Below are 112,462 nucleotides of genomic sequence, written 5' to 3'. Positions count from 1 at the left end.
GATCGGCTCCGGCCGGCCCCCGCAAAACGGCCTTGACTACCGCAATTGCAACTTCCGCGCTCACTGTAAGGCTCCGCGGCCCCGATGCCAACAGGCAAACTGTCACAACCGTCGGCCCTGGCCTCCGCGGCGTTGGAGGTGAGCCAGCTGCGGATGACGCCGTAGGAGGCGTCGCCGTCGGCGGCCTTGTAGAGGGCGGCGACGCCGGTGGCGTGCGGGGTGGCCATCGAGGTGCCGCTGATGGTGTTCGTCCCGCCGTTCAGCCAGGTCGAGGTGACGGACGACCCTGGCGCGTACAGGTCGACGCAGGATCCGTAGTTGCTGTAGGAGGCCCTCGCGTCGGTGATCGTGCTCGCCGCGACGGTGGTGGTGTTCGCCGCGCTCCCCGGCGAGTGGTCGCAGGCGTTGCGGGCGTCGTTGCCCGCGGCGGCGCCGTTGCCGCCTAGGGCGTCGTACACGTTGGACGCGCGGCCGCCGAACTGCGGATGCGCGGTGTCGATGCCCCACGACGGGGGGTTCTGCTGCGTGCTGTCGGCGTGGACGACCGCGTCCTGCTCGATGCGCGCGACGCCGGGGGCGCCGCGCAGCTAATGCCATTCCCACTCGATGCCCACTATTCCGCGACGGACGGTTCCGGCCGCGAGGTTCGCGCTCCCCGAAGTGCCGATCCACAACTCGCCGAGCCGCCGGCGCGGGGACGCGGAGCTCTCGGCCGTGAAGCCGTAGCAGCGGGCGGGCAGCCGGTCGCCGTCGAACTGGACGAGCGCCACGTAGTCGTGCACGGGATGCGAGAAGCGCCGGTCGTAGCCGTCAGGCGCGGGCGGCCCGATCGCGCCCAGTTCGTACTCGATGACCGCGGTGTCCCCCGTCGCCAGCACCCTGTCGAAGACCAGCTCGAACGCCACCAGCCCGCCCTCGGCGCGGATCCGGCCGGGGCGGCAGTACCGCACGTCCAGCAGCCCGGCCGGGTCGCCCACCGCGTCACTTTTCGCCACGGCGGCGTCCCCCTCCGCAGTGCCGGCCAGGTCGGCGTCGCCCGTCCGGTGGACGCAGACCACGCGGTCGATGTCGTCCCCGGCCGCCCGCAGGACGGTGCGCACCGACAGCGTCCAGGACCGGCGCGCCTCGTCCAGCCGGTAGACGTCGTGGACGCCGAGCCGTTCGAGGCGGTGGTCGCCCGAGCGGTCGAGCTGCCCGACGAGGCAGGCGTAGCGCTCAGGGTCGGGCCACAGGTCACGGACGCCGCGGCCCCGCTCAGTCCCGTTCGGCTGGCCGGCGCCGCCGCGCACGACCGCTCCCCGGACGGGCGCGGAGTTCGGCGCGGGGTCCTCCAGCAGCTCGACGAGGGCGCCGGACGGCACCTGCAGGATCTCCTCCAGCGCGGCGACGAGGGTGCGCGAGCGCGGCCGGCTGCGGCCGCGCTGCCAGTAGCTGAGGGTGGCCACGCTGACCGTGAGCCCGCGCCGGCCGAGCCGGTGGCGGATCCGCTCCAGGGTCAGCCCGCTCGCCTGGATCGCCTGCCGCAGTGCCCCGGCGAACTCCACGGCGGGATGGTACCCGGCCCAGAAGATCGATTCAGGTACCGGGATAGATCAGGCACGCAATGACAATTCAGAACAGAATCGACATGAAGGAGCCCAGTTCGGTGAACCCGACCCGGCGGTACGCCGCCCGCGCCCGGGTGTTGTAGTCATTGACGTACAGCGAGACGGTCGGCGCGATGCCGTGCAGCGCCTCCCGCACCACCGCGGACATCCCCGTCTCCGACCGGCCCTGCCCCCGCAGATCGGGGGGCACCCACACGCCCTGCACCTGGCAGGCCCGCGGGGTGACGGCGCCGACCTCGGCCTTGAACATGACGCGGCCGTCCTCGATCCGGGCGAAGGCGCGGCCGTCACGGATCAGTTCGGCGACGCGGGCCCGGTAGAGCACGCCTCCGTCGCCGGCGTTGGGCGACACCCCGACCTCTTCGGTGAACATTGCCACGCAGGCCGGGTAGACGATGTCGAAGTCCTCCATCCGGACCCGGCGCACGCCGGGGTCGGCGGGCACGTCGGGGACGCTGGAGGTCGCCATCACCGGCTGGGCGGCGCGGACGGCCCGGGGCGGCCCCCAGTACGGCGCGAGGATCTCCCACAGCTCCCCCACGGCGCCGACGGGCCCGACGATGGACGAGCAGCGCCGTCCCTGCGCCTGGGCCCGCTCCGCGAACGCCCGGACGGCCTCCGGCCCGGCCGCGACCGGGATGAGGTTGGCGCCCGAGTAGCACAGCGCGACGAGCCTGCCCTCACGCAGGTAGCCCCACATCTGGGCGCCGAGGCGGCGCGGATCGAGCCCCGCGGCGTGCACGCGGGAACTCACGAACACGTTGGACACCGGGTCGGCGTCCAGGATCGCGAGGGCTTCCGCACGGTACCGGTCGTCCAGCACGCGCACCGGCATCGAGCCCAGCATCCGCACGGCTACCGGCCCCCGGCCCTCACCACTGAAAGCTCCACGTGGCCAAGACTATGCCGTCCCGGCGCCGCGCACCTCCGCGGCCTCGGTCACGGCCCTGTCCCCGGAGGGGTCACCGGTGCGCGGCCGCCTGCTCCGCTCTGCCCGCCTTGGCCACGACCGGTTCGGGCCCGGCCGCGCACTTCTGGTCCGGTCCCGGCCGGCTCGCGGGCAGCCGCCCACCGCCGAGGTAGGCGGCGACGGCCCCGTCGACGCACCTGTCGCCGGACAGCGAGACGCCGTGGTTGCGCCCGTCGGCCTGGACGAGCAGCCTGGACGTCGGGAACCGGCGGTGCATCTCCAGCGCACCCGGATACGGGGTCGCGGCGTCCTCGGTGGCCTGCACCATCAGGATCGGCGGCAGCCCGGAGCCGCCCCCCACCCGCGGCGGCGGGCCGCCCGGCACTCCCCAGAAGGCGCAGGGCGCGTTGTACCAGGTGTTGCTCCAGGTCTCGAAACGGTAGCCGCGGCGGTAGAGGCGCTCGCTGTCGGCGTGCCAGCGTCGCCAGTCGCGCGGCCAGGCGGCGTCCCGGCACTGGACGGCGTTGTAGACCGTGTAGTTGTTCTGGTCGAGCCGTGACGGCGGCTGCCACACCTTGCGCAGCGGCCCCGGGTCGTGCCGGACGGCGTAGGCCGACAGGGCCCTCGCGTGCGCGGCCCAGTTGTAGTCGCCGTACCCGTCGGCAAGGAACGCCTCGTCGAGTTCGGAGGGCCCGATCCGCCCGTCGATCGGCTTGGCCTTGAGCGCGGCGCGCACCCTGGCGTAGGCGGCGGCCACCTTCCGGCCGGAGTCGCCGAGCCGGTAGGTCTTGTGGTGGCGGGCGATCCAGGCGAAGTACGCGTGGATGCGCTTCTCGAAGGCGACGTTCTGGTCGAGGTTGTCGTCGTACCAGACCCCGCTCGGCCGGACGACGCTGTCGAGCACCATGCGGCCGACCCGCTGCGGGTACATCGTGGCGTACACCGCGCCGAGGTACGTCCCGTACGAGTACCCGAAGAAGCTGATCTTCTGCTGGCCGAGGGCGGCGCGGACGGCGTCCATGTCGCGGGCCGAGTCGGCGGTGCCCATGTGCGGGAGGACCGCCCCGTACCGGCGGGCGCAGTCGCCGGCGTAGTGCCGTGCCCTGCCCTTCCACGCCTCCTCCTCCGCCGCGCTCGCGGGGACGGCGTCGGGGCGGGCGCGGCCGGGACTCTGGTAGCCGGGGTCGCAGATCAGCTCGGGCCTGCTGGCGCCGACGCCGCGCGGGTCGAAGCCGATCCAGTCGTAGGACGCGGCGACCTGCTTCGGCAGCGACCCCGCGAAGAAACCGGACAGGTCGCGCCCGTGCGCGCCGGGCCCGCCCCGGTTGAGCAGCACCGCGCCCTTGGACCTGGACGCCGTGTGCCGGGCGCGGGTCAGTTCGAGGGTGATCTGCCTGCCCGCCGGGTCGGCGTAGTCGAGCGGCACCCGGAGGGACGCGCACTGCAGGCCCTTGAGCCGGGTGCCCTCCACAGGATCCTTGGCGGGGCAGGACTTCCACGCGAGGCCGGCGGGCCTCGGTTCGGGGTGGAGGGCGGGGGCGGCGCCCGCGGGCGTCCCCAGTGCGGCCCCGGCGACGGCGAGCGTGACCGCGGCGGCCGCCGTCCCGGCGGCGGCCCTCTTTCCAGCGTCGTTCAGCACGTTCGCTTTCTACCGGCGGGACGGCCGGGAAACGCGTACCTCGGGGATCGCGCGATTCCGGCCCTAACCGGGACCAGTACCGAGAACCGCCCGCCCGCAAAGCGAAACGCGGTGTGCCCGGCCCGCCCCGCGAGGGGAGGGGACGGGCACACCGCGGAACGGCGTGCTACCCGCGTGCCGTACTAGCCACGTGTCACGGGCGCCCGACCGGGAGGTCCTTGCCCGCGGAGGCGCGCGCGGCCTTCGCGGTCACGGCCGTCGGGTCGGGGTCGTTCAGCTCCGGGACGGCCTTGCAGTAGGCGTCCGGGCCGCGGTGGCTCTGCGGCAGCGCCCCGGTGTCGAGGTACGCCGCGACCTTGTCGTCCAGGCACGTGTTGCCGTTGAGCGTGTTGGCGTGCGTCTTGCCGCCGACCTCGAACACCAGGCGCGAGGACGGGAAGACCTTGTGCATCTCCAGGCCGCCCGCGACCGGGGTCGCCGCGTCCTGGGTGGACTGCACGAGCAGCATGCCCGCCAGGCCCTTGGCGCCCTTCAGCTTGAACTCCGGCCCGCCCTGGAACGGCCAGAAGGCGACCGGGGCGTTGAACCAGACGTTGCTCCAGGTGTTGAACCTGTAGCCCTGCCGGTAGAGCTTCGCGGCGTCGTAGTGCCACTTGCTCCAGTTGCGCGGCCAGCGGGCGTCGGCGGCCTGGACGGCGTTGTAGACGGCGAAGCCGTTGTCGTCGCCGCCGGGGCTCATCCAGTCCAGGAGCCCGGAGGCGTCCTTGTCGTTGGCCCAAGCCGAGAGCGCCTGCGCGAAGGGGATGTAGTAGCCGGTGTTGTAGCCGGCGGACAGCACCGTGTCGTCCAGCTCGTCCGGCCCCATCTTGCCGCCGATCGGCGCCTTCTTCGCGGCTGCGCGGACGGCGTAGTACTTGGCCTCGACGGCCTTCTCGCTCTTGCCGAGGTGGTAGAGCGAGTCGTACTTGGCGATCCAGGCCCACCAGGCCTTCATGTTGTGCTCGAAGGCCTTGTCCTGCTCCAGCTGGGCGTCGTACCAGACCGTCTTCGGGTTGACGTTGCCGTCCAGCACCATCCGCTTCACGCGCTTGGGGAAGAGCGTGGCGTAGGTGGCGCCGAAGTAGGTGCCGTACGAGAACCCGTACCAGCTGATCTTGTCCTGGCCGAGCGCGGCGCGGATCGCGTCGACGTCGCGCGCGGCGTCGGTGGTGCGCATGTGCGGCAGCAGCCAGCCGAACTTCTTCGCGCAGTCCTGCGCGTACTTCTTCGACTTGGCGATCCAGGCCTTCTCCTCCTTGGCGGAGGAGGGGACGTAGTCCGGCCGGATCGGGTCGGAGAAGTTCGGGTCGCAGCTCAGCGCGGGCTTGCTGGAGCCGACGCCGCGCGGGTCGAAGCCGATGATGTCGTACTTGGCGGCGACGTCGGCGTGCCCGGTGCCGCCGATCCAGCGGGCGAGGGCGGGCGCGTACTCGATGCCGGTGCCGCCCGGGCCGCCCGGGTTCACGAACAGGGTGCCCTGGTAGTTCTTCTCGTCGGTGTGCCGGAAGCGCGACACCGCGATGGAGATCTTGCGGCCGTTGGGCCGGCCGTAGTCGAGCGGCACCTCGACCTGGGCGCACTGCGCCTTGTTCATCGGGTCACTGGGGCCGCTGACCTCGCACGCGCCCCAGTCGATGCCCTTGGCCGCGACCGTGGCGGCACCGGAGCCCCCGGTGTCCGCGTTCGCGGAGACGGCGTACCCTGCGCCCCCCGCCGCCACGACCGCAGCGGTCGCGACGAGAACGATCCTTTTCACTTGACCCCCTCAGATCGGCGACTCCGGGCCGGCGCCATGCCGGAGGGGGGTGTCGCCGATGCGTGGCTGTTGCGTACCGGCTGCGTTTCGCAACCCGTGTGTCGCTACCTGTGTGTCGCTACCTGTGTGCCGGCGGGTGCCGGACCCCGGGGAACGCTCCCCGGGGTCCGGACCGCATGGGCCGCGACCGGCGTCAGCGGATGACGTCGGCCTTGAGCTGCGCGGCCTTCTGCGAGCCGCTCAGCGTCCTGGCGGTCGCCGTCGACGGCGGCGTCGGGTCACCGAGCTGCGGGACGTGGACGGTGCTCTGCTCCGGACGCTCTCCCCGCAGGAAGTAGGCGTCGAAGTAGGCGTCCACCTGGGCGGAGCCGCGGTGCACGATGCAGTGCGTGCGGTCGCCGTCCTGGACGACCAGGCGCGAGCCCTTGAGCCTGCGGTGCATCTCCAGCGCGCCCGCGTACGGCGTGGCCGCGTCCGCGGTCGACTGGAACATGAGGATGTTGCGCGGCAGGTCACGGGTGTGGCCGATGTTCACCGGCTTGCCGGCCTTGGCGGGCCAGTACAGGCACGGGGCGTTGTACCAGGCGTTGGCCCAGGTCTCGAACGGGTGCTTCTTGTCGATCCGCTCGTTGTCGCGCTGCCACTTGTTCCAGCTCAGCGGCCACTGGACGTCGGTGCACTGCACGCCGAGGTAGACGGCGTACCCGTTGTCGTCGGAGCCGCCGGTCGTCGGCGCGCCGTAGGTCTGCGCGAACGTGGCGGTGTCTCCCGCCTTGTACGCCGACAGCGCGGCCGCGTACCCGTGCCAGACGGCCTGGCTGCGCCGGTACCCGGCGTTCAGGATCACGTCGGTCAGTTCGTCCGGCCCGACGGCGAGCGTCTGCCCGCTGTCGGGGTCGGTGTAGTAGAGCGGCTTGTTCTTGAGCTTCGCGCGCAGGTCGTAGAAGAAGCTCCGGACCTGCTTCTGCGTGGTGCCGAGGTGGTACACCGAGTCGTACTTGGCGACCCAGCCGAAGTAGTAGTCGATGTTGATGTCGAACTGGATGTCCTGGTTGAGGTTGGCCTCGTACCAGGCGTCGGAGGGACCGACGTTGCCGTCCAGCACCATCTTCCCGACGTTCTTGGGGTAGACGGTGGCGTAGGTGGAACCGAGGTAGGTGCCGTAGGAGGCGCCGTAGTAGTCGAGCTTCTTGTTGCCGAGCGCCCGCCGGATCGACTCGACGTCGTTGACCGAGTCGATCGTCTTGATGTGGTTGAGCAGGCCGGTCTTGTCGGCCTTGCCGCACGCCTCGGCGTAGCCCTTGGACAGCTTCAGCCACGTGTTGACCGACGCGCGGTCACCGGTGCCGTAGTCGGGGCGCGGGGCGTTGGTGTAGTTCGGGTCGCAGCTCAGGGCCGGGACGCTCATGCCGACGCCGCGCGGGTCGAAGCCGATGACGTTGTACGCCTCGCGCATCGGGGCGGAGTTCTGCGCGAACACCCGCGGCCCGAACAGCGCGCCGCCGCCGCCCGGTCCACCGGGGTTGACCACGATGTCGCCCTTGGCCGCACCGGAGCCGGTGTGCGGCGTCCTGGTGAGCTGGAGCGTGATCTTCTTGCCCTGCGGCTTGGCGTAGTCCATCGGCACCGACAGCTCGGCACACTGGACGATCTTGGAGACCGGGTACAGCGCGTCGTACAGGTCGTGCACCGTCTGGACGAAGTCCGCGGGGCAGGCGTGCCACTTGGCCGCCGAGGGGTTGAATCCTCCGGCCGTTCCGGCGGAGGGGCTCGCGGCCTGTGCGCTTGTGGCGCCGAGACCGGTGAGACCGAGCCCGGCCACCGCGGCCACGACAACGATCCTCTTCACATATCCCCCTATCGTGCCGACTCCGGTTGAGTCAGACATACGGGTAAATGAGTGAAGATTGTGGCGGTTCTGGCGTACGGCCCGACAGAGGCCCGTCAGAGTGGATGCGGAATCGTGACAAGATCAGCGGAACTCTGTGACAACTCCGGACGTTCCGGTCGCGGATGCCCAGCTCCGGGGCAGGTTCCGGGCACGCGAAAAGGCCCCGGGTCGCAAGACCCGGGGCCCTGAAGGCTTGCTACGGCGCCTGCCGCGGCGCGGGCGCCGGCCCGCGCGCGGGGGTCAGCCGACCACCACCTCGGCGCCCGGTCCGGAGACCGTGCCGTCCTCGGCGATCTCGATGCCCATCTCGTCGGCGATGCGCATCGCCTCCTCGATCAGGGTCTCGACGATCTGCGCCTCGGGGACGGTCTTGACGACCTCCCCCTTGACGAAGATCTGGCCCTTGCCGTTGCCCGACGCGACGCCGAGGTCGGCCTCGCGGGCCTCGCCGGGCCCGTTCACCACGCAGCCCATCACCGCGACGCGCAGCGGGACCGGGAAGCCCTTCAGCCCGGCGGTGACCTGCTCGGCCAGCGAGTACACGTCCACCTGCGCGCGGCCGCAGGAGGGACAGGAGACGATCTCCAGGCCGCGCTTGCGCAGCCCGAGCGACTCCAGGATCGCCGCGCCGACCTTGACCTCCTCGACCGGCGGCGCCGACAGCGACACCCGGATCGTGTCGCCGATGCCCTCCGCCAGCAGCGCGCCGAACGCGACGGCCGACTTGATCGTGCCCTGGAACGCCGGGCCGGCCTCGGTGACGCCGAGGTGCAGCGGGTAGTCGCAGGCCGCCGCCAGCTTCCGGTACGCCTCGATCATCACGACCGGGTCGTTGTGCTTGACCGAGATCTTGATGTCGCGGAAGTCGTGCTCCTCGAACAGCGAGCACTCCCACAGCGCCGACTCCACCAGCGCGTCGGGGGTGGCCCGGCCGTGCTTCTCCAGCAGGCGCTTGTCCAGGGAGCCGGCGTTCACCCCGATGCGGATCGGCACGCCCGCGTCCTTGGCGGCGCGAGCGATCTCGCCGATCCGGTCGTCGAACTTCTTGATGTTGCCCGGGTTGACACGGACGGCCGCGCAGCCGGCGTCGATCGCCGCGAAGACGTACTTGGGCTGGAAGTGGATGTCGGCGATGACGGGGATCGGCGACTTGCGCGCGATCGCCGGCAGCGCCTCGGCGTCGTCCTGCGACGGCACGGCGACGCGGACGATCTGGCATCCGGACGCGGTCAGTTCCGCGATCTGCTGGAGCGTGGCGTTCACGTCGGCGGTGAGGGTGGTGGTCATCGACTGCACCGACACGGGGGCGTCGCCGCCCACCGGGACGGCGCCGACCATGATCTGCCGGGATCTGCGGCGGGGCGCGATCGGACCCGGCGCCCCCTGCCCGTCGCCTTCGCCGCGAACGCTCGGTATACCCAGTGAAACGCTCATCCCTCTCCTCAATTTTCGGCCCCGTACAAAGCCTAGGTGCCCCGCGCGGCTGAGTTGACGGCACCCGGCTTCCACCAGTGTGACCATTTGAGCACACTCGGTAAACGTTTCACGTCATTCCGGTAGTCGCAGGGGGTTGAGCAGGTCGGCGAGGATCAGCAGCACCCCGAATCCCACCAGCAACAGGACGGCCAGGTATGTCAAGGGCATGAGCCGGGTCATGTCGACGGTGCCCGAATCCGGCCGTCCCCTGATCCGGTTGACGCCGGCCCGCGCCCGCTCGTAGGCGACGACCGCGAGGTGTCCGCCGTCCAGCGGGAGCAGGGGCAGCACGTTGAGCGCGCCGAGGAAGATGTTCACCGAGACGACGAGCGACAGGTAGAGGGCGAGCTTGTCGCGGGCGGAGCTCTGGGCGGAGAAGATCTGCCCGGACACCTCGGTCGCGCCGACCACACTGCCGACCTGGCCGCCGGGCGTGCTCCCCCGCTCGGGCGAGAACAGCTTCGGGACGGCGGAGGGCAGATCCGCCGCGGCCCGCCCGATGCCGGCGACGGTGCGGCCGATGCCCTGCCCGGCGAACACGGCCGCGTTGAGCGGCCCGGTCCGCTCGTACCCCGCGCCGACGACCTTCGCCGACATGCCGACGAACGGCCGCCCGTCCATGTCCGCGAGCGTGATCGGCAGCGTCACCGGCCCCGGCGCGCCCGGCCGCACGACCACCGCCGTCACCGTCTGGCCCGGCTTCGCCGCGTCGATCGCCCTGGTGAGCCCGGCCCAGTCGGAGACCGCGGTGCCGTTGAACGAGACGACGCGGTCGCCCGCGCGCAGCCCCGCCCGGGCGGCGGGGGACGGCGGCCGGTCCCCGCCGCAGCCGCTGGACATCGAGGCGGGCACGCAGGCCGTGACCTCGTCGACCGTGCTGGTCACCGTCCCGGACTCCCGCACGCCGATCGTCATGGCCATCACCATGAGCAGCAGGAACGCGAACACGAAGTTGGCGACCACCCCCGCGACGATGACGACCGCGCGGCGGCCGGCGGGCTGCCGGTAGAACGCGCGCGGGCGGTCGGCCGCGGGGATCTCCTCCAGCGGCGTGTAGCCGATGATCTTGACGAAACCGCCCAGCGGGATCGCCTTCACGCCGTACTCGGTCTCGCCCCGGCGGATGGACCACAGGGTCGGGCCGAAACCCACGAAGTACTGGGTGGCCTTCATCCCGAAGCGCTTGGCGGTGAGCAGGTGCCCGCCCTCATGGAGCATCACCGAGACCAGCAGTGCCACCACGAACGCCACCGCGCCGAGGAAGAAGGCCATCGGGTCCCCTCCGGGGTTCCTCCCGAGGCGGGTCCCCGGGTCAGGCGGTTGCGGTCAGTTCCCTGGCCCGGGTCCGCGCCCAGGTGTCCGCCGCGAGGACGTCGTCGAGCGTCAGGCCTCCGGTGGTGCCCGAACCGTGCTCCTCCATTACCCGCGCGACAGTGTCGACTATCCCGAGGAACGGGAGGCGTTCCGCGCGGAAGGCGTCCACGCACTCCTCGTTGGCGGCGTTGTAGACGGCGGGGACCGTCCCGCCCAGCTCGCCGGCGCGGCGCGCCAGCGCGACGGCGGGGAACGCCTCGTCGTCCAGGGGGAACAGCTCCCAGGTGTGCGCCCTGGTCCAGTCGACGCCGGGCGCGGCGTCCGGCACCCGGTCGGGCCAGTCGATGCCGAGCGCGATCGGCAGCCGCATGTCGGGCGGGCTCGCCTGCGCCAGCGTGGAGCCGTCGGTGAACTCGACCATCGAGTGGATGACCGACTGCGGATGCACCATGACCTCGATGCGGTCCATCGGGACGTCGAAGAGCAGGTGCGCCTCGATGACCTCCAGGCCCTTGTTGACCAGGGTCGCGGAGTTGATCGTGATGACCGGGCCCATGTCCCAGGTCGGGTGGTTCAGCGCCTGCTCGGGGGTGACGTCCGCCAGTTCGTCGCGGCCGCGCCCCCGGAAGGGCCCGCCGCTCGCCGTGAGCACGAGCCGCCGCACCTCCTCGGCCCGCCCGCCGCGCAGGCACTGGGCGAGCGCGGAGTGCTCGGAGTCGACGGGGACGATCTGCCCTGGGCGCGCCCGCTCCTTGACGAGGGGGCCGCCGACGATGAGCGACTCCTTGTTGGCGAGGGCGAGGGTGCGCCCCGCGTCCAGTGCGGCCAGCGTCGAGGCGAGGCCGAGGGCGCCGGTCACCCCGTTCAGCACCACCTCGCACGGCCAGGCGGCGACCTCGGCGACCGCGTCCGGACCTGCCACGATCTTGGGGATGGAGTAGTCCCCGGTGGCGTAGCCGCGCCGCTTGGCCTCGGCGTAGAAGGCGAGCTGGAGCTCCTGCGCGGCGGACGCCCTGGCCACCGCGACGACCTCGGGACGGAACTCCAGCGCCTGCTCGGCCAGCAGGTCGACCCGCCCGCCGCCGGCCGCCAGCCCGGTCACCCGGAACCGGCCGGGGTTGCGGCGGATCACGTCCAGGGCCTGGGTGCCGATGGAACCGGTGGAGCCGAGGACGACCAGCTCGCGGGCGGCCCCGTCGGGGCTCGAAGGAGACATCACGCGTCCATTGTCGGGCATCGGCCGCCCCGGGATCGCGCGGACGCCGCTCGCCCCGCCGCCGTGCCGGCCCCGCCCCGCGTGTCAGCCCTGGCCCTCGTCGTAGGCGCTCCGCGCCCGCCCGACCTTCTCCAGGTTCTCGGCGGACCACTCCGCGAGCGCCGCGAACAGCGGCGCGAGGCTGCGGCCCAGCTCGCTGATCTCGTACTCGACGCGCGGCGGCACCTCCGGATGGTACGTGCGGATCACGAGCCCGTCGCGCTCCATCTGGCGCAGGCGCTGGGTCAGCACCTTCGGCGTGATCGTGGCGATGCGGCGCTGCAGCTCCACGAACCGCTGCCGCCCGTACTCGTGCAGCGTCCAGAGGATCGGGGTCGTCCAGCGGCTGAACACGATGTCGACCACCGGGGCGATCGGGCAGGCCAGCTCGGCGTCGAGCGCCTCCTCGGTCGTGGCGTCCATCATTGCGGCCTCCCGGGTAGTCACTTTCTTCTAGGTACCTACTATACCGAGGATGCTAGCTTCACCGAGTCGCACCGCGACGGCACCGCCCTCGGGCGATGTCAGTGCAGCTCAGAAGGAGAAAGCAATGATCGTTGTCATGGGCGCCACGGGGAACGTCGGGCGGCCGCTCGTGCGGACACTGGCCGAGGCGGGCGAGCAGGTGACGGCGGTGTCGCGCACCGACCCCGGCGACCTGCCCGCAGGCGTCGCCCACCGTGCGGCCGACCTCGCCGAGCCGGAGACCCTCCGGCCCGTCCTGGACGGGGCGGACGCGCTCTTCCTGCTCGTCGCCGGGCACCTGCTCGGCTCGCCCGAGGACCTGGACCCGCGCGCCGTCCTGGACGTGGTGAAGTCCGCCGGCGTGGAGCGGGTCGTGCTGATGTCCTCGCAGGGCGCCGGCACGCGCCCGGCGGCGCACGGCCACAGCCACCTCAGGGCGTTCGAGGACGCCGTCCGGGAGTCGGGGGTCGGCTGGACGATCCTGCGTCCGGGCGGCTTCGACAGCAACGCGTTCGCGTGGGCGGAGCCGATCCGCGCCCACCGCGCGGCCGCCGCGCCGTTCGCCGACGTCGCGCTGCCGTTCGTCCATCCGTCCGACATCGCCGAGGTCGCGGCCGCGGTCCTGCGGGACAGCGGGCACGAGGACCGCGTCTACGAACTCACCGGGCCCGCCCCGGTGTCGCCGCGGGAACGGGCGCGGACGATCGGCGACGCGCTGGGCGTGCCGGTGGCGTTCGCCGAGCAGACCCGGGAGGAGGCCCGGGCGCAGATGACGGCGTTCATGCCCGCGCCGGTGGTCGACGGCACCCTCGACATCCTCGGCCGGCCGACCGAGGACGAACGCCGCGTCAGGCCCGACGTGGAGAAGGTGCTCGGACGCCCGGCCCGGTCCTTCGCGCAGTGGACCGAGGAGAATCTCGGGGCGTTCCGCTGAGTCAGCGGGAGAGCGGGAGCCGGAGCACGAGGCGGGCGCCGCGGGTGCCGTCGGCGACCTGCACGGTCCCGCCGTGGGCGAGGGCGATCTCCCGCGCGATCGGAAGGCCGAGACCGCTGCCGCCCTTCTCGCGGCTGCGGGCCGGGTCCAGGCGGGTGAAGCGCTCGAAGACGCGGTCCCGGTCGGCGAACGGGATGCCGGGGCCGTCGTCGTGCACCTCGACGACGGCCTTGTCTCCGTCCGCGCGCGCCTCGATCTCGATCTGCGCGGCGCCGTAGCGCTCGGCGTTGGCGAGCAGGTTGCGCACGGCGCGGCCGAGCTGCTGCCGGTCGCCGCCGACGATGAGGCCCGGCTCGACCTTCACCGCCGTCGGGACCGGCGAGGTGCGCAGCGCGGCCTCCGCCTCCACCAGCGCCCCGAGGTCGATGGGCTCGCGGGCGGGGATGTCGCCGGAGTCGATGCGGGCGAGGACGAGGAGGTCCTCGACGATCCGGTGCAGCCGGTCGATGTCGACCAGCGAGTGGCGCAGGGGCTCCACGGCGTCGCCGTCGTCGGGGGCGGCGAGGGCCAGCTCGATGCGGGCGCGCAGCCCGGCGATCGGCGTGCGCAGCTCGTGCGAGGCGTCGGAGACGAACGCGCGCCGCTGCAGGATCGCGCGCTCCAGCCGGGCGAGCAGCTCGTTGACGCGCTCGGCCAGCCGCTCCGCCTCGTCGCCCGTGGGCGGGACGGCGACGCGGCCGGCCCCGTCGTCATCGGCGAGCCCCTCCAGTTCCCGCCTGAGCCGTTCCACCGGTCGGAGCGACCCGCGCGCGGAGCGCGCCACCCCCCACCGGGCCGACGCCACGGCCACCGCCGCGAGCGCGGCCATGACGGCCGCGAGCGCCCAGGGACGCCCCACATCGGCGAGCATGTAGAGGACCGCGGCCGCCACGGCCACCGCGGCCACCATCAGGGAGCCGAGGGCGGTGGCCGTCGCCGACGTCACACGCGCCCGCAGACGGCGGGGCCTGTGCGGCCGGACTCGCCGATCTTCGACGTTCCTGGCCGACATGCTTCCTTTGTACGTAAGCACCCCCCAAAGGAGGGCAAAGCGCCCAGCCTGTGACCGCATAGCCTGGTCCGCGGCGCCGCGGACCGCCGTGCACATCCCGCCGCGCCTAGCGCGACGGTCCCTGAACCGCGGGGCGACACGGGAGGCTTTGCCGCCCTTTTCACCTTCCGTAGCGGCAACAACACGCTTCCCCGCTTATAAAGGAGGACGTGAAGGCGACTCCCACCGGGGGGATGGAGACATGGGCCAGACGGGCGAGCCGGTCGTCGATCCGCGAGGGTTGAGCACGGCCCAGCGTCTGGGCGACGCGTGCGTCGTCTGCCGCAAGAGATGGCCCCGGCCGCGCGTCCGCGTCGGCCGCCTGCCGGACTCGTCCGGGGTGTTCGCGTGCGACGACTGCGCACCCGCCCCGCCGGTACCCCGCGCACGGCGGGGCCCCCGGGAGCCGTTCACGGGCGCCGGATCGGCGGCGGGAAAGCCGCCACCGGCGCGGACGGCGGCGGGCGCCGCCGTCATGGAGGTCTCTCCAGGGAGAGGGTGACCCGGGCGTTTCGGGGGGAAGCCCGGGACCACCCGTCAGGCGCGCCCGGCTGGGGGCGGTCGGGCGCGCCGGAGAGACTCTCGCGCGGTGCCTCAGGCCTTGGTGGCCTGGATCCAGGTCCGCGTCCACTCGGCGTAGTCGGTGCAGTCCTTCTCGCCCGAATCGCCGCCGCACGCCTTCGACGGCTCGTGCGCGAAGACGATCTTGTTGAGGTAGCCGCGGTCACCGACGTGGTAGGCGGCGCAGAAGCCGGTCTTGAGGCGGTCGCCCGAGCACGCCTGCGGGTTGGCGGGCGCGACCCCCGTCCACTCGGCGACCTGCTGCTGGACGTCCGGCGAGGCCGTCCACTGGAGCCACTGGTACATGCAGTTGGGGTGCTGGACGCGGGCGCCGATCATCCACGCGTCCATCCATCCGGTCGCGCCCTCGGACGGGATGACGCCCTGGACGGGCCGCGACGCGCGGTTCAGCACGTCCGCGTGGTAGGGCCACGCCTGGCCGAGCACGGCCCGGCCCCCGGCGAACGCGCTGACGGCGTCGGCCGGAAGGTCCCAGTACTCCCCCACGTACGGGCGCTGCCGGGCCAGGACCCGCCCGGCGGCGGCGAGCTGCGCCGGCGTCAGCGAGTAGGGGTCGCGGATCTTCAGCTTGCGCTGACGGCCCTTGAGGTAGAGCGCGGCCTCGGCGATCGCGAGCGGGCTGTCCCGCATGACGATCTTTCCGGCGTAGCGGCGGGCCTGGCCGGGATCGAACAGCGCGGCCCAGCCCGCCGGCGGCGGGACGGCCCGGGTGTCGTACATCAGCAGGTTGGAACCCCAGACGTACGGCAGGCCGTAGTGCTTGCCGTCGCGTTCCAGGAGCTTGCGCAGCTTCGGTTCGAGCTTCTTGTAGCCGTCCACGAGGTCGGGGTTGATCGGGACGACCTGGTTCTCCTCCACCAGCCTCCCGGCGACCTCCGGCGGCGCGGCGACTCCGTCGTAGCGGCGGTCCTTGTCGCGCATGAGGTCGGCCATCTCCTCGGGCGTCTTGACGACCTTCATACCGATCTTGCAGCCGGTGCGCTCCTGGAAGGGCGTGACCCAGTCCACGCGCGGGTCGGTGCCGCCGCTCTCCACCGAACCGGGCAGCGTGAGGAGGTTCAGCGTCCCCTCGCCGGGGCCGAGGGTGCTCATCACCTTGGCGACGCCCACGGGCTTGTCGTCCCCGCCGCTGCACGCGCCGAGCGCCGCGGCGCCGAGTGCGGCTGCCGCCGCCAGGGCCGTCGCCGCCTTGACCCGTGCCGTGGCCCTGCGCCGCATGTCGCTCCCGATCCGTGCCAGGGCCCTCCCCCTCGCGAACGGCCCGTCGGCGCAGCGTAGCGTCTCCGCGCCGGCCGGACGCACCGGCCCCGGACGCGGTCGGCGGGTGCCGGGCACCTCCGGCCGCCATTGCGCGGTTCGCGGCGGGCGCGGACGATGTGATCGCAGGTTTCACGGAACTTTCCCGCCGTCCTGGGGTCGCCCAGCCCGAATTACCAATGATCGCGACTCGTCTGTTTCCTTGCGGACTATCCCAAAGGTGACGGGAGCATGACCATTACCGCGCCCTTTGATGCGGATTTTGGCCGAGCCGCTGGAAGGGAGGCCGCCGGGGCCCCGGAAGGACGGTGGGTGCTGGCGTCCGCGCCATACACGGAGGTTGCTGGAGAGGATATGGCGCGGGCTCGCGTCCTGCCCGGGGCCGCGGCGGCACCGGTGAGCGTGGCGGGGGTGGGGAACAGCGGATCACCGTGCGGTGCCGCCCGGCCACGCGATCACCGGTACCCGGCCTGACGGCGGCGGTGTGACGCCCTCGAGACGGAGGAGGTTCGAGGGACGCCGCACGTCCTGCCGGGTGTCGCGGGACGGCCGGGAGCGGACGCCCGGAGGCGCCGGCCCGCCGGCCGGGCGCCGCGCCGGCGCGGCACCCGAGACCACCTCGATCCGCGCGATGAGCCGCTGCGGAGTGTCGGCCTCGAGGAAGTCCCCGACGTCGCGGTCCTTGGGCGGCAGCGCCCACCAATGGCCGGTGAACAGGCCGAACCAAATGGTCCAGCCCGGGAATCGCCTTCCGAGCGCGTCCACTTCGGCGGCGTGGTCGCCTGCGGTCATAGCGCGGCTCTCCTGCACATCCGGCTTCACCGGCCCGCGGTCCGATGACCACGGGCTTCTGACTGCCGACCCTGACTTTTGAATTCGCCTCAATTAAGGGAGACAGTCAGATTGTGTCGCCGGACACAGACCCAGTCAATGGGGTGGTGCCATTATTCACCCGGCCGCGCCGGACGAAAATTGACAACGGAAAAACGCACTCGGTAGGTAATTTATCGCGGGTCCTCAGCCGCTGGTGGGGAAGCCGAGGTTCACCCCGCCGTGGGACGGGTCGAGCCAGCGCGCCGTGACGGCCTTCGTCCGGGTGTAGAAGTGGACGCCCTCCATGCCGTGCGCGTGGCTGTCGCCGAACAGCGAGTCCTTCCAGCCGCCGAACGAGTAGTAGGCCATCGGCACCGGGATCGGCACGTTCACGCCCACCATGCCGACCTCCACCTCGTTCTGGAAGCGGCGCGCCGCCCCGCCGTCGTTGGTGAAGATCGCGGTCCCGTTGCCGTACGGGTTGGCGGAGATCAGCTCCATGGCCGCGTCGTAGGACCCGGCCCGCACGACCGACAGCACCGGGCCGAAGATCTCGTCCCGGTAGGCGTCCATGTCCGGGATGACGTGGTCCAGGACGGCCGGGCCGAGCCAGAACCCGTCGCCGGCGCCGCCCAGCACGTCCGGGTCGCGCCCGTCGACGGCGAGCGTGGCGCCCTGCGCGACGGCGCCGTCCAGGTAGGAGGCCACCTTGTCCCGGTGCGCCCGCGTGACGAGCGGCCCCATCTGCGACTCGGGGTGGTCGCCCGGCCCCACCCTCAGCCCGGCGACGCGCTCCTCGATCTTGGCCGTCAGCTCGTCCCCGACGGGGTCCACGGCGACGACGACGGAGATCGCCATGCACCGCTCCCCCGCCGACCCGAAGCCGGCGGACACCGCGGCGTCCGCCGCGAGGTCGAGGTCGGCGTCCGGCAGCACGAGCATGTGGTTCTTGGCCCCGCCGAGCGCCTGCACCCGCTTGCCGTTCGCCGCCGCCGTCGCGTAGATGTACCGCGCGATCGGGGTGGAGCCGACGAAGCTGACCGCCTTGACGTCCGGATGGCGCAGCAGGCCGTCCACCGCCGCCTTGTCACCGTGGACGACGTTGAAGACGCCGTCCGGCAGCCCCGCCTCGGCCCACAGCTCGGCCAGCCGGACCGACGCCGAGGGGTCCTTCTCGGACGGCTTGAGCACGAACGAGTTCCCGCACGCGATCGCGACCGGGAACATCCACATCGGCACCATCGCCGGGAAGTTGAACGGGGTGATCCCGGCGGCCACGCCGACCGGCTGGAGGATCGAGTACGCGTCCACCCGCGAGGAGACGTTCTCGGAGAACCCGCCCTTGAGCAGGTGCGGGATGCCGCAGGCGAACTCGGCGACCTCCAGTCCGCGGGCGACCTCGCCCGCGGCGTCGGAGACCACCTTGCCGTGCTCGGAGGAGATCAGCCGGGCCAGCTCCCCGCGGTGCGCGTCCACCAGCTCGCGGAAGCGGAACAGCACCTTCGCGCGCTGCGAGAGCGAGGCGTCCCGCCAGCCGGGGAAGGCGGCCTTCGCGGCGGCCACGGCGGCGTCGACCTCACGCGGCCCGGCGAAGTCGACGGTCCCGGCCACGCGACCGGACGCGGGCTCGAAGATGTCGCCCCGCCGGTCGCTCTCCCCGCCGAACGGCTTTCCGCCGATCCAGTGCGTCACATGCTTGGTCATGCGTCCTCCCGGCGGGCGGACGGCCCGCGCCCTCCGGCGACGGCGGCCTCGTTCACGGCCTCCAGTGATGCGATCAGGATGCCGAGGCCCTCCTCGGCCTCGTCGTCGGTCAGGGTCAGCGGCGGCGCCATGCGCACCACGTTGCCGTACAGGCCGCCCTTGCCGACCAGCAGCCCCCGCTCGCGGGCCGCCTCCATCAGCGCGGCGGCGAGCGGCGGGCTCGGCTCGCCGGTCTCCGGGTCGGCCAGCTCGACCGCGAACATCAGCCCCTTGCCCCGCACGTCCGCGACGATCGGGAACCGGCCGGCCGCCGCCGACAGTCCCCCGATGATCGTCGCGCCCTGGCGCGCCGCGTTGGACCGCAGGTCGTGGGCGAGGAGGTGGTCGAGCGTGGCGTTGGCGGCGGCCATCGCCACCGGGTTGCCGCCGAACGTGGAGATGCCGACCGCGTGGAGGCCGTCCATGAGGTCGCCGCGCGCGACGACGCCGCCGACCGCGAAGCCGTTCCCGAGGCCCTTGGCGAAGGTGATCACGTCCGGGGTCACACCGTGATCGTCGATCCCCCAGAAGCCCTGGCCCGTCCGTCCCCACCCGGTCTGCACCTCGTCGGAGATGAACAGGATCCCGAACTCGTCGAGGACGCGCTTGTAGGCGGCGAACAGGCCGTCGGGCGGCATCGTGAAACCGCCGACGCCCTGGATCGGCTCGGCGATGAGCGCGGCGACGTCGCCGCCGGTCGCGGTGGCGAGCACGTGCCGCAGGTCCTGCGTGCACGCGTCGATGTACTGCTCGTCCGACATCCCGGCGAACTGCGGGAGCCGCCGGTCGGCGCCGTGCAGGAAGTGGACGTCCAGCGGGGAGTACGACAGGTTCGTCCAGCCGCGGTTCCCGGTGACGCCCGTGGTGGCGAACGACCGGCCGTGGTAGCTCTGCCGCATCGCGAGGACCTGGTCGCTGCGCCGCGCGTACGCGGCCAGCAGCAGCGCCGTCTCGTTGGCCTCCGTCCCGGAGTTGGTGAAGAACACCTTCGCGTCCGGGATGCCCGACAGCTGGGCGATCTTCTCGGCCAGCTCCACCTGCCCGCGCAGCAGATACGCGGTGGAGGTGTGCACGACGCCGGTGGCGAGCTGCCGCTCCACCGCGTCCCGGACCTCGGGCACGTCGTACCCGAGCATGTTCGTCAGGATGCCGATGAAGAAGTCGAGGTAGGAGTTGCCCTCCGCGTCGGTCACGCGGTTGCCCTTGCCGCCGACGATCTCGATGGGGTCCCGGTAGTTGAGCGCCATCCAGGACGGCATGACCGCCCGGTGGCGCCGGAGCAGGTTCGCGTGTTCCGACATGCCACAAGTCTCGTTTCCGCGGGCGGCCGCGACCACCCGCAGAGTGTCAGGACAGGGCACCTCCGCTTAACGGATTGCTGGCGGGCTGACAGCCTGTAACGACCTGATCAGTGCCGCTGACACCCTGTATGGATACCATCGCCGGTGATGCTGCCCACTGTCGACGACGTCCTCCAGCTCGACGCGGTACGCCGCGGCCAGCCGCACGTCGTCGCGGGCGCGGACCGCACCGCCAACCGGGTCCGCTGGGTGCACGTCGCCGAGGTCACCGACATCGCGCACCTGCTGCACGGCGGCGAGCTCGTCCTCACCACCGGCATCGCGCTGCCCGACGAGCCGGAGCGGCTGCGCGCCTACATCGCCGACCTCGCCGAGGTCGGCGTCAGCGGCCTGATGATCGAACTCGGCCGCCGCTACGCCAGCGTGCTGCCGCCCGCGCTGATCGCCGCGGCCGAGGAGTTCGGCCTGCCGGTGATCGTGCTGGCGCACGAGCCCGCGTTCGTCGACATCACCGAGTCGGTCCACGCCCGGATCGTCCAGGAGCAGTTCGCCGAGCTGCGCGCCTCCGAGCAGCTGCACGAGATCTTCACCCAGCTGTCGGTCGAGGGCGCCTCCACCGACGAGGTCGTCCGGCAGGTGGCGGCGCTCGGCGGGCATCCGGTGGTGCTGGAGAACCTCGCCCACCAGGTCCTCGCCGCGGACGCCGGCGGCGCCGACCCGGCCGAGCTGCTGTCGGCCTGGGAGACCCGCTCGCGGGCCGTCCGTCCCGGCCGCCGCACAGGCTACGACGAGGCGTCCGGCTGGCTGGTCACGATGGTCGGCGCGCGGGGCGAGGACTGGGGCCGGCTGATCGTCGACCTCGGCTCGCCGCCGTCCCCGCGTGAGACCGTGCTGATCGAGCGGGCCGCCACCACCCTCGCCCTCGGCCGGCTCCTCGACCGGCACGCCGAGAGCGTCGAGCGGCAGGCGCACGGGACGATCATCGCGCGCATCCTCGCGCACGCCTACTCCGACCCGCAGGAGGCGGCGGCCCGCGCCCGCGCCCTCGGTGTCCCGCTGTCCGGCCGCCGGCTGCTCGGCGCCGTGCTCCGGCACCGCGGTCCCGCCCTGTCCCGGTCCGCCCCGCCCGTCGGGGAGCTGTCGCAGCTCGCCGAGACGGCCGCGGCCGCCTGCAAGGACGCGCGCCTCGCCGCGCTCGTCGGCGTCCTGGACGAGGGCGGCCCGCACGCCCGCGTCGGCGTCCTGGCCTCCCTGCCCGCCCGCGCCGACGTGGAGACCGCGCTCACCGAGGTCGCCACCCGCATCCGCAAGCAGTCCGGCGACACCGTGATGGCGGCCGGCTCGGTGGTGGAGACGATCCGCGACGTCCGCCGCTCCTTCCTGGAGGCCGAGCAGGTCGCCGACGTCGCCGCGCGCGGCTCCGGGGCCCGCCTCTACTACCGCCTGCCCGACCTGCGCCTGCGCGGGCTGCTGCACCTCCTCCGCGACGACGCCCGCGTGCAGACCTTCGTCGAACGCGAACTCGGCCCGCTCCTGGAGTACGACGCCCAGCGCGGCAGCGACCTCACCCGCATCCTGGAGCTGTATCTCGAATCCGGGCGGAACAAGGCGGTCGCCGCCCAGCGGGCGCACCTGTCCCGGCCCGCCTTCTACGAGCGGCTTCGCCGCATCGAACGGGTCCTGGACGCCGACCTCGACGACGTGGAGTCGTGCGTGTCCTTCCACGTGGCGCTGCTGGCTCTGTCGTCCGTCCGCTGGGAACGTTCCTGACCGGTCCGGTGACCGGTGAAGGCCGTTCGCGGCGGGCCCTGCGCGCATACGCTTGACCCCATGGCGGACGCGGTACTGCATGTTCATCGGTACGGGGACCCGGCCGGAGCTCCGGTGGTCATGCTCCACGGGGTCACCGGGCACGGGGCGCGCTGGCGCCGGACCGCCGAGCGGTACCTGCTGGACCACTCCGTCCTCGCGCCCGACCTGCGCGGGCACGGGCGGTCGACGCACGAGCCGCCGTGGACCGTCGAACGGCATGTGGGCGACATCCTGGCGATGATGGACGCCGAGGGCGTCGAGCGGGCCGACCTCGTCGGGCACTCCTACGGCGGGATGATCGCGCTGCATCTGGCGCGGACCGCGCCGAGGCGGGTGCGGCGGCTCCTCCTGCTGGACCCGGCCATCGGGCTCGACCCGGCGACGGCGGCCCGGGAGGCGCGCGGCCACCTGGCGCCCGCGTCGTTCGGCGACGTCGCCGAGGCGCGGGCGGACCGGGCGGCGCACTGGCCGGCGTCTCCGCGGGACGCCGTGGACGAGGAGGTCGCCGAGCACCTGGAGCACGGCCCGGACGGGCGGCTGCGGTGGCGGTTCGAGCCTGCGGCCGTGGTGACCGCGTTCTCGGAGATGGCCCGCCCGCACCTGGCGCCGCCGGCGGACCTGCCCACCCACCTGGTCATCGCGACGGAGGCCGACTTCGTCCGCCCCGAGTTCGTGGTCGACCTGCGCGCCGCGCTCGGCCCCAGCCTCGTGATCAGCGAGATCGACGCCGGGCACATGCTCTACGTCGACCGGTTCGAGGAGACCGGGACGATGCTCGCCGCGTGGCTCAACGGAGGCGGCGCCGGCCGGTGAACGGCGGCAGGGTCAGCGGGGTGTGCAGGCCCGGCGGCGCCTCGGCCACGGCGGCGACGGCGCTGACCATGCGCAGCGCGGTCGACGTGGCCGGGTCGGCGGCGGCGGGCCCCGCGAGGTCCATCCGCCAGGGCGGCTCGCCGTCGATCTCGACGCGGTGGCCGCCGGTCTCCCCGGGCGGCGGCGCGGGCCAGTGGGGCGCGATGTCGGCGCGCAGCCGGGCGACGTGCTCGACGGTGATCACGGGACGGCCGCGCAGCAGTCCCGACACCTGGAACCGCAGGCCGGCCAGGGCCCCCTGGGCGACGCGGCCGATGTCCTCGGGCGCCGGGCACAGTTCGTAGGTCTCGGACACCTCGTCCAGCGGCACGGCCAGGTGCTCGGCGAGGAGACGCACGACCGGGCCCCACGCACGCCTCGGCGCGCCCGGCCGCACGATCTGCGGACGGTGCCCGAGAGGGCCGCCGAAGCCGAGCCTGGCGCCGGCCTCGGGGTCGTCCAGGCAGGTGAACCGGGTGACCTTGACGCCGTGCACGCGCCGGCAGCCGCCGCTCAGCAGGAGCGGGAGCACGTCGTTCACCAGGCCGGGCCCGAGGGTGAGGCAGGCGGCGCCGCCGGTCGCGCAGGCGGACCGGAGCCGGCGGACGAGGGCGCGGTCGGCGGAGGGCGGGTGCACCAGCGAGGGCAGGACGTCCGACACCACGCCCGTGCCCGACTCCAGGATGCGGCACAGCTCGCCCGCGACGTCCCGGGAGCGGGAGGCCGTGTGGCAGACGACATGGGGCCGCCGGGCCAGGAGCGGCGCCGGGTCCTCGGTGGCATGGATCCTGGCCGGGCGGCCGCCTCCGGCCAGTTCGGCGGCGTCGACGCCGGCGTGCCGGGGATCGACGGTGACGACCCCGGCGAGTTCGAGGTCCGGGTGCCCGAGCAGGGCTCCGAGCGACGACCTGCCGACGGGTCCGGTGCCCCACTGGCCGACGAGATAGGACATACCACCTCCTTTTGACCAAGCGCTCGGTCAACGCGGGCGCATTCTGGCATGCCCGTGCGACCAGAACGAGCCCCTCGCGGGACGTACATCCGTGCTGGCCGGGAAGGATGGTCTGGTGACACTTCGCGCGGGTGCGCGCACGTTCGGCGTGGAGGAGGAGCTGCTCCTGGTCGACCCGGAGACGGGCGTGCCCCAGGCCCTGTCCGGCTCCGTGATCCGTCACGCCCGGCGCCACGACGAGCTGTTCCTGACCGGCGGACGGCGCTCCAAGGCGCTGGAGACCGAGCTCCAGCGCGAGCAGCTGGAGACGGCCACCCCGGTCTGCGGCTCGCTTAACCAGCTGTCCGACCACGTCCGGTCGGCGCGGGTGGCGGCGGGCAAGTCGGCGGCCGGGGTGGGCGCCGCCGTCGCCGCCCTGGCGACGTCGCCGGTCAGCGTCCGCCCGTCGCTGACCCCGTCGCACCGCTACATGCGGATGTCCGACGCCTTCGGGCCCACCGCCGACGAGCAGCTCACCTGCGGCTGCCACGTGCACGTCGGCATCGACTCCCCGCAGGAGGGAGTCGCCGTCCTCGACCGGATCCGGCCGTGGCTGCCCCCGCTGCTCGCGCTCAGCGGGAACTCCCCGTTCTGGCAGGCCACCGACACGGGCTCCGACAGCTGGCGCCACCAGGTCTGGGGCCGCTGGCCCTCCAGCGGCCCGACCGAGCTGTTCGGCTCGGAGAGCGCCTACCGGACGGCGGTGGAGGCGCTGCTGGCGACCGGCGTCCTGGTGGACGAGGGCATGATCTACTTCGACGCCCGGCTGTCACGGCACTACCCGACCGTCGAGATCCGCGTCCCGGACGTGTGCCTGGACGCCGACGACGCCGTGCTGATGGGCGCGCTCGTGCGGGCGCTGGTCGACACCGCCGCCGACGCGTGGCGGCGGAGCGAGCCGCCCGACCCGGTGCGCACGGACCTGATGCGCCTGGCCATGTGGCGCGCCGGGCGCTCGGGCCTGCGCGGAGAACTCGTGCACCCGCGCACCCACACCGCCGCCCCCGCCCGCGAGGTCCTCACCGCGTTCGTCGAGCACCTGTCCCCCGCGCTCGATCGCGCCGGCGACCTCGACATCGTCACCAAGCTTCTGGGCGGCGTGCTGGAACGCGGGAACGGAGCCCGCTTCCAGCGCGCCGCCTACGCCCGCAACGGCGACATCAGGAGCGTGGTCACCGCCGCCGTCCAGCGGACGATGGCGGTCTGACCCGCCGATTCGCCCCGGGCCGCCACCGGGACCACGGCGGCGCGGTCCCGGTGGCGGGCGGTCAGTCCGTGCGGCGCCTCTGGAAGGGGAGGTAGCGGTCGGCGCGCCGGTGCCGGGCGAGCAGGCCGGTGGACTCGACCGCGAGGATGCGGTCGAAGCGGAAGGCGCGCACGCCGCGGCGCATGCGGCACCAGCCGACGAGGTACCAGTGGTCGCGGTGCACGAGGCAGGTGACCGGCTCGACCTCGCGGATCGTGACGTTGGCGCCGGCGTCGCCGTAGCAGAGCCGGACGACGCGGTGCTCGGTGATGGCGGCGGCGACCACGCGGGCGCGGTCGGAGGTGGAGACGTCCAGGGGCGTGGTGAGGGTGGCGAGCGTGGTGGTGACCACGTCGTCGTGCGGGGTGGCGTCGAGGAGGGTGTGCAGGGCGCGGCGCGCGGTGGTGGCCTGCGGGCCGGTGCCGAGGTGCGCGAGCGAGAGCGCGAGGGCGGCGATCTCCGCCGCCGTGAGCGCGGCCGGCGCGGTGTGCGCGGTCTGGGGGTGCGTCGCAACGTTCGCCATGGTTCGATCATACGTTCGAACACTGACATTTTGGAGGTCCGCGCGGGGGCGGACGGGCGTCGCGGCGCAGCCGGGGCCCGTCGGAGGCGGCGATCGGCCCCGCGCTTGAGAAGGCGGCCTCGCATGGTGAAAACTGGCCCCGGAAAACATGCTCTATTCGGGGGAATCAGGGGCGAACATGGGTCAAGTCGTGGACCGGCGTTGAGTGAGCCACGCCTGGACCGGCCTCCGATGAGCCGAGACGAGGCGGACAGAATGCTCGCGCGCCTCCAGGACGAGAGGGAGCGCATCGGCGCGGCCCTGCTGGAGCTGGAGGCCCACCAGGGCTACCAGCTGCTGGAGGGCGCGGCGCTGCGCGGCGCGACCCTGCGCGTGCAGTCCGACGTGCGGTCGTCGACGGCGTCCCTCTGGCTGCTGTTCGACCTGCACGGGCGCGTCCTGTCCGCCGCCGAGGAGCTGCGGGCCCGCCACGCCAGGCCCGGCCAGGCGCAGCTCGCCGAGCTCACCCGCCTCCTGGACGGACCGTCGGTGGAGCTGCCCGCCGGGGAGGTGCCGCTGGAGCGGCGGACGCTGCTGGCCGCCCCGTCCGGCGAGAGGCTGACGCTGCGGGCGGCGGTCGACCGGATGACGCCGCTCTACGAGGAGGTCGCGCGGGCGGTCGCCGCGCTCGACGCCGTCTGGTCGACGCTGCTGTCGCGGCTGGCCGAGGTCGAGGCCGAGCGGCGGGCGGCCGAGGAGCTGCTGGAGTCCGCCGGCGGCGCGGACCCCGCCCTCGAACGGCTCCGCGACGAACTGGAGACCGTCGCCGCGACCGTGCGCGCCGACCCGCTCGCGCTGGCGCGGGACGGCAGCGCCGACACCGCGCGGCTGGACGCGATCCGCTCCGGCCTCGCCGAGGTGCGCCGCGGCCTGGAGGAGGCGGAGCGGCTGCGCGAGGGGTTCGCCGCCCGCATCCGCGGCGTCTCCGCCGTCCTGGACCTGCTGCGCGAGGCCGAGGCGGAGGCGCGCGCCGCCCGGGACGAGGTCCTCGTCAAGATCACCGCGCCCGCGCTGCCGGACCTTCCCGACTCCTCCGCAGCCCTCGCCGACCGGCTCGCCGCCGTCACCCGGCCCCGGCCCGGCGCGGCCGCGCGGGACGGCGGCTGGCGCGAGACCGCGAAGCGGGTCGCCGACCTGGAGCACGCCGCCGACGCGGCGCTGGAGCGGGCACGTGAGACCACCGGCCTGATCCGGGGCCTGCTGGACCGGCGCGAGGAACTGCGCGGCCGCCTGCAGGCCTACCGGGTCAAGGCCTCGCGGCTCGGCCACGCCGAGGACGCCGAACTGGCCCGGTCCTACGAGCAGGCACGCGAGCTGCTGTGGACCTCCCCCTGCGATCTGCGGAAGGCCACCGTGGCCCTGACCGCGTACCAGCGGGCCGTCACCTCGCGGTCGAAGGGAGCGGATCGATGAGCCAGTGCGCGCAGCCGGGATGCGGAGGAACGATCGCGGACGGCTACTGCGACGTCTGCGGCAATCCCCCCGCGGCCGTCGCCCCCGCGGCGACCGCGGCGCCGAGCGTCCCCGCCCCGCGGCCGCCCGCCGAGCAGCCCGACCGATGCCACCAGGCCGGATGCACCGGCACGATCACGGACGGCTACTGCGACGTGTGCGGCTCGCCGCCCGCCTACACCGCCCGCGTCCAGGCGGCCGCGGGCGCCGGCGGCGCGGGCACGACCGGGGGCACGGGCACGGCGGGAAGCACGGCGACGTCGGGAAGCACGGCGACCGGCAGCACCCGGACGGGCAGCACCCGCACCGGGTCGGCCCGCTCCTCCGGCCGCCGCGGCATGCTCGGCGCCGGGCTCGTCGAGGTGCCGCGGGTCCCCTACCGGGACCCGTCCAGCGCGGTCATGAGCGACCCGGAGGTCGCGGAGGCCAAGCGGTACTGCAGCGGCTGCGGCGAGCCCGTCGGCCGGGGGCGCGGCGACCGCCCGGGACGCACGGAGGGCTTCTGCCCCAAGTGCGGCGCCCGGTTCTCCTTCACCCCGAAGCTCGGCCCGGGCGACCTCGTCGGCGGCCAGTACAGCGTTCTGGGCTGCCTCGCCCACGGCGGGCTCGGCTGGATCTACCTGGCCAAGGACAAGAACGTCAGCGACCGCTGGGTGGTCCTGAAGGGCCTGCTCGACAGCGGCGACGCCGACGCGATGGCCGCGGCGGCGGCCGAGCGCGCGTTCCTCGCGGAGGTCGAGCACCCCAACATCGTCAAGATCTACAACTTCGTCCAGCACGGCGGCGACGGCTACATCGTCATGGAGTACGTGGGCGGGGAGTCCCTCAAGGACATCCTGCTCCGGCAGCCGCTGCCGGCCGGCCAGAAGCACCTGCCGCTCGCGCAGGCCATCGCCTACGGGCTGGAGGTGCTGCGGGCGTTCGAGTACCTGCACGCGCAGGGCCTCGTCTACTGCGACTTCAAACCGGACAACGTGATCCAGTCCGAGGAGCAGCTCAGGCTGATCGACCTCGGCGGGGTGCGGCGGCTGGACGACCCGGACGGCGCGATCTACGGCACGGTCGGCTACCAGGCCCCCGAGATCGCCGACGCCGGTCCCTCGGTGACCTCGGACCTCTACACGGTCGGACGGGCGCTCGCCGTGCTGAGCTTCCCCTTCAAGGGCTACACCCGCGGGTTCGCCGACTCGCTGCCGCCGCGCGAGGAGATCCCCGTCCTCCAGCGGTACGAGTCCTACGACCGGCTGCTGCGCCGCGCGACGCACAAGGAGCCGACCGCGCGCTTCCAGGACGCGGCGGAGATGGCCGAGCAGCTCACCGGCGTGCTGCGCGAGGTGCTGGCGGCCGAGGACGGCGCCCCGCGTCCGGCGCCGTCGGGGCTGTTCGGACCGGAGCGGTTCACGACGCGGATGGCGGGCGAGGCGCGGGAGGAGGCGGCGCTGCCGCCCGTCCCGCCGCCGGTCGCCGCGGCGGCGCTGCCGGTTCCGCTGGTGGACGGCGCCGACCCCGCGGCGGCGTTCGTGTCCGGGCTCGGCGCGCTGGAGCCGGCGCAGGCCGCCGAGGCGGCGGCGAACGCGCCCGAGCGCACGCCCGAGGTCAGGCTGGCGCTCGCCCGCGCCAAGATCGAACTGGGCGCGGCGGAGGAGGCCGACGAACTGCTCGACGCGCTGGCCACCGACCGTCCCTCCGACTGGCGGGTCGGCTGGTACCGCGCGGTCGGGCTGCTCGCACAGGGCCGGGTGGACGCGGCCGCGCCGCTGTTCGACCGGCTGTACGGGCTGCTGCCCGGCGAGGCGGCCCCCAAGCTGGCCCTCGCCTGCTGCCGTGAGCCTTCGGCGCCGCACGACGCCGTCCGCCTGTACGAGACGGTGTGGCGCACCGACCAGAGCTACATCAACGCCGCCTTCGGCCTCGCCCGCGTGCACCTGGCGGCGGGCGACCGCCGCGCCGCCGTCGCCGCGCTCGACTCGGTACCGAAGATCTCCATCCGGTACGTGCCCGCGCAGGTCGCGGCCGTCGTGACGGCCGTGCGCGGCCGTCCCCCCGCCGAGCTGACGGCGGGCGAGCTGGTCGCCGCAGGCCACCGGCTCGCCGCCCTCGACCTGGACGCCGAGCGGCGCGACAGGCTCGCCGCCGAGGTGCTGGAGGCCGCGCTCGGCTGGATCCTGGCGGGTCCCGGCACGGCGCCCGGGACGCAGGGCGGCTCCCTGTTCGGCGCCGCGCTCGCCGAGGCCCCGCTGCGCCGCCTCCTGGAAGGGACATACCGGGAGCTGGCACGCCGCACCCGTGACAGGGACGAGTGCCGCCGGCTCGTCGACTCCGCCAACGCCGTACGCCCGAGGACGCTGCTGTGACCGACGACCACACCGGAGCCGACGACATCACCGGAACCGACGCCCCCCGAACCGACGCGACCGGAACCGGCACGGCCGGAACCGACCAGGGAAAGGCGGCCGAGCTCGCCTGCCCCTCCTGCGGCGCCGTGGTGTTCGCCGAAGAGATCTTCTGCGAGGAGTGCGGGCACCGGCTCGCCGACGGCCCGCCCGCCGAGTCCACCGGGCGTGACGGCGCCACGATCAGGCAGGAGTCCGCGCCGTCCGCCGGCCGGCCCCGGCGGGCTGACGGAGCGGGCCCGTGCCCCGGATGCGACGGGACGGCGATCGACGCCGACGGCTACTGCGAGACGTGCGGCCTGCGCCAGCCCGCCGAGCGCGACCACGTCGAGATCGAACTGCCGGGCGGATCCGGCGGCAACGGCACCCGCCCGGTCGTCGCCGCGGGCGCGAGCGACCGCGGCCGCCGCTACAGCCGCAACGAGGACGCGCTGGCCCTCGCCGCGCACCTGTCCGGGATCGCCGCCGTCGTGTCCGACGGCGTCGGATCCTCGCAGCGTCCCGACGAGGCGTCCCGCGCCGCGGCCGACACCGGCCTCGCCGAGCTGGTGGCGCGGCTCGACGCCGGCGAGGACGCCGAGGACGCCACCCGGCACGCGGCGCTCCGCGCGGCCGCCGCCGTCGCCGCGCTCGCCACCTCGCCGTCCGACGCACCGTCGTGCACCTACGTGTCCGCCGTGACGCGCGGCCCGGCGGTCACGGTCGGCTGGATCGGGGACAGCCGCGCCTACTGGCTGGCCGCGGACGGCCCCGCCGGGCCGGGCGAGGACGCCGCGCCGGGGCCCGCGCCCGACGAGATGGACGCGGCCGAGGTCAGCACCGGCGACATGGCCGAGCTCAGCGCGTCCCGCCGGCTCACCGAGGACGACTCGTGGGCCGCGTTCATGGTCGCCGAGGGGTCGCTGACCGAGGCGGAGGCGGAGGCCCACCCGAACGCGCACGTCATCACCGGGTGGCTGGGCGCCGACGCCGGGCAGGTCAGCCCGCACGTGGCGACGTTCCGGCCCGGCGGCCCCGGCACGCTGCTGGTGTGCAGCGACGGCCTGTGGAACTACTTCCCGGCCGCCGCCGACCTGGCGGCGCTGCTGGCCGGTCCCGGGGGCGGGGAGTCCCCCGGCCCGGCGGCCGACCCGCTCGGCACCGCGCGGACGCTGGTGAGCCGCGCGCTGGACGCCGGCGGCCGCGACAACATCACGGTCGCCGTGATCCCGGTCCCCTCCCCCGGCGGCTCCGGCGGCCGCGTCCACGAGAGCATCCCCCAGAGCACGGAGGAGCCCCGATGAGTGAGCCGCAGTTCACCATCTCCATCGACCAGAACAAGTACCTGCCCGAGGGCGGCCGCGAGGTGCACGCCATCGTGTCGGTCGAGGCGAGCGCCGCCGAGGGCGCGGCCGAGGGCGCCCCCGTCCCGTCCTCGACCCGGGCGTCCGAGGTCGTCATCATCGACACCTCCGGCTCGATGTCCTACCCCGGGACCAAGCTGCGCGCGGCGATCGCGGCCGCGCAGGTCGCGGTCGACACGCTGCGCGACGGCGTGGAGTTCGCGGTCGTCTCCGGCTCCAACGCGGCCAAGATGGTCTTCCCCCGGCACCAGGGGACGGTCCCGGCGACGCCGGACACCCGCGCGGAGGCCAAGCACGCGCTGAGCCGGCTGACGGCCGCCGGCGGCACCGCGATCGGATCCTGGCTGCGGCTGGCCGACGACCTCTTCGGCGGCCGCGACGGCATCCGGCACGCGATCCTGCTGACCGACGGCAAGAACCAGCACGAGACGGCGGAGGAGCTCGACGCGGCCCTGGCCCGCTGCGGCGGGCGGTTCGTCTGCGACTGCCGCGGCGTCGGCACCGACTGGGAGGTCGCCGAGCTGCGCAAGGTGGCGTCCGCGCTGCTCGGCAGCGTCGGCATGGTGGCCGACCCCGCCGGGCTGGTCGAGGACTTCCGCGCCATGACGGAGGCGGCGATGGGCAAGTCCGTCGCCGACGTCGCCCTGCGCGTGTGGACGCCGCAGACGGCGCGGCTGCGGTTCGTCAAGCAGGTCTCCCCGTCGGTGGAGGACCTCACCGGCAAGCGCGCGGAGTCGGCGCCGCAGGCGGGCGACTACCCGCTCGGGGCGTGGGGCGCCGAGAGCCGCGACTACCACATCTGCGTGGAGGTGCCGCCGGGCGAGATCGGCAAGGAGCTGCGCGCCGCGTGGGTGAAGCTCGTCGTGCCCGGCCCGCCGGGCGAGGAGGCGCGGGTCGTCGCGACCGCGAACGTCCTCGCCCAGTGGACCGACGACGAGGCGGAGTCCACCCGGATCAACCCGCGGGTGGCGGGCTACACCGGGCAGGCGGAGCTGGCCGCGGCGATCCAGGAGGGCCTGCAGGCCCGCAAGGACGGCGACCTCGACACCGCGACGGCGCGGCTCGGCCGGGCTGTGGTGCTCGCGGGCGAGGCGGGCAACGACGAGATCACCGCGATGCTCCGCAAGGTGGTGGACGTCGTGGACGAGGCGACCGGTACCGTCCGGTTGAAGCGCGACATCGCCAAGGCCGACGAGATGGAGCTCGACACGCGCTCCAGCAAGACGGTCCGGACCCGCAAGGACGAGACGGTGACCACCAGGAGGGGCGAGGGCTGAGCATGGCGAGTTGCCCCAGCGGACACACCTCGCACGCGCAGGACTACTGCGACGTCTGCGGCGAGCGCATCGAGGGCGCCCCTTCCGGCGCGGCCCCCGGCGCGTCCGGTCCGCGGTCGTCGCCGGGCGGGTCCGCGTGCCCCGACTGCGGTACGCCCGGCACCGACCGCTTCTGCGAGGCGTGCGGCTACGACTTCGCCATCGGGGGCGGCAAGCCCACGCCGGCGCCCGAGCCCGCGGTCGCGCCGGAGCCCGCGGTGCCCGTCCCGTCCGAGCCGGGCGCGACGCCGCGCGGGCCGTCCGATCTGCGGCGCCCGCCCGCGCCGCCCGTGCCCGCTCCCCCCGTTCCGGCCCCGCCGGTTCCGGCTCCGCCCGTGCCCGCTCCTCCCGTCCCGGCCCCGCCGGTCCCGGCCCCGCCCGTTCCGGCGCCGCCGGTGCCCGGGACGGTGTGGACGGCGGTCGTGCGCGCCGACCGCGAGTACTACAGCACGGTCATCGCCGAGGAGGGGCCCGACTCGGCGTCCCTGGCGTTCCCCCCGTACGCGCCCGAGCGGCGGGTCCCGCTCGCCGGGCAGCAGGTCCGCATCGGGCGGCGCAGCTCCTCGCAGCCGTCCCCGCCCGAGATCGACCTGCGCGAGCCGCCCGAGGACCCCGGCGTCTCCCACGTCCACGCGGTGCTGCTGGCGAAGCCCGACGGCACCTGGACGCTGGTCGACCCCGGCTCGACCAACCGCACCTGCGTGAACGGCTCCACCGACCCCATCCCGTACAACGTGGAGATCCCGGTCTCCGACGGCGACCGGATCCACGTGGGGGCCTGGACCACCATCACGCTCACCCGAGGCGAGGCGACATGACCGCCGTCCAGCAGTCCCCGCCGGCGGGCCGCCCGGCCCCCGCCGCGCAGGCTCCGCCGCCCACCCGCGGCGGGAGCGAGGCGCTGCTCCTGCCGAGCGACGGGACGCCGTCCGGTCCCGCGCGGCTGCTCCCCCGCACCGTCGCGGCCCGTGTCAGGACGCTCACCGTGCTGTCGCTCGTGCTGCTGGTGGCGCTGCTCGGCGTCGCCTGGGCGGCGATCGGGAACGCCCGCGAGGGGGTGCGGGTCATCGGGCACGACGCGGGCCCGCAGGTCGTCGCCACCGGCGACCTGTACTTCCAGCTCTCCGACATGGACGCGCAGCTCGCCGACGCACTGCTGATCGGCGACGCGGCGGGCGGCGGACGCGAGCAGGCGCTCGCCCGCTACGACCAGAACCGGCGCAAGGCCGGCGACGCGCTGCTGAAGGCCGCGAAGCTCGCCGACGAGACCACCGAGAACAACACGGCCCGGGACCTGCTGGACGCGCTGGCCCGCTACGAGCGCCTCGCCGGGCAGGCCCTGCTGCTGGACCGGCAGTCCCCGCACGCGTCCGGGCCGCCGGCCCAGAAGGTCGTCGACCTCTACCGGCAGGCGACCGACCTGATGAAGCTGGACCTGCTGCCGAAGGCCTACAACCTGACGCTCGACAACGGCACCCTCGTCCGGCACACCTACGAGGACAAGCGCTCGGCGGTCCTCCTCGGCCGCACGGGCCTCCTCGTCGCGGGCGTGGCGCTCCTGGCCGTCCTCCTCGGGTTCCAGCTCTTCCTGGCCCGGCGGTTCCGGCGGCTGCTGAACGTTCCGCTCGCGCTGGCGACGCTCGGCACGCTCGCCCTGGTCGCGGCCGGGTCCCTCATGCTCACCGGCCAGGCGAACCATCTGCGCCAGGCCAAGGAGGAGGGCTTCGACTCGATCCTGGGGCTCTCGCGGACGCGCGCCATCAGCAACAGCGCGAACGCCGACGAGACGCGGTTCCTGCTCGACCCCGGGCGGGCCGACGCCTATGAGCAGGTCTACCTGAGCAAGTCCCAGACCGTCCTGTACCTGAAGGCCGGCAACCTGACCCAGTACAACGCGGCCGTCCAGAAGGATCTGACCGTCGAGCCCGGCCGCGTGCGATTCCTCGGTTTCCTCGGCACCGAGGCCGACCGGCCGGTCCAGTCGGCCCGGCAGAAGGCGCAGCTGACGGACGTCATGAACAGGGTGCTCGCCGACTACCAGAAGGTCCAGGCCAACGACCGCCGGATGCGCGACCTGGTCGACCGGGATCGGCGCGACGAGGCGGTCGCCGCCCGCGGCGCCGCCGCCGCCGACTTCACCCGGTACGACCGCTCCCTGCAGGCGCTGGTCGCCATCCACCAGAAGGCGTTCGACGAGGCCGTGAAGGACGGGGACGGCGGCACGAGCGGCTGGTACGCCGTCCTGCCCGCGGCGGGCGTCGTCATCGCCGCGCTCGTCCTGGTCGGCGTCCGCCCCCGCCTGGCCGAGTACCGGTGGTCGAAGTGAGGGTGCGGCGCCTCGCGGCGGCGGTCCTCGCGGCGGCGGCCGTCCTCGGCGCGGGAACGGCGTGCGGGATCGCCGACGCCGGTGAGGACACCGTCGCCGGAAAGGACGCTCTCGTCATCGGCGTGAACGGCGACCAGCCGGGACTCGGCGAACGGCGCGCGGACGGCACTTTCACGGGATTCGACGTCGACATCGCGAAAGAGGTCGCCCGGCGGATGGGCGTGGGTCCCGGCGACGTGACGTTCAAGCGCGTGACGTCGGCGACCCGCGAGAAAATGCTCCAGGACGGGGACGTCGACCTCGTGGTGGCGAGCTATTCCATCACGCCGGAACGCAAGGTGAAGGTGTCGTTCGCGGGTCCCTACTATGTGGCCCACCAGGACATTCTCGTCCGCAGGTCCGAAGCCCGCGCCATCCGCGACATCGACGGCCTGAAAGGGCGGCGGCTCTGCCGCGTGCAGGGTTCGGTGTCGTTCCCGCGCGTCCACGACGAGCAGGGCGTGGCCGCGCTGCCGGTCGAGGCGAGCGGGTACGCCGGCTGCCTCACCGAACTCACCGAGGGGCGGCTCGACGCGGTCTCGACCGACGACCTGATCCTCGCGGGCCTCGCGGCGAAGGCGTCCGGGGGCGGCGGCGGTCTCACGCTGGTCAACGCCCCCTTCACCGACGAGCCCTACGGCGTCGGCATCCGCAAGGGCGACGTCGACGGCTGCGAGGCGGTCAACAAGGCGATCACGCGGATGTACCAGGACGGCACCGCGGCGCGGCTGCTGGACACGTGGTTCCGCCCCGCCGGGCTGAGGGTGACCACCACCGTCCCGCAATTCGAGGGCTGCGTCTGAGAATCCGTCACGAAGAGCACGGAAGGCGTTACGGAATGGCACGGGAAGGACAGGTGAGACCGGCCGGTCACTGAGATCAGTCGGTTACGTAAGTTCCGGTCGGCGCACGTGATCGTAAGTTATGGTCGCGATCAAAACCCGTTCCGGTAATCACCGTCACGCCCGAGGAGTGCAATGACGACGGTCATCCTGGTGGTGATGTGCGTCGTGGTGGGGGCGCTCGAACTGTACGCGGGCAAGCAGAGCCGGGACCAGGCCCATGCCTTCACCCGCCGGATCGACGAGCTGAACGACCAGGTCACCAAGCAGAACAACGTGCTGGTCACCGTCGGCGAGCAGCTCACCGCGGAGCTGTCGCGGGTCAAGCAGGACGTGCTGCCCGCGCTCGACACCCGGCTCCGGCAGAACACCGGGCAGGTGGAGGAGCTCGCGGGCCTCGTCCACCAGGCGGACGACTACCTGCGGACCCAGGCGGGCAGGCTGCACGAGCTGGAGCAGCAGCGCATCACCCTCGCCGCGCTGCGCCGCAAGCTCGGCGAGGTCGAGACGTCGGTGCGGGCCGCCACCGGTGCGGGCGGCGGGGCCGCCGACGGCAAGGTCGACGAGGCGCTCGGCCGGCTCGCGGACCTGGAGCGCGGCGGCGAGGAGATCCTGGAGCTGCAGCGCGCCCTCACCCGCACCCTGGAGGACGTCGAGGACGTCGTCGCCGAGCTGCTGCAGTTCACCGAGGGCGAGCTCGACGACACCGTCACGGCGGCGCTCACCGGGCGTCCCCGCGCCCACGGCGACGCCGTCACCGCGACGGGGCGGCTGTGGACGCGCGACGAGCAGCTCGAGGACATCCTCAGCGACATGTACGAGCGGTGCGTGCGCGCCAGCCGGCTGGCCGTGCGGTTCCGCACGGCCGAGGGCCCGAACGGCACGCCCGGCTCACCGGAGCGCCGCCGCTACTTCCTCGGCGGGCACGCCAGCGAGGACCTGGCAGGCGTGTTCAGCGCCCTGCTCATCTCCGCGGGCGCCGGTGCCCGGCCCGGCAACGGCGCCTCCGGCGGCGAGGCCAGGCGGGGCCTCGCGCGGGTGGAACCGGGCGTCCCCGCGGGAGTGGAGGCCGTGCGCGGGCCCGAGGACGAGGCGGCCCTCAAGTCGCTCCTGAGGACGCTGGCGGAGTGCTCGGGCGCCGTCGTGCAGATCGGCCCGCTCATGGCCGTCCGGACGCGCGACGAGCTGCTGTGCGCGGTGCTGACGGCCGCGCAGTCGCTGGAGCTGGAGAGCGACGAGGTGTTCTGGGACCCGGCCGACGCGAGCGTCCGGCTGCGGCGGCTGCCGTCCCATCAGCTGTGGGACCTCACCGGCTGGGCCACCGCCCCGTAGGCCCGCACGGAACGTTCCGCGGGGCCGCCGATGCGCACGTACAGGGGGCAGCGCAGGGCGCCGGTCCGCGGGTCGGCCTCGACGCAGAGGCCGATCCCGGCGGCGCGGTCGAGGAACACCGCGTTCTCCACCGCCCGCGCCCCGCGCACCGCGTACGGGACGGAGTCGGCGTCGCCGGTGTCGACGAGCTCCTCGAACGTCAGCCTCCGCGCGAACCGCATCAGCACCGCGGCGTCCACGACGCGGCTGCCGATCGCCGCCGACGGGCCCGCGACGACGATCCCGAAGCTCGGGTTCTCCCGGCCGCGCACGTAGATCTCGCGGTCCGGCTCCAGGCCCCGGCGGCGGTCGGGGACCTGGACGCCGAAGCCGGCGTCGCCGTTCAGGTAGGCGGGCGGGCCGAACCCCGCCGGCGGCGCCCCGTCCCGGACGCGCAGCGCGCCCGCGGGCATCTCCCAGCCGGGCAGGTACACGCCGAGGCCCCTCAGCAGCAGCCGCCAGATGGGGCGTCCGGTCACGTCGGGCGCGAACTCGCCGCGCGGCTTGCCGGGCTCCTGCGGATTCTCGGCGTCGCCGTCCATGAAGACCATGATCGGCGAACGGATCCGCGTCCGACAAGGCCCCGCGCGGAGCCGGGGCCCTTACCGTGCGGGCCCCTGCACCGCCGGTGCCGCGTCGGCTACGGTTGACCCACCCGGATCATGACGAGGACGCCGCCGTGAATCTGCAGGACATGATGGTGCACCGCGACACCTCGTCGCGGACCGTCGACAAGTATCTGATGTCCTACGAGGGCCGTGTCATCGCGGTGCGGCGGCATCCCGCCGTCCTGCTGCTGCCGGTGGCGGTCGTCGTCGCCGGGCTCATCGCGTGCGGTGCGGCGAGCGCGGTCAGCGGGCAGATCTGGATCTGGTGGCTGTGGCTGATCACCGTCTGCTACCTGGCCTGGAAGGTGATCGCCTGGTCGGTGGACTTCTTCCTGGTCACCGAGCACCGGGTGATGGTCGTCAACGGGGTCCTCAACCGCAACGTCGCGATGATGCCGCTCGCCAAGGTCACCGACATCGCACTGAACCGCTCGGTGCTCGGGCGGATCTTCGGCTACGGCGAGTTCGTGATGGAGTCCGCGGGCCAGAAGCAGGCGCTCCGCAACGTCGGTTTCATGCCGTACCCGGAGCAGCTCTACCTGGAGGTCTCGTCGGTCATCTTCGGCACGGTCGAAGAGTCGCCGGACTGATCCCCCCTCCCCCCAGGGTCAGGAGTCGAAGCCGAGGCCCATGCGGTCGAGGGTGCGAAGCCAGAGGCCGCGGCGTCCCGCGTTGCGGTCCGCGCGGGCGATCTCGCGCCGGGTCAGCTCGATGACGCCGTAGCGCAGCGGCTCGGGCGGGAACGGGACGGGCCTGGAGCGCACCATCGCCAGCCGTGTCCGTTCGGTCTCCTCGCCGGGCGCGAGCCCGACGCGCAGGAGGTCGAGCATGACGTCCGCTCCGAAGCGGGTGGCGCCGACCCCGAGGCCGGTGTAACCCGCCGCGTACGCGAGCCTGCCGTCGTAGGCCGTCCCGTAGAAGGCGCAGAAGCGGCTGCACGTGTCGATGACGCCGCCCCAGGCGTTGGTGAAGCGCACGCCCTCCAGTTGCGGGAACGTCGTGAAGAAGTGCCGGGCCAGGGTCGCGTACGTGGAGGGACGCCGTTCCAGGCCGGGACGCATTCCGTTGCCGAAGTGGTAGACGGCGTCGTAGCCGCCCCACAGGATCCGGTCGTCGGCGGTCAGCCGGTAGTAGTGGAACTGGTTTGCGCTGTCGCCGAGCCCTTGCCGGTGCCGCCATCCGACGGCCTCGCGTTGCGCGGGGGTGAGCGGCTCGGTGACGAGGGCGTAGTCGTACACCGGGACGACGTAGTTGCGCAGGCGCCGCAGGATCGGTGGGAAGGCACCGGTCCCCAGGGCGACGTTCCGGGCGGTGACCGTCCCGAGCGGGCGGGGTGCCCGGTCGCCTCGCCGCGGGGGCGCGGCGGCCGTCAGCCGGAGCCGGCGGGCGTCGGGGCGCAGCGCGGTGACGCGGGTGTTCTCGAAGACGCGGACGCCGAGGGCGCGGCACGCCGCCGCCAGGCCCCAGGCGAGCTTCGCCGGGTGCACCATGGCGACGGCGTCGCGGTCCCACAGGCCCGCGAGGTAGGTGGGCGAGTCGACCTCTGCGCGGACCGCCTCCGGGCCGAGCATGATCGGTTCCCAGCCGTGCTCGTAGGCCTTCTCCGCCGCCTCCTGGAGCGCGGGCACCTGCCATTCCTCGGTGGCGACGCTCATCTCCCCCGTCGGCTCCCATTCGGCGTCGATGCCGTGGCGGGTCAGGGTCTCGGCGATCGCGCGCAGGTTGTCCCAGCCGAGGCGTTCGAGCGCGTGGACGTCGTCCGGCCAGCGCCCGAGGCCGTTCTCCAGGCCGTGGGTGAGGCTGGCGGCGCAGAACCCGCCGTTGCGGCCGGACGCGGCGGCGCCGATCCGGCCGGCCTCCACCACGACCACGTCCAGGGACGGGTCGCGCTCCTTGGCGAGCAGCGCCGTCCACAGGCCGCTGTACCCGCCGCCGACGACGGCGAGGTCGCACGTCAGCGCGCCGGACAGCGCCGGGCCCGCGCCGGGGCGGGCCGGGTCCTGGAGCCAGAACGGCTCCGGGGCGGCGCCGGCGAGCGACGCGGCGACGTTCACGTTCGCGCGCGGATGCTGCGCCGCGCCGACACCACCGCGATCAGCACGCCGACCGCGAAGATGAGCGTCCCCATCACGTTGACCTGCGGCGGCGTCCCCGTCCTGGTGGAGCCGTAGATCCACAGCGGGAACGTGACGGTGGCGCCGCTGGTGAAGTTGGTGATGACGAAGTCGTCGATGGACAGCACGAACGCCAGCAGCGCCCCCGCCAGCACCCCCGGCATGATCATCGGCAGGGTGACCAGGCGGAACCGCGTCCAGGGGCCCGCGCCGAGGTCCTGCGCCGCCTCCTCCACCGCGGGGTCGAGCCCGACGACGCGGGCCCGGACCGTCACGGCCACGAACGCGATCGAGAACATCACGTGCGCGAGGAGGATCGTCAGGTAGCCGCGCGGCAGGTTGAACGTGACGAACATCGACAGCAGCGACGCGCCCATCACGATCTCCGGACAGGAGATCGCCATGAACAGCACGAGGTTCGTCGAGCCCTTCCCGCGGAACCGGTACCGGCCGAGCGCGAGGCCCGCGAACGTCCCGATGACCGTGGTGATCAGCGTGCTGAGCAGCGCGATCGTCAGCGAGTTGACGACGGCCGCGGTGAGGTCGCTCTTGTCGAACAGGTGCGCGTACCACCTGAGCGTGAAGCCCTGCCACTGGAAGTTCTGCTTGCTTCGGGTGTCGTTGAACCCGAACAGGATCATGATCGCGATCGGCAGGATCAGCCACGCGATCAGCCCGAGGGTGTAGAGGTGCAGGCCGGAGATCCGGCGCCTGCGGGGCCGCCGCCGCTGCGGGGTCTTGGTGAGCGTCACCGGGGCCTTGGTGTGCGTCGTCATCGTCCCGCCGCCTCCAGGACGTCCTGCGTGCCGAGTGTGCGGGCATAGGCGAAGATGCCGACGAGCAGGACCGCCATCAGCGTGAACGACAGCGCGGACGCCGTCGGGTAGGCGCTGTTGTTGAAGTACTCGGTCTGGATGACGTTGCCGATCATGGTGTTCTGCGGGCCGCCCAGCACCTCGGCGTTGACGTAGTCCGACGACACCGGCACGAACGTCATGATCACGCCGGCGAACACGCCGGGCAGCGACAGCGGCAGGATGACCCGCAGGAACGCCTGCGCGCGGCTCGCGTACAGGTCGTAGGCCGCCTCCACCACGCGCGGGTCGATGCGCTCGAGCGCCACGTAGATCGGCAGGACCATGAACGGCAGGAAGTTGTAGGCGAGCCCCGACACCACCGCGACCCCGGTGTCGAGGACGTGGAAGCCCTCCGGCAGGACGCCGTGGTCGCGCAGCGGCCCGAGGATCGGCCCGTTGTCGGTGAGGACGAGCTTCCATGACACCGTCCGCAGGATGAACGAGACGAAGTACGGGAGCAGCAGCAGGAAGAGGTACGTCGACTTGGCGCGCCCGCCGCGGAACGCGATCCAGTACGCGGCCGGGTAGGCGAGCACGATGCACGCGATCGTCGCGACCAGCCCGTACCAGAGCGACCGGACGAACTTGTCGCCGTAGGTGCCGAACCCGTCGGTGTAGTTCTGCCAGTGCAGCGTCTGCTGGAAGCCGTCGATGAGGTTCCCGGTCTGCAGCGACAGGGACACCATCAGCACCATCGGGACGAGGAAGAACACCGCGAGCCACAGCCCGCCCGGCAGGATCATGAGGTACGGCGCGAGCCGCCCCCGCACCCCCGCCATCACGATCCCTTGGAGATCGGCTCGAAGATCTTCTGGTACTCGGTCTCCTCGGCCTGCGTGAGCCGCCGGTAGTGCCGCAGCCGGGCCAGGTCGGCCTGCGACGGGAAGACCAGGGGGCTGGTGCTGAGCCGGGTGAGGTCCTTCTTGTCCGCGCCGCCGGCCTGCTCCGCCTTCTGCGCGATGAGCTTCTGGGTGGCCGGGATCGGCGGCATGTAGTTGATGAACTCGGTCAGCGGCGCGTTGTTCTCCGGGACGTAGAGCCAGTTCATGAGGGTCAGCGCGTCCACCGGGTTCTCGGCGGTCTTCGGGACGCACAGGTTGTCGGTCCAGATCGTGCCGCCCTCCCTGGGCACCACGAACTTCACGTCCGGGCTGGTCAGGCTGTACACGTCCCCGGACCACGCCATGGTCATCCACACGTCGCCCTTGCTGACGGCGTCGACGTAGTCCTGGCTGTAGTACTTGCGGACGATGCCCTTGTCGCGCTGCTCGCGCAGCTTGGCGGCGGCCTTCTCCCAGTCCGCCTTCGTCGACTTCTCCGGGTCGATGCCGAGCAGGAACATCCCGAAGTTCCCGAGCTCCTGCGAGTCGCCCATCATGCCGACCTTGCCCTTGTACTTCGGGTCGAACAGCTGGGCGATGCTGGTGATCTCCTCCTTCACGTACTTGGTGTTGTACGCGATTCCGGTGACCCCGGACTCGTAGGGGACCGTGAAGGCGTTGCCCGGGTCGTAGGACGGGTTCCTGAACGACGGGCCCGCGTTCGCCTGGAAGTTCGGCAGCTTCGACAGGTCGAGCGGCGCCAGGTAGCCGAGCTGGCGGCACTGCTCCAGCTGGATCCCGTTCGTCATCACCATCAGGTCGAAGCCGATGGACTGCCCGGCGGCCAGCGGCGCCTGGATCTTGCCGAACCACGGGGCCATCTCCTGGATGACCTCCTTGTAGGTCACCTTGACGCCCGTCTCCTTCTCGAACGCCTTGATGGTCTCCCGGTCGTCCTGCATGTAGCCCGGCCAGTTCGCCCAGTTGAGCCGACCGCTCCCGGTCTTGCCCGCCCAGTACTTCTCGACGTCGCTCTGGCTGACCTTCTCCTTGCCGCCCTGCCCCTTCACCCCGCACGCCGACATGGCGAGCCCGGCGCCCGCCGCGCCCATCAGCCTCAGGACGTCGCGGCGGGCCGGACCGCCCGCGTCGGAACGTGCCAGACGCGGCCTTGTGAGTCCGCGGAGGAAAGCGGGGTCGAACTGGCTCACTGCGGGGCTCCTATCGCGTACGAGTGGCGCGGATCCCACGACAGCCAGACGCTGTCGCCGCGCACGGCGATGTCGTCGGCGGACGTCGCGTTCTGCAGGAACACGACGACGTCGGCGCCGGCGGAGGTGGTGATGTTGTAGTTCGTCGACGTCCCGAGGTACACGACCTCGGTCACGGTCCCCCGGACGGCGCACTGCCCGTCCCCCGGCTTGTCCGGCCCGATGCCGATCTTCTCTGGGCGGACGGTCAGCTCCACCCGCTCCCCCTCGACGGCCTCCCGGCCGTCGCGCAACGGGACCTCGATCCGCCCGTCCGGGCCGTGGGAGAGCACCGCGCCGCCCGGCCCCGCCCCGGTGACCTCCCCGTCCAGCAGGTTGGACGTCCCGATGAACCCGGCCACGAACCGCGTCGCGGGATGCTCGTAGATCTCCCGCGGCGTGCCGAGCTGCTCGATCACCCCGTCGTTCATGACGGCGATGCGGTCCGACATCGTCAGCGCCTCGCCCTGGTCGTGCGTCACGTACACGAACGTGACGCCGACCCCCCGCTGGATCCGCTTCAACTCGACCTGCATCGCCTGGCGCAACTTCAGGTCGAGGGCGCCGAGCGGCTCGTCCAGCAGCAGCGCCCGCGGCTCGTTGACCAGCGCCCGGGCCAGCGCGACCCGCTGCTGCTGGCCGCCGGACAGCTCGGCGGGACGGCGCCTCTCCCGTCCCGCCAGATCGACGATCTCCAGCATCTCCCCCACCCGCCGCGTGAGGTGCGCCTTCGGAACGCCGCGCCGGCGCAGGCCGAACGCGACGTTCTCGAAGACGCTCATGTGGGGGAAGAGCGCGTACGACTGGAACACCATGTTCACGTCGCGCCTGTTGGGTGGCACGTCCGTGACGTCCTGCCCGCGCAGCCGGACCCGCCCCGCCGTCGGCTCCTCGAAGCCGGCGATCATGCGCATGGTCGTCGTCTTGCCGCATCCGGACGGGCCGAGCAGGGAGAAGAACTCCCCTTCCGCGATCGACAGGTCGACGCCGCGGACCGCCGCCACGGTCTCGCCGTAGGCGTGGTAGTCCTTCTCGACTCCCGCGAGCTCGATCGCGGGGACCGCGCGGGCCGGATCGTCGCGCGCCGCGGCGGGGTGGGTCTCGGTCATGGGCGGGGCTTCCTTCACGGGCTCCGGTCGGCGGCGCTCAGCCGCCGATGTAGTGCATGACGTGCTTGACGCGGGTGTAGTCCTCGATTCCGTACATCGACATGTCCTTGCCGTAGCCGGAGTGCTTGAAGCCGCCGTGCGGCATCTCCGACACCAGCGGGATGTGGGTGTTGACCCACACGGCACCGAAGTCCAGCGCCTTGCTCATGCGCATGGCGCGGCCGTGGTTCTGCGTCCAGACGCTGGCGGCGAGGCCGTACTTGACGCCGTTGGCCCACTCCACGGCCTGAGCCTCGTCCGAGAAGCTCTGGACGGTGATGACCGGGCCGAACACCTCGTTCTGCACCATCTCGTCGTCCTGCCTGAGGCCGCCCACGACGGTCGGCGCGAAGAAGTAGCCGCGCTCCCCCACGCGCTCGCCGCCGGTGAGGACCTTCGCGTGGCTGGGCGCCCGCTCGATGAAGCCCTGGACGCGCTCCAGCTGGTTCGCGTTGTTCACCGGCCCGTAGAAGGCGTCGGCGTCACTGGGAGGCCCGACGACCGTCCCCTTGGCGGCCTCGGTGAGCGCCTCGGTGAACTCCCCGTGCAGCCGGTCGGCGACCAGCACGCGGGTGGCCGCCGTGCAGTCCTGGCCCGCGTTGAAGTACCCGGCCTCGGCGATGCCCGTCGCCGCCGCCTCGACGTCGGCGTCGTCGAACACGACCACCGGCGCCTTGCCGCCGAGCTCCAGGTGCACCCGCTTGAGGTCCTTGGCCGCCGACGCGGCGACCTCCATGCCGGCGCGCACGCTCCCGGTGATCGACACCATCTGCGGCGTCGGGTGCTCCACCAGCGAACGCCCGGTGCCGCGGTCGCCGCAGACCACGTTGAAGACGCCCGGGGGCAGGAACTCGGCCGCGATCTCCGCCAGCATCAGCGTGCTCGCCGGCGTCGTCTCGGACGGCTTGAGCACCACGGTGTTGCCCGTCGCCAGCGCCGGCCCGATCTTCCAGATCGCCATCATCATCGGGTAGTTCCAGGGCGTCACCTGCGCGCACACCCCGATCGGCTCCCGCCGGATCGAGGAGGTGTGGTCGGCCATGTACTCGGCGGACGCCTTGCCCTCCAGCACCCGCGACGCCCCGGCGAAGAACCGGAGGTTGTCCACCATCGGCGGCACCTCCTCGTCCAGGGTCATCTGGACCGGCTTGCCGGTGTCCCGGCTCTCCGCCCTGACGAGGTCCTCCGCCCGCTTCTCGACCGCGTCCGCGAAGCGCAGCATCGCCAGGCTCCGCTCGCCCGGCGTGGCGTCGCGCCAGGCGGGGAACGCGTCGGACGCCGCGCGGAACGCGGCGTCGACGTCTTCGGCGCCGGACACGGGCGCCTCCGCATACGTCTCGCCGGTGCTGGGGTCGACCACCTCCAGCGTCCGCCCGTCCTTGGCGTCGACGTACTCTCCGCCGATAAAGTTGCGCAGCCGCTCGCCGCTCATCCTCAGGTCCCTCCTGGGCGCCGTCGCCCGTTGTGTCCTGTTGGCCCGACCCTTACAGAGGTGTCCGCCCAACACAAGTGATTCCGTTGTTACGATCGAATTTCACGACTGATTCACTTGGCCCAGAGGCCTCACACCCTCGATGCCGCAGCTAGGAGAACCGGATGGAACGGGCACCCCGCGTCCAGCTCGACGAGACCGCCAAGCAGATCATCGAGCAGCTCCAGCAGGACGGCCGCCGCTCCTACGCCGCCATCGGCAAGGCCGTGGGCCTGTCCGAGGCCGCCGTGCGCCAACGCGTGCAGAAGCTCCTCGACACGGGCGTCATGCAGATCGTCGGCGTCACCGACCCGCTCATGCTCGGCTTCCACCGCCAAATGATGATCGGTGTCAGGTGCGAAGGCGACCTGGAGAGGATCGCCGACGAGCTCGCCGCCCTGGACGAGATCGATTACGTCGTCATCACCGCGGGCTCGTTCGACATCCTCCTGGAGCTCGTCTGCGAGGACGACGAACGTCTTCTGGAACTTCTCGGCCGTATCCGCGCCGTACCGGGCGTCGTCTCCACCGAGAGCTTCGTGTACCTCAAACTTCGCAAACAGACCTACTCCTGGGGAACCCGCTGACTCCACCGGACACCCGTCGATTCTCGTTCTCAGAGGGGATGTCCTGGCAACTCCTCGCGGCGTACTTTGAAAGGCCGCGAGGAAGGAGACCGGCCATGCCCGAGTCGGTTCGCCAGGACCTTCCGGCCGATCCCGCCGACGATCACATCACCTTTCGGACCACGGTGGAGCAATTCCTCGTGATCCGCGCGGCGGCCGAGCTGATCGGCTGGTCGGTCACCGACTTCGTCCTGTCAGCCGCCCTGGACCGCGCCGAACGCGACCTCTACGAACACGCCGCCTCCCAGGAGTCGGCGGAGCCCGCCCCCGACCCGATCCCTCCCTATACGGCCCTGCTGCTGGCCCTGTCCTGACCCTTCCATGTGCGATCCCTTGGCCAAGGACCACCAGGGCAATGCGCTGACGGCCCTCCTCCCGGCCGACCGCGCCGTCCCCGGTGACGCTCCCATGCCCGCGGCCTTGGCGGCGGTCTGGCACGACCACCATCTCCTGCTGGTCTATGACCGCCACCGCCGCCAATGGGAGCTCCCCGGCGGCCGGATCGAAGCGGCCGAGTCACCCCTGGAAGCAGCCGTCCGCGAACTCCATGAGGAGACCGGCCTCCACCTCCCCGCTCTCACACTCGCCGGCTACGCCCGCTTCCACCTGGCATCACCGCCCTGCTACGAATACGCGGCCCTCTACACAGCCCAAGCCCCAACCCGCCACACCACCTTCACGCCCACCCCCGAGATAGCCGCGATCCGCTGGTGGAGCCCGTCCACCCCCCACCCTCAAGACGCCCAGCCCCTGGACACGACCCTGGCCCTCCTGGCAACGGGCAGGTCCGGCTAAGGGCGCGCCTCAGTCTCCTCAAGGGTCTCGTCCAGGCGGCCTCCAAAGCCGATCATGAAACCCACCCCCGGCGACCTCGTTCCTCCAACTCACAGACCGCGACCACCGCCACCACCGCGCCGTGACTCAACCGCACAAGCACTGGTCGCGAACGCCGCTCAAACGGTCTCAGAAAATCTCCAGAGCAACCCTCGCTGCTACTCCCGCTCGCAGACCGCGATCACCGCCACCACCTCGGCGTGACTCAACCGCACAAGCACTGGTCGCGAACGCCGCTCAAACGGTCTCAGGAAATCTCCAGAACGCCCCTCGCTGCTGCTTCTGCTCGCAGACCGCGATCAACACCGCCATCGCGATCAACACCGCCACCTCGGCGTGACTCGATCACACAAGCTCTGGTCGTGGACAGCGGCCACACGGTCTCAGGAAATTCAGAGCGACCTACGCTGCTACTTCTACTCGCGACCGCGATCACAGCCGCCACCGCGCTGTGACTCGATCGCACAAGGTCTGGTCGCGGACAGCGCTCGGCCGGTCTCAGGGGAATCTTCAGAGTGGCCTTCGCCGCCTCCGGCCTGCGGCTGGCGTCGGAAACATTCAGGCTCAGCACCTCCAAGTACGTGGGCGCGGATCGTTCCCAGGGCGATCGGCCGCGGGCCAGGACCGCCCGCCCTTGGGTGAGAGGGTGATCAGCGCCGTCTCCCCGAGGCCGTCGGTGGCGTTCGGCCGACTTGCGGTCCCTTGCGGGTGGGGCTGGAGAATAGGGGGATGGGTGAGGCTGTGAGCAAGGCGTGTCTGTTCTGCGAAATCATCAAGGGGGAGCGGCCCGCGCACGTCGTGCTGGACGCGCCGGACGCGGTGGCGTTCCTCGACGCCCGGCCGCTGTTCAAGGGGCACACGCTGCTGGTCCCCCGGACGCACTACGAGACGCTCACGGATCTGCCCGAAGACCTCCTCGGCCCGTTCTTCGCGCAAGCCCAACGCCTTGCCGGGGCGATGGAATCCGTACTCCAAGCAGCCGGCTCGTTCGTCGCCATGAACAACCGGATCAGCCAGAGCGTCCCCCACCTGCATGTACATGTGGTTCCGCGCAACCCCAAGGACGGCCTCCGCGGCTTCTTCTGGCCTCGCCAGAAATACGCCTCCGACTCCGAAGCCGCCACCTACGCAAGCCGCCTCTCCAAAGCAGTCACCACCTCCACCTAACTGAGCCCCCGGCTACCGCACCCGCCTCACCGTCATCCCGAACCTCCGTTCCCGTCCCCTCCGTAGTCCCCGTGTCAGGGCTCGGCCTTCGGCGGCGGGGTGGGCTAACGCCGTTCTTACGCGAGGGGCTCTACCGTCTGGGTGCCATGCGGCTGGAGCGTGTCGCCTTTCGTTATCGGCGCCGAGACCCCTGGGTGTTCCGGGACGTCACGTTGTCGCTTCCCGAAGGAAGCGTGACCGAGGTGACCGGGCATAACGGCGCGGGGAAGTCCACGCTGCTCCGCGTGATCGCCGGCCTGCGCAGGCCACGAGAGGGCGTCGTCGGAGACCGCCCCGCCCGAGTGGGGTACGCGCCGGAGCGGTTCCCGGTCGACCAGCCCTTCAGCGTCCGGGCCTACCTGGGCCACATGGCGGCCATACGGCGCGTCCCCGCGGACACCGGCGACGTCTGGGCAGAGCGCCTGAGCTTCGACCACCTCCTCGATGTTCGGCTGTCCGAACTGTCGAAAGGCAGCGCTCAGAAGATCGGGCTCGCGCAGGCGCTCATGGCGGACCCGGAGCTGCTGATCCTGGACGAGCCCTTCGCGGGCTTGGACGCCGCCACCCGCGATTCGCTCCCCGAGCTGATCTCCGAGCTGGCCTCGCGCGGCTCCACGGTCGTCGTCAGCGACCACCAGCGCTGCATCGAGGCGATGCCCGGCGTCGACCGCTGGCACGTCGCCAACGGCTCCGTGACCCCGCTGGCCTCCGCGGACCCCGGCCATTGGACCGTCCTGGAGGTCGAGGTGCCCGGAGACGAGGCCGACACCGTGGAGACGAAGCTGAGGGCCGACGGCTACCGGGTGCGGAGGCGCGAAGATTGATCGCACTCGTCCGATTCCACGTGGCGGGATATCTCCGCTCGCTGCGCGTCCTCCAGCCGCTGATCGTGGTGGCCCTGATCGTGGCGCTGGTCCTCGCGCAGGGACCGAGCGGCCCTGACGCCGGCGAACTCGCCGTGCGGACGTTCGCGGACGTGGCGGCGTTCATGTTCCCCGTGTGGGCGTGGGCGGCCCGCGCCCTCCTCGACACGCAGCCCGACGAGCAGCGCTCTCTGACCGCCACCGCGGCCCGTGGCCCGTCCGCGCCCACGTGGGCGGGCCTGCTCGCCGCGTACGGGGTGAACGTCTCACTGGGCGTCGCGGCACTGGCCGTCCCCCTCATCCAGGCCCTCCAGGCGGGTTCGTCCGGACGGGCGATCTTGACGGGCTGCGCGTTGAATCTCCTCGTCGCCATCCCGGGCACGCTGCTCGGGGCATGGACGAGCCGTGCCCTCATCCCCGATCCCGGTGTCTCGCTGCTGGCGCTCCTCGGCGGCGCGACCGCGCTCCTTCTCCTGAGCATGGGAAGGCTCTCCTGGCTTTCCATCCCGATGATCGGATGGATGCGCGCTGCTCACGACGGCCCGAACGTCTTCGTCTCGCACTTCCCCACCACCGCTCTCCATCTCCTTGTCTGGTCCACAGTCGTCGGCACCGCCTATTTCCTCACCACCCGCCGCACCTCCTGATCACCCCGCGCCCCCGACCTCGCCCACCCGGCCCCCATGCGCCCCCTGATCTCCTGCCTCTGAGGGCCGCGACCCGAACGGGTTGGGGCACCCGGCCCGTTGCGCGGACGGCGTCGCGGAGGGCGGGCGCCAGCGAGCACCAGCTCACACCGCGCCTGCGCCCGCTGATGCGGTCTTTGCCGGTGAGGCAGCCGGCGCTTTGATGGGCGAAGCGCCCGCGAGCAGGGCGGTCATCACGCCGCCGTGCCCACCGCACATGACCAGGGCGCCGCGCCCCGCGGGGATGCGGCCGATCTCGTAGTCGTGGTCCCACCGGCGGAGGTAAGCGACGGCTTCTGTTCGCCCTCGAAGATGTAAAAGCGTCTCGGCAGGAAGCAGGCCGTCGCGACCGTGTGCTGACGCTCCTCGCCACCTGTTCGCGGTCGTCTCTATCCGCAGACGTCGCGCCGCCGCGTGCTTGCAAGGGCCACGGGGACGTCACCGAGGGCCGACCGCCGTCGCGTTCCGCGTTCCAGTGGGCACGCCGCGGCGCAGCTCGATCTGTACCAGCGGGCGGGCGCCCGGGAGATGACCCAGGGTGGGTTACGCGGCCTGGACGGTCAGCCATGTCTGCTCCAAGGGGGTGTCGCGGCGGTTGCAGAAGTAGATGCGGCCCGGGTCGCCCCAGTACCAGCCGAGGCGGTCGTCGGAGTCGAGCTGGAGGAGGAGGTGCCACTCCTCGACCGCGCGCTGCTCGTCCGGTGTGAGGGCCGGAGGATTGAGGGAGTTCAGTGTGCGGCCGGTCGAGGCGTACAGGCAGTCGGGGCCGAGAGGACGCTGGACGAGGGTCGGCCAGCCGCCCAGTTGGTGGGCGGGTGCATCGTCCGGGCAGGTGTGGCGCGTCCATGCGGTGTGCAGTTGTTCGTACACCGGCACGATGCCGTCGTAGACCATCTCCAGGCGCTGGACGACTTCCTCCTGGGGAGATGGCAGGGAGAGGAACGGAGCGGCGCCGAAGGTGGTCTGCGGGTAGGAAAGGGTGCCCGGCGGAGGGGTCGCCGGGCGCAGGTCGCCGGTGAAGACGCGCCAGCCGTCGCGCTGGTCGGGTTCGTCGCCCCACGGACGGGGGATCTCGCTCGCGTAGTAGAACGCGGCGCGGCAGGCGGGCAGGCCCGGGACCTTCGGCAGGCCGCCGAGGCCCGCGAAGTCGATCGCGCCTAAGAAGTCGAGCGGACGGCCGTTCCACGTCGGCCACGGCTCGCCCGGCGGCAGCTGCGGGGTGCCTCCGAGGTGGACGGGCACCTCACCGTGGGAGGAAAGGCGCAGCCCGGGCCTGATCAGGGGCAGCAGGATGGCCGTGATCTCCGGCGCGAGGAAGGAGTCGAGGAGGGCTCGGAGCCGTCGGTACTGGGGGGCGAAGGGATCCATGCACGTAGCGTGGCGCGGCCCTCACACGGCGCGCAGCATCCCGCGAAATTGTGGATAACTTCGTCAGCGTTCGAGGGCGGCCGCGAGTTGCAGCAGGAAGCGGTCGACCTCCTGCTCGTCGTAGCTCGGTCCGAAGCGGACGGTGCGGAACGCGCTCTCCCGCACGTCCCGGGCGGTCACGGGCGGGGCGACGCCGCGCAGGCCGGCGATCACGCGCTCGAGAAAGGCGTCCACGTCCCGCACGTCGTAGCCGGGGCGCAGGCCGGCGCCGGAGAACCGCGCGTTCTGGATCCAGTTGATCAGCCAGGCAGGCTGGGCGCGGGTGCGGCCGGGACGTTCCCCGATCGGCGCCCGGGCCTGGAGCTCCCTGATGCACTCGCGGAGCAACTCGTCCACCGCGCGATGGTCGTAGCCGCGCAGGACGGTGGTGAAGCGGGCCCGGCGCACCTCGTCCACGGGCACCGGCGGTCCGCCGTTCAGCGCCTGCGATATCCGCTTGAGCAGGGCGTCGACCTGGCCCCGGTCATAGCCCCGCAGGACCACCGGCAGCCGTGTACCCGTCTTCACCGGCACAGCGCTCCTCAGCCGTGTTCCCGCGCGCCGCACGGCGCCAGGAACGCGCCCGCGGCGCGCTCAGTCCTTGGTCGCCGCGGCCAGCTGCCCGCAGGCCCCGTCGATCTCCCTGCCCCGAGTGTCGCGCACCGTGACCGGGACCCCGTGGGCCTCCAGCCGCCGGACGAACTCGCGCTCGTCCTCGGGCCGAGAGGCGGTCCACTTGGAACCCGGCGTCGGGTTCAACGGGATCAGATTGACGTGTACGAGATGCCCGCGCAAGAGCCTTCCGAGAAGATCAGCCCGCCAGGCCTGGTCGTTGATGTCCTTGATGAGGGCGTACTCGATGGACACGCGGCGCCCGCTGCGGTCGGCGTAGGCCCAGGCGGCGTCCAGGACCTCGGTGACCTTCCACCGGTTGTTGATGGGCACGAGGTCGTCGCGCAACTCGTCGTCGGGCGCGTGCAGGGACACCGCCAGCCTGACCGACATGTCCTCGGCGGCGAGCTTCTCGATGGCCGGGACGAGCCCGACCGTGGAGACCGTGACCGAACGCTGAGAGATGCCCAGCCCGGCGGGCGCCGGGTCGGTGATGCGCCTGACCGCGCCTATCACGGCCTTGTAGTTGGCCAGAGGCTCACCCATGCCCATGAAGACGATGTTGGAGACGCGGCCCGGACCCCCCGGGACGCGTCCACGGGCGAGTGCGCGCGCGCCCGCGGCGACCTGCTCGACTATCTCGGCCGTGGAAAGGTTGCGGGTGAGTCCGGCCTGACCGGTCGCGCAGAAGGGGCAGTTCATCCCGCAGCCCGCCTGGGACGAGACGCACATCGTCGCCCGGTCCGGGTACCGCATCAGGACCGACTCGAACAGGACGCCGTCAAAGGCTTTCCAGACGGTCTTGAGGGTCGTCCCGCCGTCGCAGTCCAACTCGCGTACGGGGGTCAGCAGCGAAGGGAGCAGCTCGGACACGAGGCGATCCCGGACGGCGGCCGGCAGGTCCGTCATGTTGGCGGGGTCGTCGGTCAGGCGCGCGAAGTAGTGGCGCGACAGCTGGTCGGCGCGGAACGGCTTCTCCCCCAGCGCGGCGACCGCCTCCCGGCGCTCGGCCGTGGTGAGGTCGGCGAGATGCCTCGGCGGCTTGCCGCGCCTCGGTGCGGCGAAGACGAGCTTCGCCGGGGTCTTCTTGGGCGCGGCGCCGGTCGCGGAGGGCTGGGTGGTAGACATGGTCCTCCCAGTGTCGCAAACACCTGCGCGTGCATCGTCCGTCCTGGACGCCCTCCATACCTGAACAGCGACATTCCTGCACACGGTCTTGTCTGCGGCTAAGGTCTCGATCATGTCGGTATTGCGCAGGGGCGCCGCCTCGCCCCGGGGGTCAGCGGCCACCGTCGTCCACGCGGCGGCCAGCCCGTACGGCAGCCGGCGGCTCACCGTCGAGACCGACGGCGAGGTCACCGCGGCCTATCTGAAGGACGCGCGTGACTCGGTGGTCGGAGCGGTGTGGGTCGCGAACCACCGCGAGGCCCCACGCGATCTGGAGCAGTCGCGGCTCGACGCGGGCCACGCCCCTCTGCTGCCGGAGTCCCATGTGCGCCACCCCGCAGGACGCCCAGCCCTGAACCCTGAGGGGCTGGAGGTCGTCTGGTTCGAGGAGGGCGACGGTGTGGCCCTCCTGGAGGAGGGCGACCTGCTGCTGGTGATCCCCGGCTGGTCGGACATGGGGCGCGGCATTCCCGGCTACGCCCGCGACGCCATGCTGCAGAGCCCGTTCGCCTTCCCTCTGGACGAGGAGATCGACGACTTCGGACCGCGCGTCGACCAGGCGCGCGAGCACTGGAAGAGGTGCCGCGCGGACGGCTCCTGGGCGGAGTTCCAGCAGTCGATTCTCGGTCACCTGCTGCAACGCCTGGGCCCGAGTGGCCACTACTGGCACGATGTCGGACGCCAGTTGGCGAGCGGCAAGCCGAGCATGGCGCCGACGGTGGGGGTCTCGGAGCGGCCCGCAAGGGGTGACCGGGAGTTCACCGTTCTGAGCACGGTCGGGATGAGCCGCCAGCGGATGCCCACGGTCGAACTGTACGAGGACGACGTCGCCCCCTACGGACGCATTGAACTGGCGGTCGCCAGTACTCTGCCCAGCCAGCGGTCGGGCAGCATCTTCCCGTGGCTGGCGCAATACCCGTGGCGGTCGGTGACGTGGTTCGCGCCTGGGGACGTCGTCAAGTGGTACCACGAGGCGCGCACGTTCCCCCTTGGCAATGGCGAGTCGTCCTGGGAGGGCGTGCTCCTCCTGGACGACCCGAACCGTCTCGCGGGTCCTGAGGCCCCCGGCATGACCGGGCTGAGGCTGAGCGGCGACGCCGTCCGATGGCTGTGGCTCGTGCCCATCACGGGCGAGGAGCACCGGTTCGCCAAGAGCGAGGGATCCGACGCGCTCATCCGGCGTCTGGCCCAGCAAGGCCGTTCCTGGGTCGTCTCCTGAGGGCGGCTCGTCTTTCAGGGGCGGTCCGCATCCGGCCAAGGAACGCCCCCAGGACGTCCTAACTGGGGACGAACAGTTCCAGCAGCAGCCAGACGACGGGGGCCGTCGCGACGAGGGAGTCGAGACGGTCCATCACTCCCCCGTGGCCGGGCAGGAGCGTTCCCATGTCCTTGATGCCGAGATCCCGCTTGATCATCGATTCGACGAGGTCGCCGGCGGTCGCGGTGACCACGGCGGCGAGCCCGATGATCACGCCCTGCCAGATGTGACCGCCGTCCAGGAGCCACCACACCAGCCACCCGCCGACGATCATGCAGGTGACGGCGGACCCGGTGACGCCCTCCCAGGTCTTCTTCGGGCTGATCGTGGGCGCGAGCTTGTGCTTGCCCAGGAAGGATCCGGCGAAATAGCCGCCGATGTCGCTGGCGACCGTGGTGGCGATGAAGATGACGGTGCGGTGGTCGCCGTCGTCGGGACGCATGAGCAGCGCGACGATCCCGCCCATCAGCACCAGGTAGCCGGCCACGAGCGATCCGGCGGTGACGTCCCGCACGTATCCGGGGGCGCCCTCGGTCATGCGCGTCATCAGCAGCGCCAGGACCGTCAGCGAGACCGCCGCGACGGTGGCGGTGGCGCCCCACACGTAGGCGACGACGGGCGTACCGACCATTCCCGTCGCGACGGGGATGAACGGGACGCGGATGTCACGGCTCTTGAAGGCCTCGGTCAGTTCCCGCATGCCGAGGAACAGGAACACGACCATCACGGCAAGGAAGATCTCCTTGACCGTGTACAGCGAGAGCAGTACGAGAGCGCCGAGCGCGACGCCTACGCCTATGGCGAGCGGGAGGTTTCGCCCCGTCTTGCCTTCAGGCTTCCGAGCGGGGGTCGCGCCGCCGGAAGGCACGGAGTCACCGGAAGGCACGGAGTCACCGGAAGACGGGGGGTCGCCGGAGCCGTCCGCCCCTGGGGGCGAGTCCAGTGCTTCACCGGGGGGTGGGCCGGCCATGTCGACCTCCGGCTCGTCCGGGGAGCCCGAGGGCTCCCCGGCGTCGTCGAGTCTCATCACACTTCGAGCAGTTCGGCCTTCTTGTGCTCGAGTAGCTCGTCGATCTGCGCCACGTAGCGGTGCGTCATGTCGTCGAGTTCCTTCTCGGCACGCCTGACCTCGTCCTCGCCGACCTCGCCGTCCTTGGCGAGCTTGTCGAGGGCGTCCTTGGCGCGGCGCCGGATGTTGCGGATGGAGACCCGGCTGTCCTCCGCCTTGGTGCCGGCGACCTTGATGAACTCCTTGCGGCGCTCCTCCGACAGGTCGGGGAAGACGACCCGGATGACGTTGCCGTCGTTGGTGGGGTTCACGCCGAGGTCGCTGTCGCGGATGGCCCTCTCCACCGCCTGCATGGACGACTTGTCGAAGACCTGGACGATGACCATGCGCGGTTCGGGGAGCGTGAACGACGCGAGCTGGTTGATCGGCGTCGGCGTCCCGTAGTACTCGGCCGTGATCTTGTTGAACATCGCGGGGGTGACCCGGCCGGTGCGGATGGCCTGGAAGTCCTCCTTGGCGACCGCGACCGCCTTCTCCATCTTCTCCTCGGCTTCGAGGAGGGTCTCGTCGATCACTGTGACTCCCGTGTCATCTGGTCGGCCCTGGTCCTGCGGTTCCGCGCCGCGTCCGGCGCGGCCCGTGGGCTGTGGTCAGCCCTCCGCCGGGCTGACCAGCGTGCCGATCTTCTCACCCCGGACGGCCCGGACGATGTTGCCCTGCCCCATGAGGTCGAAGACCACGATGGGGAGCGCGTTGTCCATGCAGAGGCTGATCGCCGTGGCGTCCATGACCTTCAGGCTCCGCTGTAGAACTTCACCGTATTCCAAACGGTCGAACTTGACCGCGTCTGGATTCTTTCGGGGATCGGCATCGTAGACACCGTCCACTTGCGTGGCCTTCAGTACCGCCTCCGCACCGATCTCCAGCGCGCGCTGGGCGGCGGTGGTGTCGGTGGAGAAGAACGGCTGGCCGAGCCCGGCGCCGAAGATGACCACGCGGCCCTTCTCTAGGTGCCGGATGGCGCGGCGCGGGATGTAGGGCTCGGCCACCTGGCTCATGGTGATGGCGGTCTGCACGCGCGTGTCGAGCCCGAGCTTCTCCAGGAAGTCCTGCAGGGCCAGGCAGTTGATGACGGTGCCGATCATCCCCATGTAGTCGGCGCGCCCGCGGTCCATGCCGCGCTCGGCCATGACGGCGCCGCGGAACATGTTGCCGCCGCCGCACACGACCGCCACCTGCACGCCGTCCCGGACGGCTTCGGCGATCGCCTCGGCGACGTGCTGGACGACCTCCGGGTCGATGCCGAGCGGGTCACGTCCGGCGAAGGCCTCGCCCGAGAGCTTCAGCAGCACCCTCTTCCAGCCCGCGCGTGGCGCGTGCTGGTCGGACGACGAGGCCGCCGTCGCGCTACTGGTCGTCTTGTCCGGCACGTCGGCGGCCTCCTCGTTGCTTTCGCTATGTCTCGGGTACTCGTCTCCAGAGTGCCCTTAAGCCTGCCCGACCTTGAACCGGGCGAAGCGGACGACCTTCACGCCGGCCTCGTCGAGGACCTTCGCGATCGTCTTCTTGTTGTCCTTCACGAACGCCTGTTCCACGAGCACGAAGTCGCGGAAGTAGGCGTTGACCCGACCCTCGACGATCTTCGGGATGGCTTGCTCGGGCTTGCCCTCGTCGCGGGTGAGCTGCTCGGCGAGCGCCCGCTCCTTCTCGATCGCCGCGGCGGGGATCTCGTCGCGGGTGAGGTACTTGGGGGCCATCGCCGCGATCTGCTGGGCGACGTCCTTGGCGACCTCGGGGTTCTCGCTGTCCAGCTCGACCAGCACGCCGGTGGTCGGCGGCAGCGACGGGTCGGACTTGTGCAGGTAGCTGGCCACGTAGGCGCCCTGGAAGTGGGCGAACCGGCGCAGCTCCAGCTTCTCACCGATCTTGGCGCTGTTCTCCTCGATCAGGGCCTGGACGGTCTTGCCGGGCTCGATCTCGATGGTCAGCAGGCCGGCGGCGTCAGCGGCACCGTTGGCGGCCGCGAACTCGACCAGGCGCTGGGCGAGTTCGATGAACTGCGCGTTCTTGGCGACGAAGTCGGTCTCGCAGTTGAGCTCCAGGAGCGCCCCGTCACCGGAGTTCGCAAAGTACTCGGCGACGAGGCCGTTGGCGGCGGTGCGCTCGGCACGCTTGCCGACGTCCTTGGCGCCCTTGAGACGCAGCAGCTCGGTCGCCTTCTCGAAGTCGCCGTCCGCCTCGGTGAGGGCGTTCTTCACGGCCATCATGCCGGAGCCGGTCAGGTCGCGCAGCCGCTTGACGTCAGCGGCGGTGAAGTTGGCCATCGCTCTCTTCGCTTCTCTCGTCGTTGGTCGTGGGACCCGCGACGGTCCCGGCGGCGTCCGCATGGACGCCGCCGGGACCGCGGGATCAAGCCTGCTCGGCCTCGGCTGCCTTGGGGGCCTCCTCAGCCGGAGCCTCGTCGGCCGGAGCGGCTTCGGGGGCCTCGTCGGCCGGAGCGGCCTCGGGGGCCTCAGCCGGAGCTTCGGCGGGAGCCTCAGCGGGGGCCTCAGCGGGGGCCTCAGCGGGGGCCTCAGCCGCGGCCTCGGTCTCGGCCGGGGCCTGCGCGGCTCCGTCGGCCTCGCCGGGCTTCAGCAGGTTGCGCTCCCACTCGGCCAGGGGCTCGCTGCCGGCGGCCGCGGTGCCCTCGGCGGGCTTCTCGTCGCCACCGGGGGCGGCGCCCGCACGGGCGATGAGGCCGTCCGCGACGGAGTCGGCGACGACGCGGGTCAGCAGGCTGACGCTGCGGATGGCGTCGTCGTTGCCCGGGACCGGGTAGTCGACCTCGTCGGGGTCGCAGTTGGTGTCGAGGATGGCCACGACCGGGATGCCGAGCTTCTTGGCCTCGTTGACCGCGATGTGCTCCTTCTTGGTGTCCACGATCCAGATGGCGCTCGGAACCTTCGCCATGTCGCGGATACCGCCGAGGGTGCGCTCCAGCTTGTCCTTCTCGCGGCGCAGGCCGAGGAGCTCCTTCTTCGTCATGCCGGAACCGGCCACGTCGTCGTAGTTGATCTCCTCCAGCTCCTTGAGCCGGGTGAGCCGCTTGTGGACGGTGGAGAAGTTCGTGAGCATGCCGCCCAGCCAGCGCTGGTTGACGTAGGGCATGCCGACCCGGGTCGCCTGCTCGGCGATGGACTCCTGGGCCTGCTTCTTGGTGCCGACGAACAGGATCGTCCCGCCGTGGGCGACCGTGGCCTTGACGAACTCGAAGGCGCGGTCGATGTAGGACAGCGACTGCTGCAGGTCGATGATGTAGATGCCGTTGCGCTCGGTGAGGATGAAGCGCTTCATCTTCGGGTTCCACCGGCGGGTCTGGTGGCCGAAGTGGACGCCGCTCTCGAGGAGCTGCCGCATGGTGACGACGGGTGCCATTGCCCGTGTTCTCCTTCTCTGGCCCTGCTGGGCCGCATTTGGTTATCTGCCTGCGCCCGGGTGCTGCCCCACCGTCGCCGAGGCGACGGACCGAGGGACTGCGCCCCACCAGGGTTGCGGTGGCATGCGGACGCGTGAAATCAGCCGCCGGGATACCTCCAGGCGGCTGTGACCCGTTGCCGGGTCTGGGTCCCGTCCGCTCTGGGAGCGGCTTCTCGTCTGCCCGCCCTGGAGCGGAACGATGACGGTCTGGCCCTGACCGGTGCCCTCTCGGACACACCTACAGATTATCAGGGTGCGAAGGTGTCCGTGCCTCATCGATTCCCGCAGTTATCCACAGTTCGCGAACCCCGTCGACGGGCGGCCCGGCCGAGGGGCAGGGTTCGGTCCATGACCGTGTTCTCGCTGCTCCTGACATGCATGATCGCCATCGGGTCGCCCGGCCTGGACGCCTGGCGCTGGCCTTTAGGGCCGCCGGCCCCGCAGGTGGCGCGCGGCTTCTCGCCCCCGGCCGTCCCTTGGGGCCCGGGCCACCGCGGTGTGGACCTCGCGGCGCGCCCTGGCCAGGCGGTCTACGCCGCCGGGCCGGGCCGCATCGCGTACGCCGACGATCTGGCGGGACGAGGGGTCGTGACCATCGACCACGGCGTCCTGCGGACCACGTACCTGCCCGTCCGCCCCAGCGTCCACGCCGGCCGCCGCGTCACGTCCGGCACGCGGATCGGCGTCCTGCAACGAGGGCTGCTCCACTGCCCCATAACGTGCCTGCACTGGGGTCTGCGCCGCGGCGCCCTCTACCTGAATCCGCTCAACCTCGTCCAGCGCCAGGTACGCCTCCTGCCTCTCTGGCACCAGCCCACACCAACGGCGACCCCTCGCCCCGTTGATTCGCCGTCTCCGCAGCCCAGGATGGCCCTGCGCGACGCCGCCACCGCCACGGGCGGAGCACTGTCGGGCATGCTCCTGGCCTTCGCCCTGGCCTTCGCCTGGCGTCGAACCCGCCTCCGCTTCCGACTGCACCGCCGCCGCCGTCAGCCACCAGGCGTCATCAACCTCTCCCAGGAACGCCGCCTACGCCGCGCTCCCTGATCCGTCCCGCCGCCCGGCTCCACCACAGCCGGGCGGCAACCCCGCACCACACCCCAGAACGATCGGGCGGGTCACAGCTCGCGGCGGGTGCCTCGGGGGTGGGCTTGGCGGTGGACCTGCCTCAGGCGTTCGGCCGATACGTGTGTGTAGATCTGGGTCGTCTGCAAGGACGCGTGGCCGAGAATCTCCTGGACGCTGCGCAGATCGGCGCCGCCTTCAAGGAGGTGGGTGGCGGCGGAGTGACGGAGGCCGTGCGGACCGAGGTCGGGAATCTGCCCTACCTCCGAGATCCTCGTGTGGACGATCCGCCGGGCGCTCGTAGGGTGCAGGCGCCCTCCCCGTGCGCCGAGGAAGAGAGCGGGGCCACTGTTCTCGGTCGCGAGTGCGGGGCGTCCGGCGCGCAGCCAATCCTGGACGGCGCGGGCAGCGGGCTCTCCCAGAGGAACCGTGCGCTCACGCCCGCCCTTACCCAGGACTCGAACGGTCCTGCGACCGGTGTCGAGGTCGTCGACGTCGAGCCCGCAGAGTTCGCTCACGCGGACTCCCGTGCCGTAGAGAACCTCCAGGACGGCCAGATCGCGAAGCCCCACCGGGCCTTCGGCGTCCACGGTGTCCAGGAGATGTGCCGCATCGTCCTGAGTGAGGACGGCGGGAAGATCACGCCGTCGTTGAGGCGTGCCCAGCAGCAGACCGGGGTCGTTCTCCAGAAGCCGCCGCCGGTGCAGATGGCGGGTGAAGGCGCGGACTGCCGCCGTCCGTCGGGCCAGGGTCGCCCGGGATCGGCCCAGCGCATGTTGACGGGCGAGCCAGGCCCGCAACACCGTGATATCCAGTTCGGCCGGTTCCACCAGGCCGGCATGGGCGGCATAGGCGCAGAAGTCGGCCAGATCGCCGAGATAGGCCCGCAGGGTGTGGGGCGAGACGCCCCGCTCGGCGCGCAGATGACGGCCGAACTCGGCGACGGCGTCCTCCAGCGCGTTGGTCACAGGCGTCACGCTGCGCCAAGGCCCCGACCGAAGCAAGCACCGAACCCCGGTTTCGAGCGAATCACCCGGAAGCTCCCCCAAGTTATCCACAGAAAGCCATTCTGCGATGACGTTCCGTGAGCCTGCGGCACTGTCGAAGGCCGGAGGTGAGGCCCATGACTGCCCACATCGATCTCGGCCGCCGCGGCGAGGACGCCGCCGTCCGGTACCTGGCCGGACTCGGCTGGACGATCCTCGACCGCAACTGGCGGTGTCCCGAAGGTGAACTGGACATCATCGCCCACGACGGGCGGCGTCACGTCGTGTGCGAGGTGAAGACCCGCCGGTCGGCCCGCTTCGGTGATCCCTTCGACGCGATCACCGTCGACAAGGCCACCCGGTTACGGCGGCTGGCCTGGCGATGGGCCACCGCGCACGGCGTCAGCGGCGCACCGATGCGGGTGGACGTGCTCGGCCTGATCGGCGACGACGACTTCTCGATCGATCACCTGAAGGAGGTGTGCTAGATGACGCTGGCCAGAACGCGCTCGGTCTCCCTCGTCGGCGTGGACGGGTTCGTCGTGGACGTCGAGGCGGCCATCACCAGCGGCGTCCCGGGCCTGCACCTCGTCGGCCTCCCGGACACCGCCCTCAGCGAGGCCCGCGACCGCGTCAGGGCGGCGATCTTCAACTCTGGCGAGGACTGGCCCAACCGCCATGTCACGGTCTCGCTGTTCCCCGCGAGCATGCCGAAGAAGGGCGCGACCTTTGACTTGGCCATAGCAATCGCGCTACTCGGGGCGGCGGAGGTGGTCCCGCCGCGCAGCTGCGCGGAGATGGTACTGATCGGCGAGCTTGGCCTGGACGGGCGCGTCCGGCCCGCCCAGGGCGTGCTGCCCGCCGTGCTGGCCGCCGCGAACCGCGGGTACCGCACGGTCGTCGTGCCGCGCGCCAACGCCGAGGAGGCCGAACTCGTCCCGGATACGAAGGTGGTCCCCGCGAGCACGCTCCGCGGGCTGCTGTGCTTGCTGCGCGACGAACCACCGCCCTTCGAGGAGGACGAGGAAGACTCACCTGCGACCCCGAAAGGGTTCGGCCTGGGGCAACAGACCATCCCGCCCGACCTGGATCTGGCCGACGTCAGGGGGCAGGCCGAGGCCCGCCGCGCCCTGGAGATCAGCGCCGCGGGAGGGCACCACCTGTTCTTCGCCGGTCCGCCGGGCTGCGGGAAGACCATGCTCGCGGAGCGGCTCCCGACGCTGATGCCGCCCCTCGAACCGGAGGTGGCCCTGGAGGTCACCGCGATCCACTCCGTCGCCGGGACCCTCCGGCCGGGCCAGCCCCTGATCACACAACCCCCGTTCTACGCGCCGCACCACACGGCCTCCCGTGCCTCGATGGTCGGCGGCGGCTCGGGCCGCGTGCTCCAACCGGGCGCGGTCTCCCTGGCCCACCGAGGGATCCTCTTTCTGGACGAGGCGCCGGAGTTCATCGCCGGGACGCTCGACGCCCTGCGGCAACCGCTCGAAGAGGGCGAAGTGCGGATCAGCCGCATCGAGGGCATCGCGCACTTCCCCGCCAGGTTCACACTCGTCCTCGCGGCGAATCCGTGCCCGTGCGCCGCGGCGAAGCAGATCGACTGCTCCTGCGCCCCGGGCATCCGCCGCAAGTACGCCAGCCGGGTGTCCGGCCCGCTGCTCGACCGCATCGACCTCAAGCTGGAGCTCACCCCGGCCAGCCGAGCCGAGCTCCGCTACGACCTGGAGTTCGCCGAGTCGAGCAAGGTGGTGGCCGAACGGGTCATGCTGGCCCGCGAACGAACGATGAGACGCCTGGCCGGCACCCCGTGGCGGTCCAACTCCGAGGTCCCCGGGCCCGAACTGCGCCGCCGCTTCACACCGCCCCAGGAGGCGATGCACGGCCCCGACGAAGCCTTGCACCGGGGCACGCTCAGCGCACGCGGCCTCGACCGGATCCTGCGGGTGGCCTGGACGATCGCCGACCTCGCGGGCCACGACGAACCCGGGCCGGACGACGTCGGCGGCGCGCTCACCCTCTGGTCCGCGGGGCGCCAATGAGCGACGAGCGAACCGCCCGCGCCACCCTGACCGCGGTGGCGGAACCCGGAGACGCCTTCCTCAACCGGATGATCGACCACTGCGGCCCCGAGGACGCACTGGAGGCCATCCGGTCCACACGGCTCCCCCAGAGCCTGCCGGCCACCCCCCAGGAGGTTCGGCGTCTCGACAACTGGCGGATCCGGCTCATCGCAGCGGAACCCGACCAGGACATGGCCGTCTGCGCCCGGTTCCGCGGCCGCCTCATCTGCCCGGGAGAGCCCGAATGGCCGACGACCCTCGACGATCTCGGCGCCGGCCGCCCGTACGCCCTGTGGCTGCGCGGCCCCGGCGACCTGCGCTACAGCTGCCTGCGTTCGGTCGCCATCGTCGGCTCCCGCGCCGCGTCCCCCTACGGCCTGCGCGCCGCCGCCGACTTCGCCTCCGAACTCGCCGACCAGGGCTGGACGGTGATCTCCGGCGGCGCCCTCGGCATCGACGCGGCCGCCCACCGCGGCGCCCTGGCCGCCGACGGCCCGACCGTCGCGGTCCTGGCGAACGGCGTGGACGTCCCCTACCCGGCGTCCAACGAGGGGCTCTTCGCCGAGATGGCGCGGCGATCGCTCCTCGTGAGCGAGTCACCGCCGGGCGCCCACCCGCACCGCCTCCGCTTCCTCGTCCGCAACCGGGTGATCGCGGCCCTCTCCCGGGGCACGGTCATCGTCGAGGCGGAGGCGCGCAGCGGCGCCCTCAACACCGCCGGCTGGGCGGCCAGACTCGGCCGCGTGGTCATGGCCGTGCCGGGCCCGATCACCTCTCGCTCCTCGATCGGCTGCCACCGCCTCCTCCGCGAGGAGGGCGCCACGCTCGTCACCCGCCCCGAGGAGATCATCGAGGCCGTCGGCCGCATCGGCGCCGACCTGGCCCCGCCACCGGCCACCCCCGTCCTGCCCCGCGACCGCCTGGAATCGGTGACCCGCTCCGTCCTGGAGGCCTTCCCGGCCCGCGGCGCCGCCGGCCCCGCCCAACTCGCCGTCAACGCGGGCGTGGACCTGAACACCGTCAACGCCAAACTCGGCCTGCTCGCCGCAGGCGGCTTCATAGAGCGCACGCCCTCCGGCTGGCGCCTGACGAAGTCCGGCAGGTCGAACACCCCACCCGCCATGCAGTCGGCCGCCCCTCCGCCCCTCCCCCGCGTCGGCAACGACCACCCACAGGAGCCCCCATGACCGTCGCCGCATGATCAGCCTGGGTGTCGGGTGTCAGCGCCCGGTGTCAGCGCCCGGCGCCCAGTGTCCCGCGCCCGGTCTCGGGTGTCTGGTGTCCGGTGTCCCGCGCCCGGTCTCGGATGTCCCGCGCCCGGTGCCCGGTGCCGGGTGCCGGGTGCCAGGTGCCAGGTGCCGGGTGTTGGGTGCCGGAAAAGGAGGCACCACTGGGCGTCCTATGGCGGAGCCGGTGGGGAGCACTGCGGATGGCGGCGGGAAGGGACACGTTGTCGTGGACGGGGCGCTCGCGCCGATCGACCGGTTGTCTGCCGTTTTGTCGGCGCCCTGCAACGACCACCGCGGGGGCGCACTCAAGGGGGTCATGTCGGCGATCGGGGGGCCATGACCGGCGATCGGGCGGCGAAGCATCGGCTCGGGGGCGTGAGGGGCTCCCCCGGCCATCACTGGTTCAGCGGAGGAAGCGGTCGTGCATGTCGGAGGACTACTCCTCGGCGGGGAGCTCGAAATCGCTCTTCGCCAGCTCCTCGACGTTGACGTCCTTGAACGTGACGACTCGAACGTTCTTGACGAAGCGGGCCGGACGGTACATGTCCCAGACCCACGCGTCCTGCATGGTGACCTCGAAGAAGACCTCTCCGTTGTCGACGCTGCGCACCTGGAGGTCGACCGAGTTCGTGAGGTAGAAGCGGCGCTCGGTCTCGACGACGTAGCTGAACAGCCCCAGGACGTCGCGGTACTCGCGATAGAGCTGCAACTCCATCTCGGTCTCGTACTTCTCGAGATCCTCCGCGCTCACGCTCGTGCCCCTTCCGTGCGGTCCTCATCGGGGAGCTCCCCCTCGGTCTCCTCCTCCAGGACCACATCTCCATTGTTACGCAAGGCACGCCCCACGTTGACGTAGGAGAACCGATGCTCAGGACACGGACCGTGCACTTCGAGCGCCCTGCCGTGCGCACGGGTCACATAGCCCTTGTGAACATCGAAGCCGTACTCGGGATACCGCTCATGGAGGTCCACCATGATCCGGTCCCTGGTGACCTTCGCGATGATGGACGCCGCGGCGACGCAGGCCGCGACCTGGTCACCCTTGATCATCGGGAGGCCGGGGACGTCCAGCCCCGGCACCGGGAACCCGTCGCTGATCACATACGCGGGGCGCCTGTCGAGGGCGGCCAGCGCCCGCCGCATTCCGGTGATGTTGCACCGGTGCAGCCCCAACCGGTCGATGTCATGGCACGGGATGACGATCGCGCTCCACGCGTGGGCACGTTCGGTGATCTCCGCGTACAGCCGCTCCCGGCGCGCGGGTGTGAGCAGCTTGGAATCCGTGAGGCCGTCGATCTTCCCTCGTCCGCCCTGAAGGATCACCGCGCCGACGACCATCGGCCCGGCGCAGGCTCCCCGCCCCGCCTCGTCGACTCCGGCGACGGGGCTGAAACCCGCGTGGCCGAGAGCCCGCTCGTACGCGAACAGTCCTGCGTCCCGGCGCGGTGTGAAACGGAGTGGACGACCGTTCATGCTCCGCAGCGTACGTCCCAGCGAGCCCCGGCCGCTCCCCGAACGCCACCCTTACTGCCGTATGCCGCACCACACCGAAAACCACCCAAGCCAGAAAGCGGCCCACAGGTCCTGTTCGCCCTCCAGCACCACACCGCCCCCACCCCGCGACCAATCGCCCTCGACGAGCCGAGCACCAGCGCACTCACCGCCGACAGCAGAACTCTGGCGGCGCGGCCACGGCGGCGACCACCGGCAGGCTCTCCACGCCACCGGCCCTCGCGCCTCCGGCCGGCCTGCCTTTACGTGGGCCGGTTGAGGAGGGCGGGGATGGCGAAGGACCAAGGGGTCCTGGACGGAGTTCATCGGCACGGCCGATCACGCGCGCGGCTTCAGAACCCGGAGCGGTCGGGGCCTCGGTCGGGCCGCCGCCGGTTCGGTCGGTTCGCGTGGTCAGGTTTTGTAGTGGCGGCGGCGTCTGAGGTAGGCGAGAGGCAAGGTGCAGAGGATGCCCAGGGCGTAGGGGGCGGCCGGGAGGGCGGCTGCGCCGGACTTCTCCAGGGCGGGTTGTTTGAAGGTGGCCGGGATCGGCAGAGTGCCGAGGCGGTCCAGAGGCCAGACGATGACGAAGGCGCGGCCGATGACCCGGTCGATCGGGATGGTGCCGCCGCCCGGGTCGCCGCGATGGGAGCGGGAGTCGTAGGACAGTTCGCGGTGGTCGCCCATCACCCAGAGCTGACCCGGCTTCACGGTGACGTCGAAGGGGTCGTTGGAGGGCTTGTTCTGCTCATGGGTGATCGGGTCGGTGAAGATGTAGGACTTCTCTTCCAGGGGGACGCCGTTGACGGTGACGCGGCCCTGGGCGTCGCAGCACTTGACGTGGTCGCCGGGGATGCCGATGACGCGCTTGATGTAGTCCTTCTCGTTGGGCGCGACGCCGAAGGCGGTGCCCACGGCGCGCAGGGCCTTGGAGACGGGATTGCTGGGCTCGTCGACCTGGACCTCGGGATCCCAGGAGTCGAGGCCGTTGAAGACGATGACGTCACCGCGGGCGATGTCCCGGGTGTGGTAGACGATCTTGTTGACCAGGACGCGGTCGCCGACCTGGAGGGTGTTCTCCATGGAGCCGGACGGAATGTAGAACGCCTGGACCGCGAACGCCTTGATGACCAGGGCCAGCACGACGGCGACCACGATGAGGACGGGAAGCTCTTTCCAGAAGGAGCCCTGCTTCTTCTTTCGCTTGCCGTCTTCTTCGGAGTCGTCGGCCGTTTCGTCGGCCGAGTCCACGGGCTCCTTCTCTTCGGGCACCGCGCCCTCGGCTTCGGATCGCACGTCTCTCCGATCGTCCTCATCAGTCATCAGAGCGAAAGCCTAGCGGCGCGGTGCCCATGGGACGCCGCGCGTGGGCGTGTCGCCGACGGCCAAGCCGATCATCTCCGTCCAGAACGGGCAACGCCCCGGGCACCGTCGCGGGTTCCCGGGGCGTCGTGGTCCATCGGCTCAGTGGTCGCGCTTCTCCTTGATGCGCGCGGCCTTGCCGCGCAGGTTGCGCAGGTAGTACAGCTTGGCGCGGCGGACGTCGCCGCGGGTGACGACCTCGATCTTGTCGATGGAGGGGCTGTTGATCGGGAACGTCCGCTCGACGCCGACGCTGTAGCTGACCTTCCGGACGGTGAAGGTCTCGCGGGCGCCGCCGCCCTGCCGCCGGATCACCACGCCCTGGAAGACCTGGATACGGCTCCGGTTGCCCTCGGTGACGCGCACGTGCACCTTCAGCGTGTCGCCCGGACGGAAGTCCGGGACGTCGGCGCGCATCGCGGCCTTCTCGATCTCCTGGATCAGGGTGTGCATCGCAGCGTTTCCTCGTGGTCGAACGCGGGCGTCGAGAGGCCCCGGTGGGTCCTGCGTGGGGGCGTCGCGCCGCGGAAAGTGGTCTTGGGGTGCCGTGCGGTCAAGACGCACGGACGCTTTAGTCTGCCATACCTTCGCCGTCAACCGGAAAACCGGCCTCGCGCAGCACGGCGCGGTCGTGCTTGTCGAGGGCCTCCGGAGCGAGGCGGGAGAGCAGTTCGGGGCGGTGCCGGGCCGTCCGGCGCAGCGCCTCGTCGCGCCGCCACCGGGCGATCGCGCCATGGTGTCCCGAAAGAAGAATGTCCGGAACAGGCCGCTCGCGCCAGACAGGAGGCTTGGTGTAGACGGGGCCTTCCACGAGCGATTCCATCGCGCCCGGGGCGAAGGAGTCGTCGGCGACCGAGTCCGCGTTGCCGAGGACGCCGGGCAGAAGGCGGCCGATCGCCTCCACCATGACGAGGACGGCGACCTCCCCGCCGGCGAGGACGAAGTCGCCGAGGCTGACCTCGTCCACCGGCATCCGGGTACGGGCCTCCTCGGCGACGCGGGAGTCGATGCCCTCGTAGCGTCCGCAGGCGAAGATCAGCCACGGCTCCGCCGCGTACCGCACCGCGTCCGCCTGTGTGAACGGCCGCCCGCTCGGTGTCGGAATGATCAACCGCGGCACCATCCCGGGGGCCACCTCGGCGGCGGATGCCCCTCTGCCGGACGTCTCGGCCCCCGGCTCACCGGCTGATTCCAAGCCGGACGAGGCCAGGGGCGACGTCTCACCGAGGACAGGCGGGGCGGAAGGGCCGCCGCCCGGCGGGATGGAAGAAGCGCTGTCCGGCGAGGGAGAAGAGCCGCTGCCCGGCGGGATGGAGGCGCCGCCGCCCGGCGAGGGGGAAGGGCCGCCGCCCGGCGGGGCGGAAGAGCCGCCGCCCGCCGAAGGGGAAGGGCCGCCGCCCGGCGAGAGGGAAGAACCGTCGCCCGGCGGGATAGAAGAGCTGCCGCCCGGTGGGGCGGAAGGGCGGCCGCCCGGCGTGGGGTAAGAGCCGCCGGTCGGCGGGGGTGGGCTCGTCACGGGCTGGGCGCCTGGGAAGGGGGGCACCAGGGTGTCGAGGGCCTCGCCCCAGGGGTCGGGTTTCATGACCATGCCGGGGCCGCCGCCGTAGGGGGTGTCGTCGACGGTGCGGTGCCGGTCGTGGGTCCATTCGCGCAGGTCGTGGACGCGGACGTCCAGCAGTCCGGCGCGCCGGGCCTTGCCCAGGAGCGAGATGTCCAGAGGGGCGAAGTACTCGGGGAAGATCGTGACTATGTCGAGTCTCATGATTCGTCGAGCAGACCGGGGGGCGGGTCGATGACGAGCCGCCCCCCGGGAACGTCCACCTCGGGGACGAGCGCGGCCACGAAGGGGACCAGCTTCTCGCCCCCGGCCCCGCGCACGACCAGGAGATCCTGGCCGTGGTGCAGGACGTCCGCGACCCGGCCGACCTCGGCCCCGTCCGTGGTGACCACGGCGAGTCCGAGCAGTTCCTGGTCGTGGAAGTCGTCCGGGTCGGCGGACGGGGGGATGTCACCGGGATCGACGACGAGCCACGTGCCGCGCAGTTCCTCCGCGGCGTCGCGATCGTCGATCCCGGCGAAGCGCACGAGCAGGCGTCCCGAATGCCAGCGTTTCCGCTCGATGGTGAGCGGACCGGCGGTGACGGGATCGGTGGCGATCGCCGTGCCCGGGACGAACCGTGACTCCGGCTCGTCCGTGCGGACGTCGACGGTGACCTCGCCGCGAATCCCGTGCGGCCGTCCGATCCGTCCCACCACGAGCGGTTCGCTCATCGGGACGCCACTCAGCGGACCTCGTTGACGTCGAGCAGGTCGACACGCACGTAGCGGCCTCCGGAGAGGGCGCTGATCACCGTGCGCAGGGCCTTGGCGGTGCGACCGCTTCGGCCGATGACCTTCCCGAGGTCCTCGGGGTGCACGCGCACCTCCAGGACCCGGCCGCCCCTGATCCTGCGGGCGCGAACCCGGACGTCGTCCGGGTTCTCGACGATCCCGCGGACCAGGTGCTCGAGCGCTTCTTCGAGCACGTCAGCCCTCGCTCTTGGCTTCGTCGGTCTCGGTGGCCTTCGCCTCGGTCTTCTTCGGCTCGGCCTTCTTCTTGCCGCGGCTCGCGGTGCCGGCGGCCGCGTCGTCGCCCAGCGACTCCTTGACGGCGGCCTCGAACGCGACCTTCTTGTCGGCCTTCGGCTCGGCGACCTTGAGGGTGCCCTCGGCACCCGGCTCGCCCTTGAACTTCTGCCAGTCGCCGGTGATCTTCAGCAGGTTGAGCACGGGCTCGGTCGGCTGCGCGCCGACGCCCAGCCAGTACTGCGCACGCTCAGAGTCGATCTTGATGAGCGAGGGCTCCTGCTTGGGCTGGTAGAGCCCGATCTCCTCGATGGCCCGCCCGTCCCGCTTGGTGCGGGCATCGGCGACGACGATCCGGTACTGCGGGTTCCGGATCTTCCCCAGACGCTTGAGCTTGATCTTGACTGCCACGGGTGTGGTGTACTCCAACTTCATCACTGGATGGGCGGGCCCGCACCAGGTGGGGAACACCGGCTCACGGCCGCCCGATGGACTCCGGTCGCGCAGGACGAGAGAGGGCGCCTCGCGATTCCGGGTTTCCAGCCTGCCATTGTGCCAGACGTTCGCCGCGAAAGCGCAATCGCATCGCCCGGGTGTCGCCCCTCAGCCCCGACCCTCAGGCCTCCGCAGGCCGCACCACCTCGACAACCGCCACCAGGTGACCGGCAGCAGACGCGGCAGATCGACCCATCCAGCACAACTTACGAGCCCAGAAGCGCCATGCGGGGTCCGCGAGACCTGCGCAGCCGCAGCCGCAGCGCCGGGCCGGGGCGGGGCGGGGCCGCGCACGTCAGGCGAGCACCCGGGACAAGCCCCATAGCCGCCGAGCTGCGCCCACCCATACGTTCCCTGCCCCGCACTCCACCCGACCCGCGCCGGGGGCCAGGGCTGCCCCCAGGCCCCCCGCCGCATGAACCGGGCTGTGCCTGGGTCATGCGTCGGGGGTGCGTTGGGCGGGTTACTTCTTCTTGCGGTTCTGGAGTTTGTTCAGGTCGGGCATCTGGAAGCCGGGCGGGAGCTGGCCGCCGCCCAGACCGGGCGGGAGGGTGCCGCCACCGAGGCCGGGCGGGAGCCCCTTCGGCATGCCCTCGTCCGCGGGGGCCTGCTCCTGGGCGGGCTTGCCCGCGGCGCGCTTGCGGGGGTCGCCGCTGCGCTGCTTGCCCTTCTTGTTCTTGGCGGCCTTCGCCGCCTTGGTCGCCTTGCGGCGGCCGCCGGGCATGCCGGGCAGGCCCATGCCGCCGGCCATCTGGCGCATCATCTTCTGCGCGTCGAAGAACCGGGTGACCAGGCTGCTGACCTCGCCGACGCCGACGCCGGAGCCCTTGGCGATGCGGGCCCGCCGCGAGCCGTTGATGATCTTCGGCTGGGAGCGCTCCTGCGGGGTCATCGAGCGGATGATCGCGGCGATGCGGTCCAGGTCCCGGTCGTCGATCTGGCTGATCTGGTCGCGGACCTGGCCCATGCCCGGCATCATCCCGAGCAGGTTCCCGATCGGGCCGAGCTTGCGGATCATCATCATCTGCTCGAGGAAGTCCTCGAGGGTGAAGTCCTCCCCCGAGGCGAACTTGCTCGACATCTTCTCGGCCTGCTCGGCGTCGAACGCCTGCTCGGCCTGCTCGATCAGGGTGAGGATGTCGCCCATGTCGAGGATCCGGCCCGCCATGCGGTCCGGGTGGAAGACGCTGAAGTCCTCGAGCTTCTCGCCCGTGGAGGCGAACATGATGGGGCGTCCGGTGACGTGCCGGACGGACAGCGCCGCGCCGCCGCGCGCGTCGCCGTCGAGCTTGGTGAGGACGACGCCGTCGAAGCCGACGCCGTCCATGAAGGCCTGGGCGGTGTTGACCGCGTCCTGGCCGACCATGGCGTCGACGACGAACAGGATGTCGTCGGGGTGGACGGCGTCGCGGATGTCGACGGCCTGCTGCATCATCTCGGCGTCGATGCCGAGGCGGCCGGCGGTGTCGATGACGACGACGTCGTGCAGGGCGTGCCGGGCCTGGTCGATCGAGCGGCGGGCCACGTCGACGGGGTCGCCGACGCCGCTGCCCGGCTCGGGCGCGAACACCGGGACCCCGGCCCGCTCCCCGACGACCTGGAGCTGCTGGACGGCGTTGGGACGCTGGAGGTCGGCCGCCACCAGCATCGGCGTGTGGCCCTCCTGCTTCAGCCAGCGGGCGAGTTTGCCGGCGAGGGTGGTCTTACCGGCGCCCTGCAGGCCCGCAAGCATGATCACGGTCGGCGGGGTCTTGGCCAGCCGGATCCGCCGGGTCTCGCCGCCGAGGATGGTGATGAGCTCCTCGTTGACGATCTTGACGACCTGCTGCGCCGGGTTCAGCGCCTGCGAGACCTCCGAGCCCTGTGCCCGCTCCTTGATCTGCGCGATGAAGTCCTTGACCACGGGGAGCGCGACGTCGGCCTCAAGAAGCGCGATCCGGATCTCGCGGGCGGTCGCGTTGATGTCGGCCTCGGAGAGCCGGCCCTTGCTGCGCAGCGACGAGAAGACCGTCGTCAACCGGTCGGAGAGCGTCTCGAACACGTGTCTGGACCGTCCTTGGAAAGCTTCTGGGATCGCCTATCAGGGTATCGGGTCGCCGGGCGAGCCCCGCCCCCTCCGGAAACCCGGTCAGCGGAGGGTTCTCAGGACCCGGGTCCGGACGGCGGCCAGCGCGTCGGGGTCGTCGAGCGGGCGGCCCTGGTCGTCCACCACGTAGAAGACGTCCACGGCCTCGGCGCCGAGGGTGTCCACCTGGGCGGCGCGGACCTGGAGGCCGCAGGATCCGAGGGCCTGGCCGACGCGCCACAGCAGTCCGGGGCGGTCATGCGCCCGGACCTCGACGACGGTGGCGGTCCGCGACGCGTCGTCCACGATCATGACGCGCGGGGGCGGCACCGTGACGCCGGGCCGGATCCGGACCGACCGCGCCCGCCGCTCCAGCCGCTCGGCCACGTCGAGGCGTCCGGCGAGCATCCGCCGCAGGTCCGCCTCCAGGCCGGCCGGATCCGGCGGCGTCCCGAACTCCGGGACGGCCGTGAAGTCCAGCACCGCCGTCTGGGCGGACGGGACGGCCGATCCCGACACCGACGGGGAGGAGACCACACGTGCGGTCTTCACGGCCAGGCGGTGCAGGGCGAGGACGCCGGCGGCGCGCCAGAGCAGGCCCGGCCGGTCGGGGGCGGCGATGGTGATCCGGGAGCCCGTCACGCGGACGGCGGCGCCGTCGTGGCGCGCCAGGGCGAGGTGGTCGGCGGTGAGCGCGGGGCCGGGCGGGGGCGTGCCGCCGGAGAGCGCGGCGGCGGCGCGGCGGGCGAGTTCGGCGACGAGGCCGGCCTTCCAGGCGCCCCAGGCGGCGGGGCCGGTGGCGCCGCCGTCGGCGACGGCGAGGGCGGCGAGGAGGTCGACGACCTCGCGCTCGCGGCCGGGCGCCCCGGACACGGCGGCGGTGACGGTCTGGACGGTCACCGGGTCGTCGATGTCGCGGCGGGTCGCGGTCTCGGGGAGCAGCAGGTGGTGGCGGACGACGGTCTCCAGGACGCGGACGTCCTCCTCCGGGAGGCCGAGGCGGGCGCCGATGTCGCGGGCGACGACGGCGCCGGAGGTGGAGTGGTCGCCGGGCCAGCCCTTGCCGATGTCGTGCAGGAGGGCGCCGATCAGGAGCAGGTCGGGACGGGCCACCTCGCGCGTCAGGGCGGCGGCGCCCGCGGCGGTCTCGACGAGGTGGCGGTCGACGGTGAAGCGGTGGACGGGGTTGCGCTGCGGGCGGTTGCGGACGCGCTCCCAGTCGGGCAGCAGCCGGACGATCAGCCCGGCCTGGTCGAGGGCCTCCCAGACCGCGATGGCGGCGGGCCCGGCACCGAGGAGGGAGACGAGCGCGTCGCGAGCCTCGGCGGGCCAGGGGACGCGCGGGAGGGCGGCGTGCTCGGCGAGCCGGGCGACCGTGGCGGGGGCGAGCGGCAGGCCCGTCTGGGCTGCGGCCGCGGCGACGCGCAGGACGAGGGCCGGATCGTTCAGATCGGCGTTCCGCGCGAGGACGACCTCCCCCTCGTGCTCGACGGCGCCGTCCCCGACCGGCCTGCGCTCCACGCCGCGCCGGCCCGCGCCCTGCGGGACGCCCGGGGGCTGCCGGTGCTTGGCCCTGGTGAAGTTCTCGACGCGGCGCCACAGGTGGGACGCCCCGTAGGTGACGGTGCGGGCGGCCTCGGCGATCGAGCGTTGCAGGACGTCGGCGTCCAGGAGTCCGAGGGCGCGGGCGACGGCCTGCTGCTCCTGGAGGACGAGGCGGTCGGTCGAGCGGCCGGTGACCTGGTGGAGCGCGTGCCGGATGTCGAGGAGCAGGTCGTGGGCGGCGCGCACCCGGGCGTCCGGGGCGGGGGCCACCCAGGACGCGGCCACGGCGTGCATGACGTGGACGTCCCGCAGCCCGCCGTGGGCCTCCTTCAGGTCGGGTTCGAGCAGGAACGCCAGCTCGCCGTGGGTCTCCCAGCGTTCGCGGCACATCGCCGACAGCTCGGCGAGGCGGGTGGGCGCGTCGGCGCGCCAGTCGGCCAGGACGGCGGCGCGCAGCTCGTCGACGAGGGCGTGGTCTCCGGCGAGGCGGCGGGCCGACAGCAGCCCGAGGGCGGCCTTCATGTCGCCGCGCGCCACGGTCCGGGCCTCGGCGACGGTGCGGACGGAGTGGTCGAGCCGCAGGCCGGAGTCCCAGACCGGGTACCAGACGCGGTCGGCGATCAGCGCGACGCCGGCCAGCCCGCGATGCAGCAGGACGAGGTCGAGGTCGCCGCCGGGCGTCAGTTCGCGCCGGGCGTGGCTCCCCACCGCGACGAGCGCCACCCCCTCCGGCACCGTTCCCTCGCCGGTTGCGGCGGTGCCGGCGGACGGCGGGGGTTCGGGGTGGGGCGGGGCGGCGGCCAGCAGGGAGGCCAGCCAGCGGTCGAGGGCGGCGGCGCGGGCGGCGCGGGCGGTGGCCAGGGCGGCGCGGGCCGAGTCCGAAGTGGCGCCGCCGGCCGGAGCGGGCGCGGGGGCCCGGTCTCCGGCCGGCGGGTGTGCGAGGGTCACCGTGCCCCCTAGAGGGCTTCCGGTCCGGTCTCGCCCGTGCGGACCCGGACGACGGTGTCGACCGGCACGGCCCACACCTTCCCGTCGCCGATCTTGTCGGTGCGGGCCGCCTTGACGATCACGTCGATGATGTCGTCGGCGTCCTCGGCCTCGACCAGGACCTCGACGCGCAGCTTGGGCACCAGGTCGACCTGGTACTCGGCGCCCCGGTAGACCTCGGTGTGGCCCTTCTGCCGTCCGTAGCCGCTGGCCTCGCTGACGGTCATCCCCTTGACTCCGAAGGCCTCCAGGGCCTTCTTCACCTCGTCCAGCTTGAACGGCTTGATGACCGCCGTGATGAGCTTCATCCCTTCGCCTCCACCTTCTTGGCCGGGGCGGACGGGGCGGGCGCCGCCGCGGTCGCCCCGGAGCCGATGCCCGCGCGGATCGTGCCGAAGTCGTAGGCGGTCTCCGCGTGCGCCGTGCTGTCGATGCCGGCCGCCTCGTCGTCCTCGCTGATCCGGAAGCCCATCACCAGGTCGATCACCTTGGCGATCACGTAGGTGACGACGAAGGAGTAGGCGAGCGTCGCCAGGACGGCGACGGCCTGCTTGCCGAGCAGCGCGAACCCGCCGCCGGCGAACAGCCCGTCGGCGCCGGCGTCGTTGACGGCGGTGGTGGCCAGGAACCCGATCAGCAGGGCGCCGACGATGCCGCCGACCATGTGGACGCCGACGACGTCGAGCGAGTCGTCGTAGCCGAGCTTGTACTTCAGGCCGACCGCGAACGCGCACACCGCGCCGGCGACCAGGCCGAGGGCGATGGCGCCGAGCGGGGTGACGAACGCGCAGGCCGGGGTGATCGCGACCAGGCCGGCCACCACGCCCGAGGCGATCCCGAGGGTCGTGGACGAGCCGTCGCGCAGCTTCTCGACGACGATCCAGGCGAACGCGGCGGCGCAGGTCGCGACGAGCGTGTTGATGAACGCGACGGCCGCGGTGGAGCCGGCCGACAGCGCGGACCCGGCGTTGAACCCGAACCAGCCGAACCACAGCAGCCCGGCGCCGAGCAGGACGAAGGGCAGGTTGTGCGGCCGCATCGGCTCCTTCGGCCAGCCCCTGCGCTTGCCGAGCACCAGCACCAGGGCGAGCGCCGCGACGCCGGCGTTGATGTGGACGACGGTCCCGCCCGCGAAGTCGAGCGCGCCGAGGTCGAACAGCCAGCCGGCCTTGCCGCCGTCCTGGCCGTCGGACCACCACACCCAGTGGGCGATCGGGAAGTACACCAGCGTCGCCCAGACCAGGGTGAACACCACCCAGGCCCCGAACTTGGCACGGTCCGCGACCGCGCCGCTGATCAGCGCGACGGTGATGATGGCGAACGTCGCCTGGAACGCCACGAAGACCAGCTGCGGGATGCCCGTCCCGTCGTCGGCCGTGGCCGCGTTCTCCAGGCCGACGAGCCCCCAGTCGCCGAACCCGCCGATGAACGAGCTGAGCCCGCCGCCGTCGCCGAAGGTGAGGGAGTAGCCGTAGACGACCCACGCCATGCCCACCACGGCGATGCTGACGAAGCTCATCATCATCATGTTGAGGACGCTTTTGGCCCGGCTCATACCTCCGTAGAAGAAGGCCAGGCCCGGTGTCATCAGCAGGACGAGCGCTGTGCTCGTCAGCATCCAGGCGGTACTACCGCTATCGATCTTCATCTCTGAGCGCGTCCCTCCTCGCCAGGAACTTCGAACTGCTCAGAGACTCTGGCGCGGCCGTTTCGCCCGGTATGCCGCTACGTTTCCGCCATGTGAAACCCGACATCGACGTGTTTCGCCGCTGTTTCCAAGTCCTCACATGCCGTATTTACGCGGTCTGCGGGGCGGTGCGGGGACCGGTTCAGTCGCCGAGGATCGCGTCCACGAACGCCTCGGGCTCGAACGGCGCGAGGTCGTCCGGCCCCTCCCCCAGGCCCACCAGCTTCACCGGGACGCCGAGCTCGCGCTGCACCTGGACGACGATGCCGCCCTTGGCGGTGCCGTCGAGCTTGGTGAGCACCACGCCGGTGACGTTGACGACCTCGGCGAAGACCCGGGCCTGCTGCATGCCGTTCTGGCCGGTCGTCGCGTCCAGGACGAGCAGGACCTCGTCGACCGTGGCCTGCTTCTCCACCACCCGCTTGACCTTGCCGAGCTCGTCCATCAGCCCGGTCTTGGTGTGCAGCCGGCCCGCCGTGTCGACGATCACCACGTTGACCTTGGTGTCGATGCCCTGCTTGACGGCGTCGAACGCGACGCTGGCGGGGTCGGCGCCCTCGTCCTTGCGGACGACCTGCGCGCCCACCCGCGTCCCCCACGTCTCCAGCTGGTCGGCGGCGGCGGCGCGGAAGGTGTCGGCGGCGCCCAGCAGCACGGTGTTGCCGTCGCCGACGAGGACGCGGCCGAGCTTGCCGCACGTGGTGGTCTTGCCGGTGCCGTTCACGCCGACGACCATGAGGACGGCGGGCCGGTCGCCGTGCGCCTCGGTGTGCAGGGAGCGGTCGATGTCCGGGCCGATCTGCTTGAGCAGCTCGTCCTTGAGCAGCTCCCGCACCTCCGCCGGGCTGCGCGTGCCGAGGACCTGGACGCGGGTCCGCAGGTCGTCGGTGACCTGCCGGGCCACCGCCGTGCCCATGTCGGCGGCGATCAGGGTGTCCTCGATCTCCTCCCAGGCGTCCTCGTCGAGCGTGTCGCGCGACAGCAGGACGAGGAGGGTCTTGCCGAAGGCGTTCTGGGAGCGGGCGAGCCGGGCCCGCAGCCGCACGAGCCGCCCCGCGCCGGGCGGCGGCCTCTCGATCTCGACGGTGGGCCGCGGCGCGACCTCCGTCGGCGGCGCCTTCTCGATCGTGGGGGCGGCGGTGTCGGCGGTGTCGGCGGCGGTGGCGCCGCCGGTGCGTTCCGAGGGGCGCTCGACCGGCGGGCGGGTCCGGCGCGGCCGCAGCAGCGTGACGCCGCCGATGATCAGCGCGATCACGGCCAGCGCGGCGATGACGATCACATATTCCATAACGCCCCCAGTTTTCCAGACGAGCACTCCCGCGCGAACACGCTGCGCGCGGGCCCGCCGATCATGCGGCGAGCCCGGCCGGGCGCGCAACCGCGCGGGACGCCCGAACGCCCCGGGCGCCCGCGCCGGGGCGGTAGATCAGGCATTACCCCCAGGGAGGGATGCCCGTTCGGAGGACTCCCACTCGTCGACGTTGCGGAGCAGGGCCTCCAGGTAGGACCGCAGGTGGGTCCGGTAGACGTCGCTGTAGGTGCGCAGGTAGGCGATCTCCCGCTCCAGGGCGAGGCGCTCGCCGTCCGGGAGGGTCTCGGGGCGGGACGCGGGCAGGGCCTGCGGCGGGGCCGTGCGGACGGCCGCCTCGGCGACGGCGGCGGCCTTGCGGTGGGCGTCCTCCATCATCTGCTCCGCCCGGCCCTTGGCGTCGGACAGGATCGCCTCCCGGTGCAGCCTCGCCTCGTGCGCCAGTTCCCTGGTGTAGCGCTCGGCGTCCGCCACGTACAGGTCGGCGGTCTGCTGGGCCTGCGAGAGGATGCGGACGGCCTGGAAGTGGGCGTCCTCGGGGGCCATCACGCCGCGGGCGCCCGAGGACGCCTGGGCGCGCAGCCGGTTCACCTCGTCGGCCAGGGCGGCCTTGTCGGTGAAGATCTTGACGAGTTCCCGCTCCACGTACTGCAGGAAGTTGCGGACCTGCTCCTCGTCGTATCCGCGGCGCCCGAGGGCGGCCCGGGCGAACACCACCGAGTGGAGCTCGCCCGGGGTCAGCCGCGAGCCCTCGGAGACGACCGGAAGGTTCGGGGAGTTCAACGCGCTCACCTCTGTGCGTCGGCGAAGGTTTCGAGGCGGATGCGGTCACGGGGGACTCCGAGCCGCGTCAGCTGCTCGACGGTGTGCCCGACCATGACGGACGGCCCGCACACGTAGGCGTCGTGACCGTCCCAGGGGCCGCGCCTGGCGACCACGTCGGACAGGTTGCCGTGCTCGATGCCGTCGTCCCCCGACTGGAGCAGCGAGGAGAACCCGTGCCCGCCGGGTTCGTCCGACACGGCCGGGACGACGGTGAGCCAGGGGAACCCGTCCGCCAGCTTGGCCAGGTCCTCCAGGTCGTAGAGGCCGTCGCGGCTGCGGGCGCCGAAGAACAGGTGCACGCGCGGCGGGACGGCGCGGCCGGAGATCTGCTCCAGGATCGCCTTGAGCGGGGCCAGGCCGGTGCTGCCCGCGACGAGCAGGACGTCACGCGGTGAGGCGTCGTCCAGCGTGAGCGTGCCGATGGGGGCGCCCATGCGGACGCGGTCGCCTGCCTGGGTGACGCGCACCAGCACGGGGCTCACCGGCCCGCCGTCCACCAGCCGGACGTGGAAGTCGACGGTGTGGTCGGGACGCGGCGCGTTCGCCATCGAGTAGTACCGCCAGTGCCGCAGCCGGGACGGCACTTCGAGCGCGACGGACTGGCCCGGCGAGTACGGCAGGGGCCGGTCGGGCTGGATCCGCAGGACGCTGATGTCGAAGCGGCGGCGCTCGACGGCGACGACCTGGCCGTTCCACCAGGCGGGGCTGCTGAGGGCGTTCTCGTCGGCGGCCTCCAGCATGACCTTGGCGACGAGGCTGTAGGCCGCGTTCCAGTCGCTCTCGATGTCGTCGCTCCAGGCAGGCCCGGAGAAGTGGCGCAGGGTCGCCAGGAGGCTGGCCCCGACGTGCGGGTAGTGCTCGGCCACGATGCCGAACCGGCGGTGGTCACGGCCGAGCTGCTGCAGGAACGGGACGAGGTTGGACAGGTCGTCCACCTGGGACACGATGTGCCCGAGGGCGCGCAGCAGCTTGTCGCGCTGGCCGCTCATCCCGATGGGGAACATGTCGCGCAGGTGGGGGTTGCGCACGAAGAGGTCGGAGTAGAAGAACAGCGCGACCGCGTCGCCCTTCTCGGCGACCTGCGCGAAGCTGGCCTTCAGTCGCTGGGCGTCCACGGAATCAGGCGACGGGCTCCGCCGCGGCCTCCGTCATGACCTTCGCGACGACACCGTAGGCGGCCGTCCAGTCCTGTTCGAGGTCGGAGCTCCACTCCGGGCCGCTGAAGTAGGCGAGGGTGGCGAGCAGGCTGGCGCCGACGGGGGCGTAGTGCTCGGCGATGACGCCGAAGCCGTGGTGGCGCCGGCCGAGGTCGGTGAGGAAGGGGACGAGCGCGTCGGGGTCGTCCACGGTCGAGACGATCTGCGACAGCGCCGCGAGCAGCACCTCGTGCTGCTTGGCCATCGACGTGGGGAACATCCGCCTGAGCTGCGGCTCCCGCGCGAAAAGGTCGGCGTAGAAATATTCGGCGACGTCCAGGCCGTTCGCCGCCACCAGGGCGAAATTGCCTTTGAGTTTCTGGGGATCCACGGGTGACACCTCTCCGGCGGTTCTCCGTACCGGACGGGGGGAGTCCGGTGAGGAAGCCGGAGAACCGCAGGTCCATATGGGTAGTGGATTGCCCCAGGGCACACAAGCCCGCCAGCGTCGCCGGGTCATCACGGTCGGTGCACGCCGATCCCTCCGACTTACGCGTCACCGGCGCCGATGTGAAGTCTCCAAACGGTTATAGGTCGGGAGAAGACGCCGGAGACCGGAGCCGCCACGCCGCCCGAAATGTGAGCGCTGGGCGATGTCACGTTCCAAGGAAAATGTGACACGCATCACGGCCGCTGCGAAATGGGCCCGCCGCCGCCCGGACCGGGGTGCTGGATGCCGCGTGCCCCTGATCCCGCGGCATCCAGCACCCCCGGCCCGCGAGCGGACGCCCCGCGCCCAGCTCGGAGAGCCTCGGCGGCCGCCCCGCCTTCACCGACCGCACCGAGAGCAGTGGCGCCGGTCGCCTTCGAAGCGGCGAGCCACCGCGTTCATCCGCCGGGATGGAGAGGGCGGTCGGCCGGGTGCACAACGGTGCGCCGCCCATGACATGAACAACGCTCTGCGGGCCCCCTTTCCCGGTTCTTTCATGGGATAATCTCGCCCTGCCACTTCGCCTCCGTTCGGATCGACCCGAGTGGCACGGCCACGCATTTTCCGTCCCGTCGCCCGAGGCTCCCCATAAGGAAAAGGGAGCCCCGGTGGCGAACGCCTGTCCAGACAGGTGCCCACCGCCTCTGACCTGGCGATCTTGCAAGCTCTGGTCATTCCCCGGTCAAGGCGTTAATCTTCGGCTGGCCGCCTGATCATCCGGAAAGGCGGCGCTCGGACCATGGGCCGACATCCCCACCCCGAGGAAGGCACGCGATGGCTCTTCGGTTCACCCCCCGCGCCGCCGGCGCGCTCGCCGTCACGGCGCTGGCGCTGGCATTTCTCACGTCGGGTTGCAGTGGCGACGACAAGGACGGCGACGGCGAGGTGTTCCGGCCGCCGTCCCCGTCGCCCTCGCAGACCGCGCAGGAGGACACCGACCCGGGCGCCCGGGAGGGGATCGCGGGCGCGCGGGCCGCGCTCCAGGCCTTCCTGCGCGGCCAGGCGGCCGGCGACCAGGCCGTGTGCCGGTACGTGGCCAAGGACAGCGACTTCGTCCGGGGACCGGCGCTCCGCGGCGACTGCCCGAACGGCGTGCGCAACACGCCGCACCTCGTCCGGCCGCAGGAGCGGCAGGCTCTGCGGACCGTGACCGTGAAGGGCGGCCGGCTGTCGGGCGAGGAGGCGGTCATCCCCTTCTCCGCCCTGCACTACACGAGCGGCGCGCTGACCGAGCGCACCCTGCAGGACGAGTTCACCCTGCGCCGCGACGGGGAGATCTGGCAGATCGTGAAGTGACATCGGGCGCCGCGCGGATCAGGGCCGGTACATGGCGATCCAGTCGACCGAGAGGGTCACGTCCCGCGTCCGGCTGACCCCCTTCGCCGTCAGCCTGGCCATCTGCGGGAACCAGTCGAGCTGGATGGCCTGCCCCATCTTCCCGGGCGGCAGCGCCTCCCGCTTGGACGTGTGGAACCACCTGCGCCCGTCCACGTAGCCCGTCATGCCCTTGCTGTTCCACTCCACCGCGAAGGCGTGCCACTTCGTCAGGTCGATGCGCAGGTGGGAGTCCAGGCGCCGGGAGTCCTTCTCGGGCCCGTAGTGCAGGAAGAAGTTGGTCCCGTTGCGCAGGCCCTTGTCGCCGTAGGTCTCCATCCAGTCGATCTCCCCGCCGCCGTTGTGCGGGTCGGTGCCGCCACCGCCGCCGACCGGCCACAGCAGCAGGTTGGCGTTGTAGCAGGCGCAGCCCCGGCTCACCCGGACGCGGGCCTCCCAGCGGCCGCGCTTCTGGGCGCCCTTCATCCAGGCGACGCCCCCCGTGTCGCCGTTGCGCTTGCCGGTGATGCGCAGGACGCCGTTCCGGACGCTCACCGCCTTGGCGACGCGCCGGCCGCGGCCGCCGTTGCCCGGTCCCGTGTAGACCTCCCAGGCGCGGCGGTCGAAGGTCCGGAAGCCGTCGGAGGCGATCGGACGTCCCCACCCGTACCGCCGCGCCGCGGTCGCGGTGGCGCGCTTCTTCCCCTTCGCGCGCGCGGAGTCCCAGGTGTCCTCGTGCGCCCGCGGGCCCGGCTTCCCGTGCGTGGTGGCGGACGTCCCGTACGCGATGGCGGGCGCGGACTTCTCCAGGGAACCGATGGCGCGGGCGGAGGCCGGGTCCGGGACCGCGCCCGGAGCCGCGGCCAGCGCGAACGAACAGCCGGCGGCCAGAGCCCCGCCGGTGACCACGGCCATTTTATTTCGGGTCGGCAAAAGCATGGCACTCCTCCGGGCGGCGAATGAGGCGAAGGCCCGGCCAGAAAGGCGCCGTCCTTCTTTTATTCCGTGCACCGGAACGCTATGCGGCGGCCCGCGGGCGGCCCTAGGGCCCTAGGGCCCTAGCGGCGGGGGTTGCGGGCCCCAATCACGGAGGCCCAGCTCAGCCGCCGGGAGGCATCCCGAGCCAGGTCACGATGGCCGTGGCCCGGTTCGGCGCACCGAGTTTCGCATAAATGCGGTTGATGTAGTTCTTGACGGTTTTCTCGGTGAGAAATAGCTTGGCCGCGATGTCGTTATTCGCAAGACCGCGCACGATCAGATCCATGACCTGGACCTCGCGGGCGGAAAGGCCGAACCGCGCGCGCTGCTCGGCCGGATCGGCCGCGGGCGCCGCGCGCCGGCCCGTCCGCGCGGCGTCGATGAGCGCGGCGCTGGCCGCGTGCGAGAGGGGGTGGGCCCGGTGCCGGACGGTGTCCCGGATCGCCGCGGCGAGCTCGTCCACCGTGAAGGTGTTGTGCACGAGGTAGCCGACGGCGCCGTTGCGGACGGCCGAAAGGATCACCTCGGGCTCCTCCACCTGGGTGAGCATGATCACTCGGCTGATCCGGCTCAGCGCGGCGGCGGCGCCCACCCCGTCGGCGCGCGGCATCCGGACGTCGAGAAGGACCACGTCGGGCACGAGCCGCCAGGCCATCTCCTCCGCCTCGCGGCCGTCGCCCGCCTCCCCCACCACCTCGATGTCGTCGGTGGCCTCCAGCGCCGAGGTGAGGCCGGCGCGGATGAAGGTGTTGTCGTCCACGACCATGACGCGGTACCGCGCGGGCTCGTCCATCACCGGCTCCCGAGCGCGGCCCGCGCGGGTTCGGACTCCGGGCCCGCCGCCGGCATCGACGCGGTGACCTCGGTGCCGCCTCCGGGGACGGAGCGCACGGCCAGCCGGCCGCCGGCCCTCCTGGCCCGCTCGTGCATGCCGACGAGGCCGTAATGGCCGCCGCGGGCGAGCGCGTCCAGCCAGCCGGGGTCGTCCGGCCGTCCGGGCATGCCCTTGCCGTCATCGCGCACGCGCACCTCCAGGTCGCCGCCGATGACCGCCGTGACGATGTCGACGCGGGACGCGTCCGCGTGCCGCCGCACGTTCTCCAGCGCCTCACGCACGATCGTGACCATCTCGCGCCGCGCCGGCGCGGGGAGGTCCGCCCCCGCCTCCGCGTCCACCCGGACCGGGACGCCGGTGCCCCCCTCCCACTCCCCCGCCAGCTCCCGCACGGCGTCGCCCAGCGGGACGCCGGCCGAGTCGTCGCGCAGCTCGGTGATGAGCGAGCGCGCCTCGCGGGTGGCGACCTGGGCCGCGGTGGCGATGCGCCGCGCCTCCCGCTCGGCGCGGTCGGGGGACTTGCGGACCCAGCCGGGCAGGCCGTTCGCCGACAGGGCGATGCCCGACAGCGTCGCGGTCAGGGAGTCGTGCATCTCGCGGGCCAGCCGGGTGCGCTCCTCGGCGGCCATCGCCTGCGCCTCCATCCGCCAGCGCGTCTCCTCGGCGGCGGCGTGCTCGTCGAACAGGCGGCGCAGCACCGACCCGACGAGCGCCGCGACTCCGTAGAAGACCGGCAGCAGGACGAGCAGCGGCATGATGACGCCGTCGTCGGAGGGCGTGTTGCGGTAGAGCGCCGCGTAGTACAGGACGGCCTGCTGCGCACACAGCAGCGCGGTGACCGGCCACCGGTACAGCAGTCCGGCGAGACCGGCGGTCACCACCGTCACGAGGAAGTAGGGGCCGAAGATCCCGCCCACCTGCAGCACCGCGTAGCCGATGAGCACGTCGAAGGCCAGCAGCGCGGGCTGCTCGAACAGCCGCAGCACCACCCTCTCCCAGCCCGCCAGCACCACGCCGGAGACCACGACCGCGAGGACGAGCACGCAGAGCGCCCAGGGGTCGCCGCGCACCTGCCCGTCCACCAGCACGGTCACCCCGATGACGAGCACGCGCAGCTGCATCAGCAGGACGAACGTGGTACCGACCCTGGTCTCGACGGAACGCCGCACAGCAGACGGAACCGGTGCAGCGGAGCGCGGCATCGCAGGGGCCCTTCCAGATGACGAGCGCCGAACTCATGACGCCATGGATCTTGCCAAAGACCGCATAGCGAACATTAGTCATTCCGGACGAGGAGATCGCTACGATGCCCACGAGAACAAGCGTTCCCGTTCGCGGGAGGTCACCGGTGACGGCTCCGAGGGCGGTCCCGCAGCCGGAGGAGGCGCGCGGCCCGGCCGATCTGCTCGACCTGATGCGCCGCCTGCAGCAATGGTCCGGCCTGCCCCTTTCCGAGCTAGAGGAGCGGATGGACGCGGACGGCGTGGTCGCCCCTTCCGGAATCGACGCGCTCCTCGGCGGGAGCACGCTGCCGAGCCGGGGGCTGGTGACCTCCTTCGTGACCACATGCGGCCTCGTCCCGGAGGAGCGCGAGCGGTGGCTGCGGGTCTACGACCGCCTGTGCGGCCCCGCCGCCATGGAGGGCGACAAGCGCGTCGCCGGACGGCCGGCGCTCAACCTGGGTCCCGCGACGGCCCCGGCCCCACGCCCGACCCCAGCCCCACCCCCGACCCCGGCTCCAAGTCCGCCCCCTGCTCCCGAGAACGGTTCCTCCGGGCGGCACGCGGTGCAGCCATCGCGTCCACGGCACCGCAAGACGCCCTCGCACGGGCCCACCGGCCGCCGCCCGGTGTCGCTGCTGGTGGCGGCACCCGCGATCATCACGATCGGCGTGGTCGTCTCGACCCTGACGGGGGTGTTCGGCGGCGAGGGCGAGCCGCACCGGCCGCAGGCGTCGCCGGGGACGGCCGGCAAGGCGACGCCGCCCCCGCCCGGGTGGTACACGGTCATGCCGCTGAGCGACGGCGAGCGGTCCGGCGACTGCCTGTCGGTCCTGCCGGACGACCGGCTGAATCCGCAGCTGGCGCAGGACAAATGCGTGGCGGAGGACTCGCTCCAGCGGATCCGGCTCGCCTCCGTCCCCGACAGCGCCGGGACGTTCCAGCTGAAGGCGTGGACGGCGAAGGGCGAGCTGTGGTGCGCGACGCTCGACACCGAGGCCGAGCGCTCCCCGCTGCACATGAGGGAGTGCGGGGACGATCCGCTGCAGCGGTTCGGGCTGACGCCGGCGGGCAAGCCGGTGAAGGGCGGGCAGCTCTACCGCATCGTTCCGCAGGCGACGCGCGACGACGGCATGTGCGTGGGCGTCGACATCCGGGAGACCGGCGGCATGGAGGCGATCCACGCCGCGTGCGGCCGGTCCGGGGTGCGCGGCTACCTCTTCACGCCCGCCGCCGAGCCGTGACCGCGCGGCGGGTCAGTCGAGGTCGCGCAGGCGCTGGCTGACGACCTGGGTGACGCCGTCGCCGCGCATGCTGACGCCGTAGAGGGCGTCGGCGCCCTCCATGGTGCGCTTCTGGTGCGTGATGACGATCAGCTGGGACGACTCGCGCAGCTCCTCGAAGACCGTGATCAGCCGCTGGGTGTTGGTGTCGTCGAGCGCGGCCTCGACCTCGTCCAGCACGTAGAACGGGGACGGGCGGGCCTTGAACACGGCGACGAGGAACGCGATGGCCACGAGGGACCGCTCGCCGCCCGACAGCAGCGACAGCCGCTTGACCTTCTTGCCGGGCGGGCGGGCCGAGACCTCGACGCCCGTGGTGAGCATGTCGCCCGGCTCGGTCAGCGAGAGGCTGCCCTCGCCGCCGGGGAACAGCCGGGCGAAGATCCGCTCGAACTCGCGGGCGGTGTCGTCGTAGGCGGTGGCGAACACCTGCTGGACGCGGTCGTCGACCTCCTTGACCAGGCCGAGCAGTTCGCGCTGGGTCTTCTTCAGGTCCTCCAGCTGGGAGGTGAGGAACGCGTGCCGCTCCTCCAGGGCGGCGAACTCCTCCAGGGCCAGCGGGTTGATCTTGCCGAGCTGGTTGAGCTGCCGCTCGGCGGTCTTGGCGCGCTTCTCCTGGACGGCCCGCTCGTACGGGGCGGGCCGCGCGTCCTCGCCCTTGTCCGGGTCGGCCGGGACGGGCTGGTCGGGCCCGTACTCCGACACCAGCGACTCGACCTCCAGGCCGAACTCCTCCAGGGCCCGCTGCTCGAACTGCTCCAGCCGCAGCCGCTGCTCGGCGCGGGCGACCTCGTTGCCGTGGACGACGTTGACCAGGCGTTCGAGGGTCGAGGACAGCTCGCGGACCTGCCCGCGGACGACCTTCAGCTCGGCCTCGCGCGCCGCCTTGGCCTGCTCGGCGGCCTCGCGGCGGCGCACCGCGGCGGCGAGGGAGTGCTCGATGCGCTCCAGGGCCGCGCGGGCGCCCCGCAGGACGGCCTTGGCGACCCGGGCCTGCTCCTCCCGGCGGGCGCGGCGCTGGGCGGCGCGGGCCCGCTCCTCGCGCTCGCGGTGGGCGCCGCGTTCGAGGGCGTCGGCGCGTCCGGCGATGGCCTGGACGCGCTCCTCCGCGGTGCGGACCGCGAGCCGCGCCTCCATCTCCGCGGTGCGCAGCTCCTGGCAGCGGGCGTTCAGCTCGTCGCGCGACTCGGTGTCGTGCCCGGCCTCCTCGGCCACCTCGGCGGCCTCCTCGGCCTCGGCGAGCCGCACCGCCAGCTCCTCGGCCGCCTCGGTGTCGCGTTCGAGGGACTCCCCCGCCGCGTCCAGGGCCTTGGTCAGCCGCTCGGCCTCGCCCCGCGCGGCCCGGACGTCGGCCTCCAGGCGGGCGGCGCGCTTGGCCTCCTGCGCCGCCTGCGCGTCGTACTCCCGCAGCCGCACGCGGACGCGGTCGAGTTCGGCCTGCGCGCGGTCGACCCCCGCCCGGGCGTCACCGGCGGCGGCTTCGGCCCCCTCGACGGCGGCCTGGGCGGCGTGCTCGCGCTCCACCGCCTCGGTGAGCCCGCCGGCCGCGGCGGCAGCGGCGGTCTCGGCCGCGGCGAGATCCTCGGTGGCCTGGTCGAGCGTCGCGCGCATCTGCAGGAGGCTCTGCCCCCCGCCCGCGGCGCCGCCCTGCGCCCAGTGCGCCCCGACGAGCTCCCCGTCCCGCGTGACGGCCCGCAGCGACGCCTCCCCGCGCACGAGCGCGACCGCGGCGGGAACGTCCTCGACCACGACCACGTCCCGCAGCAGATGCTCGAACGCGGGCCGCACGGCATCCGGGACGCCGACCGCGTCGATGGCGTAGTCGGCCCCGGCGACCCGCTCGGCCCGCGCCGGCGCCCCGCCGCCGATGACCAGCCCGGCGCGTCCGGCGTCGCGGGAGCGCAGCAGCGCGAGGGCGGCCCCGGCGGTGTCCAGGGACCCGACCGCGATGGCCTCGGCGGCGCCGCCGAGCGCGGCGGCGATGGCGGTCTCGTACCCGGGCCGGACGTTCAGCAGCGAGGCGACCGTGCCCAACACCCCGCCGAGCGACCCGTCAGCGCCCGCCGACAGCAGCGCCTCCCCGCCGTCGGCGGCGCTGGCGAGCGTGAGGTTCAGGGCCTCGATCCGGGCCTGGAGGGCCGCGACCTGCTTCTGGGCCGTCTGGTCGGCGGTGCGGGCCGCCCCCGCGGCCGACCGGGCCTCCTTCAGCGCGCGGCGCGGGCCGTCCACGGCGGCGCGGGCCGTCTCGGCGGCGTCCTTGGCCGCGGCGAGCGCCTCCTGCGCGGTCTCGTGCTCGGCCGCGAGCGCGGGATCCTCGACGACCTCGGCCTCGAACGCCTCGAACTCGGCCTGCGCGGCCTCGGTGCGCTGCCCGGCCTCCTCCCGCGCGTCCGCGAGCCGCCCGATCTCCGACCGTCCGGCCTGCGCCTTGCTGCGCAGCGCCTCGACCCGGCCGCGCAGCCGGGCCAGCTCCTCGCGGCGGTCGGCGGCGGCGCGGGCCGCGGACTGGAGCCGCCGATCCTCGGCGGCGAGGGCCTCCTCCGCGGCCGACCGCTCGTCCACGGCGTGGGAGAGCCCGTCCCGGGCCCCGTCCAGCGCCTCGCGGAGCATCTCCTCCTGCTCGCGGATCTCGGCGGCCTCGCGCTCCATGTCCTCGGGGTCGCGGCCGCGCCGCTCCTCCTCGCGCGCCTCGGCGGCGTTGCGGTGCCGCTCGGCGGCGAGGTCGGCGACGCCGCGGAGCCGCTCCTTCAGCGCCGACAGCTGGAACCAGGTGTCCTGGACCTGCGCGAGCCTCGGCGCCTGCTCCGCCTCCTCCGCCTCCAGGACGGCCTCGCGCTCCTGCGCCCCGCCCAGCGCCCGCTCGGTCTCGGTGCGCCGCTCCCGGATCGCGGCCTCGTCGGCGGCCTCCTGCTCCAGCCTCGTCCGCAGCGTGACCATGTCGTCGGCGAGCAGCCGCAGCCGGGCGTCCCGCAGGTCGGCCTGGATCACCGCGGCCCGGCGCGCGATCTCCGCCTGCCGGCCGAGAGGCTTCAACTGCCGCCGCAGCTCGCCGGTCAGGTCCTGCACGCGCGTGAGATTGCCCTGCATCGCGTCCAGCTTGCGGAGGGCCTTCTCCTTGCGCTTGCGGTGCTTGAGGACGCCGGCCGCCTCCTCGATCACCGCGCGCCGCCCCTCCGGCCCCGAGTGCAGGACGCGGTCGAGCTGCCCCTGCCCGATGATCACGTGCATCTCGCGGCCGATGCCCGAGTCCGACAGCAGCTCCTGGATGTCCAGCAGCCGGCAGGCGTCACCGTTGATCGCGTACTCGCTCGACCCCGACCGGAACATCAGCCGGCTGATGGTGACCTCGGTGTAGTCGATCGGCAGCGCGCCGTCGGAGTTGTCGATCGTCAGCACGACCTCGGCGCGCCCCAGCGGCGCCCGGTTGGCCGTCCCGGCGAAGATGACGTCCTCCATCTTGCCGCCGCGCAGCGACTTGGCGCCCTGCTCGCCCATCACCCAGGCCAGCGCGTCCACCACATTGGACTTACCGGACCCGTTGGGCCCGACCACGGCGGTGATCCCCGGCTCGAACTTGAGCGTGGTGGACGACGCGAAGGACTTGAAGCCGCGCAGCGTCAGATTCTTCAGATACACGCGCCAGCCGTCCCCCTCCTACGACGCCCACACCTGCAACATCCGAAGCACGATACTGGGTTCATTGCTTTTTTCTCCTCCTTCGGGCCTTGGCGGCCCTCCATCGTCGAAAAAAGCGGGCGATCGCTGGCATCGCTTCGACTCGCCTTGGCGGCTCGCTGCGCGATCAGGTTCTCGCTTCGCTCGAACCTGCCTTCGGACGCGATCGCAACCAGGGAGATCGTTGCGTGGTTGCCATCGGGGCTGAGGCGGTGCTCAGTGGTTTTCTCTCCGCCTTCGGGCCTGGCGGCCCTGCTGTGCCTATTGCAGTGCTCTCCTCCTTCGGGCCCGGAGGGCCCTCCATCGTCGGGCACCGCGGCGATCGCTGGCATCGCTTCGGCTCGCCTGGCGGCTCGCTGCGCGATCAGGTTCTCGCTTCGCTCGAACCTGCCTTCGGACGCGATCGCGACCGGGGAGGCGTTGCGTGGTTGCTACCGGGGCTGAGGCAGTCGCAGTAGTGGGTTGCCGAGGGTGACGACGGATCTGCTGGGCGCAACGGCGGCGAGACGTGGTGCAAGCCCGCACGACTCCACCGAGTAGCAACGGGCCGGCGAGGTGGGCGATGCCCACGAACGTCCACAATGCCGCCATTGGAGAAGGCGAACGAGAACTCGCGAGGCGTGACCGCACAGCGGCTTCCGGCGAGGTGAAGGACGGGCCGCATTGCCCCGATGGCGACGTTGGAGATCGCTCGGGGCAAGCAAGGTCGGCCGCTCCTACGAGCGCTGCACTTGCGGCAACCTCAACGGCTGACTAGCGTCCGGAGGCAGGTGGAACTCGCACACGTCAACATGCAGCGAGCCGCATAGGCAACCTGGTCCCACCGACCGCAACCGACTACTGCGACGACCTCAGGCTCCACCGCAACCACGCGACAGCCTTGGGGACCGCGATCGCGTCCGAAGGCAGGTTCGAGCGAAGCGAGAACCTGATCGCGCAGCGAGCCGCCAGGCGAGACGGAGCGATGCCAGCGATCGCCTGCTTTTCTCGACGATGGAGGGCCGCCAAGGCCCGAAGGAGGAGAAAAAGCAATCAAGTCAGAGCGGGTTCGCGCTCCTTCATCGGAAGCGACATCACTTCGTCGTCCGTCGCCGTCGCAAGCGCGTCGTTCTCTGCCTGGAGCCGTACGAGCTCGGCCTCCAGGTCACGTACGCGCTGCTGCAGGCGCCGCATCTCCGCGACCATCCGGGGGTCGGGACCGCCGACGTGGCCGAGTAGAGCCTTCGCCATGACTAAGGGTCCTCCACGCTGAGTAACCAGCAGGGATCGCGCACGAGAAACTGCTGAAGCAGGTGCGCGTACCTTCTAGAGTCGCACCGGCCGCTGTCCTGGTCAAGAAGCACATCACAGGCCGGTAACAACCTTCCACCCCTAGTTTAGCAGGTACGAACCGGCACTCCCTACCCGGTCAGCGTTCCCGGAACCCGGGAGCCTCTCCGCGCGGCGGGCCCCAGCGGTCGATGACGCCGGTCACAGCGCCGGGACGTCCGGGAACGCCGCCGGGGACGTCGCCGTCCAGGATCTCCAGGAGCCGGCGGCAGTCGCCGCGCGGGCCCTCGGCCACGACCTCGACGCGGCCGTCGCCGAGGTTCGTGGCGCTGCCGGCGAGGCCCAGTTCGAGCGCCCGGGACCTGACCCACCAGCGGAACCCGACGCCCTGGACGCGTCCGCGCACCCAGGCCGTGAGCCGCACGACCTCGTCGTCCTCGTTCATCGCTCCCCCCTCGGTACCGTCAGTACCGTGCCCGCCTGGGGCGCGGCTGGCACACCGGGCAGCTGTAGGACGAGCGGTTCATGAACTCGTCGCGGCGGATCGGGGAGCCGCAGCGGCGGCAGGGCTCGTCCCGCCGTCCGTAGGCGTCCAGGGACCGCTCGAAGTAGCCGCTCTCGCCGTTGACGTTCACGTAGAGGCTGTCGAAGGAGGTGCCGCCGACCTCCAGGGCGGCCGCCATGACCTCTCGTGCGGCCTCCAGGACGCGCGCGGCGTCCGCCCGGCTCATCGTCTCGGTCGGCCGCGCCCAGTGCAGCCTGGCGCGCCACAGCGCCTCGTCGGCGTAGATGTTGCCGACCCCGCTGATGAGCGACTGGTCGAGGAGGGCCCGTTTGATCCCGGTCCTGCGGCGGCGCAGGGCGCGGTAGAAGGCCTCCGCGTCGAAGGCGTCCTCCAGCGGGTCGGCGGCGATGTGCGCGATCGGCCCGGGGACGAGCGCCCGCCCGTCGAAGGCGTCCGGGACGAGGTCGGCGACCATGAGGTGCCCGAACGTCCGCTGGTCGACGAAGCGCAGGTCGAGGCCGTCGTCGTCGAACTCGACGCGGACCCGCAGATGCTTCTCGCGTTCCCGGTCGGGCTCGCCGACGAGCAGCTGCCCGCTCATGCCGAGGTGCGCGAGCACCGCCTCACCGGGGGCTTCGTCCTCCTCGTCCCGGAGCGGGATCCACAGGTACTTGCCGCGGCGGCGGGGCGCCAGCATGGTGCGCTTGGCGAGCCGCCCGGCGAAGTCGGCGGGGCCCTCGGCGTGCCGGCGCACCGACCGCGGGTGCAGGACCTCGGCGGACGCGACGGTGCGGCCGGTCGTCCAGCGTTCCAGTCCGCGCCGGACGACCTCGACCTCGGGGAGCTCAGGCACCGGCCTGCGCCGCCTGCCCGGCCTCCCTGGCCGCGTCCGCGGCCTCGGCGGCCTGCTCGCCCTGCGCCATCGCCGTCTCCGGCGCCACCGCCTCGCCCGGCGCCACCTCGCCCTGGGGCGCCTCACGCCGGACGACGATCTCGCGGATGGCGTTCCAGGCGGCCTCGGCGGCGTGCTGCTCGGCCTCCTTCTTGCTGCGGCCCTCGCCGGCCCCGTAGGTCTGGCCGCCGACCCGCACGGAGGCGCGGAACGTCTTCTGGTGGTCGGGGCCGCTCTCGGCGACGTGGTACTCGGGGACGCCGAGCTCCTCGACGGCGGTGAGCTCCTGGAGGGAGGTCTTCCAGTCCAGGCCGGCGCCGAGACCCGCCGACCGCTTGATCAGCGCGTCGAAGAGCCGGTGCACCAGCGCGGACGCCTCGCCGAGGCCCCGGTCGAGGTAGACGGCGCCGATCAGCGCCTCCAGCGTGTCGGCGAGGATCGAGGACTTGTCGCGCCCCCCGGTGCCCTCCTCGCCGCGGCCGAGCCGGATGTGGGCGCCGACGCCGAGGCCGCGGGCGACGCCGGCGAGGGCGCGCATGTTGACCACGGCGGCGCGCAGCTTGGCGAGCTGCCCCTCGGGCAGGTCGGGGTGGCCGCGGAACAGGGTGTCGGTGACGACGAGGCCCAGCACCGAGTCGCCGAGGAACTCCAGGCGCTCGTTGGTGGGCAGGCCGCCGTTCTCGTAGGCGTAGGAACGGTGTGTCAGGGCGCGTTCGAGCAGCTCGGCGCCCACGTCGACGCCGAGTGCGCCGGTCAGTTCCGCGCGCTCCGGCGCGGGTTCGCTCTTCTTAGCGCTCACAGGCCCTCCTCGCAGGCCGTGCACCGCGCAACGCGCGGTCGCCTCTGCGGCGCGCGGCCGGTGGGCCGGGACGGCGAGGACGCGCAGCGAGGAGGGTCCGCGAAGACGAGGTGCGCGCCGGTCGGTGTGATCCCGGCGTGCACCACGGCTCCGGGCGCAGTCTCCGCGCCGGCCACCACGCCGACGTCACGCGCCGGGTGGTCGGGGTGGGTCGTCCTTCCGCACCATGAGGGGCGGGCCGCATACGCGGATCCGCCCCCCAGGATGCGAGAAGACTCAGGCCGACGGGGCGATGACCTGCCGCCGGTCGTAGGTTCCGCACGTCGCGCACGCGGTGTGGGGCAGCTTGTGGTCGCGGCACGTCGGGCACTCGACCAGGTTCGGCGCGGCGGTCTTCCACTGCGCACGCCGGTGCCGCGTGTTGCTGCGCGACTTCTTCCGCTTCGGGACGGCCACGTCAGCCCTCCTGCTTTCCTTCTCGTCGGTCCGATGATTCACGGGTGCCGGAGCGCCCGTTCCCCCGGTCGGGGGCTGCCGGCTCCATGTCGCCGGCAAGGTCCCGCAGCGCCGCCCACCGGGGGTCGGCGACGTCGTGGCGATGGCCCGGCTCGACGTCAGCGAGCCGCGCACCGCATTCCGGGCACAGGCCCGGGCAGTCGTCCCGGCACAGCGGGGACAGCGGCAGCGCGAGCACCACCGCGTCCCGCAGGACCGGTTCGAGGTCGATCAGGTCGCCCTCGAGGCGGAGCTCGTCGTCGTCGGCGTTCCCGCCCGAGCGGGTGTCGTCGTAGACGAACAGCTCCTGAAAATCCGCCTCGAAGGTCGAGGCGATCGGGTCGAGGCAGCGGGAGCACTCCCCCGTGAGGGGGACCGTCGCCGTGCCCGTGACGAGCACCCCCTCCAGGACCGCTTCGAGCCGGAGATCCAGATCGATCGCGGCGCCTTCAGGGACGCCCACCATCTCGACGCCGAAATTCCCCGGTGCCGGCACGGACAGGTGCTCCTCCCGCGACGACCCGGGTTGCCTGCCCAGAGCTCGGGTGTCGAGCTTGAACGGGGCGTTGGGGTCGTTGCGTGTCAGCGGATTCCTGCTTTCGTGAGGCATGGTCGAACGGCGGCCGCCATTGATGGCCGATGTCCCAGGGTACCGAACACCGGCCGCTGACCCAACTCGCGGCCCGCCCACCAGGAGCGGGCCCGTCAGCCGCCCTTCTGGAGCCGCTGCACCAGCCGGTCGTGGACGCTGTCGGGGACGAGGCCGGAGACGTCCCCGCCGAACCTCACGACCTCCTTCATCAGGCTGGACGACAGGAACGCGTACTCGGGGTTGGTCGCCATGAAGAGCGTCTCCACGCCGGCGATCCGGTGGTTCATCTGGGCCATCTGCAGCTCGTACTCGTAGTCGCTCACGGCCCGCAGGCCCCGGACGATCACCGGGATGTCCTGCTCCTTGCAGTAGTCGACGGTGAGCCCGTAGAAGGTGTCGACCGTGACGTTGCCGTACTCCCGGGTGACCTCGGAGATCATGTCGGCGCGCTCGTCCACGGTGAACAGGCTCTTCTTGCTCTTGTTGATCAGCACGGCGACGACCACCTCGTCGTAGAGGCGGGAGGCGCGGCTGATGATGTCGAGATGCCCGTTGGTGACGGGGTCGAACGATCCCGGACAGACGACACGGCGCACGGCGCGAACCCCTTCGGTCCCGGTTTCTGACCTGCGGCGTGAACGTACCAAATCGCATTCGGCCGGGTTTCCACCGGGCTCGCCGGGGCCGTCCTCAGCCGGCCAGCGCGTCGACGATCCTGGCGGCGACGGGGCCGGACTCGATGCCGTACCCGGACGCCTCGGTCATCACCGCGACCGCGTACCGCGGATCGCTGCGCGGGCCGAACCCGATGAACCAGCGGTCGTTGTAGGAGGCGCCCTCGACGTCGGCGGTCCCGGTCTTGCCGCCGAGGATGGACGTCCCCCGCAGGGACTTGCCGGTGCCCCGCTCGACCACGGCCTCCATCATGTCCCGCATCTGCTTCGCCTGGTCCCCCGTCAGCGCGCGGGACATCCGCTGCGACGAGATCCTGTCGACCGTCGAGCCGTCCGGGGCGCGCAGCCTGTCGACCAGCCGGGGGCTCATGACCTCCCCGTCGTTGAGGACCGCGGCGGCGACCATGGCCATCTGCAGCGGCGAGGCGACCGTGCTGCCCTGCCCGATGGAGCCGAGCGCGCTGAGCGACGGCTGGTCGGTCGCGGGGAAGGAGCTGGGGGCGCTCTTCAGGCCGTCCGCGAACTCGATCCGGTCGCCGAACCCGAACCTGCCCGCCTGCGCGCTGACGGCGTCGTTGCCCGGTTTCTGGGCGCCCATGTAGGCGAACGTGGTGTTGCAGGACTGCGCGTACGCCTCGATGAGGGGGATCTGGGGGAGGTCGCACGAGCCGCCGATGTCGCCCGCGTCGTTGTTGATCGCCTGCCCCGCGCCCGGCGGCTTGTAGCTGCGTCCGGCCTTGACGCGCGCGTCCTCGCCCGTTCCGGATCTGAGCGCCGCCGCGGCGACCACGGTCTTGAACGTGGAGCCGGGCGGGAACAGCTCGTAGGCGGCCTTGTTGAGCAGCGGCTTGCGCGGCTGGTCGCCGAGCCGGTCGAACGCCTCCGTGGCCTTCTCCCTGTCGAGCGTCGACACCTCGTTGGGGTCGTAGGACGGCGTGGAGGCCATCACCAGGATCGCGCCGGTGCGCGCGTCGAGGACGACCGCCGCCCCCCGGCCCGCGCCGCTCGACCGAAGCGCCTCGTAGGCGGCGCGCTGCGCGTCGGGGTCGACGGTCGACACCACCGTGCCGCCGGGGACGTGCTTGCCGATCAGTTTGTCGACGAGGCCGGAGGTGGCGAGACGGTCGTCGGTCCCGTCCATGAAGTGGTTCTCGGCCTCTTCCAGGCCGGTCTGGGAGAACACCGAGAAGTAGCCGGTGACCGGCGCGAAGGCGGCGCCGTCCTTGTAGCGGCGCTGGTAGAGGTCGTCGCCGACCTGCTCGGACCAGGCGAGCCGCTCCCCGCCCGCGACGATGGGCCCCCGATCGATCTTGAAACGGTCCTCGAACTGGCGGGCGTTGAGCGGATCGTCCCGCAGTCCCTGCGCCTGGAAGCCCTGCACGTAGGTGACGTTCACCAGGAGCGCCAGGATCAGGAGCAGGGTGATCACCCAGATGCGTGCCACCGCGCGGTCGATCCCGGGCTCCATGCGGATGGCTCTACCCGAACCGCCGTGATGTCAACGGCCGGCGGCGCGGCCGTACCAGAACACCGCCTCGCCGTAGCGTCGCTCCCGCTCGGCCTCGTAGCCGCCGGGCCACTCCAGCGCCGGGCCGCGGGCGGCGCGTTCCACGACGACCAGCGCGTCCGGGGACGCCCACCCGTTGTCGCGCAGGTCCTCCAGCAGCGCGGTGACGGACGCGTCCGCCAGCGCGTACGGCGGGTCGGCGAAGATCAGGTCGTAGGGCTCGTCCGGCGCCTTGCGAGCGAGCCGCTCCACCTTGTCCGCGCAGGGGACGGCGCCGGGCAGCCCGAGCGCCCCGGCGTTCTGCCGGATCACCTTCATCGCGCGCGGGTGCGACTCGACCAGCAGCGCGTGGGCGGCGCCCCGCGACAGTGCTTCGAGACCGACGGCGCCCGAGCCCGCGTACAGGTCGGCGACGCGCAGCCCGTCCAGCGGACCGAGCAGCGCCAGAACCGTGGAGAAAAGCCCCTCCCGCGCACGATCGCTGGTCGGCCTGGTATCCCGCCCCCCAGGAACGACCAACCGCCGCCCCCCAGCAACCCCAGCAATGACCCGGCTCACTGTTTTAGTATTGCGCTTCTCTCCTCCTTCGGGCCTGGCGGCCCTCCATCGTCGAGAAACGCGGGCGATCGCTGGCATCGCTCCGGCTCGCCTTGCGGCTCGCTGCGCGATCAGGTTCTCGCAAGCTCGAACCTGCCTTCGGACGCGATCGCGACCATTGACGTCCTCGCGGGGTTGCGCAGCAGCTCGGGTCTGCGCGGAGAGATTCGATCGCTGGCGAGGGTGAGCACGGCAAAGCGGGCCGCCAGCGCCGTGCCACGCTGACGACCCGCCTGTGGCCGGCACCAGCTTCGGACCGAAGGGACCGGCCACGTCTTCTCTCGCGTTCGGCTCGAACGACCGCGAGAACCTCACCGCCCAGCAAGCCGCCAGGCAAGCCGGACAAAACCACAGAAACCCACTACCGCACCACCTCAGCCACCGCACCTACCTCAGCCACCACAGGACCCCGCAACAAGCTGGGGGCCGCGATCGCGTCCGAAGGCAGATTCAAGCGAAGCAAGAATCTGATCGCGCAGCGAGCCGCAAGGCGAGTCGAAGCGATGCCAGCGATCGCCCGCTTTATCGACGATGGAGGGCCGCCAGGCCCGAAGGAGGAGAAAAAGCAATTAAGCAAGACTCCAGCGGGCTTGGGTTCGGACTCCGGGGTCGGGGTCGGCGAGGGTTTCGGTGAGGGCTGTCACTACCTCCGGGATGTCGGTGGCCCACTGTTCGAGGGCCTGGACGGCGGCCCGGCGAACGTCGACCGTGCGGTCGTGCAGGGCCTTGATCAGCGGTTGGACGGCGACCTCGGGGCGGGCCTTGGCCAGGGCGCGGACGGCGTGGCCGCGGACCTGCCAGTTGGCGTGGGCGATCGAGGTGACGACGCGTCCTTCGAGGGGTTCGGGGATGCCGAGTTCGGCGGCGGCGGTGAGGGCGGCGATGCGGACGACCGGGTCGTGGTCGGCGAGGAGGTGTTCGAGCGCGGGCAGGCCGGACGGGCGGGCGAGGCGGCCGAGGCCGTCGGCGACGGCGACGCGGACCTCGCGGGACGGGTCGTCGGCGGCCTCGGCGACGCGGGCGGCCTCGCGCAGCGCCACCAGGCCGATGACGGCCTGGATGCGGACCTGCGGTTCGTCGTCCTCGAAGCCCTGGGCGTACAGCTCGCCGGCGCCCTTGGCGAGGATGCCGATCAGGTCGGCGGCGGTGTCGCGGACGGCGGTGTCGCGGCCTCCGGCCGCGGCGAGGAGCAGGGCGTCGACGCCGTCGTCGCCGAAGTAGAGCTCGGGCAGGTCGCGCAGCGCGTCGGCGGCGACGCGGCGGACGTCCTCGTGGTCGTCGGCGAGCGCCCAGGCGAAGGTGTCGCCGGTGCCGCGCGGCGCCTCTCCCGTTCGGGCGGCCCGGACGAGCGCCGTGAGGGCGTCGACGCGTGTCGCGGGGTCGGGGTCGCGGAGGAACTCCTCCGCCTGGTCGAGCCGGATGGTGCGAGTCATGGGACGTGGCCTCCTGGTCGGCCGTCGGATCCGGAGGCGGGCACGGGCCCGCCGCTGGGGGCTCGGGATCAGCGACGGGAACACAGCGCGCTCGCCTGGCGCCGGAGGTCGACGTGCAGGCGGGCGATCAGCGCACGACTCGGGTTCACGCGTTCATCGTGTCCCGCGCGAGGCGTATTGTCAACCAAATAGGTCGGCAATATCTGTTATGTCTTCTCCAGGAAGTCCGCGCGCTCCTCGTCCAGCAGGGACGTCAGTACGGTGGCCAGGCCGGGGTGGTCCGACAGGTCGGGATCGGCCTCGACGAGCGCGGTGGCCTCCTCGCGGGCGTCGCGGATCACGTCCTCGTCCCGCTGGAGCGTGAGCAGCCGCAGGCTGGACGAGCGCCCGGCCTGCGCGGCGCCGAGCACGTCGCCCTCGCGGCGCTGCTCCAGGTCGAGCCGGGACAGCTTGAACCCGTCGGTGGTGGAGGCGACCGCGTCCAGCCGCTCGCGGGCCTTGCCGCCCGCCGCCGCGTCGGTGACGAGCAGGCAGAGGCCGTGCAGGGAGCCGCGCCCGACGCGCCCGCGCAGCTGGTGGAGCTGGGAGACGCCGAACCGGTCCGCGTCCATGATCACCATGACGGTGGCGTTGGGCACGTCCACGCCGACCTCGATGACCGTGGTGGCGAGCAGGACGTCCAGCTCCCGCGCGGTGAAGCGGCGCATCACCGCGTCCTTCTCGTCCGGGTGGAGCTTGCCGTGCAGGACGCCGATCCGCAGCCCGTCGAGCAGCTCCTCCAGCTTCGGCAGCACCTCCATGATCCCGAGCGGGGACCGGCGGTCGCCCTCCTCGGCCACGACGGCGTCCCCCTCGTCGCCCTCCTGCTCTCCGATGCGCGGGCAGACGATGTAGACCTGCCGGCCGTTGGCCGCCTCCTCCTTGATCCGTTCCCAGGTGCGGGCGAGGAACGCGGGCTTCTCGGGCGGCACGACGTGTGTCTGGATCTGCGACCGTCCCGCCGGGAGCTGCCCGAGCACCGAGGTCTCCAGGTCGCCGAAGACGGTCATCGCCACCGTGCGCGGGATCGGCGTCGCCGTCATGACCAGCACGTGCGGGCGGCCGCCGTCGACCTTCTCGCGCAGGGCGTCCCGCTGCTCGACGCCGAACCGGTGCTGCTCGTCCACCACGACGAGCCCGAGGTCGGCGAACTGGACGGTCTCCTGCAGCAGCGCGTGGGTGCCGACGACGATCCCGGCCGCGCCGGACGCCGCCTCCAGCAGCGCCTCCTTGCGCGCCTTCGCCCCCTGCGACCCGGTCAGCAGCGCCACCCGGGTGGCGTGCTCGGCGCCGCCGATCCGCCCCGCCTGCGCCAGGTCGCCGAGCATCCCGGTGATCGACCGGTAGTGCTGCTGCGCCAGCACCTCGGTCGGCGCCAGCAGCGCCGCCTGCCCTCCCCCGTCCACCACCTGCAACATCGCCCGCAGCGCGACCACCGTCTTCCCCGCGCCGACGTCGCCCTGGAGGAGGCGGTGCATGGGGTGGTGTTCGGCCAGGTCGGCGGCTATCTCGTCGCCTACCTGGCGCTGGCCCTCGGTGAGTTCGAAGGGCAGGCGCGCGTCGAACTCGGACTGGAGGCCCCCGAAGGACGGGGGGCGGGGTTTGGCGGGCAGCGACGCTGCGGCGACGCGGCGCTGGGCGAGGGCCACCTGGACGACGAAGGCCTCGTCCCATTTGAGGCGGGCCTTGGCGCGGCCCAGTTCGTCCCAGGTGCGGGGGCGGTGGATGCCCTCGTACGCCTCGCGCAGGCCGATCAGGTGGCGGCGGCGCAGGAGCGCGTCGGGCATGGGGTCGTCCGGCAGGTCGAGCTGGTCCAGGACGGTCTCGACGGACGTGCTGATCGCCTCGATGGGCAGCGACTTGGTGGACGGGTAGATCGGGATGATCTCGTCCGCCCACTCCTGCGCGGCCTCCTCGGCGCCCTTCTCGTGGACGACCTTGTACTGCGGGTGGGCCAGCTGCCGGACGGTCCTGCCGCTGCGGGGCACGTAGGTGCTGATCTTTCCGGCGAACAGGCCCCGGGTGCCCGGCGACAGCTCCTTCTCGGGCCGGTAGGAGCCCTTGCGGCCGAAGAAGCTGAGCTTGAGCTCGCCGGTCCCGTCGGTGACGGTGATCTCCAGGACGTACCCGGGGCTGCGGGTGAGGGAGCGGCCCTGCACCTTCACGACCTCGGCCATGACGGTCACGTGCTCGCCGTCCTGGAGGCCGCTGAGCTGCGTCAGCTCGCCGCGGTGGGCGTAGCGGCGCGGGTAGTGGTGCAGCAGGTCGCCGACCGTGTGCAGGTCGAGGCCCTTCTTCAGGGCGTTGGCCGTCTTGTCGCCGAGGACCTTGCGCAACGGTTCGTCGAGAGTTGCCACGGGTCTTTTCTAGCCGATGGGGGCGACGGGAATCACTCGACGCCGATGAGCAGGGGGTAGCGTTCCTGGTCGCCGTCGTAGACGCCGACCTCCGCGTCGGGGCGCCGCCGGCGCAGATGCTCCTCCAGGCCGGCGGCGAGACCGGGCGGGGCGTGCCGTCCGGGGATCAGCGTGACCAGCTCCCCGCCGCCCGACAGCATCCGGTCCAGGACGTCGCGGGCCACCGCGGCGAGGTCCCCGCCGATCGTCGCCACGTCGCCCTCGATCAGGCCGAGGACGTCGCCCGGCTGGCAGAGGCCGGCGCTCGTCACCGCCTCCTGCGCGGCGACCTCCAGGTGGCCGAAGCGGGTGGCGCCGGCGGCGCGGGTCATCTCGATCACGTCCTCGGCGAAGCGGCGCAGCGGGTCGTGCACGGCGAGCGCCGCCATCCCCTGGACGGACGCCTTCGTCGGGACCACCGCGATGCGCGCCCCGCCGTCCCGCGCGCGCTCCGCGGCGGCCTCGGCGAGGGCGAGGACCTCCGGCTCGTTCGGCAGCACGGCCACCTCGTCGCCGGCGGCGAGGATGGCCTCGGCGAGCACCGCGAGCGGCGGGACGGCGCCGGGCTCGCGCCGCACGACCCGGGCCCCGCTCTCCTCGAACAGCGCGGCCAGCCCGTCGGCGGCGGTGACGGCGATCACCGCGCGGCCGGTGTGCGGCGCGTGCGGTCCGCCTTCGGCGGCGTGCAGGTAGGTGACGCGGATCCGGTGCGGGCGTCCCGCCGCCATGCCCGCCTCGATGGCGGTCCCGGCGTCGTCGACGTGGACGTGCACGTTCCACAGCCCGTCGCCGCCGACCACGACGAGGGAGTCGCCGAGGCCGTCGAGCCGTTCCCGCAGGGTGTGGACGGCGTCGTCGGGCGCGTCCAGCAGGTACATCACCTCGTAGCCGAAGCCCTGCGGCGCCGGGGCCCGGCCCGCGGGCGGGGGCGTCCCGGCGGTGCGGGGCGGGACGTCGTACCGCTCGGGGTACTCGTCGGTGATCACGGCGACCAGGGCGTCGAGCACCACGCAGAGCCCGGCCGCGCCGGCGTCCACGACGCCGCTGCGGGCCAGCACGTCCAGCTGGCCGGGGGTGCGGCGCAGCGCCTGCCGGGCGCCCGCGGCGGCGGCCCGCGCGGCCTCGGGGAGCCCGGTTCCAGGGGCCGCCGCGCAGGCCGCGGCGGCCTCGGCGAGGACAGTCAGGATCGTGCCCTCGACGGGATGCTCGACGGCGCCGCGGGCCAGGACGGACGCGTGGTCGAGGGCGGCCGCGAAGACCGCGCCGTCCGGCGGCGCCTCCAGCGTGCCGAGGACGTCGGCGAGCCCCCGGAACACCTGGCTGAGGATCACGCCGGAGTTGCCGCGGGCGCCGAGCAGCGCCCCCTGCGCGAGGGTCCGCCACGGGTCCGCGCCGCCCGGCGGCTCGTCGAGGGCGTCGGCGGCCGCGATGACGGTCAGGTGCAGGTTGGTGCCGGTGTCGCCGTCCGGGACGGGGAACACGTTGAGCGCGTCGATCTCGGCCCTCGTCCGTCCGAGGGCCTCCGCCGCGAGCCTGCACCACCGCCGCACCGCCGCGCCGTCGAGGACCGCCGCCTCATCGAGGGCCACCGTGCTCCCTTCCGCGCCGCCGGGTCGCGGCGCCGCCGATTCGCTAACCCGACGCGCTGTCGGCTAGTCTGGTCCACGCGCCACGTTCGTGGCGCTCATCAGTGAGCGCCCATGATGCCCGGCCCGCCCGAGGCGGCAGCCGGGTGGCGCTCCGATCAGAGCATCGACACCACTTGGAGTTTCCCGTGGCTTCCGTCTGCGACGTCTGCGGCAAGGGACCCGGTTTCGGCATGCGCGTCTCCCACTCGCACCGCCGCACCCCGCGCCGCTGGAACCCCAACATCCAGCGCGTGCGCGCCGTCGTGAACGGCAGCACCAAGCGGATCAACGCCTGCACGTCCTGCATCAAGGCGGGCAAGGTCGTCAAGCCGACGGTCTGAGCCTTCCCGGGCCGTCCCGGCGAGACGGTCCTCTTCACGGCTTCGGTCGGCTCATCGGGATTCCCGGTGAGCCGACTTTCGCATTCTCGGGCAGTGCGCCATGGTGCCCCCGCCACAGTGTCGCCGCCGTAGTTCCGCCGCCGTGCTTCCGCCGCCGCTCAGTCGCGGTTCCGCCAGGCGTGGTCGACCGGGCCGATGCCGGCGCCGAGCGGGAAGCCCGCCGCGATCGCGCCCGTCACGTACTCCTTCGCCTTGGCCACCGCCGCCGGGACGTCGTCGCCGAGCGCCAGGTACGAGGCGATCGCCGACGCGAGCGTGCAGCCGGTCCCGTGGGTGTGCCGGTTGTCGTGTCGGGGCGCGGTGAAGCGGTGCTCGCGCTCCCCGTCGAACAGCAGGTCGGCCGGCTCGCCCGGCAGGTGCCCGCCCTTGATCAGCACCCAGGCGGGGCCGAGCGCCTTGACCGCCTCGGCGGCCTCGCGCAGCCCGGACTCGTCCACGACCTTGACGCCGGTGAGCTGCTCCACTTCGTACAGGTTGGGCGTGACGACGGTCGCGGCCGGCAGCAGCGCCGAACGGACGGCGTCCACGGCCTCGGGGGCGAGCAGGGAGTCGCCGTGCTTGGAGACGCCGACCGGGTCGACGACGGCGGGGGCCTCGGACGCGGCGAGCGCCTCGGCGACGATCTCGACCAGGGCGGTGGACGCGAGCATGCCGGTCTTGATCGCGTGGACGCCGATGTCGGACAGCACCGAGTCGAGCTGGGCGTGCACGGCCTCGGGGGGCAGCTCCCAGTAGCCCTGGACGCCGACGGAGTTCTGCGCGGTGACGGCGGCGATGACGCTCATCCCGTGGACGCCGAGCGCGAGCATGGTCTTCAGGTCCGCCTGGATGCCGGCGCCGCCGCCGGAGTCCGAGCCCGCGATGGTGAGCACGAGGGGCGGGGCGGTGGCGGTGCGCGTCATACTGCCCACTTTATGGTGATCTGCGGGAAGCGGCGATCCACCGGAAGCGCTGATCCGCCGGAAAGGCCTGACTCAGACCAGCGTGCAGGGCAGCTTGTTGAGGACGCAGCTGGACGGCCGGGACGGGGTGCCCTGCGCGGCGAACACGATCTGCACGGTGCCGCCGGGCGCGATCGCGGTGCGGCCGCGGACGAAGGCGACCTGGCCGATCCGCACGACCGTGGCGCCGCGGACGGCCGTGACCGGGGCGTTCGAGATCTTGAAGGCCAGCGCCCACGCGGTGACGGGGCGCTGCCCCTTGTTGGCGATGGTGGCGGTGGCCTTGAAACCGCCGGGGGTGCGGGAGGCGACGCGGAAGCCGATGACGAGGCCGTCGGGGCGGCCCGCGCCGCGGCTGGCGCGCCCGCCGGGCCCGCGCTGGGTGATCTGGTTGTCGCGCGGGTCGGTCTGGGTGGTCTTCGGGGAGCCGCCCGCGAAGTTGAGGGAGATCTGCTGGGTGCTCAGCGCGTAGGAGACGATCCCCACGGCGATCACGAGCGCGACGATCGGGAGCAGCGGGAGGGGCAGCACAGAGACGATCTTCGTCCAGCCGCTCCTACCCGAGTCGCCCGTCTCGGACTCAGGCGGACCGGGCGTGCCGCCGGGGTCGGCCGAGGGCCCGCGCGGCTGCTCGGGGAACGCCGCCGCGGGGGCGCCCGGGTAGTCGCCGGGATAGTCCCCCGGAAGCGGGGCGAACCGGTACGGGTCTCCCTGCGGGCCGTGCTCACGCTCGGCGACCGCGTCCGCCTGCGCGGGCGGCGGCCCCGACCTGACCCGGTCGTGCGGCGACACGTACACCTGGTCGTCGGTCGGCCCGGAGAAGGCGTCGTAGGAGGGGTCGACCGGAGCCCCGAAGTACGGCCCTCGTGACGCTTCGGCGCCCGGTACGGGGTCGTCGTCAGGTTGGTCAAGCCTGGAGTGTCGTCCCATCCCATCCCTCTTCGATCACAGGATGTATACCAAACCCGTCCCAAGCATGCCTACCGGATGTGTCAACGCACACGGCTCTACGCGCCGAGCGCACCGGGGCGTTCAGGCCGGGAAATGATCCCATGCTCCGGGGGGCGGCGGGCGGCCGTCCACGCGCACCCCGGCCCCTGCGGCGACGGTCCCGATCCGCCTCCAGGACGGGGGCAGGGCGGCGTCCGCCGGGTAGGTTCCGGCGAACGCGTGGTCCTCACCGCCGGTGAGGGCGTGGCCCAGCCCGCCCGGCCCGAGGATCTCCGGGACGGGCACGGACGCGGAGTCGACGTCGATCCGGACGCCGCTCGCGGCGGCGATGTGCCCGAGGTCCTGGACGAGCCCGTCGCTCACGTCGAGCAGCGCGGTGGCGCCGTGGGTCCGCGCCTCCTCCCCGGCGGTGTAGGGGGGCTCGGGACGGCGGTGCGCGGCGATCAGTTCCTCGGGGCCGTCCCGCCCGGCCTCCAGGAGCGCGAGCCCCGCGGCGGCGAAGCCGAGCCTGCCCCGGACGGCCACGACGTCGCCCGGGCGAGCCCCCGACCGGGTGAGCGGCGCCGCGCCGCCGAGGTCGCCGAGCGCGGTGATCGCGAGGGTGACCTGCGGGGCGGCCACGACGTCGCCGCCGGCGACGGACGCCCCCGCCGCCCGGCACTCGTCGGCGAGCCCGTCGTAGAGCCGCTCGGCCCAGTCGGTGCCGGTTTCGGAGGGGGCCGCGAAGCCCACGAGCAGTGCCGTGGGGTTCGCGCCCATCGCGACGACGTCGGCGAGGTTCTGCGCGGCGGCCTTGCGCCCGATGTCGTAGGGGCCGGACCAGTCGCGGCGGAAGTGCCGTCCCTCGACGAGCAGGTCGGTGGTGGCGACGACGCGGCCGTCCGGCGCGGCGATCACCGCGGCGTCGTCGCCGGGGCCGAGCCGGACCGCCGGGCCCTGGGGCAGTCGCCGGGTCAGGCGGCCGATCAGGCCGAACTCGCCGAGCTCCCCGATCGTGCCCATCTGCGCTGTTCCCCCGCTTTCCCACGTTTCTCCCGGTTCGCACCGGGCACGCCGTACCCCGACCGCCCGTGGCAGCGCGTAACACGATACGGTGAACCGTCCGACGGTTGATTCTCCGCTTGGGGAGGACGTGATGGTGCAGGCCTACATCCTCATCCAGACCGAAGTCGGTAAGGCCGCCGAGGTGGCGAGCCACATCTCCGGCATAACCGGCGTCACCCGGGCGGAGGACGTCACCGGACCCTACGACGTGATCGTCCGAGCGGAGGCGCGGAATGTGGACGAGCTGGGCAAGCTCGTCGTCGCGCAGATCCAGGCCGTCGAGGGCATCACGCGGACCCTCACGTGCCCGATCGTTCACATCTGAGCGCTCTGCCGCATCTCACCGCTTCACGGCCGTCCTCGGCGGTCTGACGCTGCTCGCCGCGGCGTGCGGCGACGGGGCCGTGCAGGTCCCCGTGCCGAGCCCGGACGCGGCCACCCAGCGGCTCTGCCAGGGGTTGCGGCTGCCCGAGAAGGTGCACGGGCAGAAGCGCCGCGACACCTCCCCCGACTCCCCGCTGACCGCCGCGTGGGGCTCCCCCGCGATCGCGCTGCGCTGCGGCGTTCCCCGGCCCGCGGTGCTCCGTCCGACGTCGGAGCTGGTCACCATCAACGGGATCGACTGGTTCGGGCAGCCCGCCGACCGGCCGGTGACCTTCACCGCGGTGGGGCGGCAGGCCTACGTCGAGGTGACGGTGCCCCCGAAGTACAACCCGGCCGGGGACGTGCTGATCGAGCTGGGTCCGTCGATCAAGGCGACGATCCCCGCGAAGCCCGAGGGACAGATCTGATCACCCGCCTCTGATCACCAGATCGGGACCGGGCTCTCCCCTCGCGGGTAGTAGCCGGGGATCGGCTCCCCGGACGCGGCCCGGTCCAGCCGCCGCTTCATCCCGTCCGACAGCACCCCGGCCTTCATCATCTCGACGAACACCGACGTGACGTTGCCGAGGTCGAACCAGTCGCGTTGCCACGACCACCGCCGGTCCCCCGCATACCGGAACCAGGACCCGCCGATGCCGAGCACCTCGTACGCCGTCCCGTCGGGACGGCGCGCGTCGGCGACCTGCTTCCAGAACCCGACGACCTCGCCCTTGCGCTCGTCGACCAGGATGCTCTGGTACGGGTAGGTCCAGCCGTCCAGGCCGCCCATCTCCGAGCCGAGCGCGATGTCGCGGATCTCGTCCCGCCCGACGGCCATGAAGTCCTGGCCGGGGCCGATGTTCCAGCCGTAGGTGGCGTCCTCGGTGTAGAGGTCGGCGAGGGGGCGCCAGTCGCCGGCCTCCTCGCAGCGGCGGTTGGCCTCCAGCCAGTGCTCGACCATCGCGTCGAGCTCTTCACGGGGGAACGCGGGCATCATGTCTCCAGCAGTTTGAGGGCCTGGGTGGGGCAGTAGCGGACGGCGGAGGCCACCTCGGCGCGCATGTCCTCGGGCGGCTCGGCGTCCAGGACGCGGACCTTGCCCTTGGAGGGCACCTCGAAGACGTCGGGGGCCTCCAGCTCGCACATGGCGTGGCCCTGGCACAGGTCCAGGTCGGCCTCGATCCTCACCGGCGCCTCCGGCGGTAGCGGACGGCGCAGGGCTGGGCGAGCTGGACGACCATCTTCGAGTGGTCGTTGCGGTAGCTCTCGGGCGGCTGCGCCGGCTCGAACTCCCAGTCCCGCAGCAGCACCGAGAAGATGGCCTTGAGCTGCATCATCGCGAAGTTCGCGCCGACGCAGCGGTGCCGCCCGGCGCCGAACGGCACCCACGTCCAGCGGTGGAGCAGGTCCTCCTCGCGGGGCGCGGCGTAGCGCTCGGGGCGGAAGGCGTCGGCGTCGGGGAAGTCGGTCTCGATCCGGTTGGAGACGGCGAGGCTGCAGCCGACCATGGTGCCCGCCGGGATGCGGTGGCCCAGCACCTCCTGGTCGGACTGCGCGACCCGCAGCAGCAGGATCAGCGGCGGATGCAGCCGCAGCGCCTCCTTGATCGCCGACTCCAGGCTCGGGATGGCGCGCAGCGCCTGGAACGACACCTCGCGGCCGTCGGCGTACAGCTCGTCCAGCTCGCGGACCACTCCGTCCAGGACGCCGGGGTGGCGGAGCAGCTCGATGAGCGTCCAGGCGGCGGTGCCGGACGTGGTGTGGTGCCCGGCGAACATCATCGAGATGAACATGCCGGTGACCTGGTCGGCGTCGAACTTGAGCGTGCCGTCCGCGTCCTTGATCGACATCAGGACGTCGAGCAGGTCGCGGTCCTCCCTGGGCGGGTTCGGGGGCCGCGCGTCCATGATCTGCTGGACGAGGTCCACCAGCGCCGCCCGCGCCGCGTCCCGCCGCCGGAAGCTGTCGATGTCGGCGTGGGGGTCGACGTAGGCGATCGCGTCGGTGCCCTGTTCGAGGTCGTGGTACAGGTCGGCGAACCGGCGGTCGAGCTGCTCGCGGAACTTGCGCCCGATCAGGCACGCGGACGAGGTGTAGATCGTCAGCTCGGCGAAGAAGTCGAGCAGGTCGATCTCGCCCTCCTCGCCCCAGCCGGCGACCATCCGGTCGACCTCGGCGGAGATCGTCGCGGCGTGGCCCTTCATGAACGAGCCCTTGAGGGCCTGGTTGTGCAGGGCCTCGCGGCGCTGCTCCGGCGTGGCGTCGAACACCACGCCCTCGCCGAAGATCGGCGTCATGAACGGGTAGGCCTCGGCCTGGTCGAGCTCCTCGTCGGGGGCGCGGAAGAAGAACTCGTTGGCCTCCGCGCCCGACAGCAGCAGGACGCGGCGTCCGGCGAGGCGGAACTCGCCGACGTCGCCGCACTCGTCCCGGACCCGTCGCATCAGCCCGATCGGGTCCGAGCGCAGCTCCTCCAGATGGTCGGGCCCGCCCGACACGACGCGCGGTTCCACCTGTGCGGTCACGACTCCTCCAACGGTGCTTCGGGCTGTACTTCGACGAGCCGGAGATGGGCGCCGCGCGGGGCCGCGACGATCGCGGCGACGGCGGCCGCGACGTCGGACGGGCGCAGGAAGTAGGGGTGGCGGGCGTGGCCCCACTTGCCCCAGTCCTCCAGGACGGCGCCGGTCGTCTCCGCGTCCCAGCTCATGCCCATGCCGGTCGCGGTCGGCCCGGGCCGGACGATGGACGCCCGCACGCCCGTCCCCTCCAGCTCCATCTGCATGGTGCGGGCCATCCCCTCCACGCCGTTCTTGGCCGCGACGTAGGCGCCCGTCCAGGAGCGGGGCGCTGGGACGGTGTCGGAGGAGACGAACACGATGTCGCCGCGCCGCCGCGCCACCATCTGCGGGACGAACTGCGACACGAGCCGGTGCGCGCCGACGAGGTGGACCTGCACCTGCGCGAGGAACTCGGCGGTGTCGAGCTCGTGCAGGCGCCCGGCGGACAGGTCGCCGGCGCTGGAGACGACGATCTCGACGGGGCCGAGCGCGTCGGCGGCCGCCGCGGCGAACGCCTTGACCGAGTCGGAGTCGGCGACGTCCAGCGGGTGCGCGAACGCCTCTCCCCCGCCCGCCCGGACCGTCGCGGCCAGTTCCTCGCACATCTCGACGCGCCGAGCGCCGAGCGCGACCGGGTGCCCGGCCGTCGCCAGCGCCGTCGCCGTCGCCGCGCCGATCCCGGACGAGGCGCCGGTCACCACGGCCGCGCGCCGCCGCGGATGGGGGTCGAACCTCGGCATCAGCGCACCTCCACGCGCACGGGCAGGGCGGCGAAACCGCGGACGTTCACCGAGTGCACACGCTCGGCGCCGCCGTGGTCGACCTCGTAGGAGGAGACGCGGCGCACGAATTCGGTCAGCGCGATGCGCGCCTCCAGCCGCGCCAGGTTCGCGCCGAGGCAGAAGTGCCGTCCGCCGCCGAAGCTGACGAGCTGGGAGGTGTCGCGGTCGAGGTCGTAGGCGTCGGCGTCGTCGAACACGCGCGGGTCGCGGTTGGCCGACCCGACGAGCAGGAGCACGCGGTCGCCCTCGCGGACGCGCCGCCCGTGCAGGTCGACGTCCCGCACGACCTTCCTGGCGAGCATCTGGCTGGAGGTGTCGTAGCGGAGCGTCTCCTCCACCCAGTCGTCCACGCGGGCCGGGTCGCGGAGCGGCTTGGCCGCCTGGTCCGGGTTGCGCGCCCCCCAGTACAGGGCGTTGGCGAGCAGCTTGGTGGTGGTCTCGTTCCCGGCGACCACCATCAGGAACAGGAAGGCGATGACCTCCTCGTCGTCCAGCCGGTCGCCGTCGATGTCGGCGTCGAGGAGCGCGGAGGTCAGGTCACCGGTCGGCGCGCGGCGCCGCTCGGCGACCATGTCCTGGTAGTAGCCGGCAAGGGTGAGGGCCGCGTCCATCCCGGCGGGCGGGACGTCGTTCAGCCCCTCCTCCCGGTGGACGACCGTGTCCGCGAGCCGGCGCACCTCGGCCCGGTCGGCCTCGGGGACGCCCATCATCTCCGAGATGACGTCCATGGGCAGCAGGCCGGCGAAGTCGGAGACGAAGTCGAACTCGCCCTTCTCCAGGGCCGGCTCCAGATGGCGCCTCGTCAGCGCCAGGATGCCGTCCCCCAGTTCCTTGACCCGCCGCGGCGTGAAGCCCTTGGACACCAGGGCGCGCATGCGGGTGTGGCGCGGCGGGTCGAGCGCGAGGAACGACATCGTCCGGGGCGCGTGCGGGCCCCAGGCGCTCGGCTCCACCGAGACGCCGTGGGAGTTGGAGAAGGTCGCGTGGTCGCGGAAGGCCGCGGACACGTCGGCGTGCCGGGACAGCGCCCAGAAGCCGATCTCGTCGTTGCGGTAGAGGGGCGCCTCCTCGCGGAGGCGCGCGTAGAGGGGGTAGGGGTCCTCGTGGACGGCGTAGTCGAAGGGGCTGTAGGAGACCTGCGCGGCAGGGTCCACGGCCGTCACCTCACTCGGGGGGTTCGGGCAGGATGAGCTCCGCCATCTCGGCGAGCCGGTCGGCCATGCGGGCGTAGGACGTGTAGCCCATCCCCGCGTACAGGAGCGCGCCGGTGTAGGCCAGTTCCAGCGCGCCGAGGATCTTGGGGTCGTCGTGCTCGCGCAGCGCCGCGCGGAGCCGTTCGCGGATCGCGTAGCCGATCCGCATCCGCAGTTCGCGGACGTCGGGGTCGGTGCCGAGCAGCGCGGTGGTGCACGCCGCGGCGAGGTCCGGCTCGTCCGACACCAGCAGCGCGATCTCGCGGAGCGTCTCCACCACCCGTTCGCGCAGCGTCCCGTCCGCCTCGACGGGGGGCAGGGCGCTGAGCCGCCGCCAGAACACCTCGGTGATCAGGTGGTTCTTGGAGGCGAAGTAGGTGTAGGCGGTCGCGGGCGCCACGCCGGCGCGGCGGGCCACGTTGCGGACGGTCAGGCCCTCGTAGCCGGTCTCGCCGACCTCCACCACGGCGGCGTCGGTCAGCCGCCGCACCGTGTCGGCCTGCCGCTCGGTGAGGCGGCGCCGGGTGGGCTCGGTCATGGGTTCGGGTTTTCCGGACATGTGTCCAGACATTAGTTCAGAAAGGGGCCGCGCGCAACGTCCGGCGCGTCCTTCCCGGGTGAGGCGGGTGGGATTCGAACCCACTCAGTCAGCGACACTTGGGTTACAGCCAAGCCCGACTCTCCGAACGTCGGCGCCGCCCCTCGCGCGGGCCGGGGGCCCGCGCCGTACCTCCGGAGGGATTCGAACCCCCAGCGCACAGCACCTCATGCTGCCGTCTCTGCCGTTGGACTACGGAGGCATGCGTGCGGCTCCCGGGATTCGAACCCGGAACGTCCACTTCCTGAGAGTGGTCTCTCTGCCTGTTGGAGTAGAGCCGCGTGGAACTCGCGAGGACGGGCGTCGCTCGCGGCGGCTCGGCCGGGGCCTCTAGGAGACGGGATACCGGCCGGGGCGGGCGTGCGACGCCGAGGGCAGTCGGAGTCGATACTGCTCCAGAGCCATGGCCGGTCCTCCTCTCGGACGTCTCGCGTCACCGTCTCCGTCTCGGACGGGCTGACGTCGTCAACGGTGCCACCGGCGGCGCGACGGCCGCAACGGGTTTTCCGCTCAGGGCTCGTCGGGCAGGGCAGCGCCGAACGCGATCAGCGCCCAGAACGCGACCATGATCCAGCCGAGCGCGATCCCCGTCACCGCGAGCCCGAGCCCGCGCTCGCCGGAGCGCCGCAGCCGCACCCAGGCCATGTGCCCGGCGACGATCGCCGGGATGGACGGCAGCCCGCACGTGATCAGCCCCACCGCGCCCATGGACACCGCGTAGATCGCGAGGCTGTTCATGGGCGGCTTGCCGTGCGGACGGTGCGCGGCCGGGTACTGGTGGGGCGCCTGCGTGGGGTGGCCCTGGTATCCGGTCTGTTGCTGGTAACCGGTCTGTTGCGGGTATCCGGTCGGCTGCTGGTAGACGGCCTGCCGGGCGTCGATCGCGTCGGCGTAGCGGTTCCAGCTCTCCGCCTCGGCGGTCCGTCCCTGCCCGCCGAGCAGGACGGCGAGGTTGCGCATCGCGCCGGGGTCGCCGGCCTGCGCGGCCTGCCGGTACTGCCCCTCGACGAGCGCCGCCGCCTCCCCCGCGGCGAGCGCCGGAGCGACCCCCGGCGCGGGCGTCCCGGGCGCCTCGGTCCCCGGTCGGGACGGCGCCTCGGTGCGGTCCCGACCCGGGGTGTGCGGGCGGGACGGCGTCTCGGCGCGGTGCCGGCCGGGCGCCTGGGTGTGCTGCGTGGAGGGCGCGGACTGCCGGACCCCGCTGGAGATGAGGCCGTCCAGCAGCGACTGGGCGGACGGCCGCCGCGCCGGGTCCTTGGCCAGCGCCGCCCGGACGGCCTTGAGCAGCATGCCGTCGAGACCGCCCAGGTCGGGTTCGCCGCTGATGATCTGATGGATGACCGCCGGCAGCGAGTTGCCGCCGAAGCACGGCCCGCCGCGCGCCGCGAAGGCCACGGTCGCGCCCCAGGCGAACACGTCCGACGCCGGGGTCGCCCCGCGCCCGTCCAGCTGCTCGGGGGCCATGAACGCGGGCGTGCCGACGATGCCGCCGGTCGCGGTGAGACGCGTCCCGTCCAGGGAGCGGGCGATGCCGAAGTCGATGACGCGCGGCCCGAACGTGGACAGCAGCACGTTGGCGGGCTTCAGGTCGCGGTGCACCACGCCCGCGTCGTGGATGGCGGTCAGCGCGGTCGCGATGCCGACCGCGACGGCCTCCAGGTCGGCGCCGCGCAGCGGCCCCTCCTTCGCCACGGCGCCGTCCAGGCTGGAGCCGTTGACGAACTCGGTGACCAGGTAGGGCGGGTCCGCGGCGGGGTCGGCGTCCAGGACCGGCGCCGTGCAGAACGGGCGCACCCGCTTCGCCGCCGCGACCTCCGCCTCGAACCGCGCGCGGTACTGCCGGTCGGCCGCGCACTCCCGCCGGATCACCTTGAGGGCGACCTTGCGCCCGGACGCGTCCAGCCCCGCGTACACCGTCCCCATGCCGCCCTCGCCGAGACGGTCGACGACCCGGTAGGGGCCGATGCGTTCCGGCAGGTCGGCGTGCGGCACGGAACATTCTCCTCGGGACGGCGATCGGCCGTACAAGCCTGGCACATCCCCATGCTTCACGCGGCCCCGTCCGCGATCATTCCGGGCCGCGCCTCAGCCGAGCTCGGCCCGCACCGTCCCGGCCACCATCGCGGCGGTCACCTCCAGCGGCCGGACGTCGTGCGCCGTCCTGCTGAGCACGAGCGCCCCCTCGAAGGC

The 112,462-nt window shown here is 72.4% G+C and carries 107 protein-coding genes, 3 tRNA genes and 2 pseudogenes (2 of these 112 cut by a window edge); 31 read left to right on the top strand and 81 right to left on the bottom strand.

Annotated features, from left to right (window positions below):
- Nucleotides 1-458, bottom strand: the 5' portion of a protein-coding gene (locus AB0H37_RS08060; protein WP_360611921.1) for a S8 family serine peptidase. 106 nt of this gene lie to the left of the window's left edge; 458 of the gene's 564 nt are visible here — the first part of the coding sequence; its start codon is at nt 456-458; its stop codon lies beyond the left edge, outside the window.
- Here AB0H37_RS08060 and AB0H37_RS08055 point away from each other — a divergent pair.
- The gene (locus tag AB0H37_RS08055; protein WP_360611989.1) at nt 343-591 is read left to right on the top strand and encodes a hypothetical protein; all 249 of its coding nucleotides are present in this window, start codon (nt 343-345) and stop codon (nt 589-591) included. The genes AB0H37_RS08060 and AB0H37_RS08055 overlap by 116 nt on opposite strands.
- Here AB0H37_RS08055 and AB0H37_RS08050 read toward each other — a convergent pair.
- The 9 genes from AB0H37_RS08050 to AB0H37_RS08010 form a co-directional block, all read right to left on the bottom strand.
- On the bottom strand, nt 588-1,544 hold the full coding sequence (locus tag AB0H37_RS08050) for a hypothetical protein (RefSeq protein ID WP_360611920.1): 957 nt from the start codon (nt 1,542-1,544) through the stop codon (nt 588-590). The genes AB0H37_RS08055 and AB0H37_RS08050 overlap by 4 nt on opposite strands.
- 67 nt (nt 1,545-1,611) lie before the next feature.
- A complete protein-coding gene (locus tag AB0H37_RS08045) occupies nt 1,612-2,454 on the bottom strand; it encodes a GNAT family N-acetyltransferase (RefSeq protein ID WP_179838494.1) in 843 nt (280 codons plus the stop codon).
- A 115-nt stretch (nt 2,455-2,569) separates the two neighbouring features.
- Nucleotides 2,570-4,156 (bottom strand): alpha/beta hydrolase, encoded by a 1,587-nt coding sequence (locus AB0H37_RS08040; protein ID WP_360611919.1) that lies wholly within the window; start codon nt 4,154-4,156, stop codon nt 2,570-2,572.
- A gap of 193 nt (nt 4,157-4,349) precedes the next feature.
- Complete coding sequence (locus AB0H37_RS08035) at nt 4,350-5,951, bottom strand: alpha/beta hydrolase (RefSeq protein ID WP_229809859.1); 1,602 nt, start codon at nt 5,949-5,951, stop codon at nt 4,350-4,352.
- Between the two features lie 193 nt (nt 5,952-6,144).
- Nucleotides 6,145-7,800, bottom strand: coding sequence for an alpha/beta hydrolase (locus AB0H37_RS08030; protein WP_179833414.1), 1,656 nt, complete (start codon nt 7,798-7,800; stop codon nt 6,145-6,147).
- 282 nt (nt 7,801-8,082) lie between these two features.
- Nucleotides 8,083-9,276, bottom strand: a complete 1,194-nt coding sequence (gene ispG / locus AB0H37_RS08025; RefSeq protein ID WP_329093900.1) for a flavodoxin-dependent (E)-4-hydroxy-3-methylbut-2-enyl-diphosphate synthase — start codon at nt 9,274-9,276, stop codon at nt 8,083-8,085.
- Nucleotides 9,277-9,390: 114 nt separating this feature from the next.
- Complete coding sequence (locus tag AB0H37_RS08020) at nt 9,391-10,590, bottom strand: site-2 protease family protein (protein WP_360611918.1); 1,200 nt, start codon at nt 10,588-10,590, stop codon at nt 9,391-9,393.
- Nucleotides 10,591-10,630: 40 nt separating this feature from the next.
- Nucleotides 10,631-11,848: a 1-deoxy-D-xylulose-5-phosphate reductoisomerase gene (gene dxr / locus AB0H37_RS08015; RefSeq protein WP_360611985.1), complete on the bottom strand. Its 1,218-nt coding sequence runs from the start codon at nt 11,846-11,848 to the stop codon at nt 10,631-10,633.
- Between the two features lie 84 nt (nt 11,849-11,932).
- On the bottom strand, nt 11,933-12,313 hold the full coding sequence (locus AB0H37_RS08010) for a helix-turn-helix domain-containing protein (RefSeq protein ID WP_218935040.1): 381 nt from the start codon (nt 12,311-12,313) through the stop codon (nt 11,933-11,935).
- Nucleotides 12,314-12,437: 124 nt separating this feature from the next.
- On the opposite strand from AB0H37_RS08010, the gene AB0H37_RS08005 reads away from it, so the two are divergent.
- Nucleotides 12,438-13,286: an NAD(P)H-binding protein gene (locus tag AB0H37_RS08005; RefSeq protein WP_360611917.1), complete on the top strand. Its 849-nt coding sequence runs from the start codon at nt 12,438-12,440 to the stop codon at nt 13,284-13,286.
- A 1-nt stretch (nt 13,287) separates the two neighbouring features.
- Here AB0H37_RS08005 and AB0H37_RS08000 read toward each other — a convergent pair whose 3' ends face one another.
- Nucleotides 13,288-14,271 carry a HAMP domain-containing sensor histidine kinase gene (locus AB0H37_RS08000; RefSeq protein ID WP_360611916.1) on the bottom strand — a complete coding sequence of 328 codons (984 nt, stop codon included), beginning with the start codon at nt 14,269-14,271 and terminating at the stop codon, nt 13,288-13,290.
- A gap of 307 nt (nt 14,272-14,578) precedes the next feature.
- Between AB0H37_RS08000 and AB0H37_RS07995 the strand changes: the two genes are divergently transcribed.
- Entirely contained in the window at nt 14,579-14,878 is a 300-nt protein-coding gene (locus AB0H37_RS07995) for a hypothetical protein (RefSeq protein WP_229809858.1), read from the top strand.
- Between the two features lie 92 nt (nt 14,879-14,970).
- Here AB0H37_RS07995 and AB0H37_RS07990 read toward each other — a convergent pair whose 3' ends face one another.
- The 4 genes from AB0H37_RS07990 to AB0H37_RS07975 all read right to left on the bottom strand — a co-directional run bounded on the left by AB0H37_RS07990 (nt 14,971) and on the right by AB0H37_RS07975 (nt 20,072).
- Nucleotides 14,971-16,176 (bottom strand): ABC transporter substrate-binding protein, encoded by a 1,206-nt coding sequence (locus tag AB0H37_RS07990; protein WP_329093905.1) that lies wholly within the window; start codon nt 16,174-16,176, stop codon nt 14,971-14,973.
- 465 nt (nt 16,177-16,641) lie between these two features.
- Complete coding sequence (locus tag AB0H37_RS07985) at nt 16,642-17,007, bottom strand: hypothetical protein (protein WP_179833407.1); 366 nt, start codon at nt 17,005-17,007, stop codon at nt 16,642-16,644.
- A 225-nt stretch (nt 17,008-17,232) separates the two neighbouring features.
- Nucleotides 17,233-18,732 (bottom strand): CoA-acylating methylmalonate-semialdehyde dehydrogenase, encoded by a 1,500-nt coding sequence (locus AB0H37_RS07980; protein ID WP_360611915.1) that lies wholly within the window; start codon nt 18,730-18,732, stop codon nt 17,233-17,235.
- Complete coding sequence (locus tag AB0H37_RS07975; protein ID WP_360611914.1) at nt 18,729-20,072, bottom strand: aspartate aminotransferase family protein; 1,344 nt, start codon at nt 20,070-20,072, stop codon at nt 18,729-18,731. The genes AB0H37_RS07980 and AB0H37_RS07975 overlap by 4 nt, the downstream gene beginning before the upstream one ends.
- A gap of 147 nt (nt 20,073-20,219) precedes the next feature.
- Between AB0H37_RS07975 and AB0H37_RS07970 the strand changes: the two genes are divergently transcribed.
- Nucleotides 20,220-21,842, top strand: a complete 1,623-nt coding sequence (locus AB0H37_RS07970) for a PucR family transcriptional regulator ligand-binding domain-containing protein (protein ID WP_329093913.1) — start codon at nt 20,220-20,222, stop codon at nt 21,840-21,842.
- Nucleotides 21,843-21,902: 60 nt separating this feature from the next.
- Nucleotides 21,903-22,697: an alpha/beta hydrolase gene (locus AB0H37_RS07965; RefSeq protein ID WP_360611913.1), complete on the top strand. Its 795-nt coding sequence runs from the start codon at nt 21,903-21,905 to the stop codon at nt 22,695-22,697.
- Here the strand turns inward: AB0H37_RS07965 and AB0H37_RS07960 are convergent.
- Nucleotides 22,672-23,688, bottom strand: a complete 1,017-nt coding sequence (locus AB0H37_RS07960; protein WP_360611912.1) for a hypothetical protein — start codon at nt 23,686-23,688, stop codon at nt 22,672-22,674. The two genes, AB0H37_RS07965 and AB0H37_RS07960, sit on opposite strands and share 26 nt — an antisense overlap.
- A 115-nt stretch (nt 23,689-23,803) precedes the next feature.
- On the opposite strand from AB0H37_RS07960, the gene AB0H37_RS07955 reads away from it, so the two are divergent.
- Nucleotides 23,804-24,934 carry a glutamate--cysteine ligase gene (locus AB0H37_RS07955; RefSeq protein WP_360611911.1) on the top strand — a complete coding sequence of 377 codons (1,131 nt, stop codon included), beginning with the start codon at nt 23,804-23,806 and terminating at the stop codon, nt 24,932-24,934.
- A 61-nt stretch (nt 24,935-24,995) separates the two neighbouring features.
- On the opposite strand, the gene AB0H37_RS07950 is transcribed toward AB0H37_RS07955, so the two are convergent.
- Entirely contained in the window at nt 24,996-25,496 is a 501-nt protein-coding gene (locus tag AB0H37_RS07950) for a WYL domain-containing protein (protein WP_179833401.1), read from the bottom strand.
- 231 nt (nt 25,497-25,727) lie between these two features.
- Here AB0H37_RS07950 and AB0H37_RS07945 point away from each other — a divergent pair, with 231 nt between their 5' ends.
- The 8 genes from AB0H37_RS07945 to AB0H37_RS07910 all read left to right on the top strand — a co-directional run bounded on the left by AB0H37_RS07945 (nt 25,728) and on the right by AB0H37_RS07910 (nt 36,578).
- Nucleotides 25,728-26,948: a hypothetical protein gene (locus AB0H37_RS07945; protein WP_360611910.1), complete on the top strand. Its 1,221-nt coding sequence runs from the start codon at nt 25,728-25,730 to the stop codon at nt 26,946-26,948.
- A complete protein-coding gene (locus tag AB0H37_RS07940; protein ID WP_360611909.1) occupies nt 26,945-29,341 on the top strand; it encodes a tetratricopeptide repeat protein in 2,397 nt (798 codons plus the stop codon). The genes AB0H37_RS07945 and AB0H37_RS07940 overlap by 4 nt, the downstream gene beginning before the upstream one ends.
- Complete coding sequence (locus AB0H37_RS07935) at nt 29,338-30,663, top strand: protein phosphatase 2C domain-containing protein (RefSeq protein WP_360611908.1); 1,326 nt, start codon at nt 29,338-29,340, stop codon at nt 30,661-30,663. The genes AB0H37_RS07940 and AB0H37_RS07935 overlap by 4 nt, the downstream gene beginning before the upstream one ends.
- Nucleotides 30,660-32,000 (top strand): VWA domain-containing protein, encoded by a 1,341-nt coding sequence (locus tag AB0H37_RS07930; RefSeq protein WP_360611907.1) that lies wholly within the window; start codon nt 30,660-30,662, stop codon nt 31,998-32,000. Before AB0H37_RS07935 ends, AB0H37_RS07930 begins: the two co-directional genes overlap by 4 nt.
- Nucleotides 32,001-32,002: 2 nt before the next feature.
- Nucleotides 32,003-32,857 (top strand): FHA domain-containing protein, encoded by an 855-nt coding sequence (locus tag AB0H37_RS07925; protein ID WP_360611906.1) that lies wholly within the window; start codon nt 32,003-32,005, stop codon nt 32,855-32,857.
- Entirely contained in the window at nt 32,854-34,365 is a 1,512-nt protein-coding gene (locus tag AB0H37_RS07920) for a hypothetical protein (protein WP_329093930.1), read from the top strand. Before AB0H37_RS07925 ends, AB0H37_RS07920 begins: the two co-directional genes overlap by 4 nt.
- The gene (locus AB0H37_RS07915; RefSeq protein ID WP_329093932.1) at nt 34,353-35,207 is read left to right on the top strand and encodes a glutamate ABC transporter substrate-binding protein; all 855 of its coding nucleotides are present in this window, start codon (nt 34,353-34,355) and stop codon (nt 35,205-35,207) included. Before AB0H37_RS07920 ends, AB0H37_RS07915 begins: the two co-directional genes overlap by 13 nt.
- Before the next feature lie 174 nt (nt 35,208-35,381).
- Nucleotides 35,382-36,578: a hypothetical protein gene (locus tag AB0H37_RS07910; RefSeq protein ID WP_179833396.1), complete on the top strand. Its 1,197-nt coding sequence runs from the start codon at nt 35,382-35,384 to the stop codon at nt 36,576-36,578.
- Here AB0H37_RS07910 and AB0H37_RS07905 read toward each other — a convergent pair.
- Nucleotides 36,539-37,159, bottom strand: coding sequence for a hypothetical protein (locus AB0H37_RS07905; protein ID WP_360611905.1), 621 nt, complete (start codon nt 37,157-37,159; stop codon nt 36,539-36,541). The genes AB0H37_RS07910 and AB0H37_RS07905 overlap by 40 nt on opposite strands.
- A gap of 137 nt (nt 37,160-37,296) precedes the next feature.
- Here AB0H37_RS07905 and AB0H37_RS07900 point away from each other — a divergent pair, with 137 nt between their 5' ends.
- Complete coding sequence (locus AB0H37_RS07900) at nt 37,297-37,815, top strand: PH domain-containing protein (protein WP_308427148.1); 519 nt, start codon at nt 37,297-37,299, stop codon at nt 37,813-37,815.
- Nucleotides 37,816-37,833: 18 nt separating this feature from the next.
- Here AB0H37_RS07900 and AB0H37_RS07895 read toward each other — a convergent pair whose 3' ends face one another.
- The 6 genes from AB0H37_RS07895 to AB0H37_RS07870 are packed head-to-tail and all read right to left on the bottom strand — an operon-like array spanning nt 37,834 to nt 44,847.
- Nucleotides 37,834-39,279 (bottom strand): FAD-dependent oxidoreductase, encoded by a 1,446-nt coding sequence (locus AB0H37_RS07895; RefSeq protein ID WP_360611904.1) that lies wholly within the window; start codon nt 39,277-39,279, stop codon nt 37,834-37,836.
- Nucleotides 39,276-40,115, bottom strand: coding sequence for an ABC transporter permease (locus AB0H37_RS07890; protein ID WP_360611903.1), 840 nt, complete (start codon nt 40,113-40,115; stop codon nt 39,276-39,278). The genes AB0H37_RS07895 and AB0H37_RS07890 overlap by 4 nt, the downstream gene beginning before the upstream one ends.
- On the bottom strand, nt 40,112-40,975 hold the full coding sequence (locus AB0H37_RS07885) for an ABC transporter permease (protein ID WP_179833392.1): 864 nt from the start codon (nt 40,973-40,975) through the stop codon (nt 40,112-40,114). Before AB0H37_RS07885 ends, AB0H37_RS07890 begins: the two co-directional genes overlap by 4 nt.
- Nucleotides 40,975-42,228 (bottom strand): spermidine/putrescine ABC transporter substrate-binding protein, encoded by a 1,254-nt coding sequence (locus AB0H37_RS07880; protein WP_360611902.1) that lies wholly within the window; start codon nt 42,226-42,228, stop codon nt 40,975-40,977. Before AB0H37_RS07880 ends, AB0H37_RS07885 begins: the two co-directional genes overlap by 1 nt.
- Nucleotides 42,225-43,376 carry an ABC transporter ATP-binding protein gene (locus AB0H37_RS07875; RefSeq protein ID WP_360611901.1) on the bottom strand — a complete coding sequence of 384 codons (1,152 nt, stop codon included), beginning with the start codon at nt 43,374-43,376 and terminating at the stop codon, nt 42,225-42,227. The genes AB0H37_RS07880 and AB0H37_RS07875 overlap by 4 nt, the downstream gene beginning before the upstream one ends.
- Nucleotides 43,377-43,413: 37 nt before the next feature.
- The gene (locus AB0H37_RS07870) at nt 43,414-44,847 is read right to left on the bottom strand and encodes a gamma-aminobutyraldehyde dehydrogenase (protein ID WP_360611900.1); all 1,434 of its coding nucleotides are present in this window, start codon (nt 44,845-44,847) and stop codon (nt 43,414-43,416) included.
- 164 nt (nt 44,848-45,011) lie between these two features.
- Here AB0H37_RS07870 and AB0H37_RS07865 point away from each other — a divergent pair, with 164 nt between their 5' ends.
- The 6 genes from AB0H37_RS07865 to AB0H37_RS07840 all read left to right on the top strand — a co-directional run bounded on the left by AB0H37_RS07865 (nt 45,012) and on the right by AB0H37_RS07840 (nt 49,062).
- Complete coding sequence (locus AB0H37_RS07865) at nt 45,012-45,473, top strand: Lrp/AsnC family transcriptional regulator (RefSeq protein ID WP_329093949.1); 462 nt, start codon at nt 45,012-45,014, stop codon at nt 45,471-45,473.
- Nucleotides 45,474-45,568: 95 nt separating this feature from the next.
- Nucleotides 45,569-45,826 (top strand): DUF1778 domain-containing protein, encoded by a 258-nt coding sequence (locus AB0H37_RS07860; protein WP_179833389.1) that lies wholly within the window; start codon nt 45,569-45,571, stop codon nt 45,824-45,826.
- A gap of 7 nt (nt 45,827-45,833) precedes the next feature.
- Entirely contained in the window at nt 45,834-46,307 is a 474-nt protein-coding gene (locus tag AB0H37_RS07855; RefSeq protein WP_360611899.1) for an NUDIX hydrolase, read from the top strand.
- Between the two features lie 768 nt (nt 46,308-47,075).
- The gene (locus AB0H37_RS07850; protein WP_360611898.1) at nt 47,076-47,513 is read left to right on the top strand and encodes an HIT family protein; all 438 of its coding nucleotides are present in this window, start codon (nt 47,076-47,078) and stop codon (nt 47,511-47,513) included.
- A 146-nt stretch (nt 47,514-47,659) separates the two neighbouring features.
- Complete coding sequence (locus AB0H37_RS07845) at nt 47,660-48,376, top strand: ATP-binding cassette domain-containing protein (RefSeq protein ID WP_360611897.1); 717 nt, start codon at nt 47,660-47,662, stop codon at nt 48,374-48,376.
- Nucleotides 48,373-49,062 (top strand): hypothetical protein, encoded by a 690-nt coding sequence (locus AB0H37_RS07840; RefSeq protein ID WP_329093958.1) that lies wholly within the window; start codon nt 48,373-48,375, stop codon nt 49,060-49,062. The genes AB0H37_RS07845 and AB0H37_RS07840 overlap by 4 nt, the downstream gene beginning before the upstream one ends.
- Nucleotides 49,063-49,644: 582 nt before the next feature.
- On the opposite strand, the gene AB0H37_RS07835 is transcribed toward AB0H37_RS07840, so the two are convergent.
- The 3 genes from AB0H37_RS07835 to rlmN form a co-directional block, all read right to left on the bottom strand.
- On the bottom strand, nt 49,645-50,469 hold the full coding sequence (locus AB0H37_RS07835) for a YwqG family protein (protein WP_360611896.1): 825 nt from the start codon (nt 50,467-50,469) through the stop codon (nt 49,645-49,647).
- Nucleotides 50,470-50,532: 63 nt separating this feature from the next.
- Nucleotides 50,533-51,036, bottom strand: coding sequence for a DivIVA domain-containing protein (locus AB0H37_RS07830; protein WP_329093962.1), 504 nt, complete (start codon nt 51,034-51,036; stop codon nt 50,533-50,535).
- Nucleotides 51,037-51,102: 66 nt separating this feature from the next.
- Nucleotides 51,103-52,248, bottom strand: coding sequence for a 23S rRNA (adenine(2503)-C(2))-methyltransferase RlmN (gene rlmN / locus AB0H37_RS07825; protein WP_179833384.1), 1,146 nt, complete (start codon nt 52,246-52,248; stop codon nt 51,103-51,105).
- Nucleotides 52,249-52,360: 112 nt separating this feature from the next.
- On the opposite strand from rlmN, the gene AB0H37_RS07820 reads away from it, so the two are divergent.
- Complete coding sequence (locus tag AB0H37_RS07820) at nt 52,361-53,506, top strand: suppressor of fused domain protein (protein WP_360611895.1); 1,146 nt, start codon at nt 52,361-52,363, stop codon at nt 53,504-53,506.
- Nucleotides 53,507-53,564: 58 nt separating this feature from the next.
- Here the strand turns inward: AB0H37_RS07820 and AB0H37_RS07815 are convergent, their stop codons facing one another.
- The 5 genes from AB0H37_RS07815 to rpsB form a co-directional block, all read right to left on the bottom strand.
- Nucleotides 53,565-54,572: a phosphatidate cytidylyltransferase gene (locus AB0H37_RS07815; protein ID WP_360611894.1), complete on the bottom strand. Its 1,008-nt coding sequence runs from the start codon at nt 54,570-54,572 to the stop codon at nt 53,565-53,567.
- Nucleotides 54,572-55,129, bottom strand: a complete 558-nt coding sequence (gene frr, locus AB0H37_RS07810; RefSeq protein ID WP_179833382.1) for a ribosome recycling factor — start codon at nt 55,127-55,129, stop codon at nt 54,572-54,574. The genes AB0H37_RS07815 and frr overlap by 1 nt, the downstream gene beginning before the upstream one ends.
- A gap of 75 nt (nt 55,130-55,204) precedes the next feature.
- Nucleotides 55,205-55,984 (bottom strand): UMP kinase, encoded by a 780-nt coding sequence (gene pyrH / locus AB0H37_RS07805; protein WP_179833381.1) that lies wholly within the window; start codon nt 55,982-55,984, stop codon nt 55,205-55,207.
- 57 nt (nt 55,985-56,041) lie between these two features.
- On the bottom strand, nt 56,042-56,878 hold the full coding sequence (tsf, locus tag AB0H37_RS07800; RefSeq protein ID WP_179833380.1) for a translation elongation factor Ts: 837 nt from the start codon (nt 56,876-56,878) through the stop codon (nt 56,042-56,044).
- Between the two features lie 85 nt (nt 56,879-56,963).
- Complete coding sequence (rpsB, locus tag AB0H37_RS07795; RefSeq protein ID WP_360611893.1) at nt 56,964-57,968, bottom strand: 30S ribosomal protein S2; 1,005 nt, start codon at nt 57,966-57,968, stop codon at nt 56,964-56,966.
- 390 nt (nt 57,969-58,358) lie between these two features.
- Between rpsB and AB0H37_RS07790 the strand changes: the two genes are divergently transcribed.
- Entirely contained in the window at nt 58,359-59,057 is a 699-nt protein-coding gene (locus AB0H37_RS07790; protein WP_360611892.1) for a M23 family metallopeptidase, read from the top strand.
- Nucleotides 59,058-59,128: 71 nt separating this feature from the next.
- Here the strand turns inward: AB0H37_RS07790 and AB0H37_RS07785 are convergent, their stop codons facing one another.
- Nucleotides 59,129-60,043 (bottom strand): tyrosine recombinase XerC, encoded by a 915-nt coding sequence (locus AB0H37_RS07785; protein ID WP_360611891.1) that lies wholly within the window; start codon nt 60,041-60,043, stop codon nt 59,129-59,131.
- A gap of 155 nt (nt 60,044-60,198) precedes the next feature.
- Between AB0H37_RS07785 and AB0H37_RS07780 the strand changes: the two genes are divergently transcribed.
- The 3 genes from AB0H37_RS07780 to dprA are packed head-to-tail and all read left to right on the top strand — an operon-like array spanning nt 60,199 to nt 63,308.
- On the top strand, nt 60,199-60,549 hold the full coding sequence (locus AB0H37_RS07780; RefSeq protein WP_360611890.1) for a YraN family protein: 351 nt from the start codon (nt 60,199-60,201) through the stop codon (nt 60,547-60,549).
- Nucleotides 60,550-62,100: a YifB family Mg chelatase-like AAA ATPase gene (locus tag AB0H37_RS07775; RefSeq protein ID WP_360611889.1), complete on the top strand. Its 1,551-nt coding sequence runs from the start codon at nt 60,550-60,552 to the stop codon at nt 62,098-62,100.
- The gene (gene dprA, locus AB0H37_RS07770; protein WP_360611888.1) at nt 62,097-63,308 is read left to right on the top strand and encodes a DNA-processing protein DprA; all 1,212 of its coding nucleotides are present in this window, start codon (nt 62,097-62,099) and stop codon (nt 63,306-63,308) included. The genes AB0H37_RS07775 and dprA overlap by 4 nt, the downstream gene beginning before the upstream one ends.
- A gap of 478 nt (nt 63,309-63,786) precedes the next feature.
- On the opposite strand, the gene AB0H37_RS07765 is transcribed toward dprA, so the two are convergent.
- The 17 genes and pseudogenes from AB0H37_RS07765 to AB0H37_RS07685 form a co-directional block, all read right to left on the bottom strand.
- Complete coding sequence (locus AB0H37_RS07765; protein WP_179833374.1) at nt 63,787-64,101, bottom strand: DUF2469 domain-containing protein; 315 nt, start codon at nt 64,099-64,101, stop codon at nt 63,787-63,789.
- Nucleotides 64,098-64,823 carry a ribonuclease HII gene (locus AB0H37_RS07760; RefSeq protein ID WP_179833373.1) on the bottom strand — a complete coding sequence of 242 codons (726 nt, stop codon included), beginning with the start codon at nt 64,821-64,823 and terminating at the stop codon, nt 64,098-64,100. Before AB0H37_RS07760 ends, AB0H37_RS07765 begins: the two co-directional genes overlap by 4 nt.
- A 432-nt stretch (nt 64,824-65,255) precedes the next feature.
- Nucleotides 65,256-66,137, bottom strand: a complete 882-nt coding sequence (lepB, locus tag AB0H37_RS07755) for a signal peptidase I (RefSeq protein ID WP_229809848.1) — start codon at nt 66,135-66,137, stop codon at nt 65,256-65,258.
- Nucleotides 66,138-66,305: 168 nt separating this feature from the next.
- Nucleotides 66,306-66,656 (bottom strand): 50S ribosomal protein L19, encoded by a 351-nt coding sequence (gene rplS, locus AB0H37_RS07750; RefSeq protein ID WP_089312872.1) that lies wholly within the window; start codon nt 66,654-66,656, stop codon nt 66,306-66,308.
- A 118-nt stretch (nt 66,657-66,774) separates the two neighbouring features.
- A pseudogene (locus AB0H37_RS07745) lies at nt 66,775-67,320 on the bottom strand (tRNA (guanosine(37)-N1)-methyltransferase TrmD); the annotation flags it as partial.
- A 432-nt stretch (nt 67,321-67,752) separates the two neighbouring features.
- Nucleotides 67,753-67,965: pseudogene (locus AB0H37_RS07740) on the bottom strand (tRNA (guanosine(37)-N1)-methyltransferase TrmD); the annotation flags it as partial.
- On the bottom strand, nt 67,962-68,474 hold the full coding sequence (rimM, locus tag AB0H37_RS07735) for a ribosome maturation factor RimM (protein WP_179833370.1): 513 nt from the start codon (nt 68,472-68,474) through the stop codon (nt 67,962-67,964). The pseudogene AB0H37_RS07740 and the gene rimM, both read right to left, overlap by 4 nt.
- A gap of 11 nt (nt 68,475-68,485) precedes the next feature.
- The gene (locus AB0H37_RS07730; RefSeq protein WP_021598307.1) at nt 68,486-68,728 is read right to left on the bottom strand and encodes an RNA-binding protein; all 243 of its coding nucleotides are present in this window, start codon (nt 68,726-68,728) and stop codon (nt 68,486-68,488) included.
- 1 nt (nt 68,729) lies between these two features.
- Complete coding sequence (gene rpsP / locus AB0H37_RS07725; RefSeq protein ID WP_179833369.1) at nt 68,730-69,179, bottom strand: 30S ribosomal protein S16; 450 nt, start codon at nt 69,177-69,179, stop codon at nt 68,730-68,732.
- A gap of 547 nt (nt 69,180-69,726) precedes the next feature.
- Complete coding sequence (gene ffh, locus AB0H37_RS07720; RefSeq protein ID WP_329094006.1) at nt 69,727-71,304, bottom strand: signal recognition particle protein; 1,578 nt, start codon at nt 71,302-71,304, stop codon at nt 69,727-69,729.
- 87 nt (nt 71,305-71,391) lie between these two features.
- Entirely contained in the window at nt 71,392-73,821 is a 2,430-nt protein-coding gene (locus AB0H37_RS07715) for a [protein-PII] uridylyltransferase (RefSeq protein ID WP_360611887.1), read from the bottom strand.
- 8 nt (nt 73,822-73,829) lie between these two features.
- Complete coding sequence (locus AB0H37_RS07710; RefSeq protein ID WP_089312877.1) at nt 73,830-74,168, bottom strand: P-II family nitrogen regulator; 339 nt, start codon at nt 74,166-74,168, stop codon at nt 73,830-73,832.
- A complete protein-coding gene (locus tag AB0H37_RS07705; protein ID WP_329094011.1) occupies nt 74,165-75,508 on the bottom strand; it encodes an ammonium transporter in 1,344 nt (447 codons plus the stop codon). The genes AB0H37_RS07710 and AB0H37_RS07705 overlap by 4 nt, the downstream gene beginning before the upstream one ends.
- 181 nt (nt 75,509-75,689) lie before the next feature.
- Nucleotides 75,690-76,835, bottom strand: coding sequence for a signal recognition particle-docking protein FtsY (gene ftsY, locus AB0H37_RS07700; protein ID WP_329094013.1), 1,146 nt, complete (start codon nt 76,833-76,835; stop codon nt 75,690-75,692).
- Between the two features lie 138 nt (nt 76,836-76,973).
- On the bottom strand, nt 76,974-77,639 hold the full coding sequence (locus AB0H37_RS07695; RefSeq protein ID WP_179833364.1) for a DivIVA domain-containing protein: 666 nt from the start codon (nt 77,637-77,639) through the stop codon (nt 76,974-76,976).
- A gap of 5 nt (nt 77,640-77,644) precedes the next feature.
- Nucleotides 77,645-78,796 carry a globin domain-containing protein gene (locus AB0H37_RS07690; protein ID WP_360611886.1) on the bottom strand — a complete coding sequence of 384 codons (1,152 nt, stop codon included), beginning with the start codon at nt 78,794-78,796 and terminating at the stop codon, nt 77,645-77,647.
- Between the two features lie 4 nt (nt 78,797-78,800).
- Nucleotides 78,801-79,208 carry a globin domain-containing protein gene (locus AB0H37_RS07685; RefSeq protein WP_329094016.1) on the bottom strand — a complete coding sequence of 136 codons (408 nt, stop codon included), beginning with the start codon at nt 79,206-79,208 and terminating at the stop codon, nt 78,801-78,803.
- 873 nt (nt 79,209-80,081) lie between these two features.
- Between AB0H37_RS07685 and AB0H37_RS07680 the strand changes: the two genes are divergently transcribed.
- Nucleotides 80,082-80,603, top strand: a complete 522-nt coding sequence (locus tag AB0H37_RS07680; protein ID WP_329094018.1) for a hypothetical protein — start codon at nt 80,082-80,084, stop codon at nt 80,601-80,603.
- Between the two features lie 18 nt (nt 80,604-80,621).
- Here the strand turns inward: AB0H37_RS07680 and AB0H37_RS07675 are convergent, their stop codons facing one another.
- From AB0H37_RS07675 to AB0H37_RS07665, 3 genes are all read right to left on the bottom strand, one after another.
- Complete coding sequence (locus AB0H37_RS07675; protein WP_329094020.1) at nt 80,622-81,560, bottom strand: glycoside hydrolase family 16 protein; 939 nt, start codon at nt 81,558-81,560, stop codon at nt 80,622-80,624.
- Nucleotides 81,561-81,720: 160 nt separating this feature from the next.
- Entirely contained in the window at nt 81,721-82,392 is a 672-nt protein-coding gene (locus AB0H37_RS07670; protein ID WP_360611885.1) for a response regulator transcription factor, read from the bottom strand.
- The gene (locus AB0H37_RS07665) at nt 82,392-83,603 is read right to left on the bottom strand and encodes a histidine kinase (protein ID WP_360611884.1); all 1,212 of its coding nucleotides are present in this window, start codon (nt 83,601-83,603) and stop codon (nt 82,392-82,394) included. Before AB0H37_RS07665 ends, AB0H37_RS07670 begins: the two co-directional genes overlap by 1 nt.
- A 179-nt stretch (nt 83,604-83,782) precedes the next feature.
- Here AB0H37_RS07665 and AB0H37_RS07660 point away from each other — a divergent pair, with 179 nt between their 5' ends.
- Entirely contained in the window at nt 83,783-84,898 is a 1,116-nt protein-coding gene (locus AB0H37_RS07660; protein ID WP_329094026.1) for a hypothetical protein, read from the top strand.
- Nucleotides 84,899-84,910: 12 nt separating this feature from the next.
- Here the strand turns inward: AB0H37_RS07660 and smc are convergent, their stop codons facing one another.
- From smc to AB0H37_RS07590, 14 genes are all read right to left on the bottom strand, one after another.
- Nucleotides 84,911-88,573 (bottom strand): chromosome segregation protein SMC, encoded by a 3,663-nt coding sequence (smc, locus tag AB0H37_RS07655; RefSeq protein ID WP_360611883.1) that lies wholly within the window; start codon nt 88,571-88,573, stop codon nt 84,911-84,913.
- Between the two features lie 1,071 nt (nt 88,574-89,644).
- On the bottom strand, nt 89,645-89,842 hold the full coding sequence (locus AB0H37_RS07650; RefSeq protein ID WP_089312889.1) for a hypothetical protein: 198 nt from the start codon (nt 89,840-89,842) through the stop codon (nt 89,645-89,647).
- 178 nt (nt 89,843-90,020) lie between these two features.
- Complete coding sequence (locus AB0H37_RS07645) at nt 90,021-90,326, bottom strand: acylphosphatase (RefSeq protein ID WP_329094030.1); 306 nt, start codon at nt 90,324-90,326, stop codon at nt 90,021-90,023.
- Nucleotides 90,327-90,345: 19 nt separating this feature from the next.
- Nucleotides 90,346-91,239: a bifunctional DNA-formamidopyrimidine glycosylase/DNA-(apurinic or apyrimidinic site) lyase gene (mutM, locus tag AB0H37_RS07640; RefSeq protein WP_329094032.1), complete on the bottom strand. Its 894-nt coding sequence runs from the start codon at nt 91,237-91,239 to the stop codon at nt 90,346-90,348.
- Nucleotides 91,232-92,077, bottom strand: a complete 846-nt coding sequence (gene rnc, locus AB0H37_RS07635; protein WP_360611882.1) for a ribonuclease III — start codon at nt 92,075-92,077, stop codon at nt 91,232-91,234. Before rnc ends, mutM begins: the two co-directional genes overlap by 8 nt.
- A gap of 276 nt (nt 92,078-92,353) precedes the next feature.
- On the bottom strand, nt 92,354-92,533 hold the full coding sequence (gene rpmF, locus AB0H37_RS07630; protein ID WP_149257815.1) for a 50S ribosomal protein L32: 180 nt from the start codon (nt 92,531-92,533) through the stop codon (nt 92,354-92,356).
- 1 nt (nt 92,534) lies between these two features.
- A complete protein-coding gene (locus AB0H37_RS07625; protein ID WP_179833352.1) occupies nt 92,535-93,182 on the bottom strand; it encodes a YceD family protein in 648 nt (215 codons plus the stop codon).
- Nucleotides 93,183-93,277: 95 nt separating this feature from the next.
- The gene (coaD, locus tag AB0H37_RS07620) at nt 93,278-93,760 is read right to left on the bottom strand and encodes a pantetheine-phosphate adenylyltransferase (protein ID WP_089312894.1); all 483 of its coding nucleotides are present in this window, start codon (nt 93,758-93,760) and stop codon (nt 93,278-93,280) included.
- Between the two features lie 94 nt (nt 93,761-93,854).
- Nucleotides 93,855-95,306, bottom strand: coding sequence for a penicillin-binding transpeptidase domain-containing protein (locus AB0H37_RS07615; protein ID WP_360611881.1), 1,452 nt, complete (start codon nt 95,304-95,306; stop codon nt 93,855-93,857).
- 30 nt (nt 95,307-95,336) lie between these two features.
- A complete protein-coding gene (gene rsmD / locus AB0H37_RS07610) occupies nt 95,337-95,903 on the bottom strand; it encodes a 16S rRNA (guanine(966)-N(2))-methyltransferase RsmD (RefSeq protein ID WP_329094043.1) in 567 nt (188 codons plus the stop codon).
- Between the two features lie 608 nt (nt 95,904-96,511).
- Nucleotides 96,512-97,375, bottom strand: a complete 864-nt coding sequence (locus tag AB0H37_RS07605; RefSeq protein ID WP_329094045.1) for a HEAT repeat domain-containing protein — start codon at nt 97,373-97,375, stop codon at nt 96,512-96,514.
- 68 nt (nt 97,376-97,443) lie between these two features.
- Nucleotides 97,444-97,524, bottom strand: coding sequence for a putative leader peptide (locus AB0H37_RS07600; protein WP_143227168.1), 81 nt, complete (start codon nt 97,522-97,524; stop codon nt 97,444-97,446).
- Nucleotides 97,525-97,581: 57 nt separating this feature from the next.
- Complete coding sequence (gene recG, locus AB0H37_RS07595) at nt 97,582-99,771, bottom strand: ATP-dependent DNA helicase RecG (protein WP_360611880.1); 2,190 nt, start codon at nt 99,769-99,771, stop codon at nt 97,582-97,584.
- Between the two features lie 32 nt (nt 99,772-99,803).
- The gene (locus AB0H37_RS07590) at nt 99,804-101,399 is read right to left on the bottom strand and encodes a DAK2 domain-containing protein (RefSeq protein WP_360611879.1); all 1,596 of its coding nucleotides are present in this window, start codon (nt 101,397-101,399) and stop codon (nt 99,804-99,806) included.
- Between the two features lie 185 nt (nt 101,400-101,584).
- On the opposite strand from AB0H37_RS07590, the gene rpmB reads away from it, so the two are divergent.
- A complete protein-coding gene (gene rpmB / locus AB0H37_RS07585) occupies nt 101,585-101,779 on the top strand; it encodes a 50S ribosomal protein L28 (protein ID WP_030164391.1) in 195 nt (64 codons plus the stop codon).
- A gap of 158 nt (nt 101,780-101,937) precedes the next feature.
- Here rpmB and thiD read toward each other — a convergent pair whose 3' ends face one another.
- The 3 genes from thiD to AB0H37_RS07570 form a co-directional block, all read right to left on the bottom strand.
- Nucleotides 101,938-102,741, bottom strand: a complete 804-nt coding sequence (thiD, locus tag AB0H37_RS07580; protein ID WP_360611878.1) for a bifunctional hydroxymethylpyrimidine kinase/phosphomethylpyrimidine kinase — start codon at nt 102,739-102,741, stop codon at nt 101,938-101,940.
- Between the two features lie 72 nt (nt 102,742-102,813).
- Entirely contained in the window at nt 102,814-103,710 is an 897-nt protein-coding gene (locus AB0H37_RS07575; RefSeq protein WP_360611877.1) for a cellulose binding domain-containing protein, read from the bottom strand.
- A gap of 102 nt (nt 103,711-103,812) precedes the next feature.
- Entirely contained in the window at nt 103,813-104,733 is a 921-nt protein-coding gene (locus tag AB0H37_RS07570; RefSeq protein WP_360611876.1) for a thiamine-phosphate kinase, read from the bottom strand.
- Nucleotides 104,734-104,866: 133 nt separating this feature from the next.
- Here AB0H37_RS07570 and AB0H37_RS07565 point away from each other — a divergent pair, with 133 nt between their 5' ends.
- Nucleotides 104,867-105,100 carry an Lrp/AsnC ligand binding domain-containing protein gene (locus AB0H37_RS07565; protein WP_149257826.1) on the top strand — a complete coding sequence of 78 codons (234 nt, stop codon included), beginning with the start codon at nt 104,867-104,869 and terminating at the stop codon, nt 105,098-105,100.
- The gene (locus AB0H37_RS07560) at nt 105,009-105,566 is read left to right on the top strand and encodes a DUF3515 domain-containing protein (protein ID WP_360611875.1); all 558 of its coding nucleotides are present in this window, start codon (nt 105,009-105,011) and stop codon (nt 105,564-105,566) included. Before AB0H37_RS07565 ends, AB0H37_RS07560 begins: the two co-directional genes overlap by 92 nt.
- 14 nt (nt 105,567-105,580) lie before the next feature.
- Here AB0H37_RS07560 and AB0H37_RS07555 read toward each other — a convergent pair whose 3' ends face one another.
- The 11 genes from AB0H37_RS07555 to AB0H37_RS07505 all read right to left on the bottom strand — a co-directional run.
- Nucleotides 105,581-106,135 carry a nuclear transport factor 2 family protein gene (locus AB0H37_RS07555; RefSeq protein ID WP_360611874.1) on the bottom strand — a complete coding sequence of 185 codons (555 nt, stop codon included), beginning with the start codon at nt 106,133-106,135 and terminating at the stop codon, nt 105,581-105,583.
- Nucleotides 106,132-106,326: a ferredoxin gene (locus tag AB0H37_RS07550; RefSeq protein ID WP_179833341.1), complete on the bottom strand. Its 195-nt coding sequence runs from the start codon at nt 106,324-106,326 to the stop codon at nt 106,132-106,134. Before AB0H37_RS07550 ends, AB0H37_RS07555 begins: the two co-directional genes overlap by 4 nt.
- Entirely contained in the window at nt 106,323-107,663 is a 1,341-nt protein-coding gene (locus tag AB0H37_RS07545; RefSeq protein ID WP_360611873.1) for a cytochrome P450, read from the bottom strand. Before AB0H37_RS07545 ends, AB0H37_RS07550 begins: the two co-directional genes overlap by 4 nt.
- On the bottom strand, nt 107,660-108,439 hold the full coding sequence (locus AB0H37_RS07540; RefSeq protein WP_329094072.1) for an SDR family oxidoreductase: 780 nt from the start codon (nt 108,437-108,439) through the stop codon (nt 107,660-107,662). Before AB0H37_RS07540 ends, AB0H37_RS07545 begins: the two co-directional genes overlap by 4 nt.
- A complete protein-coding gene (locus AB0H37_RS07535) occupies nt 108,439-109,635 on the bottom strand; it encodes a cytochrome P450 (RefSeq protein ID WP_329094074.1) in 1,197 nt (398 codons plus the stop codon). Before AB0H37_RS07535 ends, AB0H37_RS07540 begins: the two co-directional genes overlap by 1 nt.
- A 10-nt stretch (nt 109,636-109,645) precedes the next feature.
- The gene (locus AB0H37_RS07530) at nt 109,646-110,233 is read right to left on the bottom strand and encodes a helix-turn-helix domain-containing protein (RefSeq protein ID WP_360611872.1); all 588 of its coding nucleotides are present in this window, start codon (nt 110,231-110,233) and stop codon (nt 109,646-109,648) included.
- Nucleotides 110,234-110,292: 59 nt separating this feature from the next.
- Nucleotides 110,293-110,376 (bottom strand) — tRNA-Tyr (locus AB0H37_RS07525).
- A gap of 25 nt (nt 110,377-110,401) precedes the next feature.
- Nucleotides 110,402-110,474, bottom strand: a tRNA-Leu gene (locus tag AB0H37_RS07520).
- A gap of 5 nt (nt 110,475-110,479) precedes the next feature.
- Nucleotides 110,480-110,553 (bottom strand) — tRNA-Leu (locus AB0H37_RS07515).
- A gap of 229 nt (nt 110,554-110,782) precedes the next feature.
- Complete coding sequence (locus tag AB0H37_RS07510; protein ID WP_360611871.1) at nt 110,783-112,264, bottom strand: protein kinase; 1,482 nt, start codon at nt 112,262-112,264, stop codon at nt 110,783-110,785.
- Nucleotides 112,265-112,357: 93 nt separating this feature from the next.
- On the bottom strand, nt 112,358-112,462 hold the 3' end of the coding sequence (locus AB0H37_RS07505; protein WP_179833335.1) for a TetR/AcrR family transcriptional regulator. It continues 471 nt past the right edge of the window; 105 of the gene's 576 nt are visible here — the last part of the coding sequence; its start codon lies beyond the right edge, outside the window — the gene reads right to left on this strand; it ends in the stop codon at nt 112,358-112,360.

This window comes from Actinomadura sp. NPDC023710, from assembly GCF_040639875.1.
GTDB classification, from domain to species: Bacteria; Actinomycetota; Actinomycetes; order Streptosporangiales; family Streptosporangiaceae; genus Spirillospora; species Spirillospora citrea.
This window is presented reverse-complemented; position numbering and strand designations above follow the sequence as displayed.

Excerpts from the sequence above, each read along its gene's own strand:
- AB0H37_RS07890 (WP_360611903.1), bottom strand. The coding sequence starts at position 40,115 with ATGACGACGCACACCAAGGCCCCGGTGACGCTCACCAAGACCCCGCAG.
- AB0H37_RS07940 (WP_360611909.1), top strand. The coding sequence starts at position 26,945 with ATGAGCCAGTGCGCGCAGCCGGGATGCGGAGGAACGATCGCGGACGGC.
- AB0H37_RS07615 (WP_360611881.1), bottom strand. The coding sequence starts at position 95,306 with ATGGAGCCCGGGATCGACCGCGCGGTGGCACGCATCTGGGTGATCACC.
- AB0H37_RS07950 (WP_179833401.1), bottom strand. The coding sequence starts at position 25,496 with ATGGCGAACGTTGCGACGCACCCCCAGACCGCGCACACCGCGCCGGCC.
- AB0H37_RS07960 (WP_360611912.1), bottom strand. The coding sequence starts at position 23,688 with ATGTCCTATCTCGTCGGCCAGTGGGGCACCGGACCCGTCGGCAGGTCG.
- AB0H37_RS07565 (WP_149257826.1), top strand. The coding sequence starts at position 104,867 with ATGGTGCAGGCCTACATCCTCATCCAGACCGAAGTCGGTAAGGCCGCC.
- AB0H37_RS07555 (WP_360611874.1), bottom strand. The coding sequence starts at position 106,135 with ATGATGCCCGCGTTCCCCCGTGAAGAGCTCGACGCGATGGTCGAGCAC.
- AB0H37_RS07925 (WP_360611906.1), top strand. The coding sequence starts at position 32,003 with ATGGCGAGTTGCCCCAGCGGACACACCTCGCACGCGCAGGACTACTGC.
- rpsB (WP_360611893.1), bottom strand. The coding sequence starts at position 57,968 with ATGGCACCCGTCGTCACCATGCGGCAGCTCCTCGAGAGCGGCGTCCAC.
- AB0H37_RS07930 (WP_360611907.1), top strand. The coding sequence starts at position 30,660 with ATGAGTGAGCCGCAGTTCACCATCTCCATCGACCAGAACAAGTACCTG.
- AB0H37_RS07710 (WP_089312877.1), bottom strand. The coding sequence starts at position 74,168 with ATGAAGCTCATCACGGCGGTCATCAAGCCGTTCAAGCTGGACGAGGTG.
- AB0H37_RS07850 (WP_360611898.1), top strand. The coding sequence starts at position 47,076 with ATGGGTGAGGCTGTGAGCAAGGCGTGTCTGTTCTGCGAAATCATCAAG.
- AB0H37_RS07910 (WP_179833396.1), top strand. The coding sequence starts at position 35,382 with ATGACGACGGTCATCCTGGTGGTGATGTGCGTCGTGGTGGGGGCGCTC.
- AB0H37_RS07560 (WP_360611875.1), top strand. The coding sequence starts at position 105,009 with ATGTGGACGAGCTGGGCAAGCTCGTCGTCGCGCAGATCCAGGCCGTCG.
- AB0H37_RS07995 (WP_229809858.1), top strand. The coding sequence starts at position 14,579 with ATGGGCCAGACGGGCGAGCCGGTCGTCGATCCGCGAGGGTTGAGCACG.
- AB0H37_RS08020 (WP_360611918.1), bottom strand. The coding sequence starts at position 10,590 with ATGGCCTTCTTCCTCGGCGCGGTGGCGTTCGTGGTGGCACTGCTGGTC.
- AB0H37_RS07875 (WP_360611901.1), bottom strand. The coding sequence starts at position 43,376 with ATGACCGAGACCCACCCCGCCGCGGCGCGCGACGATCCGGCCCGCGCG.
- AB0H37_RS07945 (WP_360611910.1), top strand. The coding sequence starts at position 25,728 with ATGAGCCGAGACGAGGCGGACAGAATGCTCGCGCGCCTCCAGGACGAG.
- AB0H37_RS07540 (WP_329094072.1), bottom strand. The coding sequence starts at position 108,439 with ATGCCGAGGTTCGACCCCCATCCGCGGCGGCGCGCGGCCGTGGTGACC.
- AB0H37_RS07980 (WP_360611915.1), bottom strand. The coding sequence starts at position 18,732 with ATGACCAAGCATGTGACGCACTGGATCGGCGGAAAGCCGTTCGGCGGG.
- AB0H37_RS07975 (WP_360611914.1), bottom strand. The coding sequence starts at position 20,072 with ATGTCGGAACACGCGAACCTGCTCCGGCGCCACCGGGCGGTCATGCCG.
- AB0H37_RS07920 (WP_329093930.1), top strand. The coding sequence starts at position 32,854 with ATGACCGCCGTCCAGCAGTCCCCGCCGGCGGGCCGCCCGGCCCCCGCC.
- AB0H37_RS08010 (WP_218935040.1), bottom strand. The coding sequence starts at position 12,313 with ATGATGGACGCCACGACCGAGGAGGCGCTCGACGCCGAGCTGGCCTGC.
- AB0H37_RS07855 (WP_360611899.1), top strand. The coding sequence starts at position 45,834 with ATGTGCGATCCCTTGGCCAAGGACCACCAGGGCAATGCGCTGACGGCC.
- AB0H37_RS07605 (WP_329094045.1), bottom strand. The coding sequence starts at position 97,375 with ATGACTCGCACCATCCGGCTCGACCAGGCGGAGGAGTTCCTCCGCGAC.
- AB0H37_RS07680 (WP_329094018.1), top strand. The coding sequence starts at position 80,082 with ATGGCTCTTCGGTTCACCCCCCGCGCCGCCGGCGCGCTCGCCGTCACG.
- AB0H37_RS07790 (WP_360611892.1), top strand. The coding sequence starts at position 58,359 with ATGACCGTGTTCTCGCTGCTCCTGACATGCATGATCGCCATCGGGTCG.
- dprA (WP_360611888.1), top strand. The coding sequence starts at position 62,097 with ATGAGCGACGAGCGAACCGCCCGCGCCACCCTGACCGCGGTGGCGGAA.
- AB0H37_RS07705 (WP_329094011.1), bottom strand. The coding sequence starts at position 75,508 with ATGAAGATCGATAGCGGTAGTACCGCCTGGATGCTGACGAGCACAGCG.
- rplS (WP_089312872.1), bottom strand. The coding sequence starts at position 66,656 with ATGCACACCCTGATCCAGGAGATCGAGAAGGCCGCGATGCGCGCCGAC.
- ftsY (WP_329094013.1), bottom strand. The coding sequence starts at position 76,835 with ATGGAATATGTGATCGTCATCGCCGCGCTGGCCGTGATCGCGCTGATC.
- AB0H37_RS07835 (WP_360611896.1), bottom strand. The coding sequence starts at position 50,469 with ATGGATCCCTTCGCCCCCCAGTACCGACGGCTCCGAGCCCTCCTCGAC.
- rimM (WP_179833370.1), bottom strand. The coding sequence starts at position 68,474 with ATGAGCGAACCGCTCGTGGTGGGACGGATCGGACGGCCGCACGGGATT.
- AB0H37_RS07815 (WP_360611894.1), bottom strand. The coding sequence starts at position 54,572 with ATGAGACTCGACGACGCCGGGGAGCCCTCGGGCTCCCCGGACGAGCCG.
- AB0H37_RS07675 (WP_329094020.1), bottom strand. The coding sequence starts at position 81,560 with ATGCTTTTGCCGACCCGAAATAAAATGGCCGTGGTCACCGGCGGGGCT.
- AB0H37_RS07845 (WP_360611897.1), top strand. The coding sequence starts at position 47,660 with ATGCGGCTGGAGCGTGTCGCCTTTCGTTATCGGCGCCGAGACCCCTGG.
- AB0H37_RS07760 (WP_179833373.1), bottom strand. The coding sequence starts at position 64,823 with ATGAACGGTCGTCCACTCCGTTTCACACCGCGCCGGGACGCAGGACTG.
- dxr (WP_360611985.1), bottom strand. The coding sequence starts at position 11,848 with ATGTCTCCTTCGAGCCCCGACGGGGCCGCCCGCGAGCTGGTCGTCCTC.
- AB0H37_RS07780 (WP_360611890.1), top strand. The coding sequence starts at position 60,199 with ATGACTGCCCACATCGATCTCGGCCGCCGCGGCGAGGACGCCGCCGTC.
- tsf (WP_179833380.1), bottom strand. The coding sequence starts at position 56,878 with ATGGCCAACTTCACCGCCGCTGACGTCAAGCGGCTGCGCGACCTGACC.
- AB0H37_RS07905 (WP_360611905.1), bottom strand. The coding sequence starts at position 37,159 with ATGGACGGCGACGCCGAGAATCCGCAGGAGCCCGGCAAGCCGCGCGGC.
- AB0H37_RS07625 (WP_179833352.1), bottom strand. The coding sequence starts at position 93,182 with ATGCCTCACGAAAGCAGGAATCCGCTGACACGCAACGACCCCAACGCC.
- AB0H37_RS07985 (WP_179833407.1), bottom strand. The coding sequence starts at position 17,007 with ATGACCGCAGGCGACCACGCCGCCGAAGTGGACGCGCTCGGAAGGCGA.
- AB0H37_RS08045 (WP_179838494.1), bottom strand. The coding sequence starts at position 2,454 with ATGCTGGGCTCGATGCCGGTGCGCGTGCTGGACGACCGGTACCGTGCG.
- AB0H37_RS07775 (WP_360611889.1), top strand. The coding sequence starts at position 60,550 with ATGACGCTGGCCAGAACGCGCTCGGTCTCCCTCGTCGGCGTGGACGGG.
- AB0H37_RS07575 (WP_360611877.1), bottom strand. The coding sequence starts at position 103,710 with ATGGGACGACACTCCAGGCTTGACCAACCTGACGACGACCCCGTACCG.
- AB0H37_RS07650 (WP_089312889.1), bottom strand. The coding sequence starts at position 89,842 with ATGGCGAAGGCTCTACTCGGCCACGTCGGCGGTCCCGACCCCCGGATG.
- rlmN (WP_179833384.1), bottom strand. The coding sequence starts at position 52,248 with ATGTCTACCACCCAGCCCTCCGCGACCGGCGCCGCGCCCAAGAAGACC.
- ispG (WP_329093900.1), bottom strand. The coding sequence starts at position 9,276 with ATGAGCGTTTCACTGGGTATACCGAGCGTTCGCGGCGAAGGCGACGGG.
- AB0H37_RS07865 (WP_329093949.1), top strand. The coding sequence starts at position 45,012 with ATGGAACGGGCACCCCGCGTCCAGCTCGACGAGACCGCCAAGCAGATC.
- AB0H37_RS07990 (WP_329093905.1), bottom strand. The coding sequence starts at position 16,176 with ATGCGGCGCAGGGCCACGGCACGGGTCAAGGCGGCGACGGCCCTGGCG.
- AB0H37_RS07860 (WP_179833389.1), top strand. The coding sequence starts at position 45,569 with ATGCCCGAGTCGGTTCGCCAGGACCTTCCGGCCGATCCCGCCGACGAT.
- AB0H37_RS07870 (WP_360611900.1), bottom strand. The coding sequence starts at position 44,847 with ATGAGCGGCGAGCGGCTGCGCAACTTTATCGGCGGAGAGTACGTCGAC.
- thiD (WP_360611878.1), bottom strand. The coding sequence starts at position 102,741 with ATGACGCGCACCGCCACCGCCCCGCCCCTCGTGCTCACCATCGCGGGC.
- AB0H37_RS07820 (WP_360611895.1), top strand. The coding sequence starts at position 52,361 with ATGTCGGTATTGCGCAGGGGCGCCGCCTCGCCCCGGGGGTCAGCGGCC.
- AB0H37_RS07970 (WP_329093913.1), top strand. The coding sequence starts at position 20,220 with ATGCTGCCCACTGTCGACGACGTCCTCCAGCTCGACGCGGTACGCCGC.
- AB0H37_RS07570 (WP_360611876.1), bottom strand. The coding sequence starts at position 104,733 with ATGGGCACGATCGGGGAGCTCGGCGAGTTCGGCCTGATCGGCCGCCTG.
- AB0H37_RS07670 (WP_360611885.1), bottom strand. The coding sequence starts at position 82,392 with ATGGACGAGCCCGCGCGGTACCGCGTCATGGTCGTGGACGACAACACC.
- AB0H37_RS07965 (WP_360611913.1), top strand. The coding sequence starts at position 21,903 with ATGGCGGACGCGGTACTGCATGTTCATCGGTACGGGGACCCGGCCGGA.
- AB0H37_RS07645 (WP_329094030.1), bottom strand. The coding sequence starts at position 90,326 with ATGAACGAGGACGACGAGGTCGTGCGGCTCACGGCCTGGGTGCGCGGA.
- AB0H37_RS07885 (WP_179833392.1), bottom strand. The coding sequence starts at position 40,975 with ATGGCGGGGGTGCGGGGGCGGCTCGCGCCGTACCTCATGATCCTGCCG.
- AB0H37_RS07530 (WP_360611872.1), bottom strand. The coding sequence starts at position 110,233 with ATGTCCGGAAAACCCGAACCCATGACCGAGCCCACCCGGCGCCGCCTC.
- AB0H37_RS08005 (WP_360611917.1), top strand. The coding sequence starts at position 12,438 with ATGATCGTTGTCATGGGCGCCACGGGGAACGTCGGGCGGCCGCTCGTG.